The organism is Frigoribacterium sp. PhB118 (assembly GCF_003751725.1).
Lineage (GTDB): Bacteria > Actinomycetota > Actinomycetes > Actinomycetales > Microbacteriaceae > Frigoribacterium.
The window spans coordinates 394,893-477,737 of the sequence record NZ_RKID01000003.1 but is presented as its reverse complement, the minus strand read 5'-3'; the positions used below and the strand labels follow the sequence as shown (position 1 = coordinate 477,737).

General features: G+C 66.6%; 81 protein-coding genes and 2 pseudogenes (1 of these 83 cut by a window edge). 34 read left to right on the top strand and 49 right to left on the bottom strand.

All coding sequences use genetic code 11. From position 1 onward, the window contains the following. The 4 genes from EDF21_RS11785 to EDF21_RS16530 all read left to right on the top strand — a co-directional run. On the top strand, positions 1–1,950 hold a 1,950-nt coding region (locus EDF21_RS11785; protein ID WP_304984899.1), incomplete at its 5' end, for an RHS repeat-associated core domain-containing protein. Positions 1,951–1,952: 2 nt separating this feature from the next. Then, on the top strand, positions 1,953–2,192 hold the full coding sequence (locus tag EDF21_RS11780) for a hypothetical protein (RefSeq protein WP_123571462.1): 240 nt from the start codon (positions 1,953–1,955) through the stop codon (positions 2,190–2,192). 215 nt (positions 2,193–2,407) lie between these two features. Then, the gene (locus tag EDF21_RS11775; protein WP_123571461.1) at positions 2,408–2,971 is read left to right on the top strand and encodes a recombinase family protein; all 564 of its coding nucleotides are present in this window, start codon (positions 2,408–2,410) and stop codon (positions 2,969–2,971) included. Between the two features lie 325 nt (positions 2,972–3,296). Next, positions 3,297–4,583 (top strand): hypothetical protein, encoded by a 1,287-nt coding sequence (locus EDF21_RS16530; protein ID WP_148053701.1) that lies wholly within the window; start codon positions 3,297–3,299, stop codon positions 4,581–4,583. A 71-nt stretch (positions 4,584–4,654) separates the two neighbouring features. Here the strand turns inward: EDF21_RS16530 and EDF21_RS11770 are convergent, their stop codons facing one another. Next, entirely contained in the window at positions 4,655–5,557 is a 903-nt protein-coding gene (locus EDF21_RS11770; RefSeq protein WP_158612915.1) for a phosphotransferase, read from the bottom strand. 220 nt (positions 5,558–5,777) lie between these two features. On the opposite strand from EDF21_RS11770, the gene EDF21_RS11765 reads away from it, so the two are divergent. From EDF21_RS11765 to EDF21_RS11755, 3 genes are all read left to right on the top strand, one after another. Further along, positions 5,778–7,799, top strand: a complete 2,022-nt coding sequence (locus EDF21_RS11765; protein WP_158612914.1) for a serine hydrolase — start codon at positions 5,778–5,780, stop codon at positions 7,797–7,799. A 164-nt stretch (positions 7,800–7,963) separates the two neighbouring features. Further along, positions 7,964–8,461 carry a helix-turn-helix transcriptional regulator gene (locus EDF21_RS11760; RefSeq protein WP_123571458.1) on the top strand — a complete coding sequence of 166 codons (498 nt, stop codon included), beginning with the start codon at positions 7,964–7,966 and terminating at the stop codon, positions 8,459–8,461. Between the two features lie 164 nt (positions 8,462–8,625). Beyond that, positions 8,626–9,057: a VOC family protein gene (locus EDF21_RS11755; protein WP_123571457.1), complete on the top strand. Its 432-nt coding sequence runs from the start codon at positions 8,626–8,628 to the stop codon at positions 9,055–9,057. Positions 9,058–9,349: 292 nt separating this feature from the next. Here EDF21_RS11755 and EDF21_RS11745 read toward each other — a convergent pair whose 3' ends face one another. From EDF21_RS11745 to EDF21_RS11680, 14 genes are all read right to left on the bottom strand, one after another. Next, positions 9,350–9,796, bottom strand: a complete 447-nt coding sequence (locus EDF21_RS11745; protein ID WP_123571455.1) for a hypothetical protein — start codon at positions 9,794–9,796, stop codon at positions 9,350–9,352. 72 nt (positions 9,797–9,868) lie between these two features. Next, positions 9,869–10,219 (bottom strand): hypothetical protein, encoded by a 351-nt coding sequence (locus EDF21_RS11740; RefSeq protein WP_199736349.1) that lies wholly within the window; start codon positions 10,217–10,219, stop codon positions 9,869–9,871. Positions 10,220–10,260: 41 nt separating this feature from the next. After that, positions 10,261–10,887 (bottom strand): DUF6226 family protein, encoded by a 627-nt coding sequence (locus tag EDF21_RS11735; RefSeq protein ID WP_123571454.1) that lies wholly within the window; start codon positions 10,885–10,887, stop codon positions 10,261–10,263. A 618-nt stretch (positions 10,888–11,505) separates the two neighbouring features. Further along, positions 11,506–13,008, bottom strand: coding sequence for an apolipoprotein N-acyltransferase (gene lnt / locus EDF21_RS11730; protein ID WP_233568479.1), 1,503 nt, complete (start codon positions 13,006–13,008; stop codon positions 11,506–11,508). A gap of 35 nt (positions 13,009–13,043) precedes the next feature. Then, entirely contained in the window at positions 13,044–13,244 is a 201-nt protein-coding gene (locus EDF21_RS11725) for a hypothetical protein (RefSeq protein ID WP_123571452.1), read from the bottom strand. A 68-nt stretch (positions 13,245–13,312) separates the two neighbouring features. Next, entirely contained in the window at positions 13,313–14,260 is a 948-nt protein-coding gene (locus EDF21_RS11720; RefSeq protein WP_123571451.1) for a cytochrome c oxidase assembly protein, read from the bottom strand. 1 nt (position 14,261) lies between these two features. Continuing rightward, positions 14,262–14,726 carry a DUF3093 domain-containing protein gene (locus EDF21_RS11715; RefSeq protein ID WP_123571450.1) on the bottom strand — a complete coding sequence of 155 codons (465 nt, stop codon included), beginning with the start codon at positions 14,724–14,726 and terminating at the stop codon, positions 14,262–14,264. A 14-nt stretch (positions 14,727–14,740) separates the two neighbouring features. Next, on the bottom strand, positions 14,741–15,478 hold the full coding sequence (locus tag EDF21_RS11710) for a cytochrome c biogenesis CcdA family protein (RefSeq protein WP_123571449.1): 738 nt from the start codon (positions 15,476–15,478) through the stop codon (positions 14,741–14,743). Beyond that, on the bottom strand, positions 15,475–16,080 hold the full coding sequence (locus EDF21_RS11705) for a TlpA disulfide reductase family protein (protein WP_123571448.1): 606 nt from the start codon (positions 16,078–16,080) through the stop codon (positions 15,475–15,477). Before EDF21_RS11705 ends, EDF21_RS11710 begins: the two co-directional genes overlap by 4 nt. Further along, positions 16,077–17,999 carry a cytochrome c oxidase assembly protein gene (locus tag EDF21_RS11700; RefSeq protein ID WP_148053699.1) on the bottom strand — a complete coding sequence of 641 codons (1,923 nt, stop codon included), beginning with the start codon at positions 17,997–17,999 and terminating at the stop codon, positions 16,077–16,079. Before EDF21_RS11700 ends, EDF21_RS11705 begins: the two co-directional genes overlap by 4 nt. Continuing rightward, a complete protein-coding gene (locus tag EDF21_RS11695) occupies positions 17,996–18,667 on the bottom strand; it encodes a copper resistance CopC family protein (RefSeq protein WP_123571446.1) in 672 nt (223 codons plus the stop codon). The genes EDF21_RS11700 and EDF21_RS11695 overlap by 4 nt, the downstream gene beginning before the upstream one ends. 8 nt (positions 18,668–18,675) lie before the next feature. Continuing rightward, entirely contained in the window at positions 18,676–19,014 is a 339-nt protein-coding gene (locus EDF21_RS11690; RefSeq protein WP_123571445.1) for a hypothetical protein, read from the bottom strand. Next, positions 19,007–19,681 carry a thioredoxin domain-containing protein gene (locus EDF21_RS11685; protein WP_123571444.1) on the bottom strand — a complete coding sequence of 225 codons (675 nt, stop codon included), beginning with the start codon at positions 19,679–19,681 and terminating at the stop codon, positions 19,007–19,009. The genes EDF21_RS11690 and EDF21_RS11685 overlap by 8 nt, the downstream gene beginning before the upstream one ends. Before the next feature lie 2 nt (positions 19,682–19,683). Then, complete coding sequence (locus EDF21_RS11680; RefSeq protein ID WP_123571443.1) at positions 19,684–20,925, bottom strand: M23 family metallopeptidase; 1,242 nt, start codon at positions 20,923–20,925, stop codon at positions 19,684–19,686. 658 nt (positions 20,926–21,583) lie between these two features. Here EDF21_RS11680 and EDF21_RS11670 point away from each other — a divergent pair. After that, entirely contained in the window at positions 21,584–21,937 is a 354-nt protein-coding gene (locus tag EDF21_RS11670) for a metalloregulator ArsR/SmtB family transcription factor (protein WP_191330333.1), read from the top strand. A gap of 1 nt (position 21,938) precedes the next feature. Beyond that, a complete protein-coding gene (locus EDF21_RS11665) occupies positions 21,939–22,859 on the top strand; it encodes a cation diffusion facilitator family transporter (protein ID WP_123517309.1) in 921 nt (306 codons plus the stop codon). A gap of 12 nt (positions 22,860–22,871) precedes the next feature. On the opposite strand, the gene EDF21_RS11660 is transcribed toward EDF21_RS11665, so the two are convergent. The 3 genes from EDF21_RS11660 to EDF21_RS11650 are packed head-to-tail and all read right to left on the bottom strand — an operon-like array spanning position 22,872 to position 24,943. Beyond that, positions 22,872–23,552 carry a cation diffusion facilitator family transporter gene (locus tag EDF21_RS11660; RefSeq protein ID WP_123517311.1) on the bottom strand — a complete coding sequence of 227 codons (681 nt, stop codon included), beginning with the start codon at positions 23,550–23,552 and terminating at the stop codon, positions 22,872–22,874. Beyond that, the gene (locus EDF21_RS11655) at positions 23,549–23,902 is read right to left on the bottom strand and encodes a helix-turn-helix transcriptional regulator (RefSeq protein WP_123517313.1); all 354 of its coding nucleotides are present in this window, start codon (positions 23,900–23,902) and stop codon (positions 23,549–23,551) included. The genes EDF21_RS11660 and EDF21_RS11655 overlap by 4 nt, the downstream gene beginning before the upstream one ends. Positions 23,903–23,941: 39 nt before the next feature. After that, positions 23,942–24,943, bottom strand: coding sequence for an arsenic resistance protein (locus EDF21_RS11650; protein ID WP_123571441.1), 1,002 nt, complete (start codon positions 24,941–24,943; stop codon positions 23,942–23,944). A gap of 95 nt (positions 24,944–25,038) precedes the next feature. Here EDF21_RS11650 and EDF21_RS11645 point away from each other — a divergent pair, with 95 nt between their 5' ends. Continuing rightward, positions 25,039–25,440, top strand: coding sequence for a MerR family transcriptional regulator (locus tag EDF21_RS11645; protein ID WP_123517316.1), 402 nt, complete (start codon positions 25,039–25,041; stop codon positions 25,438–25,440). Here the strand turns inward: EDF21_RS11645 and EDF21_RS11640 are convergent. From EDF21_RS11640 to arsB, 5 genes are read right to left on the bottom strand one after another with little or no spacing between them, the layout of a single operon-like run. After that, positions 25,437–25,931: a GNAT family N-acetyltransferase gene (locus EDF21_RS11640; protein ID WP_123571506.1), complete on the bottom strand. Its 495-nt coding sequence runs from the start codon at positions 25,929–25,931 to the stop codon at positions 25,437–25,439. The genes EDF21_RS11645 and EDF21_RS11640 overlap by 4 nt on opposite strands. 17 nt (positions 25,932–25,948) lie before the next feature. Then, positions 25,949–27,292 carry an NAD(P)-binding domain-containing protein gene (locus EDF21_RS11635; RefSeq protein WP_123517317.1) on the bottom strand — a complete coding sequence of 448 codons (1,344 nt, stop codon included), beginning with the start codon at positions 27,290–27,292 and terminating at the stop codon, positions 25,949–25,951. Then, positions 27,289–27,960, bottom strand: a complete 672-nt coding sequence (locus EDF21_RS11630; RefSeq protein ID WP_123517319.1) for an arsenate reductase ArsC — start codon at positions 27,958–27,960, stop codon at positions 27,289–27,291. The genes EDF21_RS11635 and EDF21_RS11630 overlap by 4 nt, the downstream gene beginning before the upstream one ends. Before the next feature lie 23 nt (positions 27,961–27,983). Next, a complete protein-coding gene (locus EDF21_RS11625; RefSeq protein WP_055811500.1) occupies positions 27,984–28,394 on the bottom strand; it encodes an arsenate reductase ArsC in 411 nt (136 codons plus the stop codon). 23 nt (positions 28,395–28,417) lie between these two features. Then, the gene (gene arsB, locus EDF21_RS11620; protein WP_123547510.1) at positions 28,418–29,503 is read right to left on the bottom strand and encodes an ACR3 family arsenite efflux transporter; all 1,086 of its coding nucleotides are present in this window, start codon (positions 29,501–29,503) and stop codon (positions 28,418–28,420) included. Positions 29,504–29,588: 85 nt separating this feature from the next. On the opposite strand from arsB, the gene EDF21_RS11615 reads away from it, so the two are divergent. From EDF21_RS11615 to EDF21_RS11605, 3 genes are all read left to right on the top strand, one after another. Further along, complete coding sequence (locus EDF21_RS11615; protein WP_043594596.1) at positions 29,589–29,939, top strand: metalloregulator ArsR/SmtB family transcription factor; 351 nt, start codon at positions 29,589–29,591, stop codon at positions 29,937–29,939. A 107-nt stretch (positions 29,940–30,046) separates the two neighbouring features. Next, positions 30,047–30,694, top strand: coding sequence for a Panacea domain-containing protein (locus tag EDF21_RS11610; RefSeq protein WP_123571440.1), 648 nt, complete (start codon positions 30,047–30,049; stop codon positions 30,692–30,694). A 52-nt stretch (positions 30,695–30,746) separates the two neighbouring features. Next, on the top strand, positions 30,747–31,346 hold the full coding sequence (locus EDF21_RS11605; protein ID WP_148050073.1) for a hypothetical protein: 600 nt from the start codon (positions 30,747–30,749) through the stop codon (positions 31,344–31,346). A 30-nt stretch (positions 31,347–31,376) separates the two neighbouring features. On the opposite strand, the gene EDF21_RS11600 is transcribed toward EDF21_RS11605, so the two are convergent. The 5 genes from EDF21_RS11600 to EDF21_RS16520 form a co-directional block, all read right to left on the bottom strand. Next, the gene (locus EDF21_RS11600) at positions 31,377–32,471 is read right to left on the bottom strand and encodes a CHAT domain-containing protein (RefSeq protein ID WP_123571439.1); all 1,095 of its coding nucleotides are present in this window, start codon (positions 32,469–32,471) and stop codon (positions 31,377–31,379) included. 1,054 nt (positions 32,472–33,525) lie between these two features. After that, a complete protein-coding gene (locus EDF21_RS11595; RefSeq protein WP_123571438.1) occupies positions 33,526–34,173 on the bottom strand; it encodes an ROK family protein in 648 nt (215 codons plus the stop codon). Further along, positions 34,128–34,625: a hypothetical protein gene (locus EDF21_RS11590; RefSeq protein WP_148053698.1), complete on the bottom strand. Its 498-nt coding sequence runs from the start codon at positions 34,623–34,625 to the stop codon at positions 34,128–34,130. The genes EDF21_RS11595 and EDF21_RS11590 overlap by 46 nt, the downstream gene beginning before the upstream one ends. Before the next feature lie 733 nt (positions 34,626–35,358). Further along, positions 35,359–36,795, bottom strand: a complete 1,437-nt coding sequence (locus EDF21_RS16525; protein WP_148053697.1) for a hypothetical protein — start codon at positions 36,793–36,795, stop codon at positions 35,359–35,361. 171 nt (positions 36,796–36,966) lie between these two features. Then, positions 36,967–37,722: a hypothetical protein gene (locus tag EDF21_RS16520; protein ID WP_148053696.1), complete on the bottom strand. Its 756-nt coding sequence runs from the start codon at positions 37,720–37,722 to the stop codon at positions 36,967–36,969. A gap of 136 nt (positions 37,723–37,858) precedes the next feature. Between EDF21_RS16520 and EDF21_RS17245 the strand changes: the two are divergent. The 3 genes and pseudogenes from EDF21_RS17245 to EDF21_RS11570 all read left to right on the top strand — a co-directional run. Further along, positions 37,859–38,059: pseudogene (locus EDF21_RS17245) on the top strand (transposase); the annotation flags it as partial. A gap of 87 nt (positions 38,060–38,146) precedes the next feature. After that, a complete protein-coding gene (locus tag EDF21_RS11575; protein ID WP_158612913.1) occupies positions 38,147–38,617 on the top strand; it encodes a DUF4365 domain-containing protein in 471 nt (156 codons plus the stop codon). After that, positions 38,614–39,807: a hypothetical protein gene (locus tag EDF21_RS11570; protein WP_123571433.1), complete on the top strand. Its 1,194-nt coding sequence runs from the start codon at positions 38,614–38,616 to the stop codon at positions 39,805–39,807. The genes EDF21_RS11575 and EDF21_RS11570 overlap by 4 nt, the downstream gene beginning before the upstream one ends. Positions 39,808–39,958: 151 nt before the next feature. On the opposite strand, the gene EDF21_RS11565 is transcribed toward EDF21_RS11570, so the two are convergent. Continuing rightward, complete coding sequence (locus EDF21_RS11565; RefSeq protein WP_233568471.1) at positions 39,959–41,758, bottom strand: DUF262 domain-containing protein; 1,800 nt, start codon at positions 41,756–41,758, stop codon at positions 39,959–39,961. A gap of 198 nt (positions 41,759–41,956) precedes the next feature. On the opposite strand from EDF21_RS11565, the gene EDF21_RS11560 reads away from it, so the two are divergent. Next, positions 41,957–42,751 (top strand): nuclease-related domain-containing protein, encoded by a 795-nt coding sequence (locus tag EDF21_RS11560; protein ID WP_123571431.1) that lies wholly within the window; start codon positions 41,957–41,959, stop codon positions 42,749–42,751. A 143-nt stretch (positions 42,752–42,894) separates the two neighbouring features. Here the strand turns inward: EDF21_RS11560 and EDF21_RS11555 are convergent, their stop codons facing one another. The 4 genes from EDF21_RS11555 to EDF21_RS11540 form a co-directional block, all read right to left on the bottom strand. Next, a complete protein-coding gene (locus EDF21_RS11555; RefSeq protein ID WP_123571430.1) occupies positions 42,895–43,509 on the bottom strand; it encodes a hypothetical protein in 615 nt (204 codons plus the stop codon). A gap of 232 nt (positions 43,510–43,741) precedes the next feature. Then, on the bottom strand, positions 43,742–46,519 hold the full coding sequence (locus EDF21_RS11550) for a DNA methyltransferase (protein ID WP_148053694.1): 2,778 nt from the start codon (positions 46,517–46,519) through the stop codon (positions 43,742–43,744). After that, complete coding sequence (locus tag EDF21_RS11545) at positions 46,516–49,773, bottom strand: helicase-related protein (RefSeq protein ID WP_233568470.1); 3,258 nt, start codon at positions 49,771–49,773, stop codon at positions 46,516–46,518. Before EDF21_RS11545 ends, EDF21_RS11550 begins: the two co-directional genes overlap by 4 nt. A 132-nt stretch (positions 49,774–49,905) precedes the next feature. Further along, a complete protein-coding gene (locus tag EDF21_RS11540) occupies positions 49,906–52,251 on the bottom strand; it encodes an AAA family ATPase (RefSeq protein WP_123571428.1) in 2,346 nt (781 codons plus the stop codon). Between the two features lie 150 nt (positions 52,252–52,401). On the opposite strand from EDF21_RS11540, the gene EDF21_RS11535 reads away from it, so the two are divergent. Together EDF21_RS11535 and EDF21_RS11530 are read left to right on the top strand one after the other, a co-directional pair. Next, a complete protein-coding gene (locus EDF21_RS11535; protein WP_123571427.1) occupies positions 52,402–52,647 on the top strand; it encodes a hypothetical protein in 246 nt (81 codons plus the stop codon). A 352-nt stretch (positions 52,648–52,999) separates the two neighbouring features. Continuing rightward, a complete protein-coding gene (locus EDF21_RS11530) occupies positions 53,000–54,094 on the top strand; it encodes a site-specific integrase (RefSeq protein ID WP_123571426.1) in 1,095 nt (364 codons plus the stop codon). 283 nt (positions 54,095–54,377) lie between these two features. Here the strand turns inward: EDF21_RS11530 and EDF21_RS11525 are convergent, their stop codons facing one another. Beyond that, positions 54,378–54,806 (bottom strand): hypothetical protein, encoded by a 429-nt coding sequence (locus EDF21_RS11525; protein ID WP_123571425.1) that lies wholly within the window; start codon positions 54,804–54,806, stop codon positions 54,378–54,380. Between the two features lie 155 nt (positions 54,807–54,961). Here EDF21_RS11525 and EDF21_RS11520 point away from each other — a divergent pair, with 155 nt between their 5' ends. The 4 genes from EDF21_RS11520 to EDF21_RS11505 all read left to right on the top strand — a co-directional run bounded on the left by EDF21_RS11520 (position 54,962) and on the right by EDF21_RS11505 (position 58,304). Then, on the top strand, positions 54,962–55,849 hold the full coding sequence (locus EDF21_RS11520) for a helix-turn-helix transcriptional regulator (RefSeq protein WP_123571424.1): 888 nt from the start codon (positions 54,962–54,964) through the stop codon (positions 55,847–55,849). 77 nt (positions 55,850–55,926) lie between these two features. Beyond that, positions 55,927–57,138, top strand: a complete 1,212-nt coding sequence (locus EDF21_RS11515) for an MFS transporter (RefSeq protein WP_123571423.1) — start codon at positions 55,927–55,929, stop codon at positions 57,136–57,138. 146 nt (positions 57,139–57,284) lie between these two features. Further along, positions 57,285–57,983 carry a hypothetical protein gene (locus EDF21_RS11510; RefSeq protein WP_123571422.1) on the top strand — a complete coding sequence of 233 codons (699 nt, stop codon included), beginning with the start codon at positions 57,285–57,287 and terminating at the stop codon, positions 57,981–57,983. Between the two features lie 99 nt (positions 57,984–58,082). Further along, complete coding sequence (locus EDF21_RS11505; RefSeq protein ID WP_043594607.1) at positions 58,083–58,304, top strand: PLDc N-terminal domain-containing protein; 222 nt, start codon at positions 58,083–58,085, stop codon at positions 58,302–58,304. A 191-nt stretch (positions 58,305–58,495) separates the two neighbouring features. Here the strand turns inward: EDF21_RS11505 and EDF21_RS11500 are convergent, their stop codons facing one another. The 4 genes from EDF21_RS11500 to EDF21_RS11485 all read right to left on the bottom strand — a co-directional run bounded on the left by EDF21_RS11500 (position 58,496) and on the right by EDF21_RS11485 (position 61,490). After that, positions 58,496–58,867, bottom strand: coding sequence for a DUF2255 family protein (locus EDF21_RS11500; protein WP_056228190.1), 372 nt, complete (start codon positions 58,865–58,867; stop codon positions 58,496–58,498). A 110-nt stretch (positions 58,868–58,977) separates the two neighbouring features. Next, positions 58,978–60,012, bottom strand: a complete 1,035-nt coding sequence (locus tag EDF21_RS11495; protein ID WP_123571421.1) for an alcohol dehydrogenase catalytic domain-containing protein — start codon at positions 60,010–60,012, stop codon at positions 58,978–58,980. 138 nt (positions 60,013–60,150) lie between these two features. Continuing rightward, entirely contained in the window at positions 60,151–60,489 is a 339-nt protein-coding gene (locus EDF21_RS11490) for a hypothetical protein (protein ID WP_123571420.1), read from the bottom strand. A gap of 53 nt (positions 60,490–60,542) precedes the next feature. Continuing rightward, positions 60,543–61,490 (bottom strand): NADP-dependent oxidoreductase, encoded by a 948-nt coding sequence (locus EDF21_RS11485; protein WP_123571419.1) that lies wholly within the window; start codon positions 61,488–61,490, stop codon positions 60,543–60,545. A 164-nt stretch (positions 61,491–61,654) separates the two neighbouring features. Here EDF21_RS11485 and EDF21_RS11480 point away from each other — a divergent pair, with 164 nt between their 5' ends. Beyond that, positions 61,655–62,500: a helix-turn-helix transcriptional regulator gene (locus EDF21_RS11480; RefSeq protein ID WP_123571504.1), complete on the top strand. Its 846-nt coding sequence runs from the start codon at positions 61,655–61,657 to the stop codon at positions 62,498–62,500. 137 nt (positions 62,501–62,637) lie between these two features. Here EDF21_RS11480 and EDF21_RS11475 read toward each other — a convergent pair whose 3' ends face one another. Continuing rightward, positions 62,638–62,982 (bottom strand): DUF2200 domain-containing protein, encoded by a 345-nt coding sequence (locus EDF21_RS11475; RefSeq protein ID WP_123571503.1) that lies wholly within the window; start codon positions 62,980–62,982, stop codon positions 62,638–62,640. A gap of 64 nt (positions 62,983–63,046) precedes the next feature. Here EDF21_RS11475 and EDF21_RS11470 point away from each other — a divergent pair, with 64 nt between their 5' ends. After that, positions 63,047–63,565 (top strand): MaoC family dehydratase, encoded by a 519-nt coding sequence (locus EDF21_RS11470; RefSeq protein ID WP_123571418.1) that lies wholly within the window; start codon positions 63,047–63,049, stop codon positions 63,563–63,565. Between the two features lie 114 nt (positions 63,566–63,679). Here EDF21_RS11470 and EDF21_RS11465 read toward each other — a convergent pair whose 3' ends face one another. Then, positions 63,680–64,069, bottom strand: coding sequence for a MerR family transcriptional regulator (locus EDF21_RS11465; protein ID WP_123571417.1), 390 nt, complete (start codon positions 64,067–64,069; stop codon positions 63,680–63,682). A 44-nt stretch (positions 64,070–64,113) separates the two neighbouring features. Here EDF21_RS11465 and EDF21_RS11460 point away from each other — a divergent pair. Next, positions 64,114–64,899: pseudogene (locus EDF21_RS11460) on the top strand (NADPH-dependent F420 reductase); the annotation flags it as partial. A gap of 64 nt (positions 64,900–64,963) precedes the next feature. Here the strand turns inward: EDF21_RS11460 and EDF21_RS11455 are convergent. Then, positions 64,964–65,674, bottom strand: a complete 711-nt coding sequence (locus tag EDF21_RS11455) for an SDR family oxidoreductase (protein WP_123571415.1) — start codon at positions 65,672–65,674, stop codon at positions 64,964–64,966. A gap of 108 nt (positions 65,675–65,782) precedes the next feature. On the opposite strand from EDF21_RS11455, the gene EDF21_RS11450 reads away from it, so the two are divergent. Further along, complete coding sequence (locus EDF21_RS11450; RefSeq protein WP_123571414.1) at positions 65,783–66,385, top strand: TetR/AcrR family transcriptional regulator; 603 nt, start codon at positions 65,783–65,785, stop codon at positions 66,383–66,385. A 49-nt stretch (positions 66,386–66,434) separates the two neighbouring features. On the opposite strand, the gene EDF21_RS11445 is transcribed toward EDF21_RS11450, so the two are convergent. The 5 genes from EDF21_RS11445 to EDF21_RS11425 form a co-directional block, all read right to left on the bottom strand. Beyond that, positions 66,435–67,430, bottom strand: a complete 996-nt coding sequence (locus EDF21_RS11445) for an NADP-dependent oxidoreductase (protein WP_123571413.1) — start codon at positions 67,428–67,430, stop codon at positions 66,435–66,437. Between the two features lie 270 nt (positions 67,431–67,700). Beyond that, positions 67,701–68,285 (bottom strand): DUF1349 domain-containing protein, encoded by a 585-nt coding sequence (locus tag EDF21_RS11440; RefSeq protein WP_123571412.1) that lies wholly within the window; start codon positions 68,283–68,285, stop codon positions 67,701–67,703. Between the two features lie 68 nt (positions 68,286–68,353). Next, positions 68,354–68,578, bottom strand: a complete 225-nt coding sequence (locus EDF21_RS11435) for a hypothetical protein (RefSeq protein ID WP_056043988.1) — start codon at positions 68,576–68,578, stop codon at positions 68,354–68,356. Positions 68,579–68,701: 123 nt separating this feature from the next. Beyond that, entirely contained in the window at positions 68,702–69,112 is a 411-nt protein-coding gene (locus tag EDF21_RS11430; protein ID WP_123571411.1) for a cupin domain-containing protein, read from the bottom strand. Positions 69,113–69,119: 7 nt separating this feature from the next. Next, positions 69,120–69,473, bottom strand: a complete 354-nt coding sequence (locus EDF21_RS11425) for a carboxymuconolactone decarboxylase family protein (RefSeq protein WP_056043982.1) — start codon at positions 69,471–69,473, stop codon at positions 69,120–69,122. A 409-nt stretch (positions 69,474–69,882) separates the two neighbouring features. Here EDF21_RS11425 and EDF21_RS11420 point away from each other — a divergent pair, with 409 nt between their 5' ends. Next, positions 69,883–70,713, top strand: coding sequence for an oxidoreductase (locus EDF21_RS11420; RefSeq protein ID WP_123571410.1), 831 nt, complete (start codon positions 69,883–69,885; stop codon positions 70,711–70,713). A 286-nt stretch (positions 70,714–70,999) separates the two neighbouring features. Here EDF21_RS11420 and EDF21_RS11415 read toward each other — a convergent pair whose 3' ends face one another. Next, positions 71,000–71,539: a PadR family transcriptional regulator gene (locus EDF21_RS11415; RefSeq protein ID WP_123571409.1), complete on the bottom strand. Its 540-nt coding sequence runs from the start codon at positions 71,537–71,539 to the stop codon at positions 71,000–71,002. 128 nt (positions 71,540–71,667) lie between these two features. Then, positions 71,668–72,024 (bottom strand): VOC family protein, encoded by a 357-nt coding sequence (locus EDF21_RS11410; RefSeq protein WP_123571408.1) that lies wholly within the window; start codon positions 72,022–72,024, stop codon positions 71,668–71,670. Positions 72,025–72,352: 328 nt separating this feature from the next. Here EDF21_RS11410 and EDF21_RS11405 point away from each other — a divergent pair, with 328 nt between their 5' ends. After that, positions 72,353–73,399, top strand: a complete 1,047-nt coding sequence (locus EDF21_RS11405; protein ID WP_123571407.1) for an NAD(P)-dependent alcohol dehydrogenase — start codon at positions 72,353–72,355, stop codon at positions 73,397–73,399. 300 nt (positions 73,400–73,699) lie between these two features. Here EDF21_RS11405 and EDF21_RS11400 read toward each other — a convergent pair whose 3' ends face one another. After that, positions 73,700–74,566 (bottom strand): AraC family transcriptional regulator, encoded by an 867-nt coding sequence (locus EDF21_RS11400; RefSeq protein ID WP_043594638.1) that lies wholly within the window; start codon positions 74,564–74,566, stop codon positions 73,700–73,702. 92 nt (positions 74,567–74,658) lie between these two features. Between EDF21_RS11400 and EDF21_RS11395 the strand changes: the two genes are divergently transcribed. From EDF21_RS11395 to EDF21_RS11375, 5 genes are all read left to right on the top strand, one after another. Beyond that, a complete protein-coding gene (locus EDF21_RS11395) occupies positions 74,659–78,102 on the top strand; it encodes a DUF5107 domain-containing protein (protein WP_123571406.1) in 3,444 nt (1,147 codons plus the stop codon). A 16-nt stretch (positions 78,103–78,118) separates the two neighbouring features. Beyond that, entirely contained in the window at positions 78,119–79,126 is a 1,008-nt protein-coding gene (locus EDF21_RS11390; protein WP_123571405.1) for a substrate-binding domain-containing protein, read from the top strand. Positions 79,127–79,203: 77 nt separating this feature from the next. Next, positions 79,204–80,748, top strand: a complete 1,545-nt coding sequence (locus EDF21_RS11385) for a sugar ABC transporter ATP-binding protein (protein WP_123571404.1) — start codon at positions 79,204–79,206, stop codon at positions 80,746–80,748. 14 nt (positions 80,749–80,762) lie between these two features. Further along, positions 80,763–81,812, top strand: coding sequence for an ABC transporter permease (locus EDF21_RS11380; RefSeq protein WP_043594640.1), 1,050 nt, complete (start codon positions 80,763–80,765; stop codon positions 81,810–81,812). 3 nt (positions 81,813–81,815) lie between these two features. Next, positions 81,816–82,845, top strand: partial view of a zinc-binding dehydrogenase gene (locus EDF21_RS11375; RefSeq protein WP_199736347.1) — the 5' portion only. 152 nt of this gene lie beyond the right edge of the window; 1,030 of the gene's 1,182 nt are visible here — the first part of the coding sequence; its start codon is at positions 81,816–81,818; its stop codon lies beyond the right edge, outside the window.

The following is an 82,845-nucleotide window of genomic DNA, read 5'->3' as shown; positions in this document are numbered from 1 at the left end:
GGGAACCAGAGCCTGAAGACGTTCAACGGTGCAGGCAACCAGCTCACCAACTCCGACGCCTCGGGCGCCCAGGCGGCCTTGACGTACAACACCGACGGCACGGTTGCCACGGCGACCGCGCCGGGTAACGGCACGAACAAGACCGTCTACAGCTACAACGCCAACAAGCAGCTCTCCGGCATGACCCCCGTCACCGGCACGAGCCTCGGCGCGAAGGCATACACGTACGACGCCTACGGGCGGAAGGCGTCGGAGACCGATGGTCGTGGGAACACGATGCGGTTCGGCTACGACAAGCTCGACCGTCAGGTTCAGGCCGTCAGTGCCAACGACGCGTCCCTGGTGGACATGAAGACCTTCGACAAGGCCGGCCGTGTCCTGACCAGCAAGAGCGCCACGGGCACGATCACGAACACCTACGACCAGCTCGGCCGTCAGCTCTCCACGGGCAACACTGCCGGTGGTGGCACGGTCAGCTACACCTACGACAAGGCCGGCAACCAGCTCACCCAGGTCGACTCCTTCGGCACGTACACGAACACGTACGACGCCTCGAACGTGCTCACCAAGACCACGTACCCCAAGGGTGGCGCGACGCAGGCCATCGAGTACGAGACCGACGCCAACGGGCGCCGGATCAACACCTGGTTGCAGTCCAGCGGCAACCACACCACGTGGGCCGGCAAGCAGACCACCGGGTACGACACCTCCGGTCGCGTTTCGAGCCTGAAGGCGTGGACCGGGTCCGGTGACAGCAGCAACACCGCCGTCTACGACACGACCTACTGCTACAACACCACCAGTGCCGCCCCCACCTGCGGCACCACCCCGGCGAACGACCGTTCCAAGCTGCAGTGGTCGCGGGATAACCTCACCGGGCAGGTCACGACCTACAGCTACGACACCCAGGGCCGCGTGACGCAGGTTGCGCAGTCCGGTGGGACGGGCGCGAACACGTACGCCTACACCTACGACGCCCGAGGCAACCGCCTCACCGCTGTCGTGACCGGTGCCACCCCGTCGTCGCAGACCCTGACCTACAACGCGGCGAACCAGATCACCACCGCCGGGTACACCTACGACGGGACCGGCAACCTGACCGCGTCCCCGACGACGACGTTTACCTACAACGCCGCCCAGCAGATGACCGGGGCTGTCGAGAACGGGATCACCAGCAGCTACACCTACGCCGGTGTCGACCAGAAAGCCGTGCTGTCGCAGTCGGTCTCGAGCGGCATCGACTACACCGCCACCTACGGCAAGACGGACCAGAACGGCAACCCGACGATCGTCAAGTACACCGGCGGCACATCCGGCGCCCACGTGTACTCCGACCCGATCACCGGGCAAGCCCTGATGCTCACGACCTCCTCGGACATCTCCGCCCTGTACGTGTGGGACGGTCTGGGGAACCCGGTGGGTCTCTTGACGGACTTCTCCACCAACTCCTTCTCCTACGCCTACGACCCCTACGGCACCCGAGCCCTCACCGCAGGCGGCACCGGCAGCGGTGCAGGCCAAAACCCATACTCGTTCAAAGCCGGCATCCAAGACCGCGGCACCGGACTCGTGAAGTTCGGGCTCCGCTGGTACGAACCCACCACCGGCACCTGGACCCAACAAGACACCCTCGACGCACCCCTGAATCCGAACGACGCTAATCGCTATGGCTTTGCAGGCGGGGACCCGATCAATGCATACGACCCCACGGGCCGAAACACGTTCACCGACTACGCAGGCGGCTGCGCCGTCGGTGCAGCAACAAACACAGGCATTGGTTTGGGTCTTGGGGCAATCACTGGAGGAACGGGCCTGGCTGTAAGCCTCGGTGTTGGGTGCGTTTCGGGCGCAATCGGTGTAGCCATTGACAAGTACACCCCGTATGGACCCGGCGTTGGATACATTGGCTTCCTGCGAACCTTGAACACGATCGGTAAGGCCATCAGGTAGACATGAACGTCCTAGAAGACATCAAGATGTGGGGGATGCTCCCTCGCGAGGTGGCGTACATCTGCTCCGGAATCGCACTGCTCCTCACCGGTCTCGTAACCGTCGCCGCGTTGATGCTCAATTTCCCTTGGATGCTCATCGCATCTGCAATGGGTTTGGGTGCTGTTGCTCTGCTTCTAAAACTGTCGCTCCATCTGAAGCAGGTCGCCTACGCACAATATGAGGAAAGTCAGCAGGACTGACTCTCGGCCTAAGTAGAGGGCCCCGGCTTAAAGCTGGGGCCCTCTTTCTTCGTTTCGAAACGCCTAATGGGCGCCCGTTTGACGGTCGTTCATCGGGACACCTTCAAGGGCCCGTTTCGGTCCGCCCGAGTCAAGTGGCGTCTGGCCTGCGAATTCGCGTATACCTGTCCCGCAAAAATGCCCGGTGACGGGGGTTTAAACGCTACAGTCGTGCAATGCTCATCGGATACGCGCGCGTGTCGACCTCTGGACAGGATCTCGCAGCACAACGTGATGGTCTTGCAGCGCTCGGTGTTGACGATCAGCACGTGCATGTTGACCACGGCTTGTCGGGCACGACTCGAGCACGGCCGGGCCTCCGCGAGGCTCTCGCTGCGTGCCGTGCCGGCGACGTCCTGGTCGTCACCAAACTTGATCGCCTCGCCCGCTCACTGCGTGACGCGACCGATATCGCGGACGAGCTGACGAAGAAGGGCGTTGCCCTCAACCTCGGGGGAGCGGTCTACGACCCCACCGACCCCGTCGGCCGGCTCCTGTTCAACGTCCTTGGGATGGTGGCCGAGTTCGAGGCCGACCTCATCCGTGCCCGCACCCGGGAGGGCATGGCGATCGCGAAGGCCGCCGGCAAGCTGCGGGGCCGCAAGCCCAAGCTCACCGCCTCGCAGGAGAAGCACCTCGTGCAGCTGCACCGCACAGGGGAGCACACGACCAGCGAGATCGCGGAGCTATTCGGTGTGGCTCGCTCGACGGTGTACCGGGCGATTCATCGCTCGATCTGAGGGCGGAGTGCGACCTCACGCTAAGTCAACGACGCTGAGCGTCTCGAATCGTGAATGAGCTTGGCTCAGTGACGTTCTGGCAGGAACATAAGCTGTGGTCTTTCATTCTGACGCCGATTTGTCTCACCTGGTCAGCTCTCCAGTGAGTGCTCGATTGCCAGCCTGGCTCTTCGGAGGCAATTTGACTGGGCTCGAGCGTTTCGCGGGCTGGGACATGCAGTCGCAAGGCGAGAAGCACCTCATCCGCAACTGTGAAGCTAGGGACGGGAGCGTTCCAAACCTGATTCGAGTCGTCCGAGTCGGCTCTCCATTGGACGCCTCAAACGTGGACGCTTTTGGTCGTCTCAGGACCCAGCTGGAAAAGCACGATGAGCACGTCGTTCCAGGATCCTGGCAGAGGGCACTTCAGCTGCACGAGCGATTTCAGGAACGATTTGGTACGGAGCTAGTCAGCTTGGCCGGTGGCTTCAAAGCTCTTTTCATCGGTGCAGAAAAGGCGGCTCATTTACCGCAACTGACGTCGGATGCCCTCGTTTCGCTAACTGGCCCAGATGGCATTTTGCCCGACGCATCGACTCACCTCATCTGGACTAACCAGACTTTGGGTAACCGCTACGGACTTGTGAGGGTGCTGCTGAACTCACTTCCTGAAGGGGCGGCCCCGGCGGATGCGGACGATCTCTCGGCATCCTCGCGAGATCTTCTGAATGACGTGGTTATTGGGCTGAGTTCGTATCTCGAGCCGCTGGTGACGAGCCTTTCTCCGCGCGTATGGGGAACGACTGCGACGAGAGCGGGGGGTGTTCTCGTCATTCTGTTTGGTCGCTCGCTCGCCGGTCGGCGTGAGTTGAGCGCTGACATATTGTCGATGTCTGCTCGGACACACCCGTCTCCTAATCTGCCGCAAGAGGACATAGACCCACTGGTGTTCCGTGACGCTCTGAAGTGGTGGGTGAGCCGGCTCGATCTAGCTTTTTCGCACCTCACGGAGCCGTCTAACTATGAAGTCGACGGTGAATTCAGTGCTCCGGCGGCTCTCGAACGCCTCATGACTTTCGAGCAAGTGTGTCGAAGTGTGCAGGTGATTGCATCCAACGAAGATTCGCATGCGCGGCGCCTCGCCCTGTTTCACGTCCTTGATTCCATGGAGGGCCTGAACCCGAAGCTGACCCGGGATGCCGCAACCAACCTCACGAAGGCGAGTGCTGTTCTAGCCAGCCTTAGAGCCTCTATGCCGCCCAGCATTCAGCCGGTGCTCCTTCCGCGAGCTGAAAGCGCAGTCGAGGCACTGAGGCAGGTGCAGGACGGCTTTTTTGTGAAGTCGCGTCTTCGAGACGGCGAGATATTGATGCCCGATTCTCATGGTGTAGAGACTTGGACGCCGCTCGCCACGGCGGCAAGGGGGTGGCTGAAGGTGCTCCGGAACAGCCAGCACGGCTTCGAGAGAGGGCTGACCGATCAGGAACGCGCTTTGCTTGCTTTGCACAATGGCCACGAGCCAGCGCATTTGCCCAATCTCGCTTGGCTCGCCCTATTGAACGTGCTGACGCACCCCGAGCTTCTGCGGCGTCTACCGCGAACTGCTCGAGGTCAGCGTCGCCAAGGGAGATAGACGGGAAGGGGGTGGGTGAACTTGCCGCTCGCTGGGCTGTGCCCGGTAGACGATCGCGCTGCAGGCGCGTCTCAAGCCCAGCGGCGCCTCAACCATAGGAGAGCTGCATCGGCTTCCTGCCGCTGAAAGTCCCTTAGGTTCGGCATGTCCTCGGGTGCCGGTACCTGGAGTTGCTCGACCCATGAGCCAGCAAGTCCAGCAAGGACCGCATCGACGGCCTCTGCCGGCACACCTCGGAGAGAAGGGTGATCGAGATGCTTTTCGACGTCTGCGTCCCCGTCGTTGACCAGGACATCGAGGAGGTATGTGACCGAGTCGAACCAGGATGCTCCGACACTGGCCCAGGGCCAGTCGACCAGCCACACCCGTGACTTCTCGTCGATGAGGAGGTTGTCGGCACGGCAGTCCAGGTGCACGAGGTGATCTCCCTCGGCTGCCCTGGGAAGTTGTGCGGCGACGTGGCGGAGCCGGTCGATGTGCGCACCGACCCAAGGATCGAGTTCGTTCACTGCTCCCGACGTGGTCAAACGGTTCCAGCTCGCAGCGTCCGATGTCAGCTCGTCCGAGAGTCGGGGCAACTGCGAGGGCGTCTCGATGCGGGGCAGCGTTCCGAGCGCATCGAGGACGAGCGTGGTGTCGTCCACCCCTGGCTGGCGGCCGTCGATGTCCTCGTAAGCCACGACGATCCAGTCGTCTTGCTCGAGGGTCGCGACAAGGCGGGGTGCGGACACCGACGTGGGAAGGTCCCGGACGATTGCTGCTTCCCGCCGATGCAGCTCGTAGGTGCCGACGTTGCGGGCACGTTCGACGGACTTTGCGAAGACACGGCGGCCGTCGGCAAGGACTAGGCGATCAGCACTCCCGGAGGAGAAGCCGCCGGTTTGACTGACGGCCTCCGTGACCTCGGCGCCGAGTGCATCCTCGACGGCGCGCCGCAAGGTGTGCGGTGCTTCTGCCCATGTCGTCCTGGCCATGATCATTCCTTTCCGCGGCAGCCCCACCCTTACACGGACGTGACCGCCCAATAGGGGATCGTCCCGTGGGACGCCCTGAACCTCTCGACTCTTCCCGTTGCGGCCCTGTGTCTTAGCAAGGCCAGCCAGCGATCAAGTATCTGAGGCTTTGTCGCGGACCGATATGGTCGTCGAGGTGCGACGCCCGGTCCGCCCTCGCTCGCGCCCCAGGAGAACGCCCGTGACGAACGCCCGCCTCAGGACCGCAGGAGGCGTGGTCTCGACGCTGCTGGCCTGCCTGCTCGTGGCCTCCTGCGCCACCGCGCCTCGCGCCTCCGTCGTTCCGGGCCTCGGGGGAGGCGCCTCCGAGCTGACGACCGCCGAGGCGGATGCATGGCTCGACGGGTTCGTTCCGGCCGCCCTGGAGAGGGAGGGCATCGTCGGCGCGACCGTCTCGATCGTCGCCGACGGCGAGGTCGTCACCGAACGGGGCTGGGGCTGGTCCGACCTCGGTGAGGAGCGGGCGGACCGACGTCCCGTCGATCCCGACCGGACGCTCTTCCGGATCGGGTCGATCTCGAAGGTCATCACGGCGACCGTCGTCATGTCGCTCGTCGAGGAGGGCGTGCTCGATCTCGACGAGCCCGTCCAGGACCGCCTCGACGTCACGCTGCCCCGCGCGTTCGACCGTCCGGTGACCCTGCGCCACCTGCTGAGCCATACCGCTGGCTTCGAGGACGAGCTGGCTGGCGTCATCGCAGGACCGGGGCAGGGCCCGACGACGCTGCGGGACGCCGTGTCCGTCGAGCCGCCCGAGCAGATCTACGAGCCCGGCACGACGCCTGCCTACTCGAACTGGTCGAACGGAGTCGCGGCGTACGTCGCAGAACAGGCCACGGGGCGTCCGTGGTCCGATCTCGTGCAGGAGCGGGTCTTCGACCCGGCCGGCATGACGACCGCGACGCTCGACCAGACCCTGACCGCCGACGACGCGGCCCTGGTCTCGGGGGGCTGGGATGCAGCCGGGGCAGCAGCTGTGCCCTTCGAGATCGTCTCGCCGGCACCGGCCGGTGCGATCTCGGCGACGGCGTCGGACATGAGCGCCTTCATGCTCGCCCAGCTCGGACACGCGGACGGGATGCTGAAGCCCGAGACCCTGACGGAGATGCACGCCCCCGCGCTCGGGCGTGACGACCTGGGCGGCCTCGCCGCCGGGCCTCGCATGACGCTCGGCCTCTTCGAGGAGGACCGGAACGGACGCCGCGTCCTCGGCCACGGCGGCGACCTCACGGCCTTCCACGCCCAGATGGACCTCTGGCCCGACGACGGCGCGGGCATCTACGTCTCCCTCAACAGCACGGGCGCTCGGGGCGACGCCACGACTGCCGTACGGGACGCCCTGGTGGACGGCTTCGCCGACCGGTGGTTCCCCTCCGACGCTGCGGAGGCGACGGCCGTGACGGCCACGGCGACCGCCGGCGACCATGCGGACGCCCTGGTGGGCAGCTACCAGGTGTCCAGACGTGCGGAGTCGACCTTCGTCCGACTCTTCTACGCCATGTCACCTGTCGACATCTCCCGAGGTACCGGCGACGCCGTCCTGATCTCAGCCCTCACGGACACGTCTGGGGCGCCGGTCGAGCTGGTGGAGGTCGAGCCGTGGGTCTGGCAGGAGATCGACGGAGACCGCAGGGTCGCCGTCGACCAGGTCGATGGTGCCGTCCAGGCCATCGGGCTCAACCCCGCCTTCACGCTCCAGCTGATGCCGGCGACGCGGCAGGTATTGCCCCTCGTCCTCGTCGTGTCCCTGGCCGTGCTGGTGCTCGCCTTGGTGGGCACCATCGTCAGGGCCGTCCGCCGGGTCTGGTCCGGGAGGCGCGTGACGGGGTCCGTCGAGTCGCGTGCAGAGACCATCGGTCGAGTTGGGGTCGCCGTCGCCCTGCTGGCACTCGTGGTCGCCGGCGTGCTCTGGGCCACGGTCGCGTCCGCTCTCCTCAGCGACGCCGGACCGCCTGCTGCGTTCGTGTTGCGGACGGCGCAGGTCCTCACGGCCGTCACCGTGGCCGGGGTGCTGCCTGCGGTGGTCGTGCTCGTTGGTCGGGTGAAGCGCGCGCCTGCTGAGCGGGCTGCTGGGGGCGGGGCGCCCCCGCGCTTCCGGAAGGTCGTCGCCGTCGCCGGTCGGGCGTTGCTGGTCCTCGCGTTTGCGGGGCTCGGGTACGTCGCTGTGACCGGTGGCATGCTGCTCCCCGACATCTCCTACTGAGGGGCGGCCGAACCGACCGCCGCAGGCCCGGGGATCGCTGCATGTCCCTGCGCCGCGGACCGGAGTGAGCTGCAGCGTGTTCGTGGCCCCGCCGTGAGCTCTGTCGTAGAGGTGTCGGGTCCGTGTCGTGGACCTCTGGGTGGGTCGTTCTTAGTGTGAGGTGCATGAACGAGACACGGATCAGCGAACTGCGGACCCAGATGGGCTGGACCCAGGAACGCTTGGCAGACGAGAGCGGCGTCACCGTCCGCACCGTCCAGAGGCTCGAGGCCGGCAACGACGGGAGTCTCGACACTCTCTCGCGGGTGGCGACGGCGTTCGGTGTGCCGGTCCGCGATCTCTTCGTCGCCGTTTCCGAGGACGACTACGGCCGCTCAGTCACCGCCCTCGACGAGCGGACCACGCGCCAGCAGGAACGGCGGGGCCGTGTCGAGGAAGGCTTCCGGGCGCTGTACTACGGGGTGGGCGTGCTCGTCACGATCGCCGTGGTCGTCGCAGTCGCCACCGACGTCGTGCCGAACGTCGCGGTCTTCTCGATCCCGGGCTACTGGGTCGCCGGGTGGCTGCTGTCGGTGTTCTTGTTCCTCGTTGTCCTCAGCCCCCGCCTGGACCGCGCCTACCCTCTGTCGCGTGCCGGCACGGACGAGGCGACGAGCAGGTAGCACGGCGTCTCAGTAGGGGATCGTTCACCGAGATCAGTTTTGGTCTGACCTATCGAGACAGCCGGCGCCCCGTAGCTGCGGGGGAGTGGCTAGCCTCCGCCGTTGATCGGTGACCGATCCGCTTCCGGGACTGCCCGCAGGGTGATGGCTGCGACGATGGTCTGATGACTGCGACTCTCGAACCCGCGCTCGTTCCCGAGTTGCTCGTGGCCGACCTGGATCAGAGCATCGAGTTCTGGTGCAACTTGTGTGGCTTTGACATCGCCTACTCGCGCCCTGAGGAACGCTTCGCGTACATCACGCTCGGTTCCGCGCACCTGATGCTCGAACAAGCAGGTGTGGGTCGCAACTGGATCACGGGGTCTCTTGAGAGACCGCTCGGTCGCGGGGTGAATCTCCAGATCACGGTGCCGGACGCCGAGGCGCTGGCGCAGGTCCTTGGACGGGCTGGCGTTGAGCTCTTCGTGCAACCCGAGTCGAAGTGGTACGGCGTCGGCGAGGAAGAGGCCGGCGTGCATCAATTCCTCGTCCAGGACCCTGACGGATACCTCGCGCGGTTCCAATCGTCACTGTGGCGCCGAGCAACCGCCCGGTAGGCGATCGGCTTGCACTCTTGTCCGGAGCACCATCGACGTGGCGAGGGTGGGAAGCTATCTCCATGCAGCAGCGGCGCGGCGCAACGATCCTGATCTTCATCGGACTCATCGTGGGTGCGGTCTTGACCGGAGTGGGCATTGCTGGTCTTGTCGCGGCAGTGCCCGGCGCTGCGTGGCTCGTCGTGATCGGGACTCCGGTGGTTGTCGTAGCTCTTCACCGTTTCTACTTGATACGGCGCAGGAACGGGCCTCCTGGCGCCCGGTAGAGGATCGGTCACAGGGCCTAGTTTCTCTACTCGGCCGCCAGGGTGATCGGCAGCTCGGCTACCGCCCCTTCTTCGGTGGTGGATGTCACGGCGAGAATTCCATCTCCGGCGGGGATGTCGTCGGGAAGTGGAAATGTGCCAGCGGCAGTGAAGCGCGGGCCGGCCGCACTTTGGATCGTCCCGAGATGGCGGGACTCGACACTCTCCATCGGGGTGATCGTGACGTCGATGTCCTCGGCGGGCCGGTTCGTTCCGCCGGTGTCTTCGCATCTCGCGGTCATCCAGTCCACGCTGAGCTGGATCTCGCCGCCAGGTCTCAGGTCTGAGTTGCCGAGGACGATCGTCTTGACGGCGCAGGAGCCTGCGGCGGTGCCTCCCGGCACGGGTGCGCAGCCAGTGACGATGACGAGCAGCAGTGTCATCCCGCCCACGGATCGCAGCACGCTCGCCGTGCGGCCCTTCTTATCGCGCATGTCCGCAGCTAAACACGGCCGAGGTGCCGCCCGAAAGGGGATCGCATACCGGACTCATTGCTGTGCCCGTGATTACCGTCTCACGGTCACGACGAAAGTTCGGCCCTGGTCTTGAATGGTCTCGCCACTCCAGGGCGCTTCGAGGTGTCCATCGTCGTCTTCGTCCAGGCCACGGAGCGCCCGACCGCTGGGGACGCGGAGGACGGGCCGAGTCAATCCATCCTCGGCCACGGAGATGATGTCGACGACGCGCCCGCGGACTCTGGTCTCGATTCGGGAGGCGTGGTAGCTCGCGAACACGTGCACGCGACCGTCGGGGTCTTGCCAGCGTGTGCACGTCAGGTCGACCCATTCGTCGCGCTCGATGGCATCGCCGCAGCACAAGTGCTCCGAGACCTCGACTTCGACCGTCATGTTCACCATCTGCCCCCTCCTGCTCTCTCTCGTCTTCGCGAGCCCTGGTGTCAAGTGAGCCAGGGGCCTCCGGTGATCATGAGGCGGCCGATGCTCGTTCCTGCCCGAGCCTTGTCGATGAGTGTGTCGAAGTCCTGCGAGCCTGACGCGGACCAGCCGTTCACGCCGACAGTCAGCTTCCAGTCCTTGCCTTCGGCGTACAAGAAGCTTCCATCGATGATCCCCGTGAACAGGTCGTCGATCGCGCTCAGCAGGTAGTCGCTCCCGCTGTCGCACGCGTCGCAGCCGCAGAAGGGCTCCATCCCGATCAGGACTGCAGGGTCACCGACTCCGACCGCGACTGCGTCCTCGATACCCTCCATCGAACCCAAGACGACCAACATCGACAGGGCACCCGCTCTGACGGGAGTGACGAGAACGGCCCGCGCGTCGGTGGGTCCGTAGGGCCATGGCGGCGCTTCGACGTCCTGTGCCGTCGCGAGCTCCAGGGCCTTCAGAGCGTCGATCCACGACCTCGCCCTGGCACCCACGACGGCGTAGCGCTCTGGGTCGCTGACTCGGGAGTACTCCTCGTCAGCGATGTTCCGGTGCTCATGAGGGTCATCCCACCGCGTGGCGCCTGAAGGGTGCGCGGTGAACCGCTGAGTGACCTCGGCTAGCAAGTCGTGAATTTCCACGCCCTGAACCTAGCGGCGGTTGCGTCCGGTAGGGGATCGGCTAGCGGACCGCCTCGTCGCCTGGAGAGCCCAAGGTCGTAGCGGTGTTCGCGGTCGCGTCACCTGTCCTCCCTCGATCTGCACGGGCCTGCCGACGCTCTCTCGCCTCAGCATCCTGGCGCTTCTGGGTAGGACTGGTTCTGGCAGTCCCGAGGATGGCCATCCCGAGCAGGGCCAGCACGATGATGAGGGCCACTGGGGCGATGACGATCGAGAGCACGGCGCCTCCGAGAAGTAGTGATGTCTGAAGTTAGCGAACTTCGACAGCGTGGTCGAGGCGGAAGGGCGGGGCCCGATAGGGGATCCTTCCTCGGGCGTCACCGGGGTAGCTTGACTCCAGGGGGTAGCCATGAAGGATGGTCCGGGCGGTCGTGCGGCTCTCGTCGCGGGCATAGTTGCAGCCGTTTTGGTCGCGGGAATGCTGATTTGGGCGGCTCTGAACCGACCTGGGGGCACGGCCGTTTTGCGTTCGCTGGGGTTCAACCCCTAGCCAGAAGCAGCGTCCGGTAGGGGATCGTCTATCGGACACTTGGTCGACCACTTATTACACGAAGCCATCGGTGGCCGTGGCAGTGACGGCTAGCGGCGCGCCTCTCGTCGACGGGAGAAGATGCCGGCGCTCAGCAACGCACCAAGACCGGTGACGCTGATGACAGCCTCCACCTGGTCGCCCCACATCGCAGCCGGAGTCAAAGTTGTCGACAACGGGACAGTTTCCACCAACACCCCGGGACTGAACCAGGGCAGCTCGGCCGTCACTGAACCGTCGGGCGCGATCACAGCGCTGCGCCCGACGGTGGAGATGTTGACGACACTCCGCCCCAGTTCGATGGCCCGAATCTGGGCGATGGCGAGCTGTTGGGCGCTCTGGTCGGAGCGGCCGAAGTCGGCGTTGTTGGACGACGAGAACAGCACCTGGGCCCCTTCAGTGACGGACCGACGGAGCACGTCGTCGTCGACGATGTCGAAGCAAATGCTGATGCCGACTGGGACCCCGGAGATGTCGAAGATGGGGTCAGTTGTCCCTGGGGTGTAGTCGCGAGCGACCATATCGACCAGGTCAGGTGCCAGGGATCGCCAGAACGCGCGGTCAGGGACATACTCGCCGAATGGGACGGGGTGCTTCTTGTCGTAGAAGTCGACAGGGCCACGGCCTGGCTCCCACTGGATCTCCGTGTTGTAGGTCTTTCCGTCACGTTCCGTGATGGCCCATCCGATCAGGGGCGCAGCGGTTGCCTGGGCGATCGCATCGAATGTTGCAGCCGTGTCGTCGTCATCGAGGGGGCTTCGGTCCGTGGCGCCTTCGGGCCAGAGAACAGCATCGAGACGTTCATCGAGAAGGGGCGTGGTGGCGTCGACTTGGGCCTGGGTGAGGTCCCCGGGGTTCCTGTCGTCGAAGTAGCCCGCTGGACCATTCCCTTGCACAGCGCCCACCCGCATCGTCCCTGTCTGTGCGATCGGCCACGCCGGCAGACCCACGAGCAGTGTCGCGGCGGCCACCGGTGCAATCCACCGGCTGGGGTGTCGCAGTGCTCTGGTGCTGACGATCTGCAAAATCATCGCGACAACGAGGACCATGACGAACCCGACACCAGACATCCCTAGCCACGCGAAGGCTTCTCGGAGAGGACTGGTGGCTTGTGACATCGCGGCCCGGCCCCAGGAGAACCCGCCGTACGGCCAGGTGCTCGACACCGCCTCACGCGCGCACCACACTGCCGCCACCACGGCCGGGACCCCGAGGCAGGCTCCCCACGGGCCTGGCCACGACTGGGGGAGCCACCGATACGCCAGGGTGATTGCCGTGCATCCCGCCGCGAACAGCAACGCCTGCAAGAGAACTAGCGCTGCGATCGGGACTGGCCCGAGGAAGAGCGCTACCCACTGAATGTGGAAACCGTAGAACGAAACGCCCGCGACAAGCCCGACAGCGAACCCTGCCCCTGCGCGTCTTCCGGGGAGGGCCGCCAGGATCAAGCCGATCCCCAGGAAGGCTAATGGCCACCAGTTCTTGTCGGGAAAGGCGCCATCGAGAACGGCTCCACCTGCTGCCGCGGCCGCGAAAGCAGCAGGCAGCGGCATGACCGCGGGAGCCGTCGATACCTCGACTGGCGGCCTCATGTGCCGTCGAGGTTTTCTGGCGCGTCGCCACGTCGCTGCGCGTCCCGCTCGCGTTCTTCCTTGTCGATCGCAGCGTAGGCCTGCCGTTCGTTGCGGTCCGCGCGCACGAGTGCCCGGACGACGAACCAGAAGATGAGCCCCACAACCAGGCTCGGGACAACGGAGAAGATAGCTGAGCCCCAGAACGATTCAGGCATGAGTGGCGTCCTTCGTTGCGACGGGTGGCTGAGTGAGACCTGTGGCCCGTGCCGGTGGCCGACGTGTCCTATTCATCTCGGCCGCCATGGTTGATGTTCCTGAGGTAGGCGTTGTAGTCGTCGAGTTCGGTGTCACCTTCGACGTCGGCCCGTTTCGCCGCTCTTGCGGCTTTTCGGGTGTCCTGTCGCTGCCAGCGGGCGAGGCTGACGAGGAGGATCACCACGACGGGGAGTTCCCCGTACGTCCACACCAGGGCCCCGGCGAGCTGCTGATCGCGGAGGGCATCTATGCCAAGGCTGGGTGAAGGCGAGCTGAAGGCTGCGACGAGAGGGGCGCTGCTGAAGATCAGGGTGAGGCCGAAGGCGGCGTGGATCTGCATCTCGAGGAACGCGTCGAAGACCCGAATGACGTAGGACGTCTGTCGAGGCAGCGGGTCTGTGGACACCAGGGGCACCATGACCACCACCCCGACAGCGACGAAGCCGATTTGCAAGGCCGCTCGTCCTGTTTCCGTGGCGAGGAGCGCGTCGATGGCGCCGGTCAGGTAGAGCCCGAACAGCGGAACCAGCAGCAGAGGGAACACGGCGATCGGGTTCACGACTGCACGGGCGAAGCTCGATCGGAGCGCCCCGACAACTGCCCGAAGTGCGATAAGTCCTACGCCGTGCCGGGGCAGGCCCCGCAGCAGCACCGTTCCTGGTCGTCCGAGGATGAGCAGCGGCGGCACGATCATCAGCAGCGTCAGCTGCTGAAACATGAACGCCGAGAACAGCTCCCGGCTGTACGTCTGCACCCCCGTTGCCGTGACCAGGACGATGAGTACGCAACCCAGAACGAACACCGTCGCCTGCCCGACACCAGGGCCACGCCGGCCAGGAGCAAGGGTCCGGTCTCGGCGTCGCGCCCGGCGAAACAGGAGCACGTAGCCGGCTGCCAACAGGGCGGCGCCGATCGCGACAGGGGACACCGGCCCCTGGGCCCAGCCCAGCAGAACGGCGAGGTCAAGTGACGGCATCTCAGGCGCCCTCCTTCGAGCGGGTCACCGTGGCCAGGGCCGCCGCGAGTTCGTCGGGGTGCCGGGTGGACACGAGCCAGTACGGTGCCGGGTCTGTCTCGTCGAGAAGCTCGATCTTCACCACGGGATGCACCCACCCCCGGAACAGCGTCCACGCCCGGGCGTCCAAGCGGGGCCCGCGTTGCTGTGTGGCTTCCCCGCCGGTGTAGGTGGTGACTGTCCCGATCTCGTCAGGTGTGAGCCGGGCGGGACCGGCGAAGAACCCATCTGGGGTGACCTGGACGACGGGCGAGGTACCGATGAAGGCTGCGACAGAGCCGAGGTAGAGCACGGCCGCGACGATGATCCCGGCGGTGACGTTGATGGGCAGGAACACCAAGAAGGTGGCGGGGATCACCAGCACGATCGCGACGTAGAACGCCGGAGAGGGGGTGAGTCGTTCGCGGTGCAGAGGGAGGGAGGTCATGGGTTCCTGGTCGGTCAGAGGGGGAGGACGAAGCCGTTGATGAGGCCCTGCAGTTGGTAGATCAGGGCCGTCCAGATGCCGGTGGCCATGGCGATGCCGACGGCGATGAGGGCGGCGCCGCCGGCGAGGTTGATGGCGCGGATGTGGCGTTTGACGAACGCCACCGACCCGGTCACCCAGGACAGGCCCAGGGCGACCAGCACGAAGGGCAACCCGAGACCTATGCAGTACGCCAACCCGAGGAGGGCCCCGCGTCCTGCGGAGCCACTGCTGAGGCTGAGAGCTGAGATCGCGGCAAGGGTCGGCCCGAAGCAGGGGGTCCATCCCAGGCCGAAGACGACTCCGAGAAGAGGTGCGCCGGCAAGGCCGGTGACGGGCCGCCACCGCGGAGTCAGGGAGCGCTGTAGGAAGCTGACCTGTCCGATGAACACCAGCCCCATCAGGATCACGACGATTCCGAGGATGCGGGTGACGAGGCCCTGCCACTGGATCAGCCACACACTCAGCGCCCCAAACAGGGCCCCGTAGGCGATGAACACTGCAGCGAACCCCGCCACGAACAGGCCCACTCCGATCAGGAGCCGTCTTTTACCTGTCTTCGCGGTGGGGTCGGCGAGCCCCCCGACGTAGCCGAGGTAGCCAGGGACCAGGGGCAGAACGCAGGGGCTCACGAAAGAGACCAGCCCGGCCAGGAGGGCGATCGGGACGGCAAGGAGGAGCTGGCCGTCGAAGACGGTGTCGGCGAGGTTCACGGGGTCTCGTCGAGGACGGTGGTGATGAGGGAGTTGAGGATGGATTTCTCGGCTCGGCCGGTAATCCGGGCGGCTGCCCGGCCCTCTCGGTCGACGACGATCGTGGTGGGAACGGCGTTCGGGGACACCTGGCCGGCGAAGGCCAGCTGCACGGCGCCGTCGTTCGCGTCGATAACGGACGGGTAGGTGATGTCGAACCGCTTGGCAAAAGCAACCGCGGTGTCCGCTTGATCGCGGATGTTCACTCCGATGAAGGAGACGTCTTGGTCCTGGTACTGCTGGTGCAACGCTTCAAGATCGGGTGCTTCGGCTCGGCACGGGGGACAAGCGGCGTACCAGAAATTGACCACCATCACGTCGCCGTCGTAGTCGGCTGAGTCCAGCGGTTCGCCGAGGTCCGTGGTGCTGGTGAAGGAGATCGGTTCACCCCTGTTGGCCGGAGGGATCTCCACCACGGTGCCGTCGCCGCCGATGTAGTTCTTCGCGGACCCGTCCGCGTACTGTTCCGCGACAGAATCGCTCGAGCCGCAACCCGACGTGACGATGGACACCGTGGCGACCAGCGCGGCGGCGACAAAGGTTCGGATGGTGTGATGTGTCATGAATGTGAGTCCTCCGAAGTAAGGGACGGGGTGGCGGCGCGGGGCCCGGTGAGAGCACGGAGGGCCAGGACTGCCGCGGTGAGAGCTGTGGTGGCGGCGCTGATGAGGAGGATGACGCTCCCGAGGCGCTGATCGGCGTCGGCGGCGGGGTGTCCGCCGGGGTTCATCGTCTTAAACCAGTCGAGCATCACGGTCGACCCCAAAAGAGTCACCGCGGTACCCGCAAGAGCACCCGCGGCGAGGCCGCCGATCAGGGCGATGTCGCCAGCTCTGCGGCCGGTCAGTGCCCGTCGGAGAGCGGACCCCAGCACGGCGCCAGCGACAACGACAGCCGTCAGGACGACGACACGTCCGAGGGGCTCAGTCACCGCCCAGCGCATGCCCGCCGGGATCATGGCCAGCACCACGGTCACCAGCACGACCAGGCCGACCCCGAGCGGGCTGTCGTCGAACAGACCCAGGGGCCGGCGAAGGAGGAACGTGGCCCACTCTCGGGGGCCTCTCGTCCCGTCTTCTCTGAGTCTGAGGGTCGCTAGAGCAAGATGCCCCGGGCGTCCCTGAGCGATGCAGGCCCCCGCGAGCAGAAGCGCCACGATCGTCAGTACGTAGGAGCTGAGGAGGTACGTGGCGTAGATCGACAGCGGCCCACACGTCACCCACAGGACGACGAGCAGGCCCGCTAGGAAGGGCGCACTGCGATGCCACGACCAGGGCGTCCCGGCCCGGCGTTGCGCACGGGTGGCGAGGAGGTAGGTCGCTGCGGAGAAGATGATGAGGAGGAGCCAGAAGGGATCTGGTTGACCTTGGAACACGGTGACCCAGCTCGGCGGTGCAGGGAAGACCGACCCGGTGAGGGATTCAGCCGCGGTCACTGGACCCGTCTCGTAGATCTCTTGCTCAGCGCCAGGAGGCGCGGTGCGGGCGAGGACGCCGGCAAGACCGGACGCGACACCCATGAACGTGACCTCCACGGCAGCTAGAGCCCAGAAGAGACGCGTTCGGCCGGTGTGGATGTGCGGCAGCAGCCACGTGCGGAAGAGGGCAGCGAGGATGCCGGCGAGGACCAACACAACGACCTTGCCGAGGACGATGAGGCCGTAGGAGGTGGTGGTGAGCGTTGCGGGGTCGGTGATGCGGATGGTGGCACTGACGAGGCCCGAGAGTGCCACGGCGACGAAGGCCGCGAACGCGATTGCCGAGTAGCGGCGGAGGACGACGGGGAACAGGTGGCCGGGGAGGGTTCGTCTGAGCCAGACGAGGGCGACGAGGCCGCCGACCCAGATCGAGGCGAACAGGACGTGCATCAGGATCGACACAACCGCGAGGTTGTGGGACGCCGAACCCGCTGCATGCCCTTGCTGGGCCAGAGGTATCAGGGCCAAGGCGCTCACCCCCGCGAGGGCTGCTGCGTGTCCGGGGGAGTGGGTGAGTGACGCCCACACGGTGACGAGGACTGCTGCGGCAATGGTGGTCGTCCACGCCTGGCCGAGCTCGATGCCGGTGCTGTAGAAGGAGAATTGCGACCAGAAAGCGGCAGTTCCTGCTTCGTTAAGGGGAACGCCGCTGATGTTGGCGAACGTGAACACGCTGGCAACGAAGCCCGCGATGGCCCAGACAGCAGCTGAGCTGCGCAGCAGGCGGAACAGGCTTCGCCGTGAGGGCTCGTGAACGGGGACGGCGGCGGCCAGGAGGAACGCAGTACCCAACGCGATCGCGGCCGCACTGTTGCTGATGGTCTTGCTGACCGCATACCCAGACCTGACGATTTCTCCTGGGTCCACGATCAGCACGATTTCGCTTGATTTCACCGCCACCAGCAAAACCGCGACGGTCGCCAGGGCCGCAATCGCGGCCACAACCAGGGTGATTCCTGGTCGGGGATTGCTCGTGATGCGGCGAGCATGAAGTGGCGTGCTCACTCCTCAGTGCCAGCTGTCTCCGGGGCCGCCATCTCGGCCTTCTTCCGGCGGCGGGCTCGAAGGAGGCGGACCACGATCAAGGGAATCAACATCAACGCAGCGAATGTCGTCACCCCAATGATGAGTGGAATGCTGTTGGTCGAGGCGGGCCCAGCGGCCGTCTGAGTCGGATCTGGTGCCGTCGGTTCTGCCGTGGCGGAGGGCGAAGCGGCGGGTGTGCTCGCGGCGGGGGCCGGTGTCGTAGGGGCAGCTGCGGCGACGGGGCCGGCGTAGGTAAAGGTGTAGGTGCCGGAGATGGTGTGTCCGTCACTCGACACGCTCTGCCACGTCACGGTGTGGAGACCTGCCTCGGTGACCTCGACGGGAACAGAGAGGGTTGTTCCTTCCGCCACGGGGGCGCCTGTGGTGATGGAAGTCCCGGCGGGGTCGGTGACGTTCAACGCGATGGCGTTCGCGAACTCAGCCAACGGTGTTTCCGAGAATGTCAGGGTCACCGAGGACAGTTCGGTCGTCACGGTCTCATCAGCCGCGGGAACTGCTTGGGCGAGTGCGTCATGGGCGGCAGCGGGCCGAGCGTCCAGGACGGCGAGGCCAGCAGCGAGGCCAGCAGCGAGGGCGAGCATGACGAACAGTGCCGTCACGAGGTTTCGAAGAGGGGGGAAGGTCATGGGCTTTCTCAGTTCTCGGGGCAGGTGAAGGTGCCGAAGGCGCCGTCGTGGTCGCCGGGGCCGAGCTCGGCGCAGACACCGGTCTGGCCGGCAAAGACGGCTTGGAAGTAGATGACCCCAGCGACGAACGCCGCAGTCGTGGCCAGGCCAACGATCATCCCGACCAAAGCGACCGTGTTCTTTTCACCTGCTCGACGCGAGCGGATGAACGCGACAAGGCTGACGACGAAACCGACCGGGCCTGCGATGCAGGCCAGCAGCAGCCCGAGGACGGCCAGCGTGCGGAGGTTCGGCGGGGGAGCAGCGACGGGTTGCGCTTTCCGGGCGCGCCCGCGGTTCCTAGCCACCGGCGACTGCGCTTTCCACTGCCTTGTCGAGGTCGTCGACGGCGGTGAGTTCGATCATCTGACCGTCGACAAAGAACGTCGGGGTGCCGGTGACTCCGAGCGCGGTGCCCTCCGCCCGGTCGGCGACCACACGCTCCAGGGTCGCCGGGTCGGCCACCGCCTCGTCGAACGCCGCCATGTCGAGCCCAAGGTCCTCAGCGAACGTACGGAACAGGGCTGCTTCTGATTCCTGCTTCTCGCCCCATTCGGCCTGGGTCTCGTACATGCGGCCGTACATCGCCTCGAGCTGGCCCTGCTCGGCAGCGGCCTCGACGGCAACGGCCGCGTTCTCAGAGTTCCGGTGCGACGGGATCGGGAAGTAGCGGACCGCGACGTTGATCTGCCCGGCGTACTTCTCCCGGACCTGCTCCACGTACGGGTACATGGCCGCGCACGACTCGCACTCGAAGTCCAGGAACTCCACGACGGTGACGGCATCACCCTCCACCTGGTCGAGGTAGCGGGTGTCATCACGAACGACCTCCGCATTGGCCGGTGCGATCGTGGGGTCGGCCGCGAGGGGTTGCGCGGTGTCGGTGCGGGTGCTGTTAAAGATGATGACCGTGACAACGACAGCGGCTGTGACGATGAGCGCGATGACGGCGACGATGAACTGGTTTTTGACCATGGTCAGACTCCCTTGGTTCTGAGGTAGGCGATGGGGTCGGTGGCGGCTCCGCTCTGGCGGAGCTCGAAGTGGAGGTGGCAACCCGTCGACAGGCCGGCATTGCCGACCTGGGCGATCTGCTGACCGGCGGTGACCTGCTGGCCGACACGGACTTGAACGCCAGAGGAATACATGTGGCCGTAGTTGGTCGACACCCCGCCGGCAGATGTGACGGTGATGAGGTTCCCGAATCCGCCGTAGGCGCCGGCATAGGTGACGGTGCCCGAGGTGGCGGCGTAGATCGCGTTTCCGCAGGAGGCCCCGAAGTCAGCCCCAGCATGCAGTTTCGGGTAGCCAAGGACCGGGTGGATGCGCATGCCGTAGGCCTGATAGCTCGAGTACGCCGTGATCGGCATCGTCCATCCCGAAGGCGACACTGCGGAGGATGTGGGGGCTGCAGGCGCAGGTGTCGCCGCTGATGCTGCGCGGGCGGCGGCGACGCGAGCTGCCGCCTCGGCGGCCGCCTTGGCTCGCGCGGCTTCGGCCGCTGCGTACCCTTGTTCGGCGGTGGCAGTTTCTTGCTTCAACACGGCCAGTTGGGCCTCGAGCTCGATGCTCCGTGTCTCTTGTTCAGCGACGGCGGCTTGCGCGGTGGTCGCCGCGGCAAGCGCGTCGTCGCGGGCCGTCTGCGCGAGACCCTGGAGGCGGTCCCGTTCGGTCGTTGCGACTTGAGCTTGATCGCGCAGGCTGCCGACGGTGTTCACTTTCGCGGTCGCGTTTTCTAGCATCCGGCTCGAGGTCTTCGTCAGCTGCGAAGCCGTTCCGAGCCGGGAAAGCAGGTCATCGGCGTCGCCGCCGGCAACGGCGACGCTCATCGAGACATCAGTCCCGCCGGCACGGCTCAGCGACGCAGCCCACTGGCTGATCTGCCGTTCTGCATTGTCGGCGTCCTGCTCGGCGCGGGCGACGTCGTCAGAAAGGGAACGGAGGGCTTCCGTTGCAGCGTCGGCGGCATCCTGAGCCTCTTGAAGCTCAAGGCCACGCTGATCGGCTGCAGTGGTCAGCGTCTCGGCTTGCTGCCGGAGGCCATCCAGTAGGCCGGTCAATTCGGTGATTTTCTCGGCGGTCGCCGCCTCGTTTGAGCGGGCGGCGATGACGTCATCCCAGGTTGGATAGGCCGCAGCGTGAGAAGGGGTGGCGGTAAGAAAGGTGGCGGCGAGAACGGCTACAAGGGCCGGCGCAGTCACCCTGACGATGCGAAGCATGTAAGGGGTGTCCTCGGTCTCGAAGGAGCACGCCGAACGCCTGATGACTGATCGTCATCGTCCGCCGACGCGCAGGTCGCGATCGGGGAGTGTCTAGATTCGGGAGATGCCCAGCACGGTAAGGCTCACGATCGCCGGGCGTCGCGCATCCGGGACGGAGGGCACTGTTGAGTCGGGGCCGGCGAGTGGATCGAGCGTTCGGGCGGCTGCGCCCCGCATCCGCACCAGGGCAACAGCGAGAGTCACCACGCAGAGGAGGGCCAGGAGGGTACAGGCCAGAACTCCACCGCTGTCAGTGAGCCCGGTCATGGCCTCGTCGCCGACTGACAGTGGAGGGAGGGAAGAGTCTCGAGGGGCCGGGTCGTCGACCGACACGGCCTGCGTCACGCTCGACGCGGCTTGCACCCCGCCGGAGAAGGCGTTGTCGCCGAGGGTGTGGATGCCCAGAACTGCTGCGAGGGTCGCGGCTGTGATGGACAGCAACAGTGCCCAGACCCCGACGGACCACCGTGAACGGGAGGCGCCGGACGTAGTTCTGAACATCACGCCTCCTTCCAGGGTCAGGTCTGACCAAAGGCTAATCAACAACAGGGGTACGTCGCTGCAGAACTGCCCCAAGACTCTAGACATCGAGGCAACGTCGTGTGACCATCTTCGCATGCACGAAGATACGCATCAAGAGGAACTGCACCCGGATGACGCGTTCGTGGAACTTGCCGTCGAAGTGTTCTCCATGCTTGCCGACGCAACCCGTGTCCGGATGATCCTTGCTCTCCGCGACGAAGAGCTATCGGTAAATCATCTGGCCGACATCGTTGACAAATCTCCCACTGCGGTCTCGCAACACCTCGCCAAGCTCCGTATGGCCCGGATGGTCTCGACGCGCCAGGCCGGCAACCGTGTCTTCTACAGGCTCGTCAACGATCACGCCAGCAAGCTCGTCCAAGACGCCATCTTCCAAGCCGAGCACTCCGTCGGCGCCGCTTACCGTCACCACCACGAAGGACACTGACATGGGCGCAGGCCACGATCACGCGGCACCCGGCGGCACCGACCACCGCCGCCGCCTCGCCATCGCCTTCGGGATCACCACCTCGATCCTGATCGTCGAAGTCATCGGCTCGATCATCACGGGAAGCCTGTCGCTCCTGGTCGACGCAGCCCACATGCTCACCGACGCCGGCGGCCTCTTCATGGCGCTTCTCGCAGCCACCCTCATGAAGCGAGCCGCAACCTCAAAAAGAACGTGGGGCTTCCAACGAGCGGAAGTGCTCGCCGCCACAGCCCAAGCGACGGTGCTTCTTGCGGTTGGCCTCTTCGCTCTCGTCGAAGGCATCCGGCGCCTGTTCGAGCCTCCTGCTGTGCCCTCTTCTGAGCTGCTCATCTTCGGCATCATCGGACTCGTGGGCAACATCGTGTCCATCACTGTTCTCACTGCCGGCCGCTCGGCCAACATGAACATGCGGGCAGCGTTCCTCGAAGTCGTCAACGACGCCCTCGGCTCAGTGGCCGTTATCGCCAGCGCCCTCATCATCATGACCACCGGATGGGGCCAAGCCGACGCACTCGCCGGAATGCTCATCGCCGTGCTCATCATCCCCCGCACCATCAAGCTGCTCCGCGAGACAACAGGGGTGCTGATGGAATCGACCCCCACCGGCCTTGACCTCGACGACGTTCGGGCTCACATGCTAGAGCTGCCACACGTCACCGAGGTCCACGACCTGCACGCTTCGCTCGTGGCCACGGGGCTGCCGATCCTGAGTGCGCACGTCACCGTCGAGGATTCCTGCTTCCAAGACGGGCACGCACCTCAGATCCTCGACGACCTCCAGAAGTGCGTCGCTGAACACTTCTCGATCAAGGTCGAGCACTCGACCTTCCAGATCGAGCCCGCCCAGCACGCTCAGCACGAGCACCACACCCACGTCTGAGCTTCCCCGGGGTCAGCAGCAATCGCAGGCCTCGACCTGGCGCTCGCCCGTCAGGGCCGACACGGGCGTCTTGCACGCGTCACCGCGCCAAGCCTCGAGGCCCTCCCGGACGGCGAACACGACGATGACGAGTCCCGCCACTGGATCAGCCCAGGTCCAGCCGAACGCGAGGTTGAGCACGAGGCCGACGAGGACCGCCGCCGACAGGTACGAGCAGATCAGGGTCTGCTTCGAGTCGGCCACCGCCGACGCGGAGCCCAGCTCGGTGCCGGTGCGGCGTTCGACCAGGCTGAGGAATGGCATGATCGCCAGGCTCACCGCGGCGAGCACGATGCCGACGGGGGAGTGGTCGGGTTCGCGGACGCCGGTCAGGGCCAGCACCGCGTCGACGGACACGTAGGCGGCCAGGCCAAAGAACGACACCGCGATGACCCGCAGTGCCAGCCGCTCCCGCTTCTCCGGGTCGGGGGCGGCGAACTGCCACGCGATCGCGGCGGCCGATAGCACCTCCACGATCGAGTCCAGGCCGAAGCCGACCAGGGCCGTCGAGGAGGCGACGGTGCCGGCGGCGATCGCAACGATCGCCTCGATCACGTTGTAAGTGATCGTGATCGCGACGATGATCCGGATCCGACGCTGCAGGAGTAGCCGGCGTGCGGGCTTGAGCAGGGCAGGCAGCGTGGTCGTGCTCATGCGCCGGTTCCGCAGCAAAGGGGGACGTCGCATGCGTCGTCGGTGCAGGGCTCTCCGTCGTCGACGGCGAGCACGACGTCGACAAGGGCAGTGAGTGCCTTCGTGAGGTGAGCGTCAGCGATCTCGTAGCGGGTCGACCGACCCTCGGGAACGGCAACGACGATGCCGCAGCCGCGGAGGCACGAGAGGTGGTTCGACACGTTGGACCGCGTGAGATCGAGCTGCTCTGCCAGAGCGCCGGGGTAGCCGGGCTGGTTCAGGAGGTGCAGCAGGATGCGCGATCGTGTCGGATCGGCCATGGCGCGCCCGAGGCGGTTCATGACGTCGACGCGCGATGAAAGAGTCAGCATGCACTGACTCTACAGTCGACGCTGACTTGACGCGACTGGCTAATTGGGCTCGGGTCTAGATGCCGCCGGTTCGATTCGCCCGGCCGAGCTCGGGGCAAGACGAGGGACGAGTCGGACGAAGATCACCATGCCGATGAGCTCGACGAGCGTCTGGGTCACGACGACGACTGGAGTGAGCGACAGGGACGCCGGCAGGGCCAGCGCCAGCGGGAGGACCACGAGGGAGTTCCTGGTCGCGCCGCTGAACACCAGAGCACGGGTCGCTGGCACGTCAAGGCGGAAGATGCGGCCGGCGCCGATGCCGAGCACTGCCATGACGATGAGGAATCCGGCGTAGAGCGGCACCAGCACGAGCAGCTGGCCCAGGGAGTCTCCGACAGCACCGGCTTGTGAGGCCACGACGGTCAACAGGGTGGCCATCATCAGCGGCACCATCAGGCCGAGCGTCGTCCGCTCGATGACGACCCCGTATCGGTGTCGCCGGGCGAGTGCCTGCACGAGTGCGGCCGCGGTGAGCGGGACGACGATCAGGAGCAGGAACGCCCGGGCGAAGGGGCCGACCTCGACCACGGCGACGCCCTCGGGGCCGATGAACAGCAGCAGGTACAGCGGCAGGAGGAGGATCTGCGCCAGCATCAGCAGCGGCGCCGCGGCGAGGAGTCGTTCTGATGCCCCGCCGGCGAGGCCTGCGAACACGATCACGTAGTCGATGCACGGGGTCAGCAGCACCAGGAGCACCCCGAACAGCAGTGCCGGCTCGTCCGAGACGAACCGGGACAGCCCGTAGGCGACGAGGGGGACGACGACGAAGTTGAGCACCCCGACCGCGGCGAGGAACCGTCCGTCGCGGAGGGATTTCCCGATCGCGGCGAACGGGACCCCGAGGAATGTCGCGAACAGCAGCAGCGCGAGCACGGGCTCGATCGCTCCCTCGAGGTGGTGTGCTCCCGGCACGGTGAGGCCGACGACGCCGGCAGCCAGGATCGCCGCCAGGTAGAGGCCGATTTGCCGGTGTTCGAGCCAGGAGACGACCGCGTTCACGGCTGGACTGGTGTGGGGGAGGAAGGCACGTCAGTGACCGTAGAGGTTCGAGCCGCTTGAAGGTCAAGCGGCGTCGGCAGCTCTAGGGTCGCGGTGTGCGAATCTCCGAGGTCAGCAAGCGCAGCGGCGTCTCCGCAACGGCGCTCCGGTACTACGAGTCCATCGGGCTTTTGACCCCTGCTAGGGCTTTGAATGGGTACCGGGACTACAGCCCGGACGTGCTCAGCCGGCTCGACCTGATCGAGGCCAGCAAGGAACTCGGTCTGCCCCTCGATCAGATCGGCGCGCACCTCAGCACCATGGAATCGACGTCCTGCACCGACGTCCGGGAAGCGCTGCGCCCACTCCTGGCAGAGCAGGTGCGTCAGATCGAGGAGAAGCAGGCCCGGCTCGACGGGCTCCGGTCGCGTCTTGCTCGTGCCGAACACGACCTGGCCGAGTGCCCTGACCGGTCTGAGCGGTGCTCGACCGAGTGCGTCTTCCGAGCTGGCCCCTAGGAGGGGTCGGTGGGTGAGCGTCGTTCGATCAGAACGGTGTCGCGCCACACGCCGGCATAAGGGCCTGCTTCGGAGCGTGCGATCCGTTCCCGCGTCCCGATCCGGCGGAACCCTGCACGGTCGTGGAGGGCCAGGCTTGCCTCGTTCTCAGGGAAGATCGACGACTGCGCGGTCCAGATGCCGGCGGCATCCACCGAGTCAAGGAACGCCCCCAGCAGCGCTCGTCCGACCCCGTGGCCTTGGGCTGCCGCGGCGACGTAGACGGAGTGCTCGACGACGCCGGCATAGGCAGGCCTGGCCGACGTCGCGGACGCCGCCACCCAGCCGAGGACAGCGCCCGTGGTGTCGTCGACTGTCACGAACCGATGCGCGGTGAGCTTGCCGGCATCGAACGCCTCCCATGTCGGGGTACGGGTCTCGAAGGTGGCGTTACCGGTGTCGATGCCCTCTTGGTAGATCCGCTCGACGGCGGGCCAGTCGTCCGGGCTCATGGCCCGGACGGTGACGCTCACGAGCAGCACCCACCTGCTGCCGCTCCGTCGACGGCGCACCCGGAGGCGTCCGGGAGGTTCGTCGAGCAGACACCCGTGTCCGGGAGTTCGAGCTGCACGATCCGGGCGGCTTCGTGGTTGCCGGCGAGTTCGTCCGCGATGGAGCGGACCTGCTCGTAGCCGGTGAGGAGCAGGAACGTCGGGGCGCGGCCGTATGACTTCATGCCGGCGATGTAGAAGTTCGGCTCCGGGTGCCCCAGCTCCGCGACCCCGTGCGGGTAGACCGTGCCGCAGGAATGCAGGTTCGGGTCGATCAGCGGGGCGAGCTGCCGAGGTGCTTCGACGATCTCGTCCAGGGATACCCGGACCTCACGAAGCATGTCGAGGTCAGGGCGGAACCCGGTCGCGTTCACCACCACGTCCGCAGCGACCGTCAGGGGCTCACCGCGTCGACGCCCGACGAGCTGCACGCCGTCAGCGGTCTTGGTCACGTCGTCGACCTCGAACCGGTCCACGAGGGCGATCGGGCCCGCACGGACGAGGTCGCGGACGGCGCTGCCGAGGTCGCCGCGGCCTTCGAGCTGGTCGGCTGCGGACCCGTAGACCCGGGCGGGGGTGCTGCTGCGGATCGCCCACGTGATCGTCGTCCCGGGGGCTTCCTTGGCGAGGGCCGCGAGCTTGATGAGGGTGTTCGCGGCCGAGTGGCCGGCGCCGACGACGACCGTGTGCCGGCCGGCGAACCGGTCCCGGTCGCGGCCGAGGACGTCGGGCAGGGCGTGGCTGATGCTGCCGGCGACGTCGTCGCTGTGGGAGAGGCCGACACCGGAGGAGGTGAGGGTGTTGGGGGTCGTGTAGGTGCCGGAGGTGTCGATGACGGCGCGGGCGAGTTCGTCGCGCACCTCGCCGTGGTGGTCGAGGTGCAGCAGGAACGGCGTCTCGGCACGTCCCGTGGAGCGGGTGCGGTCCATGCCCTGCCGGGACACCGCGGCGACCCGGTGCCCGTATCGGATGCGGCCCGACAGCTCGGGGGTGGCGGCGAGGGGTTCGAGGTAGTCGCGGACGAAGTCGGCACCGTAGGGGAGCTTCTTCGCTGCCGGGGCTTCCCAGTCGGTGGTGTCGAGGAGACGTGCGGCGGCCGGGTCGACGAGGTGCTCCCACGGGGTGAACAGGCGCGTGTGACCCCACGCACGGACCGCCGTTGCGGCACTCGGGCCGGCTTCGTAGATCGCGACGTCGACGCCTCGTTCGAGGAGCTGCGCGGCTGCGGCGAGGCCGACGGGGCCGGCGCCGATGACGGCGACGGGGAGCCCGGCGAGGGTGGGTGCGTCGGTGCGGGGAGGGACAGAGAGGGTGAGGCTCATGCGGGGAGGCCCTTCGATTCAATGCCGAGTTCGGCCAGGAGCGATTCGACGAGCTTGCGAACGTCGTCGCGGATGAGGCGCACCTTCTCGAGGGGGAGCCCGGCGGGGTCGGTGAGGTGCCAGTCGCGGTAGGTCTTGCTGGGGTAGATCGGGCACGCGTCGCCGCAGCCCATCGTGATCACGACGTCGGCTGCCTGCACGACGTCGTCGGTCAGAGGCTTCGGGAACGCCTCGTCAAGGTCCAGGCCCAGCTCCCGCATCGCTTCCGCGACGACGGGGTGGAGGTCCCGGGCGGGCAGGGACCCGGCCGAGCGGACGTGGACGGCACCGCCGGAGAGGACGTTGGTGAACACGGCTGCCATCTGGGAGCGGCCGGCGTTCTGCTCGCAGACGAACAGCACCTCCGGAACCGTCCGCTCGATCGCCCCGGTGGCCTGCCCGAGGGCGGTCAGTCGGTCGATAGCGAACCGGGTCGCGTTGGTGGTCAGGTGCGCCCGGACCTGCGCTGTGCGAAGGAGAGCCGTGTAGGACTCGAGCACGTACCGCTCGATCGTCTCGGGCCCGAAGATGCCCTCGAACCGGGTGGCGAGGTCGCCCGCGGCACGCTTGAGTGCGTCCTCGGGGAAGGCAAGGCCCGGCAGGCCGCGCCTCGTGGTCAGGTCCGTCATCGTCGTCTCCTCGCAGCTCAGGGTCAGGCGGTCGCGGGTGCGATCTCGGCCAGGAGGGCCTGGATGCGGCCCTTGATGTCGTCGCGGATGGGGCGGACGTCCTCGATGCCGCGGCCGGCGGGGTCGGTCAGCTCCCAGTCCTCGTAGCGCTTGCCGGGGAAGATCGGGCACGCGTCGCCGCAGCCCATCGTGATCACGACGTCGCTGTCCCGGACGGCCTCGGTGGTGAGGACCTTGGGCTGGTTCCCGGCGATGTCGATGCCCTCTTCGGCCATGGCCTGGATCGCGATCGGGTTGATCTGGTCCTTGGGCTCGCTGCCGGCGGAGAGGACGTCGACGCGGTCGCCGGCGAGGGCCTGCATGTAGCCGGCGGCCATCTGTGAGCGGCCGGCGTTGTGGACGCAGACGAACAGGACGGTGGGCTTGGTGCTCATGACGGGTTCCTTCGGGTGAGGGGTCAGACCCGTTCAGCGATGCGCGCTGCCGGGGCGGGGGAGGGGAACAGGCGTGGCCGGAGCCACAGGGACAGGTACACCAGCGCCACGAGCGCCGGGACCTCGATCAGGGGGCCGACGATGCCGGCGAGGGCCTGGCCGGAGGTTGCTCCGAACGTGCCGACCGCGACGGCGATCGCCAGCTCGAAGTTGTTTCCCGCGGCCGTGAACGCCAGCGTCGCGGTCCGCTCGTAGGCCAGGCCGATCGCGCGTCCGGTGAAGAACGCGACGAGGAACGTGACGGCGAAGTACACCAGCAACGGCAGGGCGATGCGGACGACGTCGAGAGGCCGGTCAACGACTTGCTGGCCTTGGAGGGCGAACAGCATCACGATCGTGAAGAGCAGCCCGTAGAGGGCGAAGGGGCCGATCTTCGGCAGGAACCGTGTCTCGTACCAGGTGCGCCCCTTGGTCGCTTCCCCGATGCGGCGGGAGAGGTAGCCGGCGAGGAGGGGGATACCGAGGAAAACCAGGACGCTGAGGGTGATGGACCAGATGCTGAACGACGCGCTGGTTGTGGGGAGTCCGAGCCAGGCGGGGAGGATCTGGAGGTAGAACCAGCCGAGGCCGGCGAAAGCGACGACCTGGAACACCGAATTGAGGGCCACGAGGAACGCGGCCGCCTCTCGGTCACCGCAGGCGAGGTCGTTCCAGATCAGCACCATGGCGATGCACCGGGCGAGGCCCACGATGATCAGACCCGTGCGGTACTCCGGCAGGTCGGGCAGGAACACCCACGCCAGGGCGAACATGAGCGCAGGCCCGACGACCCAATTCATGACGAGTGACGACACCAGGAGGCGCCGGTCGCCGGCTATGGCGCGGGTGTCGGAGTAGCGGACCTTCGCCAGCACCGGGTACATCATTACCAGCAGTCCGACCGCGATCGGGACGCTCACCTGTCCCACCTGGAACGAGTGCAGCAGTTCACCGAACGCCGGCACGAACACGGCCAGCAGCAGCCCTGCGCCCATGGCGGCGAGGATCCACACGGGGAGGAAGCGGTCAGCGGTCCCGAGCTGGGCAGGCGCGGTGGGGGTGATCGTCATGCAGCTCCGTAGATCGATGAGTGTCGATGTGTTGAGCCTGCCCCAACCCATCGACGACTGTCAATCTGTGTGGAAGAGTGTTCACATGCCCGTTGCCGAACTCCTGCCCCTTACGGACGTGACCGCGTGCTGCGCACCGCTGGCCCGCGAGGCGATGGACGCGGAGAACGCCGAGAAGCTGGCCCGCAGCCTGAAAGCCATCGCGGACCCGGCCCGGCTCCGGCTCATCTCGATGGTTGCCGCGCACGACGGGGCCGAGGCGTGCGTGTGTGACCTCACCGAACCTCTCGGGCTCAGCCAGCCGACTGTGTCGCACCACCTGAAGGTCCTCGTCGACGCCGGCATCCTCACTCGCGACAAGCGCGGGATCTGGGCGTACTACGCGCTCGTCCCTGGGGCCCTCGATTCCCTCGGCAAGCTCCTTGTAACGGCCTGAGTTCTGCTGCGTTTTCCCTCGTCTCTTGGCTGGCGCATGCACTCGAGATGCCGCATGGCTTACAGCTGGAGGGAATCAACATCGCGTAGTGTGAGTTGATCTCGTTGATGGGAATCATGACGAATGGGGGGTTGACCGTGGAGCGGACCGTTGCGGCTGCATCGATTGCGTCACGTCTGCTCGTCGCCGCGAACCACGATGGTCGAAGTCTCACCAACCTGCAACTGCAAAAGCTCGTCTTCCTTGTTCAGAGCAAGGGGCTGTCAGAGCGACATGCGCCGACGTTCCGAGAGCCGGTTCAGGCCTGGAAAAACGGCCCCGTGGTCAAGCCTCTCTACGGCTTGTACAAGGAGTACCACGATCAGCCAATAGCCCACATCGACACCTCAGCCATCAGCGTCGAGGAGTTGCGTGAGGAAGTCATCGATGACGTCGAAGACGTGTGGTCGCTTTTTGGAGATATGACCGGGGGCGCGCTCTGGACACTGACCCATGAGCCGGGCCGAGTGTGGGACAAGCATTACCGCGAGGGTTCGCTGAACATTGAACTGCCTCAGCCGGAGATCGGAAGCGACTGGGCCGCGTACCGGCGGGTAGCGGAGCTTCGCAAGGCTGGGCGGTTGCGGGCCTCCGAACATGCCGCGATTGAGCATCCGTCGCTCGGCACTGCTCAATTTGCTACGACATCTGGTCCCGCCTACGAGGCAGCAAAGTCACGATTCCGCCTTTCGCGGCCCGTTAGGCGTGCCAACTGACGCAGGGACGGGATCGCCAGCTAGGGCTTCACGCCTTGTAGTCATCCTGGACGTGAACGTCTACCTCGACGCCGCCCGAGTCGTCGGCGCGCCGTTCACCTGGGAGCGGCTCGTGGCAGCAGGGGTCCGGGCGCGAGCCGATGGAGTTCCGCACCGTAGGGATCCGGGACTTGACAGCGTGTTGACCATCCTCGCCTGCGCGGGCGGCCAGCACGCAGACGGGCGCAGCCTGAGTGTCTGGACGAGCGACCACATCAACCTCATGGTCGCGTCTAAGGCTGCCCATCCCACATCGGGCGTCGGGAACCCAGGTCTTGGATGGCTAGACGCCGATGCCCAGACCTTGCTCGAGGACCTCGTTTGGGAAGTCGTCATTCGCTCGGAGGGTGACACGGTGGGTGAGATCGTGAGCGCCTACGGGGATCCGCCGCTCGATCATGAAGATGGGACGGTGTACGCAACCGCCCGGGATGCCGACGATCCTGATGATGGCTACGTCGACCGCGTGTGCATCACTCGTGACACCGGCTTCCTCAACGCTTCACTCCCAGGCCTGATCCAGGTTGTTTCGCCCAGCACGTGGATCCTGGAATACCAGGCTGAAGAGCGCAAGCGAGCTATGCGTCGTCTTGGCGCCGCCCGTCCGCATTGAACCTCACCATTCCTTCTGGCTTTGTCGGACTCAAGAATCCGAAGGTAGTTCGGACAGCACAAGGCGAGCTTCGTAGGGGTTGTAGCCCACAGCGGCATAAAGCTGCGGGAGATCATGATCAGGCAGCCCCATCATCTCGAGAGCTGTTTTGGCGAGATCGTGCGAAGCGCCGATGGACTGTCCGTCCGCGATGGACGCATAGAAGCGCGCCGCGTAGTTGATCGCATCAGAATCTCCGATCGAATCGGAATGACCGATAGCAAAGGCCGCAATGCCTTCTGTGAGGCGACGGGCCTGTTCCGCGGTCTTGCACGCATTCAGGACGACGAGAAGGGGAGTTTCGTCGACAGCTTGTAGAGCACGGCCAAGTAGCCGGCCGGACATCGCGCGGCCGTCATTGTGGGCGTCGACATCCTCTTCGAAGACGATGACGTCCTCGTTGCCGTGGCCGGAGAAGTGGACGACGTGAGGGGTGCCCTGCGTGAGACCGTTCAAGAGGTCCTCACCCGTCGCAGCCGGCCGGACGTCTAGCCGAACCTGATCGCGACCAGACGCGAACCGAACTGCATCCTGGATTTGCTTTTGCTCGCGTCCGACACGGAGGTCATCTCGGCCTGACGAGGTGAGGACGAGGATGCGGAGGCGCTCTTTCTTCGGCTGTCGAAGTTCGGCTATCGCTCTCTCGTGCACGTCGAAGCGCATCGCCGTCTCGTCGCGCAGACGGCCCGTCTCAGCTCTGGCTGCCGTCACTTGCTGAGCTCGTTGCCGTTCTAGGGCTGTGTCGGTCTGCTCACGCTTCCGCTCCGACGCCTTCTGTTCCGACCTCTCGGCGGCTGACAGCTGCTTTTGTAAAGCCACTTCCTCAACCAGGTACTTGCTCGCCTTGGTCTGCCAAGCGGCGGCGTCCTTGCCAGCGGCATTGGCGTCCTGCTCGTACCTGTCCGCGTCCCGCGATCGTGACTTTCGCGTCGAGTCGTTGCTCGTCTTGGATGCCGCAGCCCGAGCCTTCGTTGCATCGGCGCGCTTGGCGTTCTCCTTCGTTCGCGCCGCCGACGCCTTCTTCTCGGCATCGGCCTTTTGTGCGCGCTTCCGCTCGAGTTGAGACCGAATCGTCGAGCTGCTCATGGGACGAGGTTAAGGGAACGGCCCGACTCTCGAACGCGAAAGCGTCCAAGAGGCCGCACGGCGCGGTGACCTCGGCGCGCCCCCTGCGTCCGCGCATGGGGTGCTCATGCTCGAGGATCCCCCACTGGGCCGCGGGGCGGCCCGCCACCGCCCAGGTCAACTCGTCAACCATCTGGCGCCGTGGGGAGGCTTGCCCGATCGCAGGCGCGGCCACGGCAAGTCCAGTGCGCTTACGGGGTTGAGGGAGCCCGCAGGGGAAATCGCAGCGACCCTCGGGGGAAATGCAGCTTCATTAGGGTGTCCAAGGCCCGACTCCGCGGCGATTCAGGGGTTGTGCAAACAACCCGCCAACGAAAGAGCCCCGAGAACCCCGTAACTACAGGGGTTCCGGGGCTCTTTTCTTTGGCGACGGGACGGAGCGGTAACCCAGCAGTAACAGGAACGCGGTGAGACGTTGTGGGCAACCGCAGGATGCCCACATGGCGACCGCTGATGAAACCCGCCAGGAGCCGCTCGTCGTCGCATGTGGGCCCAAAGGGCTAGGCGTGGAAGACACCGCAGGTTGTTGTCCCGACAACGTCGGGGCGGGAGCAGGGCCCTCTTGCGAGAGCAGACATAACATTGTTGTTCGAGGCCCGATCCCGGGAACTCTGTGCAGTAAGGAAGCATCTTGGTAGTTGCCGATGACTCGACGCCCGAACGCAAGAGAGTGTCGATTCCGAGGGAAGACGAATCAGTGCTCGCCTGGTGGGCTCTGCAGCGCGATCCGGGACTCTCTGTCAGGCAGCTGATCCGAGCAGAAATCTAGCGCGGCGGCTACGTCGATTTTGCTGATCGACCCGTTGGCGACATACCTCGGCAGCGGCTCAATCCTTGAGTGCGCTAGTCGTCGACGTGCGCACCAGGAGAATCGCGCACGAGCCCGTCGAGATTGAACCTCGGTCGACCAACAGGCTCCTCAAAAGAATGCCTTGAGGAGCAGTCCCGTTTGACGGTGTTCTACCGGACACCGCGGTGTGTCAGAACAGACGCGGCCCGAGGAGAGGCTGCCAGATCAGGGAGTCCCTAACGTAGCTGCCGGTGTCACGAGTCGCGGCCCGTGGCCGGGCGCAACTGATCTTTGCAGCACCAGTGCGGCCGCTCCGATGGCCGCCGAATCGCGGGGGTTCGTCGCAAGCTCCACGAGAACTCCGTGGGATTGGCGGGCGACGGCGCTCTCGACGAGACGGTCTCGGACGGCGCGGGCGTAGACCGAGCCGGCCACGGCGATGCTCGGACCGGCGAGGACGAGCCGGTCGACGTCGAGCACGTTGACGAATGACACCACAGCTGCGGCGAGGTACCGAGCGGATCGAGCGATGAAGACCTCGGCGACGGCGTGGCCGCCCACGGCGGCGCGGGCGAGCTTGTCGAAGTTCTGGGCCACGGTGTCGTCGCCAAACACTAGGCCGAGATCGGCGAGATCGTCGGCTTTGCTGCGGGCACTGCGCATGACGGCGGCGTGAGCTGCGCATCGCTCGACGCAGCCCCGGTTGCCGCAGAAGCACCGTTCACCGTCGAGGTAGACGGAGGTGTGGCCGAGCTCGCCGGCGTTCGAGCTGGACCCGCGGCAGGGGCCCCGTCGATGATGATGCCGGCTCCTAGCCCCGTCCCCATCTAGATGCTGGCGAACGTCTTTGTGCGGGGGATCCGGCGCGTCCAGAACTCGCCGACCGCGGCGGCCGCGGCGTCATTGTCGATGAGTACCGGGCACGTCGAGGCGTTCCGAGAGTTTGTCCCGGAGCGAGAAGCCTTCCCATCGACGCGGCGTCGGCGATCGGAGGATGGCGCCGTGGTCCGCCGATAAGGGGCCGGGGGCAACGACCGCGACCCCGGCGATCGACACCCGGGGGATGCCGGCGTTGGCACGAAGGCGTCGAACTGCGCCACGAACCGGTCGGTTACCTCCTCCGGCGAGTCGAGCGAGGCTCCGTCGACGAGCTGGCGGGCGACGATGCCGCCGCCGACACCCGTGGCGACAAATGTCATCCACTCGTAGCCGAGCTGGACACCTACGGCGTACAGGGCGCCCGGATTGATCTCGACTAGGGTCCTGAGCTTGCCCCCGCCGGAGGCGACCCGCCCGCTCTCGCGCACGATGCCCTCGGCGAGCACCCTCGAACGCTCCATTGATGGTGTTCGTTGGGGGCAAATCTACTGAAAGGAGTGATTGCGGGGAGCAAGGTGTCGCGGGGAAGCCTTGCCGCTCAGTCGTACGCAGTAGGTCGTAAAGGACCAGCTAATAAGCAGCTTTTCGCGAATGACCCTTTTAGGGGCCCGTCAAGCGGTCGTTTTCTGGGTGCCCGCTAAGCGGTCGTGCACCGAAACACCTTTTCGAGCGCGTTTCGCTTGCTCGAGGCCAAGTAGGGCCTGGCCTTTGTGCCCTAGAGCCCTAGAGCCCTAGAGCCCTAGAGCCCTCGGCGAGTCGGGCGGCACCGGGCAATGACTCCGCGCAGGAACGTTACCATCGAGGGTCACTTTGAGAATCCCCTCGGCCGAGCAGTCCTGTACATCGACGACCTCCTCGGGTGACTTGCCGCCCGCAGGCAAGGTGTGGCGGCCTCTCCGCGTCGTTGGTGGAACGGCCCAGAACCTGAACCGGCCCCCCACCGTGAGGTGGGGGGCCGTACGTGGACTAGCTGAAGAGCCAGTCCTTGACCGTCTGGACGATGCCGGCAGCTGCGATCTTCGCGAGGAAGTCGAGCACCACCTTCGCCCAGGCAGGGAGGGGGTGAGATCGCTTTTCGCTATTCACTTGCCCCGTTGTTCATCGGAACACCATCTCGAGCCCGTCCTCGTCAGCAGTGAGCATAGATCGCCCCAAGACCGATCTTCGTATGGCTTTGGTCTAGTAACGGCCTGGGGTCGAGGCCTTAGTCGCTCTCGTGGAGGAACTGCGCGCGGGCCCCGGCTTCCCTAGAATTAGATTGTTTTGGGCATGAAGTCCAGGACCGAATGCCTGAGTGAAGCTCCAACCGCGGCGCTCCTCGCTGGTAAATGTGGTGGCAAGACGTGAGCTCAACTCCGCCGTGGGCAGACATACCAGTCCCTCAAGTTCGGCTAGCGACAGCACCATCGTTGGCGTCTCTCCCTGGGACCCGTACTCCGGGACGCCAGAATTTGCCAGCCAGATTGCTTCGGCGACTATAATAATGCCCACAATGGGGCGATCGTCGTCAGGTAGAAAGCGGACTCGCTGGTCGCGCTGAAGCACCTTTCTTGCCGTGGCGTCGATCTGCCTGCGTGCTTTCGCTAGGTGAATTTCAGTTGTTCGGATCATGTCGCCTGTGTCGCCGGCCAGGGCTTTGGCATTCAGCCGTGCCGATTTGCACTCGATGAGGACAATTAGATCGGGCAACACGAGGAACCAATCGATCGACATCTTGTTTTGTGCGTCCAGTGAGACTTCGCCCATTAGGTCCGCCCCATCGATGAGTCGTAGCTGACGGCCTACGTAAGACTCAATGCGCCGTCCGAGCTGCTCATGGAATTCGGTGGCACCAAACACGGTGGGACCCACGTAGTAGAGGTTCTGCATAGATATTGCGTGCCAGACGAGGCGTGGCTCGGGTGCGACAATTCCGGTTCCGGGTCCGAAGTCGACAAGTGGGTGGGATCGGAGCGGGTTGAAGTCATATTGCCCGGCCGTCTCACGGAGCACCCCCGCCTTGACGGCATTGGCGCGGTGCTGTTCCGGTGTACGGGTTAGGTAGGCGAGAGCTCGTTCGAGGTCCTCACGCGGGGCGAGTTCTTCTCCGATGCGTGCGTCCCAGGTGCGCTCGAGATCAATTCGTCCGCGCATTGATGCCAGTCCCTGCAGCACCCAGGTTGCTCTCACCATCTGCGGCAGTGACATGCCGAACACCGGCGTCCAGTCCCACTCAGGGAACTCATCCCACCCGGTGGCAAGAATCGCGATCGCACGCCCCATGTCTGTGTACGGGTTCCCCTGGTACGGAAATTGGTCATGCATGACGGGTGTGACGATCTCAGCCAGGGTCGGGTCGTGCTCGTACTGGGTAACGTCACGCAGCATGTTGAACAGCCGTGCGACCGCGCGCTGGTTCACGCGATACCCGGGAATATCCTTTCCCCATAGCAAGCACTCTCGAGCAACAGTGGCGAAGTTCCACGGTGGAAGGGTCCTGAGTTGTTCCGATTTCAGGCCGCCTAGTCCGTGCGTTTCGGCTGAATAGCGGCCGAGGAACGGCAGCAGCTCACTCGGGCGATGCTTGGCGCACGCTTTCCGAAATTCGTCGTATGAGATCGAGGGGCCGTCATTCACACCGCGAAGCTACATGCAGGCGCGCCCTTCCTAGGCAAAATCGTCGCCCTACCTCGATCGAGGTTGCGTGGGACACATATCAGAGTGGAAAGCCTGGGCCTTGGAGTACTTGGTGTTAACAGGGCATGGATGGCCATATATAATATGCACTTTTCACTCAGACCTGTCTCGTCAACGCACTACTGGTATAAGGGCTGCCACCAGCTTCCCGGCCAGCGCAGCCGCCGCAGCGTCGAAACTACCTGAGTGGAACTTGATGCCCGTTCCACTGATGACCAGAAGGTAGCCAGTCCGGTCTACCGAGGCGCGGAAGGCAGCATCGGCGTCGACGCGTGCCATTGAAAACTGCACTGGCGCATCCTTCGTCGTGTCGAGCTCAAGGGAAGTTGGGGAGCTCCACTGCCCCTTCATCGCGACCTTGCCTGCGACTTCGGCGGCCGCAGCGAGTACCTCTGCCATCTTGTCCGACCTCGACATTGCGAACCCAGTCTTGATGAGACCGGAAACCAAGATGTCTGTCTGCTCGCCGGATCCCGAAGTCATTGACTCACTGTCGTCGATCCCGTAAACGAAGTAGGGGAACCCCTCTTCCACTTTCTGGGCACCGTCGCCAATGATGTACCCCCACACAGACTTAAAGTTGTGCTCTGCGGGTGCTGTCAGCGATGCAGAGGTGTCCACAATCATTTCAGCTGGCTTGCATTCAGTGTGAGTTACAGCCGTGCTGAACCTGCGGATCGGAGTATCTGACGGCTCGTTCGTCTCAAGCCGGACAGTAAACGAGCGTCCTGCACCCGGGGCAAAGGGCGAGTGACACGCAGCGCACACACTGGCGCCGCCCATCTTCTCGACGACATACGCCGTCGTCTCGCTGCCCTTGTACTCTCGGAGGTTTCCTGGCCAGTCATAGTTGCTGGGAATCTGCATGCGGACCATCCTCACACTCGAGTGACAGCGATCGGTACAGCCAAGCCGGCCCAGCACCCCCTTGGAACCGTCCGTAAGTCCACGTAGGCATCTTGCTCCTAGGGCGGGGCTGCCGTCGGTTCGGTTGACTCTTACGCTGCGAGGACTTTGGTTCTCACGGGAGGATGCTCACCGTGCCAAAGCATTCGCATCAGAGTTCCGTTGCGATGTCGTTGCGGTCGCTCGTCGGGGCGAAGCCCCAATCAGTCGGATCGCGAAAGACTTCGGCATCTCGGAGTCCTGCCTGCAACGCTGGCTGAAGGGTCGCCTGCTGGGGTGCGGCCGCTCGCGGTCCCCTAGAATCTGAACCGTGACGGCAATTGGGGGAGCGCCCGAAGCTGGCATGCCTGTGCTCCGAGGGCTTCCCAAGCGACACACCGATCACATGGAGCAGTTCCAGGAGGCAGCGGTTCGCGCCATAGCGGCGGCGGCAGGATGCAGTGTCAGCACTATTCCAGTGGACGACGGAATCGATCTACACGTTCGCTATCGCGCACCGGGAGGGAACACCGCCTCCCTCGACGTTTCCTTAAAGGCTGTGTCATCAGGCTGGAACGCCTCCAGGACGCTCATCAAGGCGTCGCTTTCACGTCAGAGATACGACGAGATGCGCGCCGTTGGAACGATGCTTCCTCAAATCATGGTCATCATGGATGTACCCGCTGATCCGTCCACATGGTTGTTATCGCGGCACCCCTATACCGCGCTGCGTCACGTCGCTTATTGGGTGAGTCTAGAAGGTGAGCCAGAAAACGCCGCTAAGTCAATTTCGGTGTCCGCCCCGGCTGAGAACATCTTCGACGATGAGGCGCTCTGTCGAATCATGGCGAGAATAAGCGGGGGTGGGCGACCGTGAACGAGATTCCCGAAAGCACAGTCCTCCTGGAGCTCCTCAGACGCTTCGGGTGGCAGCGGACTGGACAGTTCCGCGACGCCATTGCCTACTGGGCACCTGCCGACGCCGTGGTGGAAGACGAACAAATCATGCTTCCGTTGATCGCAAGGGCACCTGATTTCGACCGATTGCTGGCGCGCGCGCAGCAGCAACTTCGTGACCGCTACGGAGCTGACTTTGAGCAGAGCGTCGAGCTTGTCGAACTCATGCTCGACCGGAAACTGGATGAGATCGATATCAGGAAAGAAACCGACAACTCTGCTGGCCTCATTCGGTGGGAGGTAGGTAACCGCATGATTGACAGCGCACGTGGGCTTCTTGGAGCGGCTGCGAAGGCTTCCAATTCTCCGAAGAGGCGCTTCGCGCAATCTCAGGCGACCGTCGCTGAGCAGTTTCTCCAAAGTTGCTACATGGGCCAAACTCGCATTGGAAGCTACATTGTCACGGCGCTGGTGCCCGCCCTCGATTCGTTTGCCACGTCGCGGTCCGAAACCTTCAAGGCGCATGCTCCGCACCTAACGGGGAGTCAGATTACAGCCACCCTGGTCGATGCCCTCGGCGCGGTGAAAGACGCTGTCCACGAGACCCAAGATGGCGACAAGGAGTTCAACGCGTTCGAGGAGCGCATTCCGGCAGGTGTCTCTTACGAGTTTTTGGCATCTCTGCAATTCCTAACGGAAGGGCAGGAGTCTGGAATCGTCGTGGACTACAACCAATTCGACGGCAACTCACTGTCGGAAAAGGTCATTCCGCGAGTCGAGTTTGATTTTTCACCCGAGGAGGGCTTGGTCATTGCTTCTGCCAGGAGGCACTTCGCGGCCGCGCCCCAATCTGTACACGCTTCCGTGACGGGCGAAGTAACCCTGCTGAAGAATGCCGAGTCAACTGCAGAGCATCAGATTCGCGTCCAGACCCGCATAAATGGTCGGCCCAGAACAGTCATCGTGAATATGACCCCCGACCAGTACGACCGGGCAGTAGCAGCTCATGGAAGAAAGGTGATGCTGACGGTTGTTGGGGAACTCGAGCGTCGGCAACGTGGAAGCGTCATTGAGCAGCCGGATGTCGTTACCGTTACGGACGTACCGGTCGGCACCGAAGATCCGACCGTGGACTTGAAACTGTGGGACGACGAAGCGGGCGTTGATTAGCAAAAAACTACCCTCCGCCGAGATTTGATTTGGTTGTCGACGTCCCAGTGCACCCCGGCTAGCTGCATCAGTTCATGGATGAAGTCTCTGGAGATGACGAGACGTCGATTTTAAGCAGCACCCTCGCTCGATGAAGACACCGCGCTGCGTCTCAGGAAAGGCCCTGATAGAAGTCGCGAATAAAGCTCGCCATGGCACGCCGCCTGGCGATGAGAAAATCGGGGTAATCCGCCGCCACTCCGTAGGAGATTGCGTCGGGAATGGCGTTTTCTGCGAAATTTGCGGCGAGATCTTCGGCATCGACGATCTCACCGACGTCGGGACGCTCAGCCGCGATCTGGTCCCGAACCTTGGCCATGTACTCGCTCGGCGCGTCCTTGCCGATGCGAATGTTGACCGGGGTCTCGGCCACCACGTAGTTCCCCACCTGGTTCACAACTGACCTGTCAGTGACACCATGTGCGCTCAGGTATGCCTTGGGGAAGAGATGATGGATATCACCCCGCCCGACGTCGCCGACCATAGCGCCGACCCGAACAAAGCGGGAGAGGAATCCCCGCGATTGTTTCTGGTTCTGGGCCGCCAGGAATGCAAGGAACTGTGGATTTCGGGTACTGGATGAATCGAGCGCGAGAACGAGTCCCTCCTCCCAGAACCCGCTCGTGAGGTCGCTTCGCTCGATCGAGGAGAGGACGGCCTCGGCCCCAACTTGACCAATTCGTCGGAAGTCTTGGTCCCATTGCGATTCAAAACTGCCCGAATGGCGCCCGCTCAGCATGGACATGACGAACCACCGGCGGACGACGCTCTGAATAACTGGAAAGTCGATTCCATCGCGGCGAAGACGGAGATACAGGGCGTAGGCGAAATTGACGGCGTTCGTTGCCGACAGGTAGGACTTGGAGTCATAGCCGGCCGACGCGAGAATGAGGCGGAACTGCTTAAATTCGTGCTCGCTAGTGACCATGTCGAGGGCTTTCTCGAGCTGGTCGAATGACTGTTGCGCGATCGCGTCGCGAAACGTGCGGGTTTCGAAGTCACGGCCGCTGAGGAGCCCGACCACGGCTGACATCTGGCCTCGCTCGAACGCGAGAAGGCCAGCCACTCGAAGGACGTCCTGATAGGTCGGATCGTAGAGGTCGCTGCTGTCGCGTTGGAGCCATTCCAAGTGACGGTAGTAGGGCGTCTCGGAGAACTCGGGATCGATCTCGGGAAGCTCGCGGTAAAAGTGCGGTGCAACGGACAAGTGGCAGAAGTAGTCGATGTACTTGCGTAGCGTCGCGCCTTGCTCTCCCCACGAAGCAATTTTGCTCATCGCAAAGTCAGCGGGGGTAAGTCGAGCTCCTGCGGAGTTGATCCGCACAAAGATCTCGGTCACGGTCTCGATGTCGAGGTGTTCCGCAAGATTGATCGCACCGACCTGCGCCGTCTGCAACTCCACAAGCCGAGTGATGTTCGCGATCACCAGCTCTCGGTCGACGTCGGGGTTTCGTTCTAAGAAGCTCGCTATGAGATGGAAGCTGGCTCCCGGCGCCATCGCTTCTGCAACGTCAACTAGCCACTGTGGGTCGTTCCGGAGGATCGGGGTGAACGTGGCGAACTCTTCAGTGACGGGGTTAAACGCGATCTGAATCCGCTGGCGGCGGTAATCCTTCGTCACGATCTGCTGACCCGCAAGCGCGGCCGTCAACGCGGTAACCCGTTGCTGGCCGTCGATAAGAATCTGTTGGTCAGCGGACCCGGTTCCGGACTTGAGGCGTACGGCACGAGACTGCCACGTGATCAGATAACCGACCGGGTACCCCTTGTAGAGGGAGTCGATGAGATCTCGGACCTTGGTCGTCGACCAGACAAAGGGCCGCTGGATCTCGGGGATGGAGATCCTGCCGGTCTTGATCCATCCGAGGATGTCTTGAACGGAGTATTGCCCGACGCTATATCGCGATTCCACTCCCTGAGCATATGGCGCTCCGCCGTCAGCCTCGGTCGAAGACACGTCCTCACGGGAGGCCCCGGGAAGTGCCGTCGTGATTGTGGTCAGCCGGCATTGCCTTGCCACCCCTGGACTGGTGGCAGCGGTGGGAACGTCGGTTCTTCTACTTTGGAGGAGTCCTGCGATGCCGGGCGCTGGCACAGGGGGGTTGCGGCGATGTCCGATCTGACGCTTTCGAGTAGGGTCCCGGGGGAGTTTCTGATGGAGGCGGTGGGGCCGGAGCGGTCGGCCTCGTTTGCTGCGCGGCTCTTCGGCCGCAATCCGATTCCGTCGTCGGCGAGGAGCTGGTACGTCGGCCTGCTGGGGGAGCTGGCTGTGGCGGAGCGCCTTCGGGCACTTCCGGGCGATTGGTTGGTGCTGCACTCGGTTCCGGTAGGGGACCGGGGGAGCGACATTGATCATGTTCTCGTGAGCCCGTCTGGCCGTGTCCTGACCCTCAACACCAAACACAGTCCCGGCGGGAAGGTGTGGGTCTCCCCCATAGCGTTCCTCGTGAACGGGCAGAGACAGCCCTATCTGCGCAACTCCAGCCACGAGGCCGCTCGTGCAGCGAAGTTGCTCTCTACGTCGACGGGCGGCACGGTCGATGCCCTGGCCGTGATCGTCGTTGTCGGTGCCACCTTGTCGCACAACGGCGAACCCAGAGACGTTGCCGTTGTTACTCTCAACCACCTGGTCCGGTTCCTCACCCGAACGGTGTCACCCTCGCGGGGCTCCGTCTCCACGGAACTTGTCCGCCATGCTGCTCTCCAGCCGCGCACATGGGTGCCCCGCCAACCAGAGTCGGCGCCAACGACGGCGCACATCGAATGGTTCACGGGATTGAGGGAGCGTGTCAGGGTGGCCGCTCGGCGACGCACCGCCTGGGTCCTCGGTTCTGTCGTGGTCGTGCTGGGCATACCTGTTGCCGACGGCGTGCTCACCGTCGCAGGCGCCGCCCTGCACTTTTGACTGCTCTCAAGTACAACACCGTGTGGGTCCGCGAGGGCGCATCCCGAGATGTGGGCTGTCTCACATGAGGCACCGTCTCCGGAATCATTTTCGGACGCCGTTTCGGACGTTCCTTAGACCTGGTTTTCCGGCTGTGTCGACAGCTACGAAGCGTCTGGCCGATCCACGAAGCGGTTCTCCTGCTCGTAGCGCCCTCGGAACTGCGCCGCCATGACCCATCCCTCCGCGGTGAGGCGTGCGTCGTTGTCGAGCTCTTTCCAGGTGTCGGGGTGCGCGATCCAAGACTGCAAATAGGCCCGTCGAACATCGACGATGATCTCCAGGTGACGGCTGTCGCTGGGTAGGTCGCCGTCACGAGCGTCCGTGGTCAGGGACTCAATGGCGGCCACCAGGTCTTGACCGTTCTTGTCGCGGAAGTGGGCCGCTCGGGCGTCGACGTCTGCTTTCAGTTCTTCGGACCGCACGTCGCCGCCCCGACGACGCAAAATCGAGGTCGCGCGGATTTCGTCGATGACCCGGTCTGACCACCGAGTCAAAAGTGCCACGAAGGCCGCGCGGTTCTCACGCTCATCTGCAGCGTCCCGCCGTTCCTGCAGAGTGTGTTCACGGTTAGCGATCGTGCTCGCCACCTTGTTGCTACTCACTGCGACTGCGATGGCGCCAGCACCGACGACGATGGTGCCGAGCGCTCCTAGTGAAGGCACGCCAATGTCGCTCCACCACTCGTACGAAAACCATTGCGCCCACGTGCCACTCATAGAGCAACCTCGATGCTCAATTCTTCACCGACTCGATCAATGTGGCTGAAGCTTCCAACTCGACCCGAGCCGAATGTTCTCGCGATTCGAATCTTTATTCGGCTGCTGGAGGGTCGCCGCGTCCCCAAGCCCGGCACGCGGCTCCGGAGAGGATGGAGGCATGCAGTTGGGACCATGCATCGACGCTACTGGCCACGGCAGAGGGGTGTCAGCCGCAGGACTGGTTATCGAGCTAAAGGGTTCTCGTTGAGCGGGCACGTTTGCTCGGCATTGCTAGCTTTCCGGCGTCGATCATTGCCACGTAATGGTCGAACAATCGCTGTTGCCGTTGAGTTGAACTAGGCGGCGTTGAGAATCCAAACGCTGCGTCGACTACGTCGTCTAGCCGGTCATGGGCTTGAATCAGTGCCGCGCTCATAGCAAGCGGGTCGTACATTTCGGCCAACGATTTCGGGGCGAGCGTGTTCCGCACGGCAAGGACGTCCTGGCCTGCCCTAGTTAGGGCGTCATGAAGATCTGGACCAATGCTCGGCATGGGAAATGTGTTCCATACCAGGGTGTTTGCGAAGCTCGGGTCGGATTTCATTCGCCCCCCGACGAGCTTTTGCCACGTGAGCATCATCGATGATGAAAAGATCGCAAAGAGAAGACCGTCTGGGTCTTCGACCGTGAAGAGCTTGATGGCGGCAATCGTGTCAGCTGGCAGTCGACCGACGGTCATGTACCGGCGTGCTTCGCTAAACGTGTTGGGGATCGCGAGGTAGTCAGTGGCTGGCTGGCGGCGATAATTGAAAAGGTGCGGGGTGGACGCGAACCCTCGAGTCGGTGCGTCGTGACTGGCAAGGCGTTTGGTCCGCACGGAGTCCAAGCGTGCTTGCAGCTCTGGACTCCGCCCTGGGTCGGCCGGGTCCATATCGACGAGCCAAAGACACCATCTGTCCAGCGAGTTGATCAACTCTTCCCCGCCGACGAAGCGACGAAGGTATTTCGACATGACCAGGTCTGCACTGATTTCTTCAAACTCTGACGGCCCGATCGTGAGATGGCCCCAATCGGTTGCCTGCGACCCTCTAAGAACTGGCGGAAGCGAAGGCGACAAAGGCCTCATTCTTTTGTCGACGAAGACATCTGGCCCATCTATCAGATATGGATTGAGGTGTCTAACTTCGATTTCTCGGGGCTTGGACCGGGGCCGGTCGTAGTCGAAGAGGCGGACAGTGCGGGGGTCTCGAGAGAATCCCACGATGACGCAGTGGACTGCGGCCGCGCCGGGTGCTTCTGATTGCCAAGCGAATGTTCGGTGAGCAAACGAGATCTTCCAGCCTGCGGAGAAGATGGCTCGGAAGAGGGGTGGTACGGGTTGCCCCTGCGTCACGGAGTTCGTTGTAACGAAGGCAAAGCCGGTTTTGGTAGTTGGGGCAAGGAAGTCGATGGTTTTCTTGTGCCAGGCGGTGACGTAGTCGAGGTAGCCGTCGTAGTCCTTTCCCCATACTCGCTTCATGTCGGCGGTTTGAGTGTCTTCCTTTTCTTTCTGTCCGACGAAGGGAGGGTTACCAAAGACGTACGTCGAGTCTGTGGCCGGCAGGATATCCTCCCACTGGATCTCGAGAGCATTGCGATGAACGATCGTTGGATAGATCGCGATCGGGAGTCGGTCGGGGGCATCCCCGAAATCCTGTTCCATCCGCTGGTTAGCCAGATGGTCGACGAGCAGCATCGCGGTTTCTGCGATGCGTGCGGGCCACTCCTCGATCTCAATTCCGTAGAAGTGATCGAGGGTTACTTTGATGTCGCCGGTTACATCGAAGCTCAGTTGTCCGCGGCTTGCGACCGTGGCGCGTCCGTCTCGGATGTCGAGTTCGCGCTTTCGTTTCAGTAAGTCCAATTCCAGCGCGCGAAGCTCGCGGTACGCCACGATCAGGAAGTTGCCGCAGCCGCAGGCGGGATCGAGAAGTCGAAGCTCCCCGAGGTCTGAGTGAAGCTTGTTGAGCGCTTTCGGGTCGTCCCAGCCCTCCTGGAGTCGGTGACTGTAGTGATCCAAAAAGAGTGGTCTGATCGTTTTGAGAATGTTGGTTTCGGAGGTGTAGTGCTCGCCGCCGTGTCGACGGGCGTTTTTGCTCTTGACGGTTTGGAACATTGATCCGAAGACGGCGGGGGAGATGATTCCCCAGTCGAATTCGCAGGCGGCGATGAGGGCTGCGCGGAATGCGCCGGTTAGCCCTGCGATTTTCAACTTGTCCGCGAATAGTCCTCCGTTGATGTACCGGAAGGGCGAAAGTGGGCTGTCGTCGGGAAGGGACCGTTTTTCCTCTTTCGTGTCTAGGACGCGGAAGAGTTCTGCCAGCTGCTCGTTAAGCGCGTTGTCGGTTGTCTGTTCGGTCATGAACGTGTGGAACATACCGGTGGACCACATGCCTGAGTCGTCGCCGAAGAGAAGAAAGAGGATGCGAGCGAGCAGCAGGGTGGCGTCTCGCTCATCGACTCCTCCTGCGTCTAGTTCGGAGTAGAGAGTTCCCATGAGGCGTGCTGCTTGGACGGATGCTTCGTTGGCCTCGGCGTCGAAGGCGAGCCGCATCTTGGTCAGGAGTTCGACGAGGGAAATGTCCTCGTCGAAGTCGATTGCGATTGCCTCGAGCTGGTTGACCATGTGGGCGTCTCGCGCGCCGTTGGTGTGTTGATGGACGAGGAGTTTGGCATTGGCCGCGCCTAGCTGCGCGCGTCGGGGCCAGCGCCATTCTTGGCGTTCAGAGTCGGCGAAGATTACAAGCCGTTCGTGACTTTGTTGCCCGATTAGGTCATCGAGGATGCGTTGTGTTTTTCGCGGAGGCAGCTCGGGGCAGTACCAGATTCGAAGACCTTTGAATCCAGCGACTTGGGTCAAGGTGTGGGGCTGGTTGTCGACGGTAAAGGTCGCTGGGGGCTGGTCGGGGTTATTCCAACCGAGCTCGTCGATGAAGAGCTTTCGAAACTCGAGTGTGTCAACGAGGTCAAGAAAATGCGAGCTGTTCATGCGCGAACTCCCATGCTGCTTACGATGCGGACCGGGTCATTGCCGCTTCGAGATTCCACGATCAGGCGTCCTTCACGGTGGAGGGCCGCCACTCTTGCCGCGAGGTCTTCGTCGCTGGTTCCATTTCGCAGAGCGCGTCGGAGCCGGCGGTCGGCCTCGCCGGTTAGGGCGTGTTGGAACAGGGCGTCTAACGCCGCGTCGGTGTCGGCGTCGTAGTGACAGACGGTCTCACCGAGTCGTCTCCACAACGTGCGCCTGACGCCCCTTAGCCTGCCGGCGGTGGCGCTGGGGGTAGCGAGAGGCCCGCGTACGAGCTGGCTGAGAAGTTCCTCGTGGTCGCTGCGGTGTTCTAACCCCGGTTCATCCGGGGTTGCCTCGAAAGCGCGGAGAGCTTCCAGGCCGGTCAGAAGTCGAGCATCTGCACCGGGCGAGATCCAGCCAAATCCATCGGTACCGGCTTCTGTGCGGACGTAGCAGAGCAATCCGTCTTCAGCGTCGGTCGCTCTCTTGCCACGGGTGGCGTCAACGAGGTCCGGCAGCATCGCGACGCGAGCAGTCAGCTTCGGATCGAGCTCTTCGGCCATCCGCCAGTACTGGTAGGCGAGGCTCGATGCGTCAACATCCTCGGCAGAATCCGTGTCGTCGATTGTGCCGTTGTAGAGGTCTGTGATGGCCTTGACTTCATCGTTGCTGCCGAAGAATTGCTCGTCAGAGCCAAACGCCTCGGCATTAGCCGTGAGCCGGTCGGCGATGCGCTGGCGGAGTGAAAGGACCGCGTCCACAGACTCGTGGAAGAACGAGTAGACGAGGACGTGGTCGGACTTTTGACCGACCCGATCAATGCGGCCGGCGCGTTGAATGAGACGGATGATCGCCCAGGGAAGGTCGTAATTGACCACGATGTGGGCATCCTGCAAGTTCTGCCCTTCACTCAGGACATCCGTGGAGATGAGAACCCGCAGCTCGCCGCCACCCGAGTCGATGTCCATTCCGGGCAGAGCATTTGAGACGGGCGAGAATCGACGGGCGAGTCCTGTGGGATCTTCACTGTCTCCGGAAGCGACACCGACTCCTGGGATGCCTTCCGCGTGGAGCGCCGAAGCGATGTAGTTGGCGGTGTCTTTGTACTCCGTGAAGACCAGAATTTTTTCGGTCGGGTGGGTCTCGCGGATGAGCGCGATAAGCGCAGCAAGTTTTGAGTCAACCGCTGGCGACCATGTGCCGTACGACTCTAAAAGCGCTCGAAGGGCCGCCGTGTCGGCGAGGAGGGCATCGGCGAAAGCAGGCGTGAATAGCTCAGGTCGAACCCACGACACTCCTCCCGGGTTTGCCGCAGTGAGTGCTTCGTAGCGCCGACTTGGGTCCTCGCCCAGATGCTCCGCCGTGTCCAGCTCTGATTCCGTCGGGTCGTCATCATCTAGGAGGTTGTTGTCGACAATGGTGCCGGTGGGTACGGGCAGTCCCTGCTCGATCGCGTAGGCGAACAGTTCATTTCGGGCGATGTGACGCCGAAGCGAGAGCGTGAATGAGTACCCGCAAGAGGAGAGCCGCTTGTAAAAGGTGGTTCGGACAAAGCCTGCGACGTTCCCGCGCCCACGCGTGAGGTTCTCGACGTACTCCTTCTCGTGCTCACTGAGCGTGACGCCACGAGCGAGGAAGGCGCCCATGTCGTAGCGGGGGAGAGAGAGGTTACGGAGAGTGTCGAGTGTTTCATCATTGGCCATGATCGAGGCGGGATCGTCGGGGCCGAAGGAATGCTCGATCGGCCGAGCTTGTCGAACTGGAAAGGTGAATTTCGTTCCATCGGAAAATTCGAGGAACTTGCTGCCGTCAGCAGCCTCCTGGGAGTAATTGTTCTTGATGAACGATCGCGTCCGTCGAACGAGGTGCTCGCCCATCAGGCGTTTCCAGTCGTCTGGATCGTCGGAGCGACGGAAGGCGGCGAGGGTGGTGACTTTGCCGTCCACCTTGTCGTAGAGCTTGGGGTCAAGGCGAAGGGCATTGGTGGGGGAGATGCCGAGGTCCTCGTCCTCGTCGATGTAAAGGGCGAGTTGGTTGGCCACATCGGTGAAGCGGAGGTTGTACGGGGTTGCGGTGAGAAGGAGTACCCGGCTGTCGTTGCGCTGGATGTAGTCCTGAATTGCGCGATAGTCCTGTCGCGAATCGTTACGGAGGGTATGGGATTCGTCGACGATGACGAACGCGTATCGGCGTAGGTCCGGGAGAACGGTGTGGGCCATGCTGTAGGGCACGACGCGACCATGAAGGTCGTAGGCCTCCAGGTGCTGTTCCCACATTAGGACCAGGTTCCGCGGACAGATGATGAGAGGCATGTAGCCGTGCTCGTCGCGGAGCATCAGTGCCACTGCAATGCCGGTGAGAGTCTTACCGAGCCCCACGACGTCGCCCAGCATGGTGCCTCGGCGGGTGATGATTCGTCGAGCCAGAGTGCGCACCGCCGTCGCCTGGTAGTCGAGAAGCTTTTCCTCGATTTCGGACGGAACGGAGTACTCGGCAAGACCTTCTCGGACATCTCTCGAGAGGTCATAACAAACCTTGAGGAAAATCTCGTATGGCTTTCTGGGCTCGACGGTCGCCCAGGATTCATCAAGGAGATCGAGGATGTCGGCAGTGACTGGCCTGCTGAATTTGTCGTCCCAGCGGGCTTGAAACCAGTCGGCCAACTCTTTGGCTCCGGTGCTGTCGACAACGTCGACGTTGAGTTCAAGATTGCGAGTGAGTCCGGGGGCTGTGAGATTGGATGACCCGACGTAGCCGGTGATGGGATTTGTGACGTCTTCTCGATGGAAGACGTATGTCTTTCCGTGCAGAGGCCGGCGGGTGAATACCTTGATCTCGATCACGCCGTCTGCCAAGAGTGTCCGCAGCGAACCGAGAGTGGCCCGATCGGTGGATGTTGGCAGCCCTCTCATGAGCTGCACGCGTAGTTGGTCTAAAAATTGCGCTTTACGCTCGCGGGCGATGGCTGGGTCAGCTTCCGGGCGCGGCAGCCCGTCGACTGTTGCCTGCAATTCATCGAGAGTCTCATCCTGTGGTCCGGTTGCGACCATGCCGATCAGGATGCGGACAACTGGCGTGTCACTTCTCGGCTTGTCACGCACTAGCTCATCGAAGATCTTCCAGCCTCGGAGGTTGAAATATCCGACAGCGGCATCCATCCGGTCGAAGGCGCTGAACGTCAGTTGCAATTGCTCGCCGAGTCGCTGATCGATGTTGTCGAAGATCTTCGTCATAGGCTCATCTTTCCGGATTTTGGGAAGGACCCTGCCGTCGACCCGAGCATGAAGGGTCAGAATTACGGCGTGAGGGCATCGGCTTCACGGGAGTCTGCTGGCTGTCAGACCCGTTCTTTCGCTAGGGCACCGCTAACTCGCGGCTTTCGCCAGCGTAAGAGCATGGGCCATAACCCTTTCGTCGATCCCGACCGCCTTGCACATGTTGTCGAGGTGCTCTTCGTCCGCTTTTTTCATGTACTCAAGGACGGACCGAAGTTCCCTTTCGATTGAAGGGAAGTCCAGGGCGGTGGCAGGTGTGGGATCTTCACGGTGAGAGTGGCCGTGGAGGAACTTGACCACCCTCTTAGAAAGAGTGGGCCCAATGCCCTTGGACTTGGATATCGCCTCAACCTTTTGCTCGAAGTTGTTGCCCTGCGGAGCGCGGAAGGTGATGAAACCTTCGAACAGTCGCCGGGCGGCGTTACCCAACAGCGGCAGCTCATCGCCCGCCTCGGCGACGACGGCTCCGCCCACTTTGGAGAAAAGGTAGTGATACTCACTGGGGTGTTGAAGGAGCTTTTGAGAGAGCGGCCGCAGCCGGCTTACCCGAGTGACTGTCCCCGGCACGAAAGATGAGTACATTTCCAGAACTGAGGCCAATGGGTAGGTGGCTTCGGTTGCGTGCCCTTCCGCAATGCGCTTTTGGGAGGTCGCCATGGCGTTTTTCCGCTGATTCATCTGAAGTCGGAAGAACTCGTAGTCATGGGTGAGGTAAATCGTTTGCGCGAACTCACTGGTGCGCTCTTCGGCAAGAGCGAAGGCCGCGAAGAGCGCCTCCTTGTCGAGGCTGGTGACCGGGTCGTCAATGACGACAACGGTGGATTTGGGATCGACTCCTTCGGCGTCGAGGGTGGACAGGAAGTAGCTGTAAGCGATCGCGTTGCGTTCTCCCTCGCTGAGGTCCGAAGCCATGGCTCCGTTTCTCGTTACGACATATCCCTTTCCATCCTCGGAAACCGCAACGGCGAGGTGCTCGTGACCAAAATGCTCGCGCAGATCTTGATGAATCTGAAGTGCCATTAGCCCGGTGTCTTGCTGCGAATGGTCCAGCATCTGCGCCCGTTGCTCCAGGGCCAGGACTTGCCGCTGTATCGCTTGAATGCATCGGGCTGCCACCACCTGTCGCTCCTTCGCGGCGCGGTACTTGTCCACATGGGACGACCCAACGTGCTCCTCCACGGCTTTCTGGGCTTCCGACTTACGCGTGTCTTGGTCGGCACATTCTCTGTCGTTCTGGTCGAGCAGAGAATCGATCTCGACGGTGTCCGGATAGGCCAAGACCGCCTCACCTGCTGCTTCTTCCGAGAGGGGCGTAAGCGGGTCAGCAAGCCGCTCTTTCAATCGACCGACAACAGCGGCGGCGGCGGACTTGAGATCCGTGACGGCCGTGTCCATTTGCGCCCGCGCCGTCTCATACTTTTCCTTGTGATCGGCCAGCAGGGCCGCACTCGCTGGGAGGAGCTGAATCCACGCGGACCACTGGTCGGAGAGGCTTTCGGCTTCGGACACAAGCCCGTTCAGCTCGGATCGGAGACCTTGCAGTGCATCACTGAAGTGTCGGCGGTAAGTCGCCAGCGTCGCTTCCGTTACGGTGCCCGAATGACAGAACTTGCACGGTGCACCGGCGTCGTGCAGGGCAACGCCGTCCTCGGTCCACTTCTCTAACGCGGGGCTGTCAACGAGCTCCGCGATGGGGTCGGAGTCAACATTGCGAGATAAGGCGCTGCGGACGCGTCCTCCAAGGTCGTCACTGATTGTAGGAACAGCCGGGAGCAGCCCGGCACTCTCGAGCGCGGGGGAGCATGCTCGGTTGATCTGGATTGCGAGGCCCTCTGGTGACAGGTGCTCGGGAGACTGCAAATCCAGGTAAGCGCGCGCGTGATCCACTCGGTAGCGGGTGGTCTGGTACTTCGCCGGATCGCCCGGGGAGAGTTTTTCGATCGTCTCATCCCGAGCGGCTTTCTCAACCTCTCTCTCGGCCGCCTGCGCGCTCTTGCTGGCCTTGCTTGCCAGGTCATGCCACAGCCGATAGCGATCCAGCACCTCTCGAATCAGGGTCAGCTCAGCGGCTTTCTCGATGTTTTTCTTCCCGATTTTGAGGATCGGATCCGATGTGCCGTTGCCCTCCAGGAACATGGCGAGTGACTCCGCCACATAGAACCGGTTGTAAACCAGGACCTCTATCGGGAAGTTGAACGTGCCGAAGACTTCACTGCGGGTTCTGCCGTCTCGAAAAAGTGAAGCGGTGACCGTCGCGCTGTCGGCACAGCCATTTGCGGCTGCCAACCGCAAAACCTCACTGAGGGACGTCTTGCCCGCGCCGTTGCGTCCATAGATGACTGTCTTCTTCCCGAAGACACTTGTCGGCCCTGCGCCGGCCATAGGCGAGGCGGCAAGGCCACGAAACGGCTCATCAGTAGTAATCGAGCGCAGCATTGCGTCCCCCCGAAAGTTCAGATTTGTCTTGAGGGTAGCTAATGTCTCGGCTCATCTACGACCGCCGCGTCACGGACAAACCCCACCACGGCAAACTAACTTGGCGACCGATACCCGCGCCACGACGGTGCGACGTCGTACGCTCAAATCATGTTCCGACTCGTCGCCGCGCTGTGGTGGTTCGCGCTCGTGTTTCATTCGGGGATCGCGTTCTTCATCATGGTTGCCGGCAGCCAGGGGGCGGTGCCGGCCGCCGTCGTTTGGGAAAGCTGGGGCACTCTTGTGGCACGCTTTTTTGTCCGCCGCATCGTTCTTCGGCGGTGGTTGTACCGAATCCGGTTCCAGCGGGCCCGGTACTGGCAGAGCGTCAATCGGGATGCCGCGGCTAGGAACTAGACGCGCTTACTCAGGGGCGTCTGGTGCTGCATGGCGCTGATTGTCTGCCGCATCCGGTCGAGCGTGATCGATCGCTCTTCATCGTTCTGCGGATGTAGATGACATGGAGGTTCCTCGAAAGTTTTGAAACTTCCGAGGGGACCTGGTTAGCCGAACCCGTTAGCGGTTGCTTGGCGTATCCACTCGTCGAGCCGGAAGGCTCTGGTCCCTTTCATGTCATTCGGACTTAGAACGAGACGTTACCGGATGACCGGCACCCCACCCGCAACTATTTGCACGTCCGTCCTGATCCCTCCGGTTCGTCCCCTAGGCTCACAACTGGGTACGTGAATCGGTACCCACGCGGAGGGTCATGGGAACTGTCAAGTCGTACAAGACCAAGACGCTCGGTGTGCGCTACGAGGATGGGTACACGAAGCCAGACGGCACTCGTGGTCACGAACGCGGGTTCAAGCTCAAACGGGATGCAGAAGCACGCTTCGCCACGGTGGAGGTGTCGAAGCTCAAGGGCGACTACGTCGACCGGGCTGACGCGCGTGCGACTATCGGCGAGCTGGGTCCGGACTGGCTCAGCCGTCATCGGGCGAAGCTCACGGAAGCGAGCTTCCACTCCGTAGAGAGCGCTTGGCGGACGCACGTAGAGCCGAAATGGGGCGGCTACGCAGTCGGGCGGGTCACGCGGCGCGACGTTCAAGGGTGGCTCACCGAGCTCGGGGAAAAGCGGTCTCACACAACTGTTGCACGAGCGCGGGACCTTCTTGCTGGGATCTTCGACGACGCGATCGAAGACAACCGAGTCACGAAGAATCCTGCTCGCGGGCTGGCGATCAAGAAGAAGCCCATTCCAGACGAAGTGTTCCTGACGCACGCTCAGGTCGAGGACCTCGCTGTCACGTCGCGATACCCGGACCTGGTGAGGTTCCTGGCGTACACGGGACTCAGATGGGGAGAGGCGACTGCGGTGAAGGTGCGCAACATCGACAGGGTTCGGCGCCGAGTGAACATCCGCGAGGCGGTCGCCGAAGTGAACGGCCGGCACGTCCTCGGCGGCGTCAAGTCCCACGAGCGCCGCTCAGTCGGCTACCCCGACTTCCTCGATGAAGCTGTGGCCAAAGCGACTGCTGACAAACGCCCCGATGACCGACTGTGGGTCGGTGACGATGGCGGGTTGCTTCGGCCTGGCCATGCGCACCAGGGATGGTTCGCCGGTGCGGTAAAGCGACGACTGGCGGAGGACCCCGAGTTTCGACGCGTCACTCCCCACGACCTTCGCCATACCGCCGCATCCCTCGCGATCAGCGCGGGCGCCAACGTCAAGGTCGTGCAGCGGATGCTTGGCCACAAGTCGGCGAAGGTCACGCTCGACACCTACGCAGCGTTGTTCCCGGACGATCTCGACAATGTCACCGAGGCCCTCAGCCGCCACCGCGCCGAACAGCTGCAGTAGCCGCCGTGGTGCAATTTGGTGCACGCTTACCTGGAAGTAGGTGGGATGACCTGTACCAAAGCAGGAGCTACTTCCGCATAAATACAGGCATCGAAAGAAGTCAGACGGCCCGGCCTGGTATGGGCAATGGGTTCAAATCCCACCGGTACCGCCACAAAGCAAAAGCCCCGAGAACCTTCAATATTCTGAGGATCTTGGGGCTTTTGTCCGCTCTTGGGGCACCCCGCGGGACGGCGGGATCACCGGAGTGCGCTGACCTGTCGAGAGCAAAGGCCCGCGCAGCTCAGCTGCAGGTGTAGGTGACGCCGTCGACGACGTGGGTGCCCGGGCCGAGGTCCGCGCAGGTCTCGAGGAGGGTCGAGGCGCCGACGATGGCCGCGATGATGCCGGCGATGGTGAGCAGCAGCACCACGATCGAGATGATGATGCCGGCGAGCGAGAGGCCTCGGGGCTGACCGGCGCGGCCGAGACGGCGGAACGAGATCGTGCTCATGATGAGGCCCGCGATCGCCAGGAAGCCGAAGAACGACAGCACGAAACCGGCGATCTCGAACCCCCGCGACGGGCGCTGGACCGCGCCTCCGTCGGGCCCCGCCCCAGGCGCCTGCGGCGCGCCCCCGTACTGCTGACCCCCGTACTGCTGCCCGCCGTACTGCTGCCCCTGCTGCCCGTGCTGGCCCTGCTGGCTGTTCTGGTCGCGTCCGTCAGTCATCTCGGTCCCCCGTCGTCGAGTGGTGCTGGTGCCACGACCCTACCGAGGTACTGAGCGAGCGTCACGACCTCCACCTCGGCGCCGTGCCAGGCCCCGCCGAACCTGGCCCCGACAGGGCCTGGTTGCCCGGAACCACCGTCCGTAGGGTCGGAGGCATGGACAACCGAGCCGAGGTCCGCGACTTCCTCGCCACCCGCCGCGCACGCCTCTCGCCCGAACAGGCCGGCGTCGTCAGCGCCGGCGGCCAGCGACGCGTCCCCGGGCTCCGCCGCGACGAGGTCGCCCGCCTCGCCGGCGTCAGCGTCGACTACTACACCCGACTCGAACGCGGCAACCTCGGCGGCGTCTCCGACAGCGTCCTCGACGCCATCGCCCGCGCCCTCGGCCTGGACCAGGCCGAAACCGACCACCTCTACGACCTCGCCCGCGCCTCCGTCCCCTCCCGCCGCAAGCCCGCGGTCACCAGCGGACAGAAGATCGCCCAGTCCCCGGTGCAACACATGCTCGACGCCATGACCGGCGCCGTCGCCATGGTCACCAACACCCGCATGGACCTCGTCGCCGCCAACGCCCTCGGCTTCGCCCTGTACTCCGACATGTACCGCAGCACCCTGCGCCCCGCCAACCACTCGCGCTACATCTTCCTCGACCCCGGCGCCCACGACTTCTACCCCGACTGGGAGCGCGCGGCCGCCGTCAACGTCGCCATCCTCCGACGCGACGCCGGCCGCAACCCCCACGACCCCGGCATCACCGCCCTCGTCGGCGAGCTGTCCATCCGCAGCGACGAGTTCCGCGCCCGCTGGGCCGCCCACGACGTCCGCCGCCACTACACCGGCGCGAAAGAGTTCCGGCACCCGGTCGTCGGCCTGCTCGAGCTGGACTTCCAGGTGATGGAACTCCAGGACACGCCCGGGCACTCGCTCACCGTCTACACGGCCGTCCCGGGCTCCGCGTCCGACGAGGGGCTGCGCCTCCTCGCCTCGTGGGCGGCGACCGAGGACGTCGTCGAACGTGCCCGGTCCGCCGACCCGGTCACCTGACCCGCGCCTCCTTCTTGCTCCCGCACCACTGGGCTCACCCCCAGGAGGCGCCTCCCCGCGCCCGAAAGGACCTCACCATGTCGACAGCGCCCGTCCCCACCCGCGCTCACCGCGCCTCCGTCGCCGGAGGCCCCGTCGAGCGGCTGCCGGTGTTCTCGCTGGTCGTCCTGGCGACGATGGGGTTCATCCTCGTCGCGATGGAGACGATGCCGGCGGGCCTGCTGCCCGTCATCGCGGACGGCCTCGACACGAGCGAGGGTGCCGTGGGACTGCTCATCAGCGCCTACGCCCTCGGCACCGTGGTCGCGACCGTGCCGGCCATCACGCTCACCCGGGGGATGCGTCGCAAGCCGCTCCTCCTGATCGCGATCACCGGCCTGGTCGTCGCGAACACGGTGACGGCGCTCTCGCCCGTCATCGCGCTGGCGCTGGTGTCGCGGTTCGTGGCCGGCGCGTTCTCGGGTGTGATCTGGGGCATGCTCGCGGCCTACGGACGCCGGATCAGCCCGCCCGACCGTGCCGGACTGTCGCTCGCGATCGTCTCGGCGGGTGCGCCCGTCGGGTTCGCGTTCGGGACGCCGCTGGGTTCGTGGCTCGGGATGACCTTCGACTGGCGCTGGTCGTTCGGCGGGCTGACCCTGCTCGGGGTCGTCGTCTTCGCGCTCGTGGCGAGCATCGTCCCCGACGCGGCACCGGCACCCGCGGGGGCACGGCTCTCGCTCGGGCGGGTGTTCCGCATCCCGGGGATCGCCGTGATCCTCGCCGTCATCGCCGCGTGGATGCTGGCGCACAACACGATCTACACGTACGTCTCGCCGTACCTGCGGGCTGGTGGGTCGGGGCTGGGCGTCGACGTCACGCTGCTGATCTACGGCATCGCCTCGATCGGCGGGATCGTCGTCACCGGGGCGCTGCTCGATCGATACCCGCGGGCGCTGCTGCACGGCAGCGTCGCCGTGTTCGTCGTCGCGGGTGTGATCCTGCTCGTCGGCCACGCGTCGGTGCCGGCCGTGATCGTCGCCGCGGTGCTCTGGGGCATCACGTTCGGCGGGGCGTCGGCCCAGCTGCAGGCGGCTCTGACGACGGCCGGGGGCGACAACGCCGACGTCGCGAACGCCTTCCTGCCCGTGGCGTTCAACGTCGCGATCTTCTTCGCCGGGATCGTCGGGGCGGCCCTGCTGACCGTGGCGGACGGGCTCGTGCTGCCGGTGCTGATGATCGGGTTCGGGGTCGTGGCGTTCGCGCTGACGGTGTACGGGCGGCGCAACGCGTTCCCCGGGGCGCCCTGATCGGCTCGGCCCTGGGCATCATCGATGCTCACCTCCTCAACGGCAAGGGGAAGAAAGTGCAGCAGATGCAACATCTCGAGCGGGGTTGAAAAAGCAGACCTCTTTGTATGTTTGGGACTTCGACGCACAGTTAGAGGGGGAATTGCATGAAGAAGCAGATGGTAGGCCTCAGTGTTGCGGCAGCAGTTTGCGTTTTGGGGACCACGTTGATGGGAGCGCCGGCGATCGCCGCCCCGGCGGGTGTGAGCCAGGTCGAACTCGAGAAGACGAAGTCGTCTCTCACAGCTTCCGACATCGCTCCGGCGCAGCAGGCCGAGTTGTTGCAGAAAGTCACAGACGGCGAGCTGTGGGACGCCGCGTCTGGCAAGGCTGCGGTGTCGTCGACCACGAAGCAGCAGGGCGACTACAAGGTGACGAAGGACGTCTACGCAGACGGTTCCTACACCGAGATGGGCATTGAGCAGGGGCGCCAAGCTAGTCCCGCCGAACTGCAGGCCATGATCGCTCAGGCGAAGCCGTTCTTGGACGGAACCGCCAAGAGCAATGTCGTGCTGCCACCCAAGACGGGTGGAGTCTCCACTCAAGCCCAGGGCGTCAGCAACTCTGTCTTCGGTAACAATGGAGGCGTTCGCTACGCGCAGAGCTGCCACGTCTACGACCACGGTGTCACGTTAAGTAACAGTTTCAACGCGAATTACCAGATCACCCCGACGTCGTCTAAGTCGCAGCTCATCGCGAATTCCAACAAGGTCGTCACCGTGCTGGCCGTCTCGAATGAGATCGCGTTCTCACGAAACAACGGCCGCGACATCCGTCACCAGTTCAACCTGTCTGCCGGGGGATGAGGCAACACCCCGTTCTGGCTCGACCTGCGGACGACCACCGGTGGGGCATCCGTCGCCCGCGCCTAAAAGAGAACGTAAGTTAGGAAGAAGGAGAACTTCATGTTCGGACTCGCACCACTCGACCTTTTCTGGTCCGTAGTCCTCTTGGCTGGCTTGGTTCTCCTCGTCAGTGCCATCGTCTCCATCGTTCGCGACAAGGCGATGTCGGCACAGATGATGACCATCTGGCTCATCGTGGTCGTCGTGGCCCCCGTTGTCGGGCCACTGGTGTGGTTCGCCCTTCGGGGATCGCTTCACAAGAATGCGGCGAGGACCAGCTAACCCGCAGATGCGACCGGGGAGACCGCCATCCGTGCCCGGATGGCGGTCTCTCCTGTCTGCGGCACGGCATGCGACGCGACGCCCTGCTCTGTTGAACGGGCGCGCGTCGTGCCGACGTGACCACCGACGGCGGCGAAGGGGCTCCGCAGATCGTGCGGAGCCCCTTCGTCGAACCGGTGTCGTAGCGACGCTCAGCGCGGACTGATCTTCACCGTCGCCGCGACGGTCTTCGCGGTGAGCATGGGAGGCAGGTACGGGCTGCCGTGGTACTTCGCCTCGTACGCGGCGTCGACCAGGTCGTCGGCGACCCCCGCAGCGGCCTCGAACGTGACGTCGTGTTCGTCGCCCGCGGCGCGGATGCGTCCTGCTCCCTGCTTCATCGCGGCTCGATACCACCGGGACGAGGTCCCGTTGTAGGCGCGGACGAAGAGCGCGTCGTCGACGACCACGGACCAGATCCAGGTGGGGGTGCCGTGGGTCACGCCGTCGTCCCGCAAGGGAGAGACGTGCAGGTCGTCGGTACCGCCGATGGCGGCCAGGGTGGCTGGGTCGAAGGTGGGCATCGTGAGACTCCTTCTGAGCTCGAGGGGAGGGGGGAGGGGTGGAGCGGCCGGACCGGTCGTCTCCGGGGAGGAGGAGGCGCCCGCTCGCTGGACAGGCGCCTCCTCGGTCGTCACGGGCGGATGAGAACCTTGAGTGCCTCGCGGGAGTCCATCAGGCGGTAGCCCTCGGCGATCTCCGACAGGGGCAGCTCGCGGTCGAACACCCGGCCCGGGTCGATGGTGCCGTCGAGCACCTGCGGGATGGCGGCCTCGAGGTAGGCGCGCACCGTGGCGGGGCCACCGGTCAGGGTCGCGTTCTTGCCGAACAGCGAGGTGAAGCCGACCGGCGCCTCCTCGTATTGGGGCACGCCCACGCGGCTGATGGTGCCGCCGGGACGGACGATGCCGTAGGCCTGCTCGTAGGCGGGCATGTGACCGACGGCCTCGAGGACGACGTGCGAGCCCTCGCCGCCGGTGATCTCCATGACCTTCGCGACACCCTCGTCACCGCGTTCGGCGACGACGTGGGTGGCGCCGAACTCGCGACCGAGGTCGGTGCGGGCGGTGTGGCGGCCCATCAGGATGATCGTCTCGGCACCGAGCTGCTTCGAGGCGAGGACAGCGGAGAGACCGACGGCGCCGTCGCCGATCACGGTGACCGTCTTGCCCGGGCCGACCTGCCCCTGCACCGCGGCGTGGTAGCCCGTGAGGTAGACGTCGGACAGGGTCAAGAGGCTCGGCATGAGTGCCTCGTCCGTGCCGGCAGGGACCTTGACGGCGGTACCGTCGGCCTCGGGGACGATGAGCTTCTCGGCCTGGGTCGCCGAGGGTGCACCGTCGAAGAAGCCGCCGTGCACGCACGAGGTGGTGATGCCGTCACGGCAGAACGGGCAGGTGCCGTCCGACCAGGCGAAGGGCACGATGACGGTGTCACCGACGGAGAGGGTGCGGACGTCGTCACCGATCTCTTCGACGACGCCGATGGCCTCGTGGCCCATGCGGCGGCCCTCGGGGGTGTCGCCGAGGTCGTGGTACGGGTGCAGGTCCGAGCCGCAGACGCAGGCGTAGGTGACACGGATCAGGGCCTCGGTGGGCTTCTGGACGACGGGGTCGGGGACGTCTTCGACGCGGACGTCGCCGGCGCCGTACATGACTGTTGCCTTCATGGTGTTCCTCTCAGGGGTGTCGAGTCGGGGTCGACGGTAGGCGGGGCGCCACGAGGCAGGGAGGCCCGCTCAGGGCCTCCCTGCCTCGGCACCCGTGGTCGGCGGAGGCATCGGAACCGGTGCCGGGGCCGGCCGGGGTCAGCGGACGCGGGTCCAGGTGCCGTGCAGCTGGACGAACTCGCCACCGATGACGGAGCTCGCCATGCAGGCGCCGTTCGTGTAGTCCTCGATGTGGGTGACGTGGTCGCCCGAGTCGGGCTCGGTCCAGCGGACGACGTGCAGACCGTCGCGGACCTTCGTGGTGGTGTACTCCATCGTCTCGTGACGGCCCTCGATGGCACCGCCCGTGACCAGGAACGAGACCTGGGTCTCGGTGTCGAAGGTGATCTCGACGGTGAAGTGGCCGAGGGGCGTCTCGGGGCCGAGGTCGGCGAGCCAGGTCTGTCCGATGCTGGGGAGGGGTGCGGCGATGTCCATGGGATGTCCTTGTCTTGTGCTGGAGCTGGGTTCGGGAGTGGGGATCGGGTGGGTCAGAACTCGAGGATCAGACGGCCGCGGAGGCCGCCCTGCTCGAGCCGGGAGTGGGCGGTCGAGGCGTCGGCCGCGGGGAGCGTGCCGGCGACACGGGTCGCGATCTCACCTCGGTCGGCCAGCTGCGCGAGTGCGCTGATGACGTCGTGGCGACGGTGGGACCGCATCACGTACGACGAGAAGACCTGGACGTCGCGACCGGGTGTGCTGTCGGTGGGGAGGTAGAACGCCGCCTGTCCTCCGTCGCGGACGGCACCGAAGACGGATTCGCCGACGATCGCCGGGTCGGCGAGGGCGTCGGCGCCACGGCCCCCGGTCAGGGCCAGGACTCCGGCGGCGAAGTCCTCGCCGCGGTCGATGACGTAGGTCGCCCCGAAGCCCCGGACGAGTTCCGCTTCCGCCTCGGATGCCGAGGCGATGACGGTGATGCCTCGGCGGACGGCGAGCTCGACGAGGTAGCCGCCCACGGCTCCGGTGGCACCGGTCACGGCGAGGGTCGCTCCGGGGTCGAGAGCGAGGTGCTCGAGCGTGATCTCGGCGGTCAGGGCGTTGGAGAGGAACGACGCACCCTCGACGAACGTGAGGTCGCCGGGCAGCCGGGTGACCGATTCCGCCGGGAGGACGACGTGTTCGCTGTAGCCACCGTGGCTGCCCTCGGGGACCACGAACCCGATGACCGCGTCACCGAGCTGCAAGCCCTCGTCGGTGGCGAGGTCGTCGCCGAGCTCGTCGACGACGCCGGTGACGTCCGTTCCGGGGACGACCGGTTCGACGACGGCGCCGTCGTTGCCGGCGAAGCCGCCGGAGCGGATGATCGTGTCGACCGGGTTCACGGCCGCGGCGCGGACGCGGATGCGGACCTCTCCGGGCCCTGCGTGGGGTTCGGGGACGTCCACGGGGTGGAGGACGCTCGGTCCTCCGAATGCGGTGAGGCCGATGGCCTTCATGGTGTCCTCCTGTCGCCACCGAAAGGGGATCTTCCGGTGTCGTGAGATCACGTTGCCACTCGCATCCGGCGCTCCACAGGGGAAGGAAAATGACCCCCCAGCTCGTCGCTCGCGGCAGGACCGACGCTCCCGCCGTCACTCCGGAGGTCTGGCAGGATCGGCGCATGGCAGCGGAACCGAAATGGCGAGAGCTCGGCGACTTCCTCCGTGCCCGGCGAGCGGAATTGCAGCCCCACGACCTCGGTCTGACGGACGACGAGCACCCCCGACGCGTCCCCGGACTGCGCCGCGAGGAGGTCGCCCGGGCCGCCTCCATCAGCACGGATTACTACACGCGTCTCGAGCAGGGACGACTCCCGGCGTCGGCGCCCGTGCTCGACGATCTCGCTCGGGTCCTCCGACTCGGCCCGGATGAGCGGGCTTACCTGGCCGGACTGGCCGGGAAGGTCCTGCCCGACGACGCGCCTCGTGTGTCGGTGGGAGTCGCCCCCTTCGTCCTGAGGATGATCGACGACCTCGGCGCCACCCCGGTCTTCGTCATGGGCCCCCGGACCGAGATCGTCGCGTGGAACCCCATGGCGGCGTCCCTCATCACCGACTTCTCGGCCGTCCCCGAGGGCGAGCGGTACTTCATCCGCCTGTTGTTCACCGATCCCGCCCTCCGCACCCTGTACTCGGACTGGCTCGGGGTGGTCGACCTCGCCCTCGCGCAGTTGCGGATGGACAGTGCCCGGGACCCGGAGGACCCGCGGCTCCAGGCCCTGATCGCCGAGCTCGTCGCCCTCGGCACCGAGTTCGCGGGGCTCTGGACGGCGCACGAGGTGGCGACGCGCGGCACGGGCACGAAGGTGTTGCGGCATCCCGTCGTGGGGGAGCTCACGCTCGACTGGGGAGCCCTCGATGCCGGAGGCGGCCACACGGCCATCGTCTGGACGGCGGAACCCGGGTCGCCCTCGCAGGAGGGGCTGCGGCGTCTCGCCGACCTCGGAGCCGCCGCACGACGCTCATGATCAGCGGTGAGCTTCGCCCGAGCGGTCGACCCGCACCGCGCCTCCTCGGCGTTCAGACCCCAAGAAGTCGCCGAGACCCCTGCTCGCGAGTGCGGGTCTCGGCGATTTCCTGGGGTCTCGGCGTCACAGCCGGCGCCTCACCCCTCCCTCAGCACCTTCGCCATCGGGCGGCCGCGCGCGACCTCGTCCACGAGCTTGTCGAGGCGGCGGATGTTCGCGGTCAGCTCGTCGTCGAGAGCCTCGATGCGGACGCCGCAGATGACGCCCGTCACGAGCGAGGCCCGGGGGTTGAGGTCGGCGCCGGCGAAGAAGTCTCGGAAGGTGGTGCCGTCGGCGACGTGCCGGTCGATCTGCTGCTGGTCGTAACCGGTCAGCCACGTCACGACCTCGTCGACCTCGGCCTTCGTGTGGCCCTTGCGCTCGACCTTGGCCACGTACAGGGGATAGACCCTGGCGAACGGCATGTCGTCCAAGCGGCTCATGCCGGAATCGTACGCGGACCAGTCGACCGACACTGCGCCTCCTCGGCCGACCTAGGGTGAAGGCGTGCCCTACGAACCGGACGGGGCCGCAGCGGCGGCCGACGACACCTCGCCCTTCGCGCATCGGCTCGCCGACCGCTTCCTCGAGGACTACGTGCCCGGCCTCACGCTGGAGCACGGCTCGTACCGCGTCACGGCGGACGAGATCGTCGACTTCGGCCGCCGGTTCGATCCGCACGACATGCACGTCGACGCCGAACGGGCCGCGGTGACTCCCCTCGGCGGACTCGTGGCCAGCGGCTGGCACACCACCGCCATGATGATGCGCCTGATGGTGGAGTCCTTCCTCAACCAGGGCGCCAGCGTCGCGTCGCCCGGCGTCGACGAGTTGCGCTGGTCGGCGCCCGTCCGCCCCGGCGACGTGCTCCGCGCCCGCTTCACCGTCGTCGACGCCCGCCCCTCGGCGTCGCGTCCCGACCGGGGAGTGGTCCGCACCCGCATCGAACTCCTCGACCAGCACGACCGGGCCGTGATGACGCAGGTCATGACGAACCTGATCCTGGCCCGCCCCGCCGCCGGCTGACCCGGGCTGCGACCAGCTGACCCCGCCCTGCCACCGGCCGACCCCGGCCTGCGACCGGCCGACCCCGGCCGGCGACCAGCTGACCCCGGCACGGCCCGCGTCGAGCAGCCCGGATCACCCGGCCCGGGTCTCCGGACGCTCGACGCCGGCGTCCTCGAGGGCTCCCAGGTAACTCGTGAGCGCGTCGCGGTTGTGGGTGAGGAACTCGATCTTCTCGGTCATCCGGTCGCGCTCGGTCTCGAGCAGCTCGACGAGCCCCGGTTCGGCGTTCTCGACGACGATCGTCTGCGGCTGGCCGAGGCAGGGCAGGATGTCCGTCACGATGCGCGTGGGGATGCCCGCGTCGATCAGGCCGCGGATCTTGCCCACCCGGTCGACGAGGCGCTCGTCGTAGTCGCGGTAGCCGTTCGCCAGTCGGGTCGGGGTGATGAGGCCTTGCTCTTCGTAGTAGCGGAGCATCCGCGACGGGACGCCCGTCCTCGTCGACAGTTCACCGATGCGCACGAGTCCTCCTCCGACTTGACCTTCACACTGATGGCAACGTTCATGCTGGAGGCATGTCTGACGTACGAGAAGAAGAACGAGCACACCTGACGATCGGGATCATCGGGGCCGGCTCCATCGGTTCCACCATCGCCCGCCGCCTCGCCCGCCACGGGCACGACGTCGCCATCGCCAACTCGCGCGGCCCCGAGACGATCGACGAGGCGGCCCTCCGCACCGGCGCCCGCGCCGTGGACGCCGCCGAGGTCGCCCGGGGCGTCGACGTCCTCATCGTCTCGGTGCCGATGAACCGCAACGCCGACATCGCCGAGTACGTCCGCTCGGCCCCCGAGGGCGCGGTCGTCGTCGACACGTCGAACTACTACCCGATGCGCGACGGCTCGATGCACGACTTCGAGCAGGGCGTCCCCGAGAGCGTCTGGCTGTCCGAGCTGTTCGCACGCCCGATCGCCAAGGCGTGGAACGCGATCATCTCGCAGTCGTTCGACGCGAAGGCCACCGAGCCCGGCGACCCCTCCCGCGTCGCCATCCCCGTGGCCGCCGACCGCGACGCCGACCGCGCCGTGGCCATGCGGCTCGTCGAGCAGACCGGGTTTGACGCCGTCGACGCCGGGGCCCTCGCCGAGTCGTGGCGCCAGCAGCCCGGCTCGCCCGTCTACTGCACCGACCGCACGCGCGCCGAGATGCCCGGGTGGCTCGCCGCCGCCGAGAAGGAGCGCGTCCCGCAGCGCCGCGACCTCGCGATGGAGGTCATCGGCGGCTACGTCGAGGCCGGCGGCACCGTCGACGGGCCGTTCCTCGTGGCGATCAACCGCGCCTGCTACAGCTGACGCGACCGAGCGCAGGAGGCGCGGTGCCGGTCGGGCCGGCACCGCGCCTCCTCGACGTCACCGGTCAGCGCGCGGCGAGCTGCGGGTAGAGCGCCTCGAGCGGCGCCGACAGGCCCGCCTTCACCTGGCGCGAGGTCTCGTCGGCGAGGACCTCGTGCTCGCCGGCCTCGAGGGCGTCGAGCACGTCGGCGACCAGCGTCGCCGGGTCGGTCTTCGCGTCCGTGACGCCCGCGGCCATCGCGGTGTCGACGTAGCCCACGTGCACGCCGACGACCTGCACGCCCGCGGGCTGCAGCTCGAGGCGCAGGGAGTTCGTGGCCGACCACAGCGCGGCCTTCGTCGCCGAGTAGATGCCCGCTACGGCGAACCACGACAGCGCCGAGTGGATGTCGATGATGGCCGTACCGCCGCCGTGCGCCGACAGGAGTGGCGCATAGGCCCGGGCGAGGAACAGCGGCCCGAGGAAGTTGGTCTCGACGTTGGCGCGGATCTCGTCGTCGGTGTGGCTGAGGATGCCGGGCGTGGGGGTGCTCGCACCGGCGTTGTTGACCAGCACGGTGACGTCGGGCGCCGCCTCGACGACGGCGGCGATCGAGGCCGGGTCGGTCACGTCGAGGGTGAGGGGCACGACGCGCTCGTCGTCCCAGGTGCGCGGGGTGCGGGCCGTGGCGTAGACCTTCGCGGCGCCGCGGGCGAGGGCGGCCTCGACGAAACGGGTGCCGATGCCCCCGTTCGCTCCGGTGACGAGGACGACGGAGCCGGTGATGTCGGTCATGGGTGTTCCTTCCGGGGTGGTGCGAGGATGAGGCGGCTCGAGACCGAGTCGCCATAGGTGACTCATGTCATAATTGAGTTCAGTCAGTTTCTATTCCGGGAGATCCGAATGACGTCGTCAGCCCCGCCGCTCGGCCGGCGCGAGCGCAACAAGCAGGAGAAGCTCGAGCGCATCACGCGGGCCGCGTCCGACCTGTTCAGCCGACACGGGGTCGACGAGGTGACGACGCAGCAGATCGCCGAGGCGGCCGACGTCGGCGCCGGCACGCTGTTCCTCTACGCCCGCACGAAGGGCGAGCTGCTGCTGCTCGCGCAGAACGCGGCCTACGCGCGCTCCCTCGACGAGGGGATCCGCGCCTCCTCGACTGCCTCGACCGCGCTGGACGCGGTCGTCGCCGTGCTCGCGCCGATCGTGCACTGCAACCGGGCGCAGGTCGAGAACGGCCGCACCTACCTGCGCGAGATGGCGTTCGGCGACGCCGCCGAGCCGCACCACGCCGAGGCGCTCGCGATCGTCGCCCGGACCGAGGAGGCGGTGGCCGGGATCGTCGCGCGCCTCACCTCGGCGACGCCCTCCGACGCGGCCGCGTTCGCCCACGTCGTGTCGGCGGTGATGATGCTCGCGATGTCGTCGGCGGTCGACGAGTCCGTCCCGGACGACGAGATCGTGGCGGGGGTGCGACGCCAGCTCGAGGTGATCCTGCCGCGCTGACGCGTCCCGTCGGCCGTGGTGCCCCGCCACGTCGGCCGTGTGCCGACCGTCACGGGAGGGTGACGACCGCCTTGCCGCGGATGCGGACCTTCCCGAGGTCGTCGAGCGCGGTCGCCGTCTCGGCGAACGGGTGGGTCGCGCCGACGGCCGGGCGGATCGCGCCCGCGTCGACGAGGGCGGCGATCTCGGCCAACTGGCCGCCGTCGGCGCGCATGAAGAGGAACTCGTACGAGACACCGAGCTTCTTCGCCTGGGCACGCACCTTGCGGCTGAGGGCCGCGATGGCGAGGCGGACGACCGGGTTCAGTCCGGCGTCCTTCGCGAAGGCGGGGGTGGGCGGCCCCTGGATGCCGATGGCGATGCCGCCGGGGCGGAGCACCCGGAGCGACTTCGCCAGGTTCTCGGCGCCCAGGCTGTCGAGGACGAGGTCGTAGCCGGACAGCTCCTGCTCGAAGGCCTGGGTGCGGTGGTCGACCACGACGTCGGCACCGAGCTCGCGCACGAAGTCGGCGTTCGACGAGGAGGCGGTGGTCGCGACGTGCGCGCCGAGGTGCTTCGCGAGCTGGATCGCGATCGAACCGACCCCACCGGCACCCGCGTGGACGAGGACCTTCTGACCGGGCTGCACGTCGCCGCGTTCGACGAGGGCCTGCCAGGCGGTGAGGGCCACGAGGGGGAGCGACGCGGCCTCGACGGTGCTGATCGAGGTCGGAGCGAGGGCGACATCGGCCTCGTCGACGGCGATGCGCTCGGCGAAGGTGCCGATCCGGTGGTCGCGGGGGCGGGCGAACACCTCGTCGCCGGGCTTCAGGCCGCGGACCGAGCCGCCGACCTCGATGACCGTCCCGGCTACGTCGTGGCCGAGGATGAGGGGCGTCCGGTACGGGAGGATCAGCGTGAACTCGCCCTCGCGGATCTTCGCGTCGAGGTGGTTCAGGCCGGCGGCGGCGACCGCGATCAGGACGTCGTGGTCACCGACGGTCGGCTCGGGCACGTCGATTTCGTGCAGGGGCTGCTTGTAGGCGTCGAAAGCGAAGGCTCGCATGGGGGTGCTCCTGGGGGCTGGGGGTGTGGCTGGGGTGGTGGGATCGCGCGCGCGGCCCGCGACGTCCTCGGCGCGAGGGGTCTCGACTCAAGCATCCGAGTGTGCTCAATGCTGAGCGCACTCAACAATATTGTCAAGGGCGGACCTCGGCTGTGGCCGACCCGTCACCGACCGTCGCCGCGCCTTCTCGGCTCCGCCGTCCCCAGCCCACGGGGCCGTCCCCAGGCCGAGGCGTCGGGCGCGGCCCGCGGGCTGCCCCGGGCGGGGTGCTCAGTCCTCGGGGTGCAGGCTCTCGTCGGCGGCGGACGTCGTCCACGAGGTGAAGTGGACGGTGAGGTCGGCGCGCGAGGGGGCGCAGCAGAAGGGGCCGGCGCTCGCCGCGGCGTCCGGGGAGAGCGGGGCGACACGGACCAGGCGCCACGGCTCGGCGTCGACCCGGGCCCGGATGGTGAGCGCGTCTCCGGAGCGGCTGGCTCGGATCGTCACGGTGCGGCCGGTCCAGTCGACGGGGGAGAGCGACCAGTCGGACCGGCCCCGCGTGACCACGGCGCCGAGGCTCTGCTCGCCGTCGCTGAGCTCGACCCCGGCCTTGACCCAGGTCTCGGGGTCGACCGAGACGAAGATCCCGGCCTGGTCGAACTGGGCCGAGAAGTCGAGCACGAACGACACCTCCATGGCGGTGCCCTGCTCCAACGGGGCGACCAGGGCGTGCTCGGTGTCGTGGACGAACCCGTACGACGTGAGGCGCCAGGCGTCGCTGCCCTCGGCTGCCGTGACGCGCATGCCGTCGTCGGCGACGTCGACGGCGGTGGGCTCGGTGGTCCAGGTGCCGGTGGTCCAGGGGATGTCGGTCATGGGGGCCTCGTGCTCGGTGGTGGTCGGGGGTGGCGGTGGCGTCGGTGGTGCCGTCCGGGCTGGTGGCGTCAGCGCTCGTGCGTCGGGGCGTCGCCGGCCTCGAGGGCGGCGTGCTGCCTCTCGACACGGCGGGTCAGGGCCATGGCCCGCAGCCCGACCACGATCGAGGCCGACCCGCTGAGGATCATCAGCACGCCGAGGACGTCGGCATCGCCCCGGGTCATCAGCGCGCCGCACACGACCACTCCGGCGGAGAGGATGAGCTGCAGGGTCGTCCACGTCGTCGTCGTCATCCCTCGACCCTACGAGCGTTCGGCCGCGAACGGCTCGGCCGCGCGACGGAGCGACCCGAGGAGGCGCGGTGCCGGATCGAATCGCTCTGCGCCTCCTCGGCGACTTCCCGGGGTCTCGGCGCCTCAGTCGGCGTCCCGGCCGGCGTAGTCCTCGTCGGTGATGCGCTCGAGCCAGGTCGTGGTGGTCGCCGGGTCGTCGGCCGCCTCGAGGATGGCGACGTGCTCCATGAAGCTGCCCTCGGCGGCGGCGTGGAAGTGCTCCTCGCCGGGCGCGAGGTAGATCGTCTGGCCGGGGTGGACGTCGACGACCTTTCCGTCGCGGGTGCCGAACCGGGCGACGCCCTGGGTGACGTACAGGAACTGGCCCCGCGCGTGGTGGTGCCAGGCGGTCCGCGCGCCGGGCGCGAAGCGGACCTTCGCGACCGTCGTGCGCTGGTCGTCGGTCTGCGGGGTGACGATGGGGTCGAGCCACACCTGGCCCGGGAACTGCTCGTCGGGGTTAAGGGTCGTGGGTTGCGGGGGCAGGATCTTCACGGGTTCCTCACTTCTCGTCGGTGTCGTCGTCTGCGTCGTCGGTGAAGAGCTCCTGGGCGACGCCCATGGCGGCCATCCCGCGGGGCCAGCCCGCGTAGAGCGTCACGTGGGTGATGGCCTCGACGAGCTCGTCCTGGGTGACGCCGTTCTCGACGGCGCGGCCGAGGTGGAACCGCAGCTGCTCGGTGTTGCCGCCGGCGGTGAGCACCGCGACGGTGACGAGGCTGCGGTCGCGCGCGGACAGTTCGGGGCGGTTCCAGACGTCGGCGAAGAGGACGTCGTCGGTGAGTTCGGCGAGCTTGGGGGCGAAGTCGCCGAAGAGGGTGCGCCCTCCGCCGACCTGGACGGGCTGATCTGACATGGGTGCGCTCCTGGGGGTGGGTGTCGAGGTCGGGCCGGGACGTCCGGTGCCGGACGCCGACTCCGGGCGGCGGCGGGATGCATGCCGGGCCGGGCCGGGTCGCTCTCGACGCTAGGCCGGCGAGGGCGGGGAAGGGAGGCCCCGCCAGGGTCCCTCAGCCCCGACACGCCCCGCCCCGCCCCGGCGGGAGCCGGGCGCCGACGTCGCACCCCCGACTGGACGTCGCACCGCGCACGTGGGCGGTGCGACGTTCAGTGGGCGGTGCGACGCGGGGCAGCGACGCGGGGCAGCGACGCGAGGGGGGTACTGCTGGGACAGGGGGCGGCGGGACCCGACGGGCACCGCGCCTCCTTGGTTGTCTGGGGTGCGGCGCGTCAGCGACCGCGACGCACGAGAGAGAAGAGACCACATGTCGACCTGGTTGATCACCGGCTGCTCCACGGGGTTGGGGCGAGCCTTCGCCGAGGAGGCGCTGGCCCGCGGACACGACGTCGTCGTCACCGCGCGCGACGCCTCGGCCGTGCAGGACATCGCCGACGCCCACCCCGACCACGCCGTCGCCACCGCCCTGGACGTCACCGACCCCGACCAGGTGACCGCGGCCGTCCACCTCGCCACCGAGCGGTTCGGCGGCGTCGACGTCCTCGTCAACAACGCCGGCTACGGCTACCGCTCCGCCGTCGAGGAGGGCGACGACGCCGACGTGGCGCGCCTGTTCGACACGCACTTCCACGGCAGCGTCCGCACCGTCAAGGCGGTCCTGCCCGGCATGCGTGCCCGCCGCAGCGGCACGATCGTCAACCTGTCGTCGATCGGCGCCCGCCGCACGGGCCCCGGCTCGGGCTACTACGGCGCCGTCAAGGCCGCGATCGAGCAGATGACCATGGCCCTGCGCACCGAACTCGCCCCGCTCGGCATCACGGCGACGGTCGTCGAACCGGGCTCGTTCCGCACCGACTTCTCGGGGCGCTCGCTCACGCAGTCCGCCACGCCCATCGCCGACTACGCCGAGACCGCCGGACGTCGCCGCATCGAGGCCGACACCTCGGACGGCACCCAACCCGGCGACCCCGCCGCCGGTGCCCGCCTGCTCGTCGACGCGGTCGACTCGGGCGAGGCCCCGTACCTGCTGCTGCTCGGCTCGGACGCCGTCGAGATCGTCACGGGCGCACTCGACGACCTCCGCCGCGACGTCGACGCATGGGCGGAGCGCAGTCGCGCCACCGACTTCGACGCCTGAGCCGGTCGCCTCACCTGCAGGAGGTGCGGTGTCGGTTCAGACGACCCCGCTCCTCCTGCAGGCTGTCACCTCCGGAGTGCCCGCGACCCCCCGCGGTCACCCCGGCCCGACCGGTGACGCCCCTGCCACGACGACCCGACGGCGCCTCGTCGCCCGGGCCGGCCCACGCCGGTGACGTCGGCTGCCGGCGACGAGGTGACGCGATCGGCTGACGCGTGGCTTCGAGGTCACGCTAGTCCAGTTGGTACTAGTCATCAATGGACGGACGAAAAAAGGTGCCCCCGTTCTACGGGGCCCTGGGGGCACCGATCTCGCCGTCGCGCGAGTAGTGCTCGACCCAGGCCCGCTCGCTGCGCAGCTGGTCGAGCAGGTGCCGGAACATCGCGACCGACTGGACGGGGAAGCGCGTCGCGTCGTCGTCGCTGGCGTCGAGGTAGGCCTGGGCCGTCGCCATGCGCTCGTCGAGGGCCTGGAGGCGCGTGGCGAAGATCGTCGCCCGCGTCGCCTCGTCGACCAGGTCCAGCAGCGCGAACCGGACGTAGAACTCCTCGTCGTCGCCGGCGCGGGAGGGGGGGAAGTCGGCGACCCGCCCGATCAGCAGGTCGCGGCCCGCGTCGGTGAGCGAGAACACCTGGCGGTTCGGGCGACCCGTGGTCTCCACGGTGCGACGGTCGAGCGCGCCCCGGTCGTGCAGGCGCTTCAGCGTCGTGTAGACGGCGTTGTTGTTGACCACGCCGAGGCCCGGGCGCCGCACGTTCCGCTTGATGTCGTACCCGTGCTGCGGGCCGGCGAGCAGGTTGCTCAGGATGAGGATCTCGGTGACCATCCCCACATCATGGGGGGTCGCGGCCGGGTCGACGCGACCGCGGCGCGACCGGCCCCGCCGCGGCGCCACCACACGCGGGAGGCGCGGTGCCGGTCGAACCGGCACCGCGCCTCCTGAGGGCCCCGACGTCAGTCGGTCGGCGGCGTGTAGAACTGCAGGTCGTTGCCCTCGGAGTCCTTGAAGGGCAGGATGCGGCCCCACGGGTGCTCGCTGATCGTGCCCGTCACGTCGGCGCCGCGCGACTGCAGGTCGGCCAGCGCGTCCTCGAGGGTGCCGTCGGGCTGGAACGTGATGACCGCCCCGCCCTCGCTCGACGCCGCGGCCTCTTCGCGACCGTTGAGGCCGATCATCAGGCCGTTCGCGTCGATCTCGGTCCAGTCGTCGCTCTCGTCCTTCACCGTGAGGCCGAGCGCGTCACGGTAGAACGCCGTCGCCCGCCCCATGTCCGTCACGGGCACCCATACCGTTGCCACTCCGCTTGCCATGTCGACTCCTTCGTCCGGCACCGGACCACCCGGTGCTGCGTCTCGCTCCTTGCTACGCCGCGCACCGTGCGAGCCGAGCCGCGAGTCAGGGCACTTTCCCACCCGGAAGCGTGTCTCACGGTGACCGGTGCCCGAGCGGACCACCCGCAGGAGGCGCGGTGCCGGACGGTCGCGCACCGCGCCTCCTGCGGGCCGTCGCGTCGGGGGCCCTGCCAGGGCCTCCCACGATCGGCGCGGGGGCGTAGCGTCGATGACGAGGAGCCCGTCGTCGAGCACCGCGTTCCGACCCGCCCCTCGTCCCCGTACCGAATCCACCCCCAGGAGACCCATGCGCACCGTCAACGCCTACGCGGCACCGTCCGCCACCGAGCCCCTCGTCAAGACGACCATCGAGCGCCGCGACGTCGGCCCGAAGGACGTCATGATCGACATCGCCTACGCCGGCATCTGCCACAGCGACATCCACACCGTCCGCGGCGAGTGGGGCGAGATCCAGTACCCGCAGGTCGTCGGTCACGAGATCGTCGGCACCGTCTCGGAGGTCGGCTCCGAGGTCACCAAGTACGAGGTCGGCGACCGCGTCGGCGTCGGCTGCATGGTCAACTCGTGCGGCGAGTGCGAGTACTGCAAGCGTGGGGACGAGCAGTACTGCGCCAAGGGCAACACCGGCACCTACACGAGCGTCGACCCGGCCGACGGCACCGTCACCCAGGGCGGCTACTCGCAGGCCGTCGTCGTCACCGGGGACTTCGTGCTGCGCGTGCCCGAGTCGCTCGACTACGACAAGGTCGCACCGCTGCTCTGCGCCGGCATCACGCTGTACTCGCCGCTGCACCACTGGGGCGTCACCGAGGGCACCAAGGTCGCCATCGTCGGCATGGGCGGCCTCGGCCACATGGGCGTCAAGATCGCCGCCGCACTCGGCGCCGACGTCACCGTGCTGTCGCAGACCACCTCGAAGAAGGAGGACTCGCTGCGTTTCGGCGCCAAGGCGCACTACGCGACCAGCGACGAGCAGACCTTCACCGACCTGGCGAACTCGTTCGACCTGATCATCAACACCGTCTCGGCGAAGGTCGACATGGGCGCGTACCTCGGCCTGCTGGCCGTCGACGGCACGCTCGTCAACGTCGGCGCCCCGTCCGAGCCGCTCGAGGTGCCCGCGTTCGCGCTGATCCCGGCGCGTCGCAGCTGGGCCGGTTCGGCCATCGGCGGCATCCGCGAGACCCAGGAGATGCTCGACTTCTGCGCCGAGCACGGCATCGTGCCCGAGACCGAGCTGATCGACGCCGACCAGATCAACGAGGCCTACGACCGCGTCCTGAAGTCCGACGTGCGCTACCGCTTCGTGATCGACGCGGCGACCTTCGCCTGATCCGAGCCGTTCCGCCGGACGCCCCCGCACCGAGTGTGCGGGGGCGTCCGTCGTCCCCGGCGTGGTCGTGGGCGCACCGCACCGCACCGCACCGCGTTTCGTGCACTGCACCCCGACTAGACGCGGTGCAGTGCACGAAACGCGGTGCAGTGCGTGAGCCGGGTCGCGGTTCGCCGGACCGCATCGCTCGACGCGCCATGCGTGAGCTCCTGCGCCGATGAACCCGGTCCCGAACGATGCACCCGGAAGCTTCTGGGTGCATCGTTCGAAACCGGGTGTCTCGAGGCAGGCGTCGACGGCTCAGCCCTTGCGCTGCGCCCGGTACGCCGTCGGTGAGACCCCGTGGACGGCCTTGAACTGGCGGGCGAAGTAGAAGGGGTCGACGTAGCCGACGCGCTCGGACACGAGGCCGACCGGCGAGTCGGTCGTGTCCAGCAGCTCGCGGGCCCGCGCCATGCGCAACTGGGTCTGGTACCGCAGCGGCGTGACGCCGGTCTCGCGGCGGAAACGGGTGGCGAAGTGCGAGGGGCTCAGCCGGGCCATCGCGGCGAGCTCGTCGACCGAGACGCGCTCGGTGACGTGCTGGCGCAGGTACTCCTGGGCCTGACCGACCGCGGACACCCGTGGTGCCCCGGCCGTCCGCTCGGACGACACGAGCGCCATGAGGTGCCACGCGGCTCCCGAGGCGGCCAGGGCGCTGGCGAAGGTCTGGTCGCGCTCCATGGCCTGGACGACCTCCTCGACCAGGGCCACGATGCGGTAGACGTCCGACAGCTCGCGCACCGGGGCGCCGGCCCGGACCCCCGCGACGCGGAGGAACTCGGCGAGGTCGTGCCCGGCCACGTGCAGCCACCAGAGGGTCCAGGGGGTGGCGTCGTCGGCGCCGTAGGCGTGCGCGACGCCCGGGGGCACGATCACGACCTGCCCTGACCGCACGGGGTGTCGCACCCCGGCGACCTCGCACCAGCCCGAACCCCGGGTGCAGACCAGCACCACGCACTGGTCGACGCCGTCGGGCCGGGTCATGCCGTGCGCCCGGGCCCGGGGGAAGTAGCCCGCGTCGGTGACGACGAGGTGGGACGTGCCCGGCCGCGAGAGGGCGGCCCGCACCCGGGGTCGGGGCATGACGAGCAGGCGTTGACCGGGGAAGCCGTCCTCGAGGAGCATGCGGACGAGTCTGGCCCGCCGCAGTGGTTTCGTCCAGGCAGTCGGCAGGATCGGTCGTTCCGACGGGCTCGGGGCCTCCGTACGCTCGGACCATGCTCACCGCCGAGTCGAAGATGGCTCTTCCCCCCGTGCCCACTGATCAGGCCGACGCCGGAGTCGCCGTCTGGTCGGAACCCCTCGTCCTCGACACCTACCTGCCGGGCGAGCCCGACCGGTACCCCGCCTTCCTCGACGCCCGCGTCTACCAGGGATCGTCCGGGCGGGTGTTCCCGCTGCCGTTCCACGAGCGCATCTCCGCCGAGAAGCGGCCGCACGAGTGGCAGGCCGTCCACCTCGAGAACCGCTGGCTGCGCCTGGTGATCCTGCCCCAGCTCGGCGGACGGCTGCACGTCGCCTACGACAAGACCGCCGACTACGACGTCTTCTACCGCAACAACGTCATCAAGCCCGCCCTGGTCGGCCTGGCCGGTCCGTGGATCTCGGGCGGCGTCGAGTTCAACTGGCCGCAGCACCACCGCCCCGCGACCTTCCTGCCGACCGACGTGTCGATCGAGCGCGAGGCCGACGGGTCGGTGACGGTGTGGTGCTCCGACCACGACCCCTTCGCCCGGATGAAGGGCATGCACGGCATCCGCCTGCGCCCCGACTCGTCGCTCATCGAGGCCAGGGTGCGCCTCTTCAACCGCAGCGACGAGACGCAGACCTTCCTCTGGTGGGCCAACGTCGCCGCCGCCGTGGGCGACGACTACCAGTCGTTCTTCCCCACCGACGTGCGGCACGTGGCCGACCACGCCAAACGGGCCGTCGTGACCTTCCCCCGGGTCGAGGGCGACTACTACGGCGTCGACTACCCGGCCCGCGTCGACGACGAGCACCCCGACGCCGACCGCCTCGACTGGTACCGCAACATCCCCGTGCCGACCTCGTACATGGTGACCCACACCGACGACGACTTCTTCGGCGGCTACGACCACGGGCGCCGCGCGGGCTTCGTGCACTGGGCCGACCGGGCGATCTCGCCCGGCAAGAAGCAGTGGACCTGGGGCGACGCCCCCTTCGGCCACGCCTGGGACGCGAACCTCACCGACGGCGACGGCCCCTACGTCGAGCTGATGGCCGGCGTGTACACCGACAACCAGCCCGACTTCTCGTTCCTCACCCCGGGCGAGACGAAGACCTTCAGCCAGTTCTGGTACCCGATCACCGAGATCGGTCCCGCCCACCAGGCGACCCGTGACGCGGCCCTGCGTGTCGAGCAGCTCGACGACACCGCCGGGGCCGGGAACGTCCTGCGCATCGGTCTCGCCGTCACGGCCGTCCACCCGCGGGCCGAGGTCGTCGTCCGCACGGTCGACGGCACCGTCCTCGACTCGGTCACGGTCGACGTCGAACCCGGCCTGCCGTCGGTGCTCGACCGGTCCCTGTCGGCGGGCGTCCTCCTCTCCGACGTCGTCGTGGAGGCGCGCTCCGCCGGACGCACGCTCGTCACGGTCGCCGGCGCCACGGTCCAGGCGAGCCTCGACGCCGTGGCCGCGGCCGGCACCCCGGAGCCCGGCGCCCCCGAGATCGCCGCCCCCGAGGCCGCCGTCGCCCCGCCCGCCCCCGCCGACGTCGAGACCGTCGAGGAGCTCTTCCTCATCGGCCAGTACCTGCGGCAGTACCGTCACGCGACCCGCTCGCCCGAGCCCTACTGGCGTGAGGCGCTCCGCCGCGACCCGGGCGACGTGCGGAGCAACGTCGCCCTGGCGACCCTCCTCCACGCCGCGGCCCGCTACGACGAAGCCCTCGTGCTCCTCCGTGTCGCGGTGGGCCGTCAGTCGGCCTGGGCGCCGAACCCGGCCGACGGCGAGGCCCTCTACCGTCTCGGCCTCACGCTCCTGCGCCTCGGGCGCACCCCCGAGGCGAAGGAGGCGCTGGAGAAGTCCGCCTGGAACGCCGCCTGGGTGGCTCCCGCGTCGCTGGCCCTGGCCCGGCTCGCCGGTCCGGCCGACCCCGTCCGGGCCGAGGCCCTGCTGCGCACGGCCCTGTCGCACGGCACCGACAACCTGCAGGTGCGCGACCTGCTCGCGCTGACCCTGCGCGGCCTCGGCCGACACGACGAGGCGGACCGGCTGCTCGCCGAGACCCTCGAGCTCGACCCGCTCGACCAGTGGGCGCGACACCTCGCGGGCCGACGCCTCACGGACGACGCCCCGACGCTGCTCGACGTCGCGCTCGAGTACGGCTCGTCCGGGCACGTCGACGAGGCGCTCCGCGTCCTCGACCTCGCCCAGGGGGCCGTCGCGTCCACCGCGCTCGGGCAGGTGGCCGTCGGTCCGCTGCTCGCCTACCACCGCGCCTCCTCGTTGGCGAGGACCGGCCGCGTCGACGAGGCGCGCCGGGCACTCGCCACGGTCCACGCCCTCGACGCGACCAACTGCCTGCCCTCGCGCCTCGACGACGTCGCCGCCCTGCTCGACGCGGTCGCCCTCGAGCCGGCCGACGGCCTCGCCTGGTCGCTGCTGGGCAGCTGGTGGTACGACCGGGGCCGCGGGCAGGACGCCGTCGACGCGTGGCGACGAGCCGCCGCGACCGACCTGGACGACGCGCAGGCCGCCGTCGTGCAGCGGAACCTCGGCGTGGCCGCCTACAACGTGCTGGCCGACCCCGACCTCGCGGCACGTCACTACGACGACGCGCTGCGCGTCCGTCCCGACGACTCCCGGCTGCTCTTCGAGTCCGACGAGTTGGCCGGGCGGCTGGGGGCGTCCGCCGACGACCGGCTGGCCGAGCTCGAGTCACGGATCGACCTCGTCGCCGAGCGGGACGATCTTTGCGTGGTGCGCGCCCGACTGCTCACCGAGGTGGGACGTCCGGACGACGCGCTCGCCGTGCTCACCTCGCGCAGCTTCCAGCCCTGGGAGGGCGGCGAGGGCCAGGTGCTCGGCGCCTGGGACGACGCGTGCCTCGCCGTGTCCCGTCGGGCGCTGGCCGAGGGCGACGCCGACCGGGCGCGGTCCGCCGTCGAGGCCGCCCTCACGCCACCCGCCACCCTCGGCGAGGCACGGCACCCGCTCGCCACCACGGCCGAGCTGCACCTGGCCCTCGGCGACGCGCTCGCCGCGGCGGGAGACGCCGACGCCGCCCGGACCGCCTGGTCCGAGGCCTCCCGGTCGACCGGCGACTTCGCGGGGATGGCCACGCAGGCCTTCACCGAGCGCAGCGCGGCCACCGTCCGTGCCCTCTCCCGTCTGGGCGAGGCCGACCGGGCGGCCGACCTGCTGGGGGACTTCGACTCGTACGTGGACGAGCTCTCGCGCACACCGGGCGAGGTCGACTACTTCGCCACCTCGCTACCGTCGATGCTGCTCTTCCACGACGACCCGCAGGACGTGCGCGACGCCGAGGTGGCGACCCTGCGCCGCGTCGTCGCCGCCCTCTCGGCCGAGCTCGGGGTCACGACCGACCCGACCCGCGCCTCCTCCGACCCGACCCGCGCCTCCTCCGACCCGACCGCACCCGTGGTCACGCCCGGCGACGACGCCGTGCGCTCCTAGAAAGGAACCCCGACCCATGTCACCCATCACCAGGACCCGACGGCGCGTCCTCGCCGTGGCCGCCGCGCTCGCCGCGTCGGTCGCGCTCGCGGGCTGCTCCATCCCCAGCGCCGACGGAGGCGACGGCGGCACCGAGCGCATCGGCGCCCTCTACCTCGACTCCCAGGGCTTCTACGGCGGCGTCAAGAAGGGCGTCCAGGACGCCGCGGACGCCGACTCGAAGAACGTCGACTTCCTCGAGTCCACCTCGGCGGGCGACGTGTCGAAGGAGAGCTCGTTCATGAACACGCTCACCTCGTCGGCCGTCAGCGCCATCATCCTGTCCGCGGTCTCGACCGACGGCAGCGTCCCCGCGGTCCGGCAGGCCAGCGAGGCCGGCATCCCGGTCATCTGCTACAACACCTGCGTCAGCGACGACGCCGTCGACCAGTACGTCACGGCGTGGGTGCTGGGCGACCCGCTGAAGTTCGGCGGCGACCTCGGGAAGCAGGCCGCGGCCTACTTCACCGAGGCCGGCATCACGGCGCCCAGGATGGGCGTCATCAACTGCGAGCAGTACGAGGTCTGCCAGCAGCGCTACAAGGGCTTCTCCGAGGCACTGACCGCGGCCCTGCCCGGCACCGTGTTCGTCGCCAACCAGGAGGGCGCCGAGGTCGACACCGCCGTCTCGACCGCCGAGCAGATGCTCAGCGCGAACCCCGACCTCGACGGTCTCTACGGTGAGGCGGGCGGCGCGACCGTCGGCGCCTACAAGGCCGTGCAGACCCGAGGGCTCGTCGGTCAGGTCGCCGTCTTCGGTTCGGACATGACGAGCGACATCGCCGCCGAGCTGGCCGACGGTTCGGTGCTCAAGGCCGTCGTCGACATCAGCGGCATCGAGGCGGGCAAGCTCGCCTTCGCCGCGGCCCAGGACGCCATCGACGGCAAGACGCCCGACGAGAAGGTCGTGGCCGCACCGATCGACCTGTACCTGCCGGCCGACGCCGCCGGGTGGACCGAGACCCACCCCGACGGCCTCCCCTGATCGGCGCCGGGGGCCCCGGCACGACGCCGGGCCCCCGCCGCCCCTCACCCCGTCCCCTCGATCCCAGGAGGATCCCCTTGTCAGAGTCGACAGCTCCCACCCCGGACGCGCCGCTCGATCCCGCCCGTGACCGCGGCGCCCCCATCGCCGAGGCCCGCGGCGTCAGCCAGGTCTACCCCGGCGTCACCGCGCTCGACGGCGTCGACTTCGCCGTGCACGCCGGCGAGGTGCGGGCCCTGCTCGGCCAGAACGGTGCCGGCAAGTCCACGCTGATCCGGCTGCTGAGCGGGGTCGAGACCCCCACGACCGGCGAGGTCCTGCTCGGTGGCGTGCCGCTCGGCGCCGGCGGCGTGACCGCGGCCGCCGCCGCCGGCGTCGCCACGTGCTACCAAGAGCTCAGCCTCGTGCCCGGCGTGACCGTGGCCGAGAACCTGGCCATGGGCCGGTGGCCGCGCGGCCGCTTCGGCATCGACACCCGGGCCATGGTCGAGCGGGCCCGTGCCACCTTCGACCGCCTCGGCGCCGACATCGACGTGCACGCCGAGGTCGCCGGGCTGACCCTCGCGCAACAGCAGATCGTCGAGATCGGCCGGGCGTTGCAGGACGACCCGCGCCTCCTCATCCTCGACGAGCCCACCAGCGCGCTCGCCGCCGCCGAGGTCGACCTCGTGCTCGACACGGTCAAGCGCCTCGCGGCGCAGGGCGTCGCCGTGCTCTACGTCAGCCACCGCATGGACGAGATCCGGCAGATCGCCGACACGGCCACGGTGATGCGCAACGGGAAGGTCGTCGAGACGGTGTCGATCGCCGGCAGCGACACCGCCCACATCATCGAGCTGATGATCGGCGCCGACCCCGGGGAGCGCGCCGTCGCGACGCGCCCCGTCACGAGCGGCGAGGTGCTGCTCGCCGTCACCGACCTCGAGGTCGCCCCGAAGCTCTCGGGCCTCACCTTCGAGGGTCGGGCCGGCGAGGTGCTCGGCATCGCCGGCCTGCTGGGCTCGGGACGCACCGAGCTGCTCCAGGCGATCGCGGGGTTCCGTCCGGCGAGCGGGGGCACGATCGCGATCGCGGGTTCCGTCGTCGACCGGCCCAGCGCCTCCCGCATGCTCGCCCTCGGGGTCGGCATGACGCCCGAGGACCGCAAGGGCCGCGGCGTGATCCCCGGCCTCGGCATCGACGAGAACATCGTCATGAGCGACTTCGGCCGGGTGACCCGAGGAGGCGCGCTGTCGTCGGGTGCGATCGCGACGGCCACGAAGGCGCTCGCCGAGCGTCTCAACATCAAGGCGCACGACCTGGGCCGGCCGATCGGCACGCTCAGCGGCGGCAACCAGCAGAAGGCGGTCATCGCGCGGTGGCTGCACGCCGACAGCCGCGTGCTGCTGCTCGACGAGCCGACGCGAGGCGTCGACGTCGAGGCGAAGGCGCAGATCTACGAGATCATGCGCGCCGTCGCCGACACCGGCAAGCTCGTCGTCTTCGTCTCGAGCGAGATCGAAGAGCTGCCCCTCGCCTGCGACCGCGTGCTCGTGCTGCGCGACGGCGGCCTCCGCGAGGAGTTCCGCGCCCCCGACATCTCCCTGCCCGTGCTGCTCCAGGCCTCCATGGTCTCGAGCTGAAGAAGGACGACCCGATGACCACCACACTCGACCCCACGACCACCCCGACCGGCGGACCAGGAGGCGCGCCTCGTGACTCCGCGCTCGGTCGCGTCCGCGACGCCTTCCGTCGCAACACCACGCTCGTCAACATCGTCGGCCTGCTGGTCGCGATCGTGCTGCTGTACCTCTACCTGATGTTCAACGCGGTCGGCTTCTTCACCGTGGCGAACCAGAGCGGCCTGCTGCGCGACGCCGCGCTGATCGGCATCGCCGCCACCGGCATGACCCTGGTGATCATCGCCGGCGAGATCGACGTGAGCACCGGCCCCGCCGTCGCGCTCTCGTCGGTGATCGTCGCCGTCGCCATGACCCAGTGGGGGCTGCCCGCCCTGCTGGCGATCCTCATCACGCTCGTGGTCGGAGCCGGTTGGGGCGCCCTCGCCGGCGTGCTGCGCGCGAGGTTCCTCGTGCCGTCGTTCATCGCCACCCTCGGGCTCTGGAGCGTGCTGCGGGGCCTCGGCCAGTTCGGCACCGACGCCCTGCCCGTGCCGCTGCCGCTCGACGACCCGGTCATGCCGTTCCTCACCGGCACGGTGTTCGGCGTCCCGACGCCCGCCGTCGTGATGATCCTGGCCTTCCTCGTCTTCGCCTTCGTCGCCCGCAAGACCGCGTTCGGCCGCTCGGTCTTCGCGATCGGCGGCAACGCGGCGGCCGCCCGGCTGGCCGGCATCAAGGTGGCCCGGGTGCGGATCGTGCTGTTCGCGATCATGGGCATGCTCGGCGCCCTCAGCGGCGTGCTGCTCGCGGCGCGCCTCGGCTCGGGCAACGCCGGCGCCGCCAACGGCCTCGAGTTCGACGTCATCGCCGCGGTCGTCATCGGCGGCACCGCGATGTCGGGCGGCCGGGGCAGCCTGATCGGCACCTTCCTCGGCGTGATCTTCATCACCCTGATCGGCAACGGGCTCGTGCTGCTCGGCGTCGACTCCTTCCTGCAGAGCGTCGTCCGCGGTGTCATCATCGTGCTCGCCGTGCTGCTCAACGTCACCCTGTCCCGCAAGCGCGGGTCGATCGAAGAGAGCTAGGCCATGACCACCACCGCACCCTCCGCCACCGCGTCCTCCGCCGGGGACGCGACCCGCGCCTCCTCGTCCCCCTCCGGCACCATGCAGGGCGTGTTCCTGCCCGGCGACGGCACCGCCGAGCTGCGGACGCACGACGTGCCGACGCCCGGCCCCGGGCAGGTGCTCGTGCAGGTCGGCGCGAGCGGCATCTGCGGCAGCGACATCGGCTTCATCTACCACGGCTACAAGACCCACAAGGGCCTCGACGGCGCCCCCGCCTACCAGGGCGTCGTCGCCGGCCACGAGCCGAGCGGCCGCATCGTCTCGGCGGGCCCCGGGGTCACGCGCTTCGGCGTCGGGGACGACGTCATCGTCTACCACATCCAGGGCTGCGGACGCTGCCGCAACTGCCGCTCGGGCTACTTCATCAGCTGCACCGACCAGCCGAACAAGGCGTCCTACGGCTGGCAGCGCGACGGCGGCCACGCCGAGTACGTCCTGGTCGACGAGTCGACCTGCGTGCCGTTGCCCGACGGGCTGTCCTTCGTCGACGGCGCCCTGATCGCCTGCGGATTCGGCACCGCCTACGAGGGCCTGCGCCGCACCGGCGTGCACGGCGGGGAGGACCTGCTCGTCGTCGGCCTCGGGCCGGTCGGCCTCGCCGCGGCGATGCTCGGCCGCATGCTCGGTGCCCGCCGGGTGATCGGCGTCGAGCGGTCGCCCGAGCGCATCGAGTTCGTCCGGGCGACCGGCCTGGTCGACGACGTCGTCCTCGCCGACGGCGACGCGGTCGCGAACGTGCTGGCCCTGACCGACGGCGTCGGCTGCCAGGTCACGGTCGACTGCTCGGGCAGCACGCCCGGCCGCCTGACCGCGGTCGAGGCCGCGGCCGAGTGGGGTCGCGTCGGCCTGCTCGGCGAGGGCGGGCGTCTCGAGACCGAGGTCTCGGACACCCTGCTGCACAAGCAGCTCACCCTCACGGCGTCGTGGGTCACCTCGGTGCAGGGCATGGAGGACGTCGCGCGCATGATCGCCGCGGACGGCCTCAGCCCCG

Coding starts and splice junctions, on each gene's coding strand:
- EDF21_RS11780 (WP_123571462.1), top strand. CDS start 1,953: ATGAACGTCCTAGAAGACATCAAGATGTGGGGGATGCTCCCTCGCGAG.
- EDF21_RS11775 (WP_123571461.1), top strand. CDS start 2,408: ATGCTCATCGGATACGCGCGCGTGTCGACCTCTGGACAGGATCTCGCA.
- EDF21_RS11770 (WP_158612915.1), bottom strand. CDS start 5,557: ATGGCCAGGACGACATGGGCAGAAGCACCGCACACCTTGCGGCGCGCC.
- EDF21_RS11760 (WP_123571458.1), top strand. CDS start 7,964: ATGAACGAGACACGGATCAGCGAACTGCGGACCCAGATGGGCTGGACC.
- EDF21_RS11755 (WP_123571457.1), top strand. CDS start 8,626: ATGACTGCGACTCTCGAACCCGCGCTCGTTCCCGAGTTGCTCGTGGCC.
- EDF21_RS11745 (WP_123571455.1), bottom strand. CDS start 9,796: ATGCGCGATAAGAAGGGCCGCACGGCGAGCGTGCTGCGATCCGTGGGC.
- EDF21_RS11740 (WP_199736349.1), bottom strand. CDS start 10,219: ATGGTGAACATGACGGTCGAAGTCGAGGTCTCGGAGCACTTGTGCTGC.
- lnt (WP_233568479.1), bottom strand. CDS start 13,008: ATGCCGCTGCCTGCTGCTTTCGCGGCCGCGGCAGCAGGTGGAGCCGTT.
- EDF21_RS11725 (WP_123571452.1), bottom strand. CDS start 13,244: ATGCCTGAATCGTTCTGGGGCTCAGCTATCTTCTCCGTTGTCCCGAGC.
- EDF21_RS11720 (WP_123571451.1), bottom strand. CDS start 14,260: ATGCCGTCACTTGACCTCGCCGTTCTGCTGGGCTGGGCCCAGGGGCCG.
- EDF21_RS11715 (WP_123571450.1), bottom strand. CDS start 14,726: ATGACCTCCCTCCCTCTGCACCGCGAACGACTCACCCCCTCTCCGGCG.
- EDF21_RS11705 (WP_123571448.1), bottom strand. CDS start 16,080: ATGACACATCACACCATCCGAACCTTTGTCGCCGCCGCGCTGGTCGCC.
- EDF21_RS11695 (WP_123571446.1), bottom strand. CDS start 18,667: ATGACCTTCCCCCCTCTTCGAAACCTCGTGACGGCACTGTTCGTCATG.
- EDF21_RS11685 (WP_123571444.1), bottom strand. CDS start 19,681: ATGGTCAAAAACCAGTTCATCGTCGCCGTCATCGCGCTCATCGTCACA.
- EDF21_RS11680 (WP_123571443.1), bottom strand. CDS start 20,925: ATGCTTCGCATCGTCAGGGTGACTGCGCCGGCCCTTGTAGCCGTTCTC.
- EDF21_RS11670 (WP_191330333.1), top strand. CDS start 21,584: ATGCACGAAGATACGCATCAAGAGGAACTGCACCCGGATGACGCGTTC.
- EDF21_RS11665 (WP_123517309.1), top strand. CDS start 21,939: ATGGGCGCAGGCCACGATCACGCGGCACCCGGCGGCACCGACCACCGC.
- EDF21_RS11660 (WP_123517311.1), bottom strand. CDS start 23,552: ATGAGCACGACCACGCTGCCTGCCCTGCTCAAGCCCGCACGCCGGCTA.
- EDF21_RS11655 (WP_123517313.1), bottom strand. CDS start 23,902: ATGCTGACTCTTTCATCGCGCGTCGACGTCATGAACCGCCTCGGGCGC.
- EDF21_RS11640 (WP_123571506.1), bottom strand. CDS start 25,931: ATGAGCCCGGACGACTGGCCCGCCGTCGAGCGGATCTACCAAGAGGGC.
- EDF21_RS11635 (WP_123517317.1), bottom strand. CDS start 27,292: ATGAGCCTCACCCTCTCTGTCCCTCCCCGCACCGACGCACCCACCCTC.
- EDF21_RS11630 (WP_123517319.1), bottom strand. CDS start 27,960: ATGACGGACCTGACCACGAGGCGCGGCCTGCCGGGCCTTGCCTTCCCC.
- EDF21_RS11625 (WP_055811500.1), bottom strand. CDS start 28,394: ATGAGCACCAAGCCCACCGTCCTGTTCGTCTGCGTCCACAACGCCGGC.
- arsB (WP_123547510.1), bottom strand. CDS start 29,503: ATGACGATCACCCCCACCGCGCCTGCCCAGCTCGGGACCGCTGACCGC.
- EDF21_RS11615 (WP_043594596.1), top strand. CDS start 29,589: ATGCCCGTTGCCGAACTCCTGCCCCTTACGGACGTGACCGCGTGCTGC.
- EDF21_RS11610 (WP_123571440.1), top strand. CDS start 30,047: ATGGGAATCATGACGAATGGGGGGTTGACCGTGGAGCGGACCGTTGCG.
- EDF21_RS11600 (WP_123571439.1), bottom strand. CDS start 32,471: ATGAGCAGCTCGACGATTCGGTCTCAACTCGAGCGGAAGCGCGCACAA.
- EDF21_RS16520 (WP_148053696.1), bottom strand. CDS start 37,722: ATGCAGATTCCCAGCAACTATGACTGGCCAGGAAACCTCCGAGAGTAC.
- EDF21_RS11575 (WP_158612913.1), top strand. CDS start 38,147: ATGGAGCAGTTCCAGGAGGCAGCGGTTCGCGCCATAGCGGCGGCGGCA.
- EDF21_RS11560 (WP_123571431.1), top strand. CDS start 41,957: ATGTCCGATCTGACGCTTTCGAGTAGGGTCCCGGGGGAGTTTCTGATG.
- EDF21_RS11555 (WP_123571430.1), bottom strand. CDS start 43,509: ATGAGTGGCACGTGGGCGCAATGGTTTTCGTACGAGTGGTGGAGCGAC.
- EDF21_RS11550 (WP_148053694.1), bottom strand. CDS start 46,519: ATGAACAGCTCGCATTTTCTTGACCTCGTTGACACACTCGAGTTTCGA.
- EDF21_RS11545 (WP_233568470.1), bottom strand. CDS start 49,773: ATGACGAAGATCTTCGACAACATCGATCAGCGACTCGGCGAGCAATTG.
- EDF21_RS11540 (WP_123571428.1), bottom strand. CDS start 52,251: ATGCTGCGCTCGATTACTACTGATGAGCCGTTTCGTGGCCTTGCCGCC.
- EDF21_RS11535 (WP_123571427.1), top strand. CDS start 52,402: ATGTTCCGACTCGTCGCCGCGCTGTGGTGGTTCGCGCTCGTGTTTCAT.
- EDF21_RS11530 (WP_123571426.1), top strand. CDS start 53,000: ATGGGAACTGTCAAGTCGTACAAGACCAAGACGCTCGGTGTGCGCTAC.
- EDF21_RS11525 (WP_123571425.1), bottom strand. CDS start 54,806: ATGACTGACGGACGCGACCAGAACAGCCAGCAGGGCCAGCACGGGCAG.
- EDF21_RS11520 (WP_123571424.1), top strand. CDS start 54,962: ATGGACAACCGAGCCGAGGTCCGCGACTTCCTCGCCACCCGCCGCGCA.
- EDF21_RS11515 (WP_123571423.1), top strand. CDS start 55,927: ATGTCGACAGCGCCCGTCCCCACCCGCGCTCACCGCGCCTCCGTCGCC.
- EDF21_RS11510 (WP_123571422.1), top strand. CDS start 57,285: ATGAAGAAGCAGATGGTAGGCCTCAGTGTTGCGGCAGCAGTTTGCGTT.
- EDF21_RS11505 (WP_043594607.1), top strand. CDS start 58,083: ATGTTCGGACTCGCACCACTCGACCTTTTCTGGTCCGTAGTCCTCTTG.
- EDF21_RS11500 (WP_056228190.1), bottom strand. CDS start 58,867: ATGCCCACCTTCGACCCAGCCACCCTGGCCGCCATCGGCGGTACCGAC.
- EDF21_RS11495 (WP_123571421.1), bottom strand. CDS start 60,012: ATGAAGGCAACAGTCATGTACGGCGCCGGCGACGTCCGCGTCGAAGAC.
- EDF21_RS11490 (WP_123571420.1), bottom strand. CDS start 60,489: ATGGACATCGCCGCACCCCTCCCCAGCATCGGACAGACCTGGCTCGCC.
- EDF21_RS11485 (WP_123571419.1), bottom strand. CDS start 61,490: ATGAAGGCCATCGGCCTCACCGCATTCGGAGGACCGAGCGTCCTCCAC.
- EDF21_RS11480 (WP_123571504.1), top strand. CDS start 61,655: ATGGCAGCGGAACCGAAATGGCGAGAGCTCGGCGACTTCCTCCGTGCC.
- EDF21_RS11475 (WP_123571503.1), bottom strand. CDS start 62,982: ATGAGCCGCTTGGACGACATGCCGTTCGCCAGGGTCTATCCCCTGTAC.
- EDF21_RS11455 (WP_123571415.1), bottom strand. CDS start 65,674: ATGACCGACATCACCGGCTCCGTCGTCCTCGTCACCGGAGCGAACGGG.
- EDF21_RS11450 (WP_123571414.1), top strand. CDS start 65,783: ATGACGTCGTCAGCCCCGCCGCTCGGCCGGCGCGAGCGCAACAAGCAG.
- EDF21_RS11445 (WP_123571413.1), bottom strand. CDS start 67,430: ATGCGAGCCTTCGCTTTCGACGCCTACAAGCAGCCCCTGCACGAAATC.
- EDF21_RS11440 (WP_123571412.1), bottom strand. CDS start 68,285: ATGACCGACATCCCCTGGACCACCGGCACCTGGACCACCGAGCCCACC.
- EDF21_RS11435 (WP_056043988.1), bottom strand. CDS start 68,578: ATGACGACGACGACGTGGACGACCCTGCAGCTCATCCTCTCCGCCGGA.
- EDF21_RS11425 (WP_056043982.1), bottom strand. CDS start 69,473: ATGTCAGATCAGCCCGTCCAGGTCGGCGGAGGGCGCACCCTCTTCGGC.
- EDF21_RS11420 (WP_123571410.1), top strand. CDS start 69,883: ATGTCGACCTGGTTGATCACCGGCTGCTCCACGGGGTTGGGGCGAGCC.
- EDF21_RS11415 (WP_123571409.1), bottom strand. CDS start 71,539: ATGGTCACCGAGATCCTCATCCTGAGCAACCTGCTCGCCGGCCCGCAG.
- EDF21_RS11410 (WP_123571408.1), bottom strand. CDS start 72,024: ATGGCAAGCGGAGTGGCAACGGTATGGGTGCCCGTGACGGACATGGGG.
- EDF21_RS11405 (WP_123571407.1), top strand. CDS start 72,353: ATGCGCACCGTCAACGCCTACGCGGCACCGTCCGCCACCGAGCCCCTC.
- EDF21_RS11400 (WP_043594638.1), bottom strand. CDS start 74,566: ATGCTCCTCGAGGACGGCTTCCCCGGTCAACGCCTGCTCGTCATGCCC.
- EDF21_RS11395 (WP_123571406.1), top strand. CDS start 74,659: ATGCTCACCGCCGAGTCGAAGATGGCTCTTCCCCCCGTGCCCACTGAT.
- EDF21_RS11390 (WP_123571405.1), top strand. CDS start 78,119: ATGTCACCCATCACCAGGACCCGACGGCGCGTCCTCGCCGTGGCCGCC.
- EDF21_RS11380 (WP_043594640.1), top strand. CDS start 80,763: ATGACCACCACACTCGACCCCACGACCACCCCGACCGGCGGACCAGGA.